Origin of the sequence: Streptomyces tauricus, from assembly GCF_014650955.1 — a bacterium.
Taxonomy (GTDB): domain Bacteria; phylum Actinomycetota; class Actinomycetes; order Streptomycetales; family Streptomycetaceae; genus Streptomyces; species Streptomyces tauricus.
This window is the reverse complement of sequence record NZ_BMVY01000001.1, coordinates 403,701-519,043: the sequence shown is the minus strand read 5'-3', so window position 1 is coordinate 519,043 and position 115,343 is coordinate 403,701. Positions and strand designations below refer to the sequence as shown.

Below are 115,343 nucleotides of genomic sequence, written 5' to 3'. Positions count from 1 at the left end.
GGTGGTCCCGGAGGAGCCCTTGTTGAGGAACAGCATGGCCAGGGCGCGCACGAACTGGTCGAAGACGTAGAAGGTGTTCGGCATGACGGGTGAGAGGCCCTCGCGGAACAGGATGAACGCCGGCCAGGCGGTGCGGACCAGGGCGGCCGACGCGTAGTCGCGTTTCAGTCCCAGCCAGTCGCCCACCTCGTCGTTCAGGACATAGCGCACGAACTCGTTCAGGAACCCGCGGGTGACGCCGAGGTCGATCTGCGCGGTCAGGCCGAGCAGGTCCTCGGCCAGCGCGATGCCTTCGGTGGAGGGAGTGAGGATCGGGGTGAGCACCTGCGCCGCCTGCTTCTCGGCGGCGGCCCACGTCTGCGGAATGTGCTCGTCCGGCACACCGAGCAGATGGATGGCGACCTGCCACGAATGCAGGAACGCCTCCTGGTCCGCGGCCGGGAACGGGATCTTCCAGTCGAGCAGCTTCCTGTACACGAAGGTGCCCAGGCTGTGGAAGGTGACGAGGATGTCGGCGGCACTGATCGGAATCGTCTCGTCGGCGACCGCCCTCCAGTGCGGGGACTGCGGCAGCAGATGACGTACCGCGGCGTGCACCACGCGCGTCTTGTTGGCGGTGACGACGAACTGCCCCGTCGGCTCGAAGGCTCCCAGCTGGGACAGGTCGTAGCCGAAGGTGAACGTCTTGGCCGCACGGTCCTGCATGTCGGCGCCGCCCGCGGACCAGTACACGCTCTTGGCCTCGCGCGGGATCACGGTACTCATGATGCCGCTGCCGAGGCCGTACAGCATGAACAGGTACGTGTCCCTGCGCCGGTTGAAGTCGGCGGCGCGGGCCAGCTTGGCGCGGTCCGCCCAGGAAGGCAGCCGGTTGACCTGCCGCAGGTGCGCGGCGAACGCGTCCGGGAGGCCGTCGGGCAGCGGGTCGTTGTTGTTCACCCATGCCGCCCACTTGGTGTTGATCGTCGGCACGTGGCCGTTCTCCAGCATCGACACCATCAGAGGGTCCGTCGCCTCGTCCCAGATCCACGCCGGATCGGCCCCCGCGGCGGCGCCCGCCGCCGAGCCGGTCGAACCCGTCGACGTCAACGCCCCGGCGGGGTTCGCCACACCCACCAGGCCGAGGGCGACACCGAGGGACAACGCCCTTCTTCTACTGAGATTCTCCATTGACTTACCTGCTTCCCGTCGAGGGGATGCCGCCGAGTCCGGCTCCGGTAGCCCCCAGTTGCATGCGCTGAGCGTGCTTCGCCTTGTAGCAGGGATGTGATTCTCGATTAACATAGCGAGGAGTGTTGCCGTCGGCAATGGTGATGACCGAGGGGCGCGGAGCACGACGTCGAGCCGTACCTCCTCGGGCCCCGGCCGACCGGCTGGCCGCAGATCGATACCATCGATGACCTGAAGGGCGAAGGGGGGTGTGATGACGCTCGTCATCGAGCTGCGGCGAGGGGTCTCAACCGCTCGCACGCGCGGGAAGGTACGGATCTTTCTCGGCTGAGTGGTGCCGACAGCCGGGCAGTCTCGGCGCTACCGGCCTGGGCCAGCCCTGAACGCGGTGGGTCCACCTGCCGCGGCGGTACGGCGCCGGGCGCGATGTCGGTACCGAGTACGCCTCCCCCGGCGTGGCCGCCTGGTTGGCCGTTCGCCCACCTGCCCGTCGCGAGACGTTCAGGCGGCGACGATCCGGTCCCAGCGGCGGACGTTCATGGTCCGGAACTCCATCGCGCGCTGGCGGGGCCGGTCGACCTGAGACGCCGAGTCCGCCCGTCGGGGATGCGCCGCCCGCGATGGGAACGCGCCGCTTCGGGGACGGAGCCGGGGCTGTACCGTTCCCAACGGTGACGTCCCGTCTGTTTCCGACCGTCAGAGGCCCCGTGCGACGACTGATTGCCCGCCTCTGGCGGCTCCTGCGCCCCGTTCAGAACCGCATCGTGTGGTCCCTCAACGCCAAGTTCGTGGTCGGCGTGATCGGTGTCGTGCGCGACGACGAGGGACGGGTCCTGCTGCTCCGGCACCGTATGTGGCCGCCGAACCGGCAATGGGGTCTGCCGAGCGGTTTCGCGCACAAGGGTGAGGACTTCCGGCACACCGTGGTCCGCGAGGTGAAAGAGGAGACCGGTCTCGATGTGGAAGTGGGCCGCCTGGTCATGCTGAACAGCGGCTTCCGTACGCGCATGGAAGTGGCCTACGAAGCGCGTCTCATCGGCGGTGCCCTGCGTCTCGACCCCTTCGAGATCCTGGAAGCCCGCTGGTGCCGCCCCGATGACCTCCCCCAGGGCATCCAGCCCGTGTGCCTGCCCCTGGTACGCGGCGAGACGAGCCCCTGAGAGCGCCTTCTCAGGACGCCGGTACGGACGTCCGCGCACTCCTCCACCGCGCTCTGCGCAAGACACCGCAAGGATCTGCGGATGCGCGCACGTGTGACCTGCGTGAGCCTGAAGTCATGACAGATCCGCGCGTACCCCCAGAGGAGACGCCCCCGGCCGAGGGCTCGATCGCCGAGGCACACGAGGAACGCTCGGACGGAGGGATGTGGGAACACCCCGGCGTCTGGGTCTGGCTGATCGTCATAGGCGCGGTGATCGTCGCGGGCTTCTTCATCGCCCGCATCTTCGCGCTCTGAGCGCTCCGAGTGCTCTGCATGCCGTGAGTGCCTCCGTCAGGCGCCGGGCGTGTGGCGCAGCACGCGCCTCCCGTAGCCGCGGAGCGGCGGTCAGGGCCGAGGTCACTGCCCCAGCGGGGTGGCGGAGCGGACAGTGGAGTCGTACGTACGGGCGCTCACCCATTGGCGCGCCAGGACGTCGGCCGGTCCGTCGGGCGGCGCCGAGAACAGCCCGGTGCCGGGGCAGGCGACTGCGCGCCCGCGCGCGAGGGTGACGTGCGGCTGCCAGCGCTCGGGGGCATGGATCGGGTTCAGCCGTCCACAGGCCGGGGCGTCGCGCAGGGCGCGCCATACCGCTTCGTGCAGGTGCAGCAAGGCTGCGTCGGCCCGGACGGCCCAGGCCAGGACAGACGTCCGGCCGGTGAACCGTACCGTTCCGTCGAGGTGCAGGGGGACGGGCAGACCCTCGAGTACGTGCTTGAGCTGGACGCGCACCTCGGGCACGAGCGTGTCGGCCGTGGCGAGGGTGAGGTGAGGGCGGTTCGTCGGGTGCCGGTGAGCGGCCTGGCTGGGCAGACCGGCCTCCGACAGGCGGCGCCACACCTCGCGTACGGTCCGCTCGGTCGTCGCGTCGGGCAGCAGCTCGACAGTCTGCCTACGGCCAGCGTACGACGGCATTCGGCATGTGAGGCACATCACGGGGAAGGCGGCTGAGCATACCCACGACATGTACTGGTCACGGTCAACGGAAAGCGAGGCCCGCGGATGGCTCACTACGGTCAACCTGCCCACTCCTATCCCGGACACCACCAGGATCCCGGGGCGAGGACCAGTAACGGTCTGGCGATCGCGGCACTGGTGCTCGGCATCGCGGCCTGCGTGTTCTTCTGGACGGTGTTCGGGGGCATCGTCCTGGGCCTGGTGGGGCTGGTACTCGGAATCGTTGCCGCCCGGCGCGCCCGCGGCGGACGGGCCCCGCATCGAGGCATGGCCATCGTCGGCGCGGTCCTGAGCGCCCTCGCGGTCATCGCGTCCGCCGTCATCGTCGCGATCGGCGTCTCGTTCCTCACCTCGGACTCGTTCAAGGACTACAACGACTGCGTCCAGCACGCGGACAACCAGTCCGAACGCGATCAGTGTTCCGAAGACTTCGAACGCGACGTCAACAACAACTGACTCCGCGGCCACAGTTCAGCCGGCCGTCGCGTCCGCGCCAGGTCGAAACCGCCCCGCTCTGCCCGGCGACGAGCCGTGCTTGGGCGGGGCGAACAGGCCCTGCCGCGCCGTCAGTTCGGAGACAGGCGGCGCGGCGGGTCGCGTCGATCTGAGTCCGGCTTCCGGTCACCGGGGCCAGGGCGCGTCCATGACGCGTTCGACCATGGACGTACGGCGGAATCCTGGAACGAAGTGTTCCAGGACGTCCGCGTTGACGGTTCCGTACGTGGTGTCCGGGCGGTCCTTGAGGGCGTCGACGAATGCCCGCAGGAACTCCTTCTTGAACTCGCCACGCGGATGAGCGGCGGTGATCTCATCCACCTGGTCGCCTGCCAGTCTGTCCAGACCCCAGCCGACCGCGTCGGTCAGTACGCCGTAGTGGGTGGCAGCCGTCTCGGGGCCCATCCGGTCGGGAAGCCCCGGTGTCGTGTGCAGGGCGATCGCCGTCCAGACCGCCTCGGTGGCACTCCGGGAGAACCCGCGGTCGCGCAGGAACTCCCGTGCGTGGTCGGCGCCGTCCAGTTCGAATCGCTGCTGCGTGTCCGAGAACGGGAGCAGCAGGCCCGTGTCATGGAACATCGCCGAGAGGTAGAGCAACTCGGGATCGGGCTGGAGACCCATCTCACGCGTGTGGCCGTCGGACAGGGCGTGGACCGGCGCGTAGATGCCGCGGGCCGCCGCCTCGTCGGGGTCGATCTCTTCCCACGTCCGCCACGGCGGCCCCCAGGGCCGCGGTTCCACGGCGAACGTCCCCGACTCCATGAGCACCGGGAGTCGCAGCCCGTTCCCGTACGTCTGATGGGCGTGAACCGGCAGAGCGACCTGGGACAGCGGGGTGGTCAGACCGGCACCGCATCCCGCACACACGAAAACGAACAAGTATCCTCCGCTGGGAATCAGCGGCATCGTCGCAGTTCGACGGCGGCCTGCCGACGCGTTTTCGGTGCATCACGGGAGAGGGCGTTGGCTCCGGGGGATCTATCTTTCTCGCCCGGAGCCAACGCCCTCTCACGTGTCACGGAGGGGCCCGGTCAGAGGCCCGTACGAGACCGGTCCAAACCCCGTCAGGCGGAGACGCTCCGGACCGCTTCACGGATGAGATCCGCGACCTTCTTGGGGTGCGCGAGCATGACCAGGTGCGACGAGTCGACCTCCGTCGTGGTCATGCCGGCGCGCTCATAGCCGAAGCGCTCGACGTCGGGGTTGATGGTGTGGTCCGAGGAGGACACCAGGCCCCAGGACGGCTTGGTCTTCCAAGCGGCGACGGGGGCCGCCTCGGCGAAGGCCGCGCCGGCCAGCGGACGCTGGGAGACGGCGAGCACCTTGGCCAGGTCCGGGTCCACGTCGGCGGCGAAGATGGCGGGGAACTTGTCGATCTCGACGGTCACATCGGTGCCGGGCTCGTCCGAACCCTCGACCGGGAACGGCGTGTACACCAGGGCCGAGGCAAGGTCCGAGTCGGGGAAGCGACCCTGCAGCTCGCCGAGGCTCTCGCCCTCCTCCAGGGCGTAACCGGCCAGGAAGACCAGGGCCTTCACATTGTCCTCGACGCCCGCGACGGTGATGACGGCACCGCCGTAGGAGTGCCCCACCAGGACGACGGGGCCGGGTATGGCGCGGACGACCGAGGCGATGTAGGCGGCGTCGCCGGTCAGGCTGCGGTTGGGCACGGCCGGGACGAGCACCTTCAGGCCGTCGGCCAGCAGCTCGGGGACGACCCGGGCGAAGCTGGCCGCGTCGGCGAAGGCACCGTGCACCAGGACGACGGTGGGCGTGGAGTCAGTCATGGGAGTTCCTAGTCCGTTGTGTGAGGTCTGACAGGACCCGGCGCGGGTCGACGCCGAGGTCCCTGTCCGTGTCTCTTGCGGCCCTTAGGTGGCCGCGCCCGGCTCAGCCCGCGTACAGGGCCGTGTGCAGCGTGCGTACGGCCAGGGAGATGGCGGCCTCGGCGGCGTGGGTCTCACGCAGGGCGTTCAGCATCACGAAGTCGTGGATGATGCCCTGGAAGCGGACCGCGGTGACCGGGACACCGGCCTCGCGCAGCTTGTTGGCGTAGGCCTCGCCCTCGTCGCGCAGGACGTCGGCCTCGCCGGTGATGACCAGGGCCGGGGGCAGACCCGTGAGCTGCTCGGTGGTGGCGCGCAGCGGCGAGGCGGTGATCTGGGCGCGCTCGGCCTCGTCGGTCGTGTACTGGTCCCAGAACCACTGCATGCCGTCACGGCGCAGGAAGTAGCCGGTGGCGAACTGGTGGTAGGAGTTGGTGTCGAAGCTCGCGTCGGTCACCGGGTAGAACAGCACCTGCTGGAGCAACGGGACGCCGCCGCGCTCCTTCGCCATCAGGGTGAGGGCGGCGGCCATGTTGCCGCCGACGGAGTCACCGGTCACCGCGATCCGGGTGGCGTCGAGGTCCTTGCTCGCGCCCTGCTCCACGACCCAGCGCGCCACGGTCCAGTTCTGCTCGATGGCGACCGGGTAGCGCGCCTCGGGCGAGAGGTCGTACTCGGGGAAGACGACCGCGGCGTTGACACCGACGGCCAGTTCGCGCACCAGGCGGTCGTGGGTGTGGGCGTTGCCGAAGACCCAGCCGGCGCCGTGGATGTAGATGATCACCGGGAGGGGGCCCGTGGCACCGGCGGGCTTCACGATGCGTGCGCGGACCGTGCCCGTGGGGCCGCCCGAGACCGTGATCCACTCCTCGTCGACCGCCGGCTTGGCGATCTCACCGGACTGCACCTCGTCGACGGCTTTGCGGCCGTCCGCGGGGGCCAGGTCGAAGAGGTAGGGCGGATTGGCCGTGGCCTCGGCGAAGGCCTGGGCGGCGGGTTCGAGCACCGGCTCGACGGGCGTGAAGGCTTCGGACATGTGCATCTCCTGGGACTGAGCGGGGCACCCCGGTCGGTCCGGCGCCCTTGAGGCCCACCGTAGGAGTCCGGCGCGCCGGACAGTTGTCCCCGAGCGCACTGGCACCGGCCCCGCAGCGCACGTACGCCCGCGGTGCGCTGCGGTCGTCCCAGCAGCCCACGTACGGCCTCGGTACGCGCGTACGGCCGTGGCGCATCGCGGAGTCAGCGCATCACGGGATCGGTGCGCTGCCGAGTCGATGCGCTGCCGAGTCGGTGCGCTGCGGGCCGGTGCGCTGCGGGGCCGATGTCAGTGCGCGCACGGGACACACCGCGGCCGGGGCCGGACCTACCGTGACGGCTCGGCGGGCGACGGCCCCGCCCGGACCCACTCGGGAGCATCATGAAGAGCGCCACCACCGACTCCCCCTGGGCGCCGCTCGCGGCACGTGTCTTCCGGGCGCTGTGGATCGCCCAACTGGTCTCCAACATCGGCACCTGGATGCAGACGGTCGGCGCCCAGTGGCTCCTCGTCGGGGACAGTGCCGCGCTGATGACGCTGGTGCAGACGGCCGCCAGCCTGCCCGTCGTCCTGCTGGCGCTGCCCTCCGGGGTGATCGCCGACCGGTTCGACCGGCGTGTGGTGCTGGTGACCGCCCAGTTCGCGATGCTGGCGGTGTCCGGGGCGCTGGCCGTACTCGCGTTCCTGGACGCCCTGACGCCGACGGTCCTGCTGCTCCTGACGTTCCTGCTGGGCTGCGGCACCGCGCTGATGGGCCCGGCCTGGCAGGCGATCCAGCCCGAACTGGTGGAGCGGAAGCGGCTCGGTCAGGCGGCGGCGCTCGGCGCGGTGAACATGAACCTGGCCCGTGCCGTCGGCCCTGCGCTCGGCGGGGCGGTGGTCGCCGCGGCGGGCGCCGGCTGGGTCTTCGCCTTCAACGCCGCGTCCTATCTGGGCATCGCGGCCGTCCTGCTGCTGTGGCGGCGCCCCGCCGCGGCGAGCGCGCCGCCCGCCACGAACGAAGGGCTGCTGGCCGCCCTGCACGCGGGCCGCCGCTACGTCTGGAACGCGCCCGGCGTCCGCCGGGTCCTGCTGCGCACGCTGCTGTTCATCCCCGGCGGCGCCGCCCTGTGGGCCCTGCTGCCGCTGACCGCGAGCCGCTCCCTCGGCCTCGGCTCAGGCGGTTACGGACTGCTCCTCGCGGCGGTGGGCGTCGGTGCGGTGGGCGGAGCCTTCCTGCTGCCCCGCGCCCATCGCGTGCTGGGCGCCAACGGCACCCTCACGGCCGGCGCCCTGATGTTCGCCGGAGTGCTCGCGGTGCTGGCCACGGTCCACACCCCGTGGGTGGTGGCGCTCGCCCTGCTGCCCGCGGGCCTCGCCTGGATCGCCGTCCTGTCGACGCTCAACGCGGCCGTGCAGACCCGGCTCCCCGGCTGGGTCAGGGCCCGCGGCCTCTCCGTCTACCTCCTGGTCTTCCAGGGCGGACAGGCACTGGCCGCACCCCTGTGGGGCACGGTGGCCGACTGGCTCGGGCTGAGCGCCTGTCTGCTGATCGCCGGCGCCGTGATGCTGCTGAGCGCGGCCACCGTACGGCGGTGGCCGCTGCGGGACGCCGAAGGCATCAACCCCACGCCGTCCGACCACTGGCCGGCCCCTCCCCTGGTGTTCGCGCCGGAGGAGTCCGACGGCCCGGTGGGCCCGGTCCTGGTCTCCGTCGTGTACCGGGTCCCGGCGGAGCACTGGGGCGAGTTCACGGAGCGGATGCACCGGGTGGCCCGTTCCCGGCGCCGTACCGGAGCCCTGTCCTGGGGTCTCTACCAGGACGGCCACGCCCCGGAGCGCTTCGTCGAGAACTACCTGGTCTCCTCCTGGGCCGAGCACCTGGACCAGCACCACGTCCGGCTGACGGCCACCGACCGCCGCTTCGAGGAGGAGGCCCGGGCGTTGCTCACCCCGGGCAGCACGCCCGAGGTGACACACGCCTTCGACACCTCGGGCGGACCGCCGATACGGCCCTGATGCCCGAGGGGCCCTGACGCCCGAGGGGCCTAATGCCTGAGGGCCCCTGATCCACGAAAGGCCCTGATCCCCGAAGGCGGGAAGGTCAGAAGCCGTCGGCCTCGGGGATCACGTGCATCGCGGCCTCCTCCGCCGAGGCCCCGGCGCCGTCCAGGCCGCGGTCGGAGGCGAACAGGTCGGACTCGGTGACCTCGTGCGTCCCCTCGTCCGGCGCGAGGAGCCGGCCGGCGCGGGTGTCGCCGACCTCCTCGTCGAGGAGTTCGCCGTCCGTGTCGGGGCTGTCGCCGAGGTCGTCGCCCTCCGGCACACCGATGTCCGGTACTTCTTCAGCCAGACGCTCGTCCAGGGTCTCCCCGCGCAACGCCTCCGCCGCCGTCACGCCCGTGTGCTCCACGCCCCAGGGCCGCTCCGGCGGCGAGTAGCCCTCGTCCAGGGCCTCCTCGCCGGCCCGGTAGTCCAGGGTGTCCGAGGCGTCCAGCAGACCCGCGTCGTCCTGCACCTCCGAACCGTCCGGCTGGTAGACGTCGTCACCCATCGCCTCGTCACTCATGTGCGCTCCATCGTTGTGCGGCCCGTCGGTCCGGGCCGTCGGTTCGGACAGTCCGTTCAGACAGTCCGTTCGGACAGTCGGTTCGATCCGGCCGTCGACCGGAAAGCGTAAAGCTCGTACGCGGGGTCAGTGCGCCCGGGCCGTGCCCGCCGCCCTGCGCCACTGCGCCGGTGACATCCCGTACATGTCGCGGAACGCCCGGCTGAAGTGGGAAGGGCTGGTGAACCCCCAATGCGCGGCCACCGCGGCCACGGAACGGTGGGCCGTCGCGGGGTGGACGAGTTCCTCGTGGGCCGCTTCCAGTCGCCGGGTGCGTACCCAGGCGCCCACGGTGGTGTCGTGGCGCTGGAAGAGCTGGTGGAGATAGCGCAGCGAGATGCCGTGCCGGTCGGCGATGGTCTGGGGGCCGAGACCAGGTTCGCCCAGCCGGGCGCGTACGGACTCCGTGATCCGTTCCCACAGGTCCGCCGGTTCGGGCGGTCGGCCGGACTGTTCGAGGGCCACGGTCGCCAGGATGTCCACAACGGTACGGGCGAGTTGCTCACGCCGGGCGGGGCCGGCCCGGGCGACCTCGTCGACGAGTCCGTCGAGCAGCGGCAGCAGCAGGCCGGCCGCGCCCTCCGCCCTCTCGTCCACCACTGTGGCCGTGAGGGCGGGCAGTTGCCGTTCCTCCAGGCGCAGCAGGGCCCGGGGCACCATGAGGATCCGCGCCCGCTGCCGCTCGGGGAGCACGATCCGAAAGGGCCGCCGGGCGTCGAGGAAGGCCAGGTCGCCGGGGTGGAGTTCGGCGGTGCGGCCGTCCTGGAGCAGTCGGGCGGTGCCTTCCAGCTGGCGGCGGACCAGGAGGTGGGTCCGTGGGTCGGCGGCCACCGAGCGGGCCCCGCGCAGCACGGTTCCGGGGCCGAACTCCTGGGTGGCGATCTGGAGCACGCCGAGTCGCTCGGCGGTCAGTTCGCCGTTCCACGGACGGTCCTGCTCCACGGTGACCTCGACGTCCACGAAGGTCCGCGAGAGGGCGCGCTGCCAGGAGGGGAGCCGGTCGCCGGGCACCAGGTCCCGGGTGGAGCAGGACGCCCAGGGGGCGTGGCCGGTCAGCACGACGCCGCTCCCGCCCATACCCGGTCCCGCCAGTCCGTCGGTGACAGTCCGAAGGAGTTGCGGAAGGCCTTGGCGAGTCCGGCCGGGCCGGTGAACCCCCAGCGCCGGGCGACCTGGCCCAGGGTGACGGAGCCGGGCGGCCGGGCGGCGAGCTCCTTGCGGCACTCCTCCAGTCGCTGCTCGCGGATCCACCGGCACACGGTGCTGTCCTCGGCCTCGAACAGCCGGTGCAGACAGCGCACCGAGATGCCGTGCGCCTCGGCGATGACGGCCGGGGTCAGTCCGGGGTCCGACAGGTGCCAGCGGATGTACGTACGGATGCGCAGCAGCAGGACGCCGTCCGCGCCCGGCAGTTCGGCGGGATCCGCCCCCAACTGGTCCGCCGCGGTCGCCGCCATCAGGTCGATGACGCTCTCGGCCAGCCGGTCGGCCGTCGGCGCCGCGTACGACGCGGAGGTGTCCGCCAGCCGGTCCAGCGTCGGCGCGAGCAGGGCGGGGAGCCCACCGGTCGGGCGTATCGAGCGGCCGGTGAGCTGCCGCAGGCCGGCGTCGGGGAGTTGCAGCAGCGCGCGCGGGACCGCGAAGATCTTCATCCGGAAGCGCTCCGGGTAGACGGTCCGGAAGGGGCGGACGGTCTCGAAGAACCCGATGTCGCCGGTGCGCAGTTCGGTGGTGCGGCCGTCCTGTTCGACCTGGGCCCGGCCGGCGCCCTGAACGGCCACGAAGACCTGGCGTCCGTCGCCGTGTGCGATGGCACGCGGCGTCCGGTGGACCTGGCCGGGGTCGCACTCCACCGTGGTGATCTGCAGGTTTCCCAGACGGTCCGTCCGCATGGCGGCGTCGTAGGTGCGGCCCTCGGTGGTGATGTCCATCCCCACCAGGGTGTCGAGCACGACGTCGTGCCAGTAGTCCAGGCTCTCGCTCGGCGCGACCGAGCGGGTGGTCAGCACGGTGCCGCGCCCACTCGCCGGTACGGCCGGGCGCAGGCGTCTCTCCTCGTGGGAGTCGATCGCGGTTGGCATACCGCCAGCATGTCGCGGCGGTGCCGGTCGACGCATCAGTCGGCCGACTGCTCTGCGACCGGCTGCTCTGCGGCCGTCGCGCGGTGCGCACTGTTCTCGCTGTTCTCGCTGTTCTCGCTGTTCTCGCTGTTCGCACTGTTCTCGCTGTTCAGCTGCTCGAACGGGCACGCAGGAAGGCACATCCGGTCCGGATCGCCGCCCGGGTGGGCTCGCTGTCGGCCAGGGCGTGCAGCGCCACGAAGTCGTGGATCGTCCCGAGGAACCGCAGGGACTCCGCCTCGACCCCGGCCTCGGACAGCCGGCGCGCGTACTGCTCTCCCTCGTCGCGGGCGACGTCGGCCTCGGCGGTGACGACCAGGGCGGGTGGCAGCCCCGCCAGCTCCTCCGGGCGCGCCCGCAGTGGTGCCGCGGTGGGTTCGGCCCGCCGGGCGGGGTCGGCGACGTACCGCGCCCAGTAGGCGCGCAGCGCCTGGCGTGTGAGGAGGTAGCCGGTGGCGAACTGCCGTTGTGAGGCGCTGTCGCAGTCGCCGTCGGTGAGCGGGTAGTAGAGAAGTTGCGCAACGATCCGCGGACCGTTCCGGTTCTTCGCCAGCATGGTCACGGCAGCGGCGAGCGTGGCCCCGGCGCAGTCACCCGCCACCGCCAGCCGGTCGGGATCCAGCGCGAGTTCGTCGGCCTGCGAGACCGCCCAGGTCAACAGGGAGTAGCACTCCTCCAGGGCCACCGGGTAGCGGACCTCGGGGGCGCGGCTGTACTCCGGGACGACGGCGCACATCCCCGTACCGGTGACGAGTTCGCTGATGAGACGGGCGTGGGTCTGTGCGTCGCCGAGCGCCCACCGGCCGCCGTGCAGATACAGGAGGGCAGGCAGCGGGCCGGACACCCCGGCCGGGCGGACGGTCCAGAAGCCGAGCAGTCCGGACGGGCCGACCGGTGCCACGCGGAAGACCGCGTCCACGTCGAAGTCCTCGAACCGGGCGGGCTGGGCCTCCCGCAGGGCCCGCCGTGCCGTGTCCGGGCCGAGGTCGTCGAGGGAGGGCGGGGCGGCGGAGGCGGTGATCAGGCGCTGCACCATGTGGTCCAGGACCACGGCCCTACCCGGTTCTCCGGGTCTCATGGGCTCTCCTCCGACCGTTCTGGCGCCGCTCTCACCGATCCTGTACCAGGTCACGGAGCTGGTGCCGGCTGCTGACGCCGAGCTTGGGATACACGTTGTACAGATGCGAGCCTACGGTGCGCGGTGAGAGGAACAGCCGCTCACCGATCTCCCGGTTCGACAGACCGCTCGCGGCGAACTGGACGATCTGCCGCTGCTGTGCCGTCAGTTCCTCCAGCGGTCCCGGGCTCTTGGGGTCGGGCGCGGCGCCGCTGGCGCGCAGCTCGATCCGCGCGGCTGCCGCGAGGGCGCCGGCGCCGAGGCGTTCGGCGGTCTCCAGGACCGTGGTCAGCTGGCGGCGCGCCTCCAGGGTCCGGCGCCGACGGCGCAGCCGGATGGCGTAGTCGAAGCGGACCTGGCCGCGCTCCCACGGCCACCGGCCGGCCGCGTGGTTGACGAGGGCGAGCTGGAAGTGCTCATCGGCCTCGTCGTCCGGGCCGACCATGGCGGCGGCGTGGTGAAGGAGCAGCGTCATCCTGGTGCTCGGCCGCTCCCCCTGTTCCGCGCGGACCCGCTCCAGGATCGGCAGTACCTCGGCGGACCGGCCGGTGCGCTGGGCGGCAACCGCGAGTTCGGCGATGCTCCGCGCGGACAGGTGGGGGTGCAGCGGCGTTCCGTCGGCGGTGAACAGTTCACGCAGCTGCCGCCAGGAGCCCTCCACGTCCCCGAGTGCGAGGGCGGCGAGTCCGCGGGCGCGCAGCAGTCGGGCGTGGGTGGCCCGGTTCTCGTCCAGGCAGACGGCACGCCAGACGGCGGGGGTGAGCCGGGGCGCCTCCGTGAGAGTTCCGCGCAGCGCCTGGACGGTGAGTGCCTGTGCCTCCAGATCGGCCTGGAGGCGGGGCAGGCGCAGCACCTCGGCCTCGGCCAGGGCGTCCTGGATGACGGTTTCGGCCTCCGGGAACCGCCCGATGGCCAGGAGGGTGTCGACGAGCGGGAGGACCGACCAGCCGCGCAGCCCGAAGGCCCGGGCGGACCGCAACCGGTCGTCGGCCGTACGCGACTGCCCCAGGTCCACGTCCGCCTCGTCCGCGTGCCGGGCCACCACGGCGAGGACCACGCGGGCGGCCGGGGCGTCCGGGGTGGCGGGTGAGGTGTCCGGGGCGTCAGGCGGGGTGCGCGGGCCGGTGGGCTGGGCGGCGTCCGAGCCGCCGGGCGAGGCGTACGAGCCGCCGGGCGAGGCGTACGAGCCGCCGGGCGAGGCGTACGAGCCGCCGGGCGAGGCGTACGAGCCGGTGGGCGAGGCGTACGAGCCGGTGGGAAGAGCGGTGTGCGGCGCGCCCTCCGGTCGGCCGAGGCCGGAGTGGGAGCCGGTGGCGGACTCCGGCCGGGCCACCGCGGTGACCAGCGCCTCCAGTGCCCGCCGCGTGTGCGGGGTGTCCAGGCGGACCAGCGGCCCGGCCGCGGCGGGGTGCCACCGCCCGGACCCGTGGGCCCGCCGGGCGCGGTCGAGCAGGGTGGACAGCGCCGCCGTGTGCTCCGGCAGCCCGGACTGGTCGGCGATGGCCGCCGCCAGCCCCGCGAGTGCGAGCGCGTGGGTGCGGTCGATCACCGGAAAGTGTTCCGCAGCGTCGGCCAGTACCTCGAAGGCCTCGCGCTGGGCGGACTCCTGGGAGAGGACGGAGGCCAGGGCACCTGCCGCGGCACAGACGTGTTCCGGGTCGGCGGACTCCTGGAGGAGCCGTCCGTGCAGCTCCCGTACCCAGCCGGGATCGCCCACCATGTGCGCCGCCGTCAGCGCCTCGGCCAGCCGCCGCGCCCGTACCGGCTGTTGGGGGCTGAGCCGCGCCGCCTGCTCCAGGGCGGTGGTGGCCGCCACGGCGTCCCCGCGCCGCCAGGCGGAGTCCCCCAGGAGCGCGGCGACGAACGCGTTGGGTCCCACGGTGGTGGCGGCCAGGTGACGGGCCCTGGCCTCAGGCAGTACGGCGATCTTGGCGAGGTCACGGTGTGCCTGCTGCCGCTCTTTGGCCGGACGCCTCAGATACGCGGCCGACCTCGCCAGCGGATGCCGGAAGTCGAGCCGGTCCTCGACCAGGGCGACCAGAGCGGCGGCCTCCGCCGGCGCCCACACCGCCAGGTCTCCGGTGCCCAGGGCGGCCATGACGGCGCCGGCGGTCTCACCGGGCCCGGCGGCCGCCGCGTACAGCAGGGCCCGGCGTGTCCGTGCGGGGAGCGCGTCGAGTCGTACGCCGAAGACGTGCTCCGTGAGCGGGTGCCGCGTCGCTCCGGTGGGCCCCGGCACACCGCGGCTCAGTTCCACGAGGGCCAGCGGATTGCCCTCGGCCTCGGCCAGGATCTCCAGCCGGCGGCGGCCCGTGGGCGCTGTCGGCTGCCGGTCGAGGAGCGCGGCGGCCGGGGCGTCGCCCAGCGGGCCCAGTCGCAGGGTCTCGGAGCCGGGCGGCGAGCCGGGCAGGTCCGCCTCGTGGCGTGCGGCGAGCAGCACCGTCAGCGGGCGGCCGGGCAGCAGCCGGGCCGCGGTGAGCAGCGCCTCCAGGAAGGCGCGGTCGCACTGGTCGGCGTCGTCCACGCACACCAGCACCGGGCGGGCCGCGGCGAGCCGGTCCAGCAGCGCCGTGACCGCCGCGTGCAGCTCCGCCCTGTCCCCGTCGTCCGCTCCCGGTAGCACCGTCAGGGCGCGTTGCTGCGCGGCGGGCAGGGCGGTGAGCTCGCCCCGCACCTGCGGTGTCAGCAACTGGCGCAGACAGACGTGCGCGTGCCCCGGGTCCTCGGCCCAGCCCTGTGCGGACAGCACCAGTACGCCGTCGGCGGCGGCCCTTTTCCGGACGTGCCGGAGCACGGTCGTCCGCCCGGTTCCCTCTCCGCCGAGGAGCAGCAGGGTCTGAGGGGTGCCGGGCTCGCGTGCCACGCACCGCAGGATCCGCTCGATCTCGTCGTCCCGGCCCAGGACGGTGGCCTCGTGGCCGGTCATGGGCTGCTGGGGCGGGTGGAGCGTCATGCACGTACTCCTGGGGCGGTGCGTTTTCCCTGACCAGGGGATTGTCGCCGAGACCGGGGCGGTACCGCTTCTGTCACATGACTGGTCACCGGTCGCCGTCGGCCCGCGTCGGCAGAACGGCCGAACGTGCTCGGCGCGCGTGGGAGGTGCGCGCCGGCTGGAAGCGCTGCTAGGTGGTCCAGAGGTGCAGGGCGTTCTCGGTGGCGGAGGTGGTGTACCAGGTGCCGTCGCCGAGGGCCCTCGGCATGCCGGGGACCTCGAAGGGATAGACGAGCCGGTCGGTCGGTCGCATACGGGCCGCGTCGACGAGCCAGTGCCGGCCCGTGCCGAACTCCTCGTCGCTCTCCACCGTCCCCACCACGACGGTGTCCTCGTCGAGGAAGCCGCCCTCGTAGTCGAAGAACGCCTCTGCCTCGTCGTCCTCGAAGGATGCGAACTCCTCGGTTTCCAGCGCGGGATGGGGTGGGAGTGCGGTGGCGGACAGTTCAGCTTCCACCGTGCCGTCGGCCACCCGGTGGAGGGCCACGGTGTCCTGGTCGTGAGTGACGGTGAGCAGACGGTCTCCGCTGGGGCTCACCGCCAGCAGGACGCGGTCCTCGTCGCCGAAGCTGTCGACGGCGAGGGTGTGGCCGTTCCAGCGTCCCCAGCGGAGCGGAGCGCCGTCCTGTCCCTCACCGATGGTCAGGCCCATCTGGCCGGGGTCCGGATGCCCTATGTGCTCGGAACCCGCCGCTGCCGTATGCGTCGCCGCGCGGGCGAGCACCGTACCGTCCTGTGCGGCGACGACCAGCCACTCGTCCGCCCCACGGCCCCGGTCGACGGCCAGGGGACCGCGGACGTGCGCCCACACCAGTGCCCCGTCCGCGGAGAAACCGGCCGAGCCGCTGCCGACGTACCGATGGTCTCGCTCGTCGGCGTACTCGGTGAAGGACTCGTGCCCCGCGCAGCCTGCCCAGCACTCGTGCCGTACCTCCCACCGGACGTTTCCCGCCCGGTCCAGAAGCTGGAGCGCATGGAGCCCGGCGAAGACGGCCAGATCGCCGGCGGGCGACACCGCGCAGTGCCCGTACCGGCGTGGCCAGGGAGCCGGAAAGCGGGCGGTCTCGGCCCCGGCCCCCGGCTCGTCGAGGTGCTGCACGATCAGCTCCGTGTCACCGCGCTGTACGAGCAGCCGCGTTCCGGCTCGCCGCTCCAGGCGGGGGGCGTCGTCGGCTCCGGAGAAAGCCAGAGGGGCGGCGATGGTGGTCACGAGTCGGGCGAGGTGCGGCACGAGGGCTCCGAGAGACGGGGATCTTCTTGCCGGGACCCTACGACAGGCCACTGACAAGGCCGCAGGCCAGGGAGTTGCCTGGCGCAGACCCGGCCGTGATCGCCTTACGAGTCCCCGTCTGAAGACCGATCCTCCGTGCGGCGGTCCCCGGCTCCCTGACCCCCGGCCCTCGGCCCTCGGCCCTCGGCCCTCGGCCGTCAAGGAGTGGCCGGTTCTCACACGTGGAGCCTCGCGGTCCTCAATTACGCTGCACATTCCGAGAACGGACAGAACGTAAGGAAGATCGCAAGACGGACATGGGGCGGGTCGAGACGGGGGAGGGTTCCATGAAGGTCTACGAGGCCATCGTCAAAGGGCTGGAAGGAATCGGGGTGAAGACCGCCTTCGGCGGCGCCGGGGAGAGCGTGGCCGACCTGATGCTGGCTCTGGAGGAGTCGCGACGGATCCGGACGGTCATCACCCGTAACGAGCAGGCCGCGTCCTTCATGGCCTGTGGTGAGGCCATGTACACGGACCGGCTGGGCTTCTGCTTCGCGACAGCGGGGCCGGGCGCGTTCAACCTGATATCAGGGCTGGGCGTGGCGATGACCGACTCCTATCCGGTGCTGGCCGTCTCGGGCTACGCACGGCTGGAGTGGGAGGGGTGGGGGGCGCTCAACGAGACCTCCGGGCTGCGCCGCACGGCCGACTCGAAGGCCGTGTTCGCGGCCACGACCAAGAAGTCGTTCCTGCTCACCGACGCGTCCGACACGTGTGACGTCCTGGAGGAAGCGGTCAACATCGCCCTGGAGGGGCGGCCCGGCCCGGTGCACATCCAGGTGGCCGGCGATCTGAACGAGCGCGGCGTCGAGGTCAAGAACTTCCGGCCCCTGCGGCTCGACGTGGCGCCGGTGCTGCCCGACCCGGCGCGGGTGGAGGAGATCTCGTCGGTGCTGGCGGACGCGCTCGGGCAGCGGAAGAGGATCGTGCTGCTCGCCGGCTTCGGCGCGGTGCGCAGCGGTGCCGGGCCCGAGATCAGGCGGCTGATCGAGCGGTTCCAGATCCCCTTAATCACGACGTTGGACGGCAAGGGCATCGTGTCGGAAGGGCATCCGCTCGCCGTGGGCGTCTTCGCCGACAGCGGTCACTCCAGCGCCTGGAAGGTCTTCCGTGAGGCCGATGTCGTCCTGGCCGTCGGGAACTCCTTCAACCAGCACGCCACCTTCGACTTCCGCGGCGACCTGTTCGAGGGCAAGAAGCTCATCCATGTGAACATCGACGGGGACGAGTTCGAGAAGAGGTACCGGGCCGAGCACACCCTGGTGTCCGACGCCCGCCCGGCGGTGGCGGCACTCGTCGACGCGCTGGAGCGGCGGGTCGACGAGGTGCCGCAGGCCGAGGTCGAGGGCCAGGACTACGAGGCCCGGCGGATCGTCCGGCTGCCCGGGAAGCTCCATCCCGGTCAACTCGCGCAGGCCATCGGCCGGATGCTGCCGCCACAGGGGATCCTGCTGGGCGACGCGGGCGCGCACACGGCCTGGCTCGGCTACTACGTGGAGCTGGACGACGGGCAGCACTTCCGTAAGGCCGGTTCCTTCGGGCCGATGGCCGGAGCCGTCAACAGCGCCATCGGCGTGCAGCTCGCACACCCGGGACGGACCGTCGTCGTCGGCTGCGGCGACGGGTGTTACGCGATGAGCGGGTTCGAGCTGATGACCGCCGTCGAGCACGAGATCCCTGTCATCTGGGTCATCTTCAACGACGAGGAATTCAAGCTGATCAAGCTCTATCAGCTGTCCCAGCACGGGGAGTCCGGCCTGACCGGGTTCCGCAACCCGGACTACGCGGCGTACGCGCGCGCCTGCGGCGCGGACGGCTACCGGGTGGACACGCTCGACGAGTTCGAGGACGCGTTCCGCAGGGCACTGGGCTCCGGCCGCCCCACGCTCATCGACGCCCACATCACCCGGTGGGCCGTTCCGCACTACAGCCCTTCACCCGACGGCGTGATCGCCGGTCTGGTGGAGGCCGTCGAGGAACGCCTCCGGGACGACTGAGAAGAACCGAACCAGAAGGGGGGAGCCATGTCCAACGCGGATCTGGTTCTGGAAGGCGGCGGGGTACGCGGTCTGGGCACCGCGGGTGCGGTGATCCGGCTGCTGGAGGAGGGATACACCTTCCAGCGCGTGGCCGGCACCTCGGTGGGTGCCGTCGCGGCGGCCTTCGTGGCGGCCGGCATGGACGCCGAAGAACTGCGCACGGTCATGGAAGAGCTGGAACTGAGGCTGATACCCGACCGGGAACGGCTCGGAAGGCGGCTGGTGCCAGGCGTGCCGATGCTGAGCGAAGGCGTTTCACTGCTCCGCCGGCACGGGGCCTACCAGGGGGCCTGGATCCACAACTGGATAAAGACCGTCCTCGCCACGAAGAAGGTCACCACCTTCGCCGACCTGCGACGCGAGGACAGCGGTGACTCCGAGGGGCTGACGGAGGACCAGAAGTACAAGCTGGTGGTGACGGCCACCGACGTCACACGCGGCCGGCTGCTGCGGCTCCCCTGGGACTACCACCTCTACGGCCTGAAGCCGGAAGATCAGTTGGTGGCCGACGCCGTACGGATGTCGCTGTCGATCCCCTTCTACTTCCAGCCGCGCACCCTCACCCACGGTGACACCGGCCAGGATTCGGTGATCGTCGACGGTGGGGTGCTGTCCAACTTCCCCGTCGAGATCTTCGACCGCACCGACGGAGCGAAGAGCCGCTGGCGGACGATCGGGGTACGCATCCTGCCCGATCTGCCCGCGGGTATGGCCCAGTTGTTCTCACTCCCGGCCCTGAAGCTGTTCCCGTTGCTGCAACTGCTCCAGCAGGTCGTCACGACCGCCGTCGTGGGCAACGACCAGAGCCACCTGGACCGCCCGGGGATACGGGACCGGACCATCACCGTCGACCTCCCGGCCCTCGGTGTCACCGACTTCGGCCTGAACCTGACCCAACGGCAGGAGGCCGTCAGCCGCGGCTGGGCCGCGGCCGACGCGTACGTACGGCGGTGCCCGACAGACCCGGAGTGACGCCGCTCCTTGACCTGCCCAACGCCACCGTCACGAACGGGCGACTGGCCGCGAACGGCCCCGCCTACCAGGCCCTCGTCCTGGACAGCGAGCAGCTGCCCACCTCCGCGCCCTTCCGGAGCAGCATTCCGGTGGCCACCGCGAAGAAGATCCTCTCCTTCGCCAGGTCCGGACTCCCGGTGGTCGTGGTGGGTACGGCGCCCGGCACCGTTCCCGGCCTCGACGCCGAGGGCGACAAGGTTCTCCAGCCCGTGATCGCGTCCCTGCTCAAGCAGAAGTCGGTGCACGTCGTGAAGTCCGAGGCCGCGGTGCCGGGCCTGCTGCGGCGGCTGGGCATCCGGCCGTCGGCCGAGCCGGCCTCCCCCGGGCCGATCGTCTCGGTCCACCGCTCCGACGCCGACACCGACTTCTACTGGCTGTACAACCAGGGCTCGGTCACCCAGGACGACGAACCCGCCACCCTCTTCGACCCCAACACCTCGGCCAAGCCGGTCGACACCGAGGTCACCTTGCAGGGCCGCGGTGTCCCCTACCTGCTCAACACCTGGACCGGCGCCGTCACCCCGATCGCCCAGTACACGACGAAGGGGGACAGCGTCACCGTGCGCGTGTCGCTGGCCGGGGACGACAGCCAGGTCATCGCCCTCACCGACAACCCGAACCGGTTCGCGGGCACCCGTTCCAACACCGGGCACGGCCTGCACGTGGTGTCCACCACCGCCGACGCGGCCACGGTCCGGGCCGACGGAAGCCTCGCCGTGGAGGCAGCGAAGGCCGGTACCTACACCACGCGGCTGAGCAACGGCCGCACCGTACGGACTACCACGTCCTCCCCCGGTTCGGCGATCGACCTGACCACCCGCTCATGGAGCCTGCACGTCCAGGACTGGCAACCCGCGGCGCCCTACGGCACCACCGGCTCAGCAGGGACGAAGACCGGCAAGGAGCCCGTCCACGTCGACATCGACCGGCTCACGCCCTGGACCGACATCCCGCAGCTGAAGAACACCTCCGGCACCGGGACCTACACCACGACCGTCACCCTGCCCACCACCTGGAAGAAGGGCACCGGCGCGCGGCTCGACCTGGGTCAGGTCACCGACTGCTACACCCTCACGGTCAACGGCAGCAAAGTCCCCACCGTCAACCAGTTGAACGCGACGGCGGACATCGGCGCCTATCTGCACGCCGGCAAGAACACCGTCACCATCCGGGTCTCCACCACCCTCATCAACCGACTGCGCACGCTCTCCAGCGCACTGTCCACGCGCGCCGCACAGGCCAACGGTCTCGTCGGCCCGGTCACGCTGACCCCGTACAGCATCACCAGGGTCGGCTGACCCCGTCCTCGCGGCTGGCGGTGCACACGACCGGTCCGCACCATCGATGTGCACCCCAACGCCGGTCAGTACGACCGTGAACCGACCGCTCCGACGCCGCACCCGCCTGACACCGGGGGCGGGCCTACTGGCTGCTGAGCCTCACGGCCACGGCTCTGCCCACGCTCATCGTCTTCGGTGTCTTCTAGCGAACCTTTGCAGGGTCACGTCCGACCGGGACCGGGTGACGGGGATGGCCTGGAGAGGGACGGACCGCTGACATGACTCATTGCGCTTCGGCACACTCGTCGACGACAGCGCAAAGTCGTCGCATCAGGCTCAAGTAGGTGACGACACTCGTGGTGCACGACATGTGCGCCGCGTCCTGGAGCCACTGTTGCCACAAGCCGTCGGGGCCGAGGAAACGGGCAGTCCGGTCGCCTTGCAGATTGAGGTCGATGAACAGGAAAGCGCCCATGGCCACGGGCTGGTCGTACGCGAGGTCGGGGCGGCGAAGGTAACGGTCGAGGTAGGCGCTCAGCAGCTCGGCGTCGCGCGGTGTCCCGAAACCGGCCAGGGCCACGCAATAGGCAAGTCCGGTACAGCAGACCTCGCCGGCCAGCAGGAGCTCCCCGAGGCGTTCACGGAACCCGGTCCGGCGGGAGACAGCCACGAGCCATGCCGCGGTTCTCCGTTCGCGCCATCCGCCCTCAAGGAGGGTGGCGATCTCATCCGCGGTGATGAGTTCCGCGTCCTCGCGGAGGTCTCGTAGGAACTGGTCGTACTCAGGACTCTGCATACGCAGCAAGCTGCCGCTGAGTTTCCAGTAGCGTCGCTCGGGCGTGACGTAGCGGCGTACCAGGGCCCGCAGCTCGGGATCCTCGTGGGCATGGCGTATCACGGGACGATCTTGCCCTGCTGGTGTGGAGCGAGGCCAGCCCTGTCCTGCGTCTCGCCCTGTTCCAAGCACATCGGAGCGTAGGAAGTACTTACGTCGGCGGCCACCTGGATGGCAGGCTGGGAGACATGATCAAAAGAATCGAGTCCTCCGCCCGCCTGTGAGCGAGGCGCCCGGGCCTCGGCTGCCCGGTACCCCGACCTCGCTGTTCCAGCATGCGCTCAGGCTTCACCGTCTGACGCCTGACCAACCTCTGCCGCGCCTCGGGGCGTTGCCTGATGCGGTACGCCGTCGCCGCAGGGCAGGGTCGGCACGACGGCGTGACCACACGCGCGTCGGAGTGGACGCCGCTGCCGTTCTCGACGGGTTCTTCGCCGATCCAGGCACCTCGCCGCGCGAGCTGGCCGCCAGTCTTGACGGTGTCCATGTGCCGGTCCGCGGCGACAAGCACGTCACCGCCGCCGTCCTGAGAGCACCGGCGGCCAGGGCCCGGGATTCCGGGCGGTGGCTGGTGCGACACGGGTACGACGCCGACGCCGACGCCGTCGCCCTCGGACTGGCTCTGCTCGCCGAGGTCGCCACGGTGGACGACATCCCCAGAATCCAGACGGTCAGCCTCTTCTCCAACGACTTCGGACCTCTCGCCGTACGGGCCCTCGAACGCCTGCCGGACAGTGTGGACGCGCTGATCTGGCTCGCGGAGCGAGTGACGTCCTGAGGCCGGGTGCACGCGGTGGAGGCGCTGTGCCGACATGTGGACGATCACCCGGCCATCCGGCCATGGTTGCTGCGGCGAGCCGCCGACGGCGACTTCCTCAACAGCTACTTCGCCCACCTCGTCGCCCGAGCCGCCGGACTCCCCGAGGCCATCGCGGAGCCCGGGGCCGACGCTGAACTCGTGGACCACACAGGGCGAATCCTCCATGTGATGACGTACTGCGAGGGCATGGGCACATCTCTTCGCCACTACCCGCGGGCGGTCGAGGTGATGGAGGCTCACGTGAGGCACCTCGAAGCGCTCGCGCCGACGTCCGAGCGCCATTTCGCCGCAGCGACGGTCGCCGCCTACCTGACGAAGGAGACACCCCTGTGGTCCGACGACACCGAACTCCACGCTCGGTGGCACCGGCTACGGACGTCATACCTCGCCCTGACCGACCGCACGGCCTGGTGTCACGCGGCGCGAAAGGCTTTCGCCGCAACGGACAGCCGGATGACATGGCTCTCGAACCACGGGCCATCGGAACTCAACCTACGGGCCTTCGCCGACTGAGGGTCGAAAGCGGGAGCGGAGGGATAGCGCACTTCAGAGGTAGGGGCTCTCCCTCGCCCCGGTGAGGGGGCGACGTACCGGCAGAACGGCACTTGTGGTGACCCGACTTGGGGACAGCGGGTCCGCCTCAGCCAGTCTCGTCCGGTACACCGGGGTGAATGGTTTTGACGGCCAGTACCGGGTCGAGAGGTTCCACGAGTTCCTGGGTGGCCACGGCGGTGAGATGTGGCGCCGGTGCGGTGCCGTTCAGCACGGCATCCGCGTACGCGATGGCCTGCGCCGGCGACAGTAGCGGCAGTCTCTGGCGCAGGGACCGGACAGCGTGCATGCGTCCACGGGCAGCGGCGACTTCTCGTATCTCATCGTGGAGGTCGTCTACCGCGGTTCGTACGGGCAACCCCCGTATCCGCGCCCGGTAGTCGTCCTCCCACGCTCCCGTCATGGCGGAGACGGGGCCGATCCGGTGCAGTCCTCCGTCGACGCGGTCGACCAGGTACGGCTCGTTGCCGGCCAGCCTGTGCTCCGAGTTCCGGGTGCGTACGAACTCCTCGGAGTCATAGGCGACGATCCACACCAACTCGTGTTCCTCGACATGGACCACCACCATGCGCATCACGGGCGCCCTCGCACTCCGCCATGCCTGACAGTCGCGCTCCAGCTGCTCTTCGACAGCCTGCACCGCGGCCTCTCGACTGATCATGCGTGCAGCATCCCGTACAGGACGCCTACCCGCCCAGCGAACTGGCCCGGCGCGGGGTGACGACAGCTGAGAGGCTCGGACGGTCGGGTCCGCACTCCGTTCGGCAAGGAGCCGCTGAACGCGCAGCGGGTGTTCAAGAGCTTCCCGAGGGGTGCCTGCGGAGTTCCTGACCTCGCTCCCCGAGGAACGAGCTACGCGCCGCCGTTGCCGTTGGTGCCTCCGTTGCCGTCGCGCAGGGAATGAATCATGCTCCGCAGGCTCCGGAACGCGCCCGACTGCTCGACCTCGGTCATGCCGGCCAGCATCCTGACCTCGACGGACCGGACCGCGACGGTCGCCTTCTCAAGGCTGCGTCGGCCGCTCGGCGTGAGCCGCGTGGGGAGAACCTTCCCGACGGGTGCCTCCGCGGGCCGGGTCACGTAACCCTCTCGTTCCAGGGTCTGGAGCAGCACGTTCATCGACTGCCGTGTGACGAACGCGCCCCGCGCGAGCTCGGAGTTCGACAGGCCCGGCCGCTGGGCCAGCAGTTCGAGGCAGGAGTAGTGCGTCACGCTCATCCCGAGCGGCCGCAGCACCTCCTCCATGGCCGCGCGGAGGACGCTCGACGCCTCCTTGAGCAGGTAGCCCAGAGAAGTCTCCAGGTCGATGCCGTCTTGATTCATGTCAGCATTCTGACATAGGTTGACGTGTGTCAGAAAGCTGACACGAAGGCCACCCGACCAAGCGACTCCAGAAGAAGGAGCATCATCATGCCCGCCACCGGCCCCGACTTCATCTCGCTCCAGGCGCGCGACCTCGACGCGTCGCAGGCGTTCTACGAGCAGTACCTCGGCCTCGTCCGCTCGCAGGCCGGGCCTCCGCACGCCGTCGTCTTCGAAACGAAGCCGATCGCGTTCGCACTCCGCGCCATCGTTCCCGGCACCGATCTCGCGTCCGTCGCCCAGCCCGGCATCGGTGTTGCGATCTGGCTGCACGCCACCGATGTCCAGGCCATTCACGATGCTCTCGTCGCCGACGGTCACACCATCGTCTCCGCGCCGATCGACGGCCCCTTCGGCCGGACCTTCACCTTCGCCGACCCCGACGGCTACCAGGTCACGCTCCACGACCGCGTCTGACAACCGGTGCCATTCCACGGCTGTCCGAGCGGCGCCGCGCGACAGTCTGGGACCGCAGGGACGGCCGGGCCAGGTCACCGGCTCCCTGGGACGACGCCAGCCGCTCAGCCGTACGTGGTGACGTGTGTTGCAACGACCACCGTGCGCTTGCCCTCAGCCATGACCTCAGCCCAGTGATCGCGACGGAGCGTCCGGAGGCGAAGCCGCATCTACCTGCGGAGCGGATGTCGTACGAGGATGAGGCAGGCGTGCTCCGTCGGCCAGGCGGTCTCGCAGGCGGGCATGGCGGAACTGGTAGGTGGGTCCTACCTGGCGCAGAACACCGAGGCGGTGGGCGTCGGCCAGGAATGACTGGAGCCTCCACGGCAGTCGGCCCCGGGCTGCCAGCAGGATGCGCGCCGCGATGTAGTACGGCCAGGCGCAGGCGGCCAGGGCGAGCAACAGGCCGACGGGGCCCACGAAAGGAAGTTTGTACCAGAGGTACCCGACCAGGGACACGGCAAGGCTCACATCGGGGAGGGCTCCCGCGACGCTCAGCACCAGCGGGACGTCGGGCAGAGTGATCAGCAACGCTCCTGCGGCGCCTGTCAGCAGGGAGATGAGCCGGTCGGCCCGTACCGAAGAGGCCGCTGTGGTGAGTTCGTCCGGGGACACGGTGTGCCGCGTCCAGCGCAGCAGTGCTTGTACCGTGCCGAAGAAGCACCCCGTCGTCAGGCCGTACGTCCAGGCGTCCCATGGAGGGATGGAGTCCGCCGATACTTCAGCCGGGAACCACGGCGGCACGGTGAAGACATGCAGGGTGAGTGCGGAGCCGGTGAGGACTGCGGTGCCGGCGACGGTGAGCAGAGCCCGGGGCAGCCGGTGACGCCAGTGAAGTGTGCCGAGACCACCTCGGCTGGGCGTGTGCGGCGGTGCCGGAATTCCGGCGGTGTAGAGGACCGCCAGGTAGGAGAGCCCGTAGAGGCTGCTGGCCAGCACAAGGTATTCGACCCCGGCCCAGACGCTGATATCGGCCATGCGCACCACGGACTTCGGAGCGGAGTGGGCCACATAGCCGCACCCGGCGATCAGCAGCACCGCCCGCAGCGCTCCGGCCCGTGTGTGCGGCCCGGCCGCCCTCCACGCCGCGACGCGGACCATGGCCACCATGGCCAGAGCCACTGCGCCGCTGTACGAGAACACGACTTCCAGCGGCCAGCCCGAGAGTCCGGGGGTTCTGAGACGGTCAGCCAGGTAGGCCGCCCAGACGAGGGTGAACGCGGCAAGAGCCGACAGCGCGGCACGGCTCCAGGCATGGGCCAGCGGTGTCCAGCGGTAGAGCTGCCACCAGGCCAGGTCCTGGGTGTCCTGGCGACGCAGGCCTACGGCGAGCTGGGTGAGGTAGCCCTGAGCGCGGGCCCGGTCCCAGCGGCGGGCAGCGGGCCCCAGGCGGTGGGCACGCGCATACAGGGCGGGGACCAGGGCATCCAGCAGATGGTGCTCGATGGTCGCGGTGGTCGGAAAGCGGTCGTGGTCGGCGAGCTCGGACGGGTCGCCATCGGCGTCGGCGTACACGGATCGGGCGAGCCCCACCATCAAAGGGCTGGCCAGGGCCCGGGCCGGTGGCCCGCCGGGGTGCCGGGACACGTGCTGGGCGAGCTCGTCCCATCGCTCCTGGCGGGGTCCGGGTGAGGTGGCCAGGCGCAGCAGGTCGAAGGCGTCGGCGGGACGCACCTCGGCGGGCTCGATGACAGCCGCACCGGCCAGGACGCCCGCTTCGGCGACCGCAGCGGTGTAGGCGGCGGTGCGACAGGTCAGAACCAAGGGCGTGTGGGCGTCCAGGGAGTCATTGAGTGCGGTCAGGACAGCGGCATGGGCCGGTACGGGGAGTTCGTCCAGCCCGTCGAGCACGGGAAGGACCTGGTGTCCGGCGAGGAGGTCGCGGATCGCGGTCGGCCCATAGGCCTCGGCGTCGGCGAGCGCCGGGTAGTCGGCCGCGATCCGGCGGCTCAGCCAGTCGTGAGCACTCTCGCGGGCCGGGTCGTAGGAGGCGAATGACAGCAGCACCGGCACCGGATCGCCCTCTTCCCGGGTGCGCAACAGTCCGAGCGTGAGGAGCACGGCGAACGTGGTCTTGCCCGACCCTCCAGGTCCCAGTGCGACGAGTCGGCCTCTGGGCAGCGCCCGGTAGGCCGAGGTCAGTTCGCCCAGCCGGTCCGCACAGCAGGAGAAGGGGGCACCGATCAGTCGGCGGTGGTCGCCCACTCCGACCTCAAGGCAGTCGGACCACACCACAGGCATCGGAGCGGGGTCGAACAGTTGCCTGAGTGTCGCCTCCTCCTGCCACTGCCGTCCCACCAGACGCGCGAGGACCGCCGCGGCATCCGCCAGCTGCCCGGTACTCGAATGTCCCCTCCTCGGATCGCGACGCCATACCCACACCGCCAGCACTCCGTAAAGCCCGACGACGGCCGCCACCACGGAACTCACCGTCGCGGCGGTGCTCTCGTCCCACCTGCGCCACATCAACGCGAGCGCCACAGCAACAGCCGCGCACAACACCCAGGCCACAGCCCATCGCCGACGCATTCCGTCCCCCGCTCCATGGCCACGACCGACGCCCGATCCAACGAGCCGGCAACGCGGTGGAAACGGTGGCTGACCGCCCGCTGATGGTCGACGGCAGTGCTCAAATCGCCTGGCGCGGCCCGATCAGTGCACGGTCAGTGCACGCACTGATCCCGCACTCCGCCGCCAAGAGCACCGCACCTGGCGGCAGTTCTGGCGGAGGGCAACCGGTCACCCGCAGGCATGCCTCGGGAGAGCCCTCCACCGGCGGGTGTACGAGGGTGGGTTCGCTCAGCCCGGTGATGGCACCCGCGAGATGTACCTTCGCCGTCCGCACGCCGTCGGGGAGACGGCCCGCCATGACGCCGAAGGCCGCCGTGTCCCCGCCGACGGCGACACACTCGCGAACCTCGAAACGCCAGTGCGTGGCCTCGTCGGCCAGCAATGACCTGCCCCTCTTACCCAGCCCGACGAGGAAATCGGTGCGCTCTCGCAGACGGCCGGCCATGGTGCACCAGAGGGGGACCCGGACGATTCCACCACCGCCGAGCTACGAGCCGGCCGCCTCGGCCTGTACCAGGTTCGCCGCGCCGGTAATACCGGGGACGGCTCGGATGGCGTCCCAATCCACGGTGTCGATCTCGTCCACACCGCCATGAGACGCAGAGCGCTGCGCCAGTGGAGTGACTGCGACCGGCGACAGGTCTCGCAACGGGCAGGAATCAGCGCATCCGTTAACACGCCCGCGAGAGAAACACTGGTGTGCAGGTGACCGAGAGTGAAGGGGAGTTGTGCATGCTGGGACTCCGGCCCACCGCGGCCGAACCGGTCGTGCCCGTCGACAGTCCGCTCACGGCCCTGGAGGCCGTCCGCGCCGTCGAGGCGGAGCTCGGGCATGTACTCGACACCAAGTTGCGCAGGGCCTTCGACGTGGACCAGGTGTTCGCACAGGACGTCGCCGGCCGGGTCACCACGTTCGTCCGCCGGGGCGGCAAACGGCTGCGCTCGGCGTTCGCGTGGTGCGGTTGGCGGGCCGCGGGCGGTTCGGGTGACCCCACCGCGCTCCTGCGGACCGCGGCCGCGCTCGAACTCGTACAGGCGTGCGCTCTCATACACGACGACGTCATGGACGGATCACCGCTCCGCCGGGGCGCACCGGCCGTCCATGTGGAGCTCGCCCAGATGCACCGGGCCGCGCGGATGACCGGCTCACCGGAGGTCTTCTCGACCTCCGCCGCGATACTCGCCGGCGACCTCGCCCTGGTCTGGGCGGACGACGTACTGACCGAGACGGCACTCGGTTCGCCGCACGGCACACGGCTGTTCCACGAGTGGCGGGCCATGCGTACGGAGATGGTCGCCGGGCAGTACCGCGACATCCACGCGCAGGCCGCCGGATCGTCCGGTGTCGACGAGGCCGTGAGCATCGCCACGCTCAAGAGCGCCCTGTACACGGTCGAGCGGCCCCTGGCCCTGGGCGCGGCCCTGACCGGTGGCGACGACCACACCCTGAACGCCCTCCGCTCGGCCGGGCGCTGTGCCGGGCTGGCCTTCCAACTACGGGACGACCTCCTTGGCACCTATGGCAATCCGAAAACGACGGGCAAACCGGCCGACGACGATCTGCGGACCCGCAAACTCACCTATCTCCTCGCGGTCGGCCTGTGGCTCGCTGACGCCGCCGGTGACGAGGAGGCAGTCGACGCCCTCGGCCCCAGCCCCAGCCCCAGCCCCGACGTCGGGGTCGGCGGCCGGCCGGACGAGGCGGTGAGCCGCATGCGAGCGGCATTGGAGCGGACCGGCGCGAGAGGCGTCGTGGAGTCCAAGATCTCGGAGTTGGCGGCGACAAGCGTGCGGCATTTCGCGGGGGCGACCCCCGACCCCGTCGTACGGCGGGAGTTCACCACATTGGTCGAGCGCGCCTCGGGCGTCGCACTGGGACATACCGGGGAGGCGGCGTGAGAACGGTACCTGGGCCGACGGATCATGTCGTCGTGGTGGGAGCCGGACTGTCCGGCCTCGCCTGTGCGCTGCACCTGCTGGGTTCCGGTCGGCGGGTGACCGTCGTCGAACGGAACGCCGGCCCGGGCGGCCGGGCCGGTCACGTCCGCATGGGCGGTTTCGAAGTGGACACCGGTCCCACGGTGCTGACCATGCCGCACCTGGCCGACGAGGCCTTCGCCGCCGTAGGTGACAGCCTCGCCCGGCACGTCGAGCTGACGCCCCTGCACCCGGCCTACCGGGCGTCCTTCGCGGACGGCACCTCACTCGACGTGCACACGGACGGCGAGGCAATGGAGAGCGCGGTGCGTGAGTTCGCCGGACCGGCCGAGGCAGCCGGCTACCGCGAGCTGAGGACCTGGCTGGAGCGGCTGTACCGGGCGCAGATGCGGCGCTTCATCGACACCAACTTCGACTCCCCCTTCCAGCTCCTCCACCCGGACCTGGCCCGGCTGGCCGCGCTGGGCGGCTTCGGACGCCTTGACCGCCGTATCGGCCGCTTCATCTCCGACCCGCGGCTGCGCCGCGTCTTCTCCTTCCAGGCCCTGTACGCCGGAGTCACCCCGGCCAGGGCCCTCGCGGCGTACGCGGTGATCGCCTACATGGACACGGTGGCCGGCGTCTGGTTCCCGAAGAACGGCATCCACGCGCTGCCTCGTGGCATGGCGAACGCGGCGGCCGGCGCGGGCGCCGACTTCCGCTGGTCGGCCGAGGCGACCTCCCTCGAACGGAGCGGCGGCCGTGTGCGTGCCGTACATCTCGCCTCGGGTGAGCGGATCGCCTGCGACGCGGTGGTGCTGACCTGCGAGCTGTCCACGGCGCACCGGCTCGTCGGACGGACACCCCGCCGCCCGGTGGGACTGCGGCACTCGCCGTCCGCCGTGGTGCTGCACGCGGGAACCGACCGCACCTGGCCCGGTCTCGCCCACCACACCCTCTCGTTCGGCACGGCCTGGGAGAGCACCTTCGACGAGCTGACCCGGTCGGGGACGTTGATGAGCGACCCGTCCCTGCTGATCACCCGGCCGACGACACACGACCCCGCCCTCGCCCCGCCGGGCAAGCACCTGCACTACGTGCTGGCCCCGTGCCCGAACACCGACGTCGGGCCCTCCGCCGAGGCCTGGCGGGACCTCGGCCCGCGCTACCGCGACAGCCTGGTCGCCGAACTGGAACGCCGGGGCCTGGACGGGTTCGCGGACAGCGTGCAGGAGGAAATGCTCGTGACGCCGCTGGACTGGACGGCGCAGGGACATGCTGCGGGCACCCCGTTCTCGGTGTCCCACACCTTCGCCCAGACAGGACCGTTCCGCCCGCGCAATCTGGTGCGCGGTCTGGAGAACGTCGTACTGGCCGGCTGCGGCACCACACCAGGCGTCGGTGTGCCGACGGTGCTCATCAGCGGAAAGCTCGCCGCCGCGCGCGTCACCGGCGGCGTCCGGGGCAGCGGCCCCCGCCTCCGTCCCGTACAGCGCGTCCGTCCCGTACAGCGTGCGGCACGTACCGCCGCGGTCTCCACCGAGGAGGGCGTTCATGACGCGTCGTGAGCTGGACGCCGCGGACATCACCGATCCCGCCCTGCGCGAGGCCTACACCCAGTGCAGGCGGCTCAACGCCCGCCACGGCCGGACCTACTTCCTGGCCACCCGTCTGCTCCCTGTGGAACGCCGCTCCGCGGTACACGCCTTGTACGGTTTCGCCCGCTGGGCGGACGACATCGTGGACGACCTCGACCGGCGCCGCACCCCTGACGAGCGCGACCGGCTGCTGCGGTGCCTGGAGAGCGACCTCGCGCACGGGCTGCGTACCGGAGCCGGGGACGAGCCGGTGGTCCGGGCCGTGGCCGACACCGCGAGCCGGTACGACATCGACCACACGCTGTTCGCCGATTTCCTGGCGTCGATGCGCAGCGACCTGCACGTCACGGACTACCCGACCTACGCCGACCTGCGCGCCTACATGCACGGCTCGGCCGCGGTAATCGGACTGCAGATGCTGCCCGTGCTCGGCACGGTCACCTCACGCGAGGAAGCGGCACCGCACGCCGCCGACCTGGGCGTGGCCTTCCAGCTCACCAACTTCCTGCGCGATGTCGGCGAGGACCTCGACCGGGGCCGCGTCTATCTGCCCGCGGACCTGCTCGCGGCCCACGGCGTGGACCGTCCGCTGCTGGAGTGGAGCCGCCGTACGGGACGACCCGACGCGAGGATTCGCCGGGCGCTCGTCGCCGCCGAGGGCATGACCAGAGAGATCTACCGGGCGGCGGAACCGGGCATCGCCATGCTGGACCCGCGCACGCGGCCCTGCATCCGTACCGCGTTCACGCTCTACGGTGGCATTCTCGACGCGATCGCGGACCAGGACTACACCGTGCTGCACCGCCGCGCGGTCGTGTCGCGCGGGCGCCGTGCGGCGACGGCCGCCGCGGGGATCGTCGACATCACGAGGGCACGATGGCGCGCCCGTTCCTCGCCCCTGACAGCACAGGCGGGCGTCACGCCCCTGCAGCGGAAAGGTCCCGTGCGGTGAGCGACCGAGCGAACCGGCCCGGCTGGACGTCACCCTTGCGGCGGCGCCGCCGGTCGGACTGGGCGGCGCAGCCGCCGACCTGGCAGGAAGCACGCCCGTCGATCATCTCCGACGCGCTCAAACGGGCCTCCGCCCGTCCGTCGGGGAACTGGTTCGTCGTGGGTGCCTCGCGGGACGTACGCGCCGGTGACCGCCCCTACGGCCGAACGGTCGGCGGGGTCGAAGTCGTGCTGTGGCGGTCGGACACGGGCCGGCTGCACGCCGGTCCGGGCGCCTGCCCGCATCTCGGCGCCCCGCTGCGGGACAGCCGGGTGGTGTGCGGCACGCTGGTGTGCCATTGGCACGGACTGGCCCTGGACGGCGGGTCGTTCGCCGGCTGGGATCCGTTCCCCGCCCACGACGACGGTGTACTGGTGTGGGTCAGGCTGGACTCGGTCGGCGGCGAGGAGCCGACCGAGCGGCCCGTGGTGCCGGCGCGGCCGGCGGCGGGCAGCGGGGTGGACGCCGTCTACACGGCCGTCGGCCGGTGCGAGCCCCAGGACGTGATCGCCAACCGGCTGGATCCGTGGCACGGTTCGTGGTTCCACCCCTACTCGTTCGTCGACCTGACGGTGACGCGCCCGCCGCGGGGCGAGGCGGACGACGCGTTCGTCGTCGATGTCTCCTTCCGGCTGACCGACCGTCTGGTGGTGCCGGTGCGGGCGGAGTTCACCGCTCCCGGACCCCGGACCGTGGTGATGCGCATCACCGAGGGTGAGGGATCGACGTCCGTGGTCGAGACCCACGCCACGCCGCTGACCGGCGAGAACGCGGAGCAGCCGCGGACCGCCGTCATCGAGGCGGTCGTGGCTGCCTCGGACCGGCGGGGTTTCGCGTTGGCACGGGCCGCCGCGCCCGCGCTCCGACCGTTGATGCGCCGCACGGCCGGCCGGTTGTGGCGCGACGACCTGGCCTACGCGGAGCGGCGCTGGGCGTTGCGCAGCGCGGGCCGGTTCCCTGGCTGACACCGTCTGCCGGCCAGGGCCTCTTCGACCGCCAGGGCGTCTTCGAGGTCTTCCCGAAGGAGCGGAACGTCGTGCGGAGGAGCGAGGGTCAGCGGCTTCCGACCGTGCCGAGCGCCCGCAGTACGGGCGAACGGCCCGCTCGGGGTACCGTCCACAGCACCTGGCCCCGGACTCCCCAGCCGGCCAGCAGGGCGTTGGCCGCCAGAAAGCCCGTGGTGGCGGCGCGTTCCATGAGGGCCACGGGCAGGTCGCAGCGGATCGCGTCACCGGCGAGCACGATCTGCGGGTGCGCAGTGGTCACGGTGGGCCGCCGGGTGTAGGAGCCGACCGGGAAGAGCGGGCAGTCGGAGCGCCATTCATGCCGGGCGTCCACGATCCGCGCCCCTCGTGTCTCCGGATATACCTCGTGCAGACGGTCGACGAGCCGGGACTGTACGGCTTCGCGCCGCGCGTCCTCGGGCACGGCGTAGGCGTGCAGTTCCACCACCGAGCCGCCGGATCGGGACGCCCATCGGGCGGCCTCGTCCTCGTAGCGGTCCAGGACACTGACGTTGTCGAGGCCGTCGTAGCCGCTGGTGCCGAGGAACGCGGCGCGGTCGGCGCGTACCGGGCGGTCGAGCCAGAGCCGCGAGACGAGAAACGGCGGCGCGGTGCGCAGGCCGTCGATGTCGTCGCGCCAGGCGGAGGTGCCCAGCGCGGGTGACGCCGCGACGAGGCCCCGCAGGGCGCTGGCGTCGAGGGCGAGAACCGCCGCGTCATGACGGTCCACGGCGGTGTCCGTCCGCACCTCCACTCCCCCTCCCCCTCCGTCGCCGGGGTGGACGGCGCGTACCGGCGTACCGGTGCGGATGTGCGCGCCGAGGCGCTGGAGATACGCGCCGAGCGGGTCCCACAGCGCCTGCGGGAAGGGAGCGGTCGGGACGTCGAAGAGCAGGCCCTCGGACGAACCGAGGAAGTAGATGTGGAACATCAGCAGGAGTTCCGCGGCGGACAGTTCGCGGGGGTCGGCGAAGAAGCTGCGGGAGAACACCTCGAACGCCAGATGATGTGCGGCCTCGGGGAAGCGGACGCTTTCGAGAAACTGGGTCGCGCTGACCGAGTCGAAGCGCTCGTAGACCTCGGGTACGCGGACGTCGAGCAGGGGCAGCGCGGCTCGGGCGTCCATCGCGGCCAGGTCGCGCCAGCCGAACGTGGGGCTCAGGGCGACGAACCCGAGTGCGCTCAACGGTGGTGTGCGGGGTACGCGGGCGAAGCTGTCGGTCAGCCCGCCGCTGTGCCGCAGCGGGTAGTCGGGCACCTGCCGGAGACGGTCGAGCGCCGGATCCGTGCGCCGCAGCAGGCCACGGAGGTTGTAGTACTGGCGGAAGAACGCGTGGAAGCCCCGGCTCATGGTCGCCTCCCCGCCGTCGGCAAGCCGGGTGGACCAGCCGGCGAGCCGGCCGCCGAGTGACTCCGCCTGTTCGTAGAGGGTCACGCGGGCACCTCGTTCGGCCAGGAGGGTCGCCGCGGCGAGACCCGCGATCCCTCCACCGATCACGGCGACACCCGGGGTGTCCGCGGCGGGGAACCGCTTCAGGCCGGGCGCGGGCATCACGATCTCGGCCTTGCGGTCCCGGCCCCGCCGGGCGGCACGTCGAGGGTCGTTCACCGTGCGTACTCCGCTGTGGTCGCCGAGCCCTCGCGGGCGAGGAACGTGTGCGTGATCCCGGTCTGCCACCCGGCGACGGGCAGCGCGCGCACGGCCGAGAATCCGGTGCCCCTGAGACGGTCGGTGAAGTCGGGAACCGTGTCGAAGTCGAGGACGCTGCGCCACAGATGGCGGTACAGGTCGCGGTCACCGCTGAACGAACCCGCGGGGATGATCACGCCTCGGCAGACAGCCGTCCACAGGGCCCGGTGCACGGCGGAACCACTGAGGCTGTACTCGTGGACGGCGAGCCGTCCGCCCGGGCGCAGCAGGGTCCGCACGGTCTTGAGCACTTCGTCCGTGTCCGTGACGTTGCGGAACAGGTAGGCGGCGAACACCGCGTCGTACGATCCCTCGTCCGTGGTGGTCAGCCCTTCGGCTGTCAGGTGCTGGAAGCGCACCCGGGCGGGCCAGGTCTTGGACTGTGCACGGGCCAGCATGCCGGACGACGCGTCGACGGCCGTGATCCGGGCGCGGGGCGCGGCCCGGAGCAGGGCCCGGGTGGAAGCTCCCGTTCCGCACCCCAGGTCGAGGATGTGCAGACCGGCGCCCTCCCGGGGCAGCCGAAGCCGTCGCGCCGAACGCAGGAGATCGGTGCGGTATCCGGGGTTGAGGGCCGTGAGTCGGTCGTAGCTGTGCGAAGCGTGGTCGAAGGCGAGTGCCAGGTCGTGGTCGCGCAGCAGGGTCATCGGTGGCTCTCTCCGCTTCGTGGGGCTGGGTGGGTACGGCGTGGCAGGAAGGGGAGTTCGACGGCGGTGCGCAGCATGGGGCCCACGGGGGTGCGCAGGCCGATGCCCCACTCCTCCCAGGGTGAGGTGCGCCCGTCCAGGAAACGCAGCAGCCGCTCCGGCGGAACGCTGCGGAACAGCCCGGTGAAGAAGCCGGGTCCGTCGATCCGCCCGGTGTCCAGAGCGCGCAGCAGGATCGCGTCCATGGCCAGTACGCGCCGGGCGTGCGGTCGGGGTGCGCTCGCGCGGCCGTCGCGCAGGGCGGCGGCGATGGCCCGGCTCTGCCGCTGCACCGCGGCGAAGGTGTAACCGGTCGCCGGGCGGGTGGCACCGCCGGCGGTCCCGATACGGGAGACGGCTGCGCCGATCCGGCGGGGGAAGCGCGCGTCGGTCATGGGGATCACACCCTGCTCCGCCGTCTCGACGGTGAACGCGCCGAGCTTGAGGATCTCCCGGCTGTAGTGTCCGAGCGCCGCCTCGTACGCCGCACGGGTCAACGGGGTACGGGAGAACTCGGTGTACTCGACGAGCGCCCGGTCCGGCGCGAGCGGCAGTACGTAGCCGAAGGCGAGGCCGTGGCGCGGCTGCGGCACCCGGAAGTCCATCAGGTCCGCGACCGACGGATCGAACCGGTCCGTGTCCGTGCGTACGAACCAGCCGCGGAAGTGCTGGAGCAGCTGTGTCCGGGCCGGCGGCAGGGCCGGGAGGGGGCGGGAGTCGAACACGTGGCGAGCGTGGAGGGTCAGTGTGCCGCCGTCCGGCGCCGTGCACCTGACTTCCGCTCCCCCAGGGATGTCGCGCACCGTGTCCGCCGTCGCGCGCACGATGCGCCCACCGGGCGACCGGGCGATCCTGGCGTACGCCCATTGCTCGAAGTCCGTGGAGCGGAGCATGCGGTAGCGCAGCGGGGAGGGATCCACGGTGATCGCGCCGCCGTCGGCGTCGTGGATGCGCAGCCGCGACCAGGACGCGGTGACCACCTCGTCGAATTCGCCGGTGTCCCCGTCCCAGTAGCACCAGGTCCGCTCGGGCGCCCGCAGAGGGCCGTCCGGTGCTTCCACCAGGGTCACGGTCGGGGAATCGGTCGCCACGAGGCGCTGCGCGAGGCTGAGCCCGGACGCGCCGCCGCCCACGATGATCACGTCGGACACGACGTCCGGAGCGAGAGCGTTGGAGCGCCGGGTCACCGGGCGTGCCGTTCGACGACCGGTACCCCGTCAGGAGCCGTGCGCACGTCGCCGAGGACACCGATGGCTGCGGCCACCGGCACGCGCGCGCCGTTCATTTCCACGTCTCACTCCCGATCACGGGGCAGCCGGGCCGCGCCCCTTGTCACACAAGTGGTTCCGGGCGCCGGCCGCCCGTGGATGCGCCGGACTGGAACCAATCGAAGTCAACCGCAAACGAGGTCGCTCGGCGCGGCACGGCACGGCCGGTGAGTGCACCTGAGTACAGGTGTTCGCGCGTTACGGGTGTTGGCGCGGTGCCGCTGTTCGAGCGGGGCGGATGCCGCACGGTGGCCGTCCGCGACATCGTGGCCGCGACGCCCCCTACGATGAGGGCGTGACCGCAGCCGCCCGAGCAACCCACCGCCCCGCCGGGCGGTTGTTCGTGCTGTTGGTCCTGGCCGTGCTGGCCGGTGTGCTGGGTATGCACGCGCTGGCACCCGGCGGAGTTGAGGCGACGGGCGCCGGACACGAACAAATGATGGCCGCGGCGGAGAACGTGCCGCACGCGGACGCGGGTTGCTCGCACACCGACGGCGGGTCGGGTCACCTCGATCACGCGGACGGCACGTGTGCGGCCGCCGGTACGAGTGCGGCGTACACCCCGCCCGCGCTCGCCGACTCGTTCCTCGACGTACCCGCCGCCGCTTCTCCCGTGGCGGCGGCCACCGGGTGGACGCATGAGGGCCGGGCCCCGCCCGGCCTGTCCGAGCTGCAACTTCTACGGATATAGAGCCCCCGCACGGCACCGGCATGCCTGGGCCCGGTTTCGGGCCGGTGGCCGGTGCCGTCCTCGCGCACGCTCTCACTGTCCGTGACACCGCGCGCCCTGTACCGGCGCGCGTCAAGGAGTTGCACCATCATGATCTGCAAGCGTTCACTTGTCCGCCGTACGGCCGCCGTCACCGTTGCGAGTGCCGCGGCGCTCGTACTGGCCGCCTGTGGTGGCGACAACGCCGGCTCGCCCGGGCACAACGGGCACGGCGCCGCCTCCAGCCCTTCATCGGCCTCGGCGTCGGCATCGTCGGCGGTGCGGGGTAAGCACAACGCGGCCGATGTCGCCTTCGCCCAGGGGATGATTCCTCACCACCGTCAGGCCGTGGAGATGGCCGACCTCGCCGAGGGGCGGGCCCGGTCGGCCGAGGTGAAGAAGCTCGCCGCCGACATCGAGAAGGCCCAGGGGCCGGAGATCCGGACGCTGTCCGGCTGGCTGACCTCCTGGGGTGAGGACGTACCCGCCGAGGGCGGCGGCATGGACCACTCCACGCACGACATGGGCACGATGATGACGGACGCGGAGATGACCGAGCTCGAAAACGCTTCGGGTACGGCCTTCGACACCGCCTTCCTGAAGATGATGATCAAGCATCACGAGGGTGCGGTGACCATGGCGAAGACCGAGCGAACGGACGGCACGTCCGCTCCTGCCGTGAAACTGGCCGGTCGGATCGTCACCGCGCAGAGCACGGAGATCGAGCGGATGAACAAGCTCCTCGGCAAGAACTGACCGGAACGGACCCACCGGACGGGGGCGGGGCGCGCACACCATCGAGGGCCGCCCCGCCCTTGGCCCCCTCCCCCACCTCAAACGGCGGTCGTGACTCCTCGCGCATCCGGCCCGCAGGCATTCGACGGAGAACAGCGGGAACATGGGGTGTATGACAAAGCATGATGACGACTCGCACACGCACCACGCGCCCGGATCCCAGCCGAGCGTCCACCCCGGTTCCGATGAACCGCAGACCATCCCGGTGCCGACGCCTCCCGTCGCATGGGACAGCGGTCCTACGGACCCGGCTGACCTTGCCGACGAAGAGGCTGAGCCGGAAGAGTCCGCCGCCCACGAAGAGCCGAAGACGAAGTCGCAGGACGACTGACCCCTGCTGGGAATGAGCGGGAAGGCAGCAGTACCTGGTGACGAGCCGGGCCGGAACCCTGTTGAGGGCTCCGGCCCGGCTCGGCCGCGTACAGCGCCTGCGCGTACTGCGCCCGCATTTCATTGACTGCCGTCGGTGCTCGACTGCCGGGTCGTCCATGACGTGAGGATGCGCAGGGCATCGTGGGAGGGGCTGGCGGCTTCGGCGGTCAGGATCATCAGGCGCTGCCCGGAGCCGTCAGGGCTGGCCCAGGTGTCGCAGTCGAGGGTGAGGTCGCCCACCAGGTGGTGACGGTAGCGCTTCGTACCGTAACTGGCGCTGTTGACACGGTGTTCGGCCCACCAGGTGCGGAAGTCGGGGTCCTGGAGGGACAGTTCACCCACGAGTTGCGCGAGGTCGGGATCGTCGGGGTTGCCCGCGGCCTCCATCCGTAGTGCGGCGACGGCCTCCCGGGCGTCGTGTGCCCAGTCCTGGTGCAGTTGCCGGACCACCGGATGGGTGAACAGCAGTCGCAGGTAGTTGCGCCGATGCGCCGGTATGGCTGCGAAGTCCGTGTAGAGGGCTGTGGCGGCGGGGTTCCAGGCGAGGATGTCCAGGCGTTCGCCGAGGACGAGCGCGGGGGTTTCCGTGAGCTGGTCGAGCAGCCGTCGCATGGCCGGACGCAGGCGTTGGGCCTGTCGGCGGCGGCGCGGGTGGGCGTCGGTACGGCCCGCGAGGTCATAGAGGTACTTCTGCTGGTCGTCGTCAAGACGCAGAGCCCGGGCCAGGGTCATCAGCACGGGTACGGAGGCCCGTACCCGCCCCTGTTCCAGTCGCGTGTAGTAGTCCACGCTGATGGCGGCGAGCTGTGCGGCCTCCTCGCGGCGCAGTCCAGCGACCTTGCGGGCGGAGTCCGTCTCGGGAAGGCCACACTCCCGCGGTGTCAGCTGGGCCCGGCGGGCCTTGAGGAAGGCGCCCAGTGCCCGGGAGTCGGAGTCTGCGGTCATGCTCCCCAGTGTCGCCTTGCCGCGACGGCCACGGCACGAGTGTGAGGGGGCACGTTCTTTCCCAGGCAGAAACCTGGCTCTGCCGCTCGTGCGGAGAGCGGCGGAACGTGGAGGTGTGCCCGGCAGGACGCGGACCCCGAGTCCGCGCCGTGCCGGTGCGCCACGACACGTCATCCCCGTCCCTCTCCGGGAGTCCTCATGGCCAGGTCCACCGTCAGCTTCGACAGCGCCGGCATCCCGCTCGCCGGCCACCTCCACACCCCCGACACACCCGCGTCAGGTCCGCGGCCGGCGCTCGTGGTCGGTCACCCCGGTACGGGGGTGAAGGAACAGACCTCCGGCACGTACGCCCGGCGGATGGCCGAGCGCGGGTTCGTCACGCTGGCCTTCGACGCCGCCCATCAGGGCGAGTCCGGCGGTCTCCCCCGTGGTCTGGAGGACCCCGCCCAGCGGGTGGAGGACTTCAAGGCCGCCGTCTCCTACCTGACCACCCGCGACGACGTCGACGCCGAGCGCATCGGGCTGCTGGGCATCTGCGCCTCCGGCAGCTACTCGCTGGCCGCCACCGGCGGCGACCACCGCGTCAGGGCCGTGGCGACCGTGTCCACCGCCGAGCCCGCCCGCCAGTTCCGTCTCGGCGCCGACGGCACCCAGGACCCGGCGCTCTTCCTGTCGCTGCTGGACGCCGCGGCGGCGGCTCGCAGCGCCGCCGCGCGCGGTGAGGACCCCGGCGCGATGGCCATGTTCCCGGAGTCCGCCGAGCAGGCCCGCGCGCTCGGCGGCGACCACGGCGTCGAAGGTTTCGAGTACTACCGCACCCCGCGGGGCCGGCACGAGCGCTCCGCGAAGACCCTCGCCTGGGAAAGCGTCGACAGGATGGCCCTCCACGACGCCTTCTTCTCCGTCCCGCTGATCGGCCCCCGCCCCATGCTCCAGATCATCGGCGAACGCGCCGTCACCGCGTGGATGGCGATCGAGGCCCACCAGCGCGCCACCGGCCCCAAGGAAATCCACTGGATCAAGGGCGCGAGCCATGTCGACCTCTACGACAAGAAGGAGTACATCGACCCCGCCATCGACAAACTGACCGCTTTCTACGCCACCCACCTCACCGCCGCCTGACGAACGGCGAAGCCGTGGCGTGCCCCGCGGCGAATCCTTGGGTGCGCACTCCGAGACCTTGAACAAGCGGGTACCTCGGCCGGTACCGGGTGAGGTACCTTCGGTGCATGCCTGCACTCAATGTGGAATTCAGCGAGGAAGAGATGGCCCGGTTGCGTCATCGGGCGGCTCTGACCGGGCGGAGTCTGAAGCAGCACGTGCACGACGTGACCGTGGAGGAAGCCGACCGGCTGGCCTTCGTCGAGGGGGCGGTCGCGGAGGCCGCTCGGGTACTGCCCGGTGTCGAGGCCCGCTTCCCGGCGGGACAGCGGTGAGCCCTGTCATCCGCGTCGATGTCGGCTGGGTCCTGCAGATCCAGTCGGCGATCTCCCCGCTGAACGTGCCCATCGCGGACTGGGGCGTTCTGGGCTTCATGGCCGAACGACACAAGTTCGAGCGGGAGCGCGGCGTCCTCTACTACGAGGAGCCCGCCTCCCGGGCCGCGACCTTCCTGCACACCGCGCTGCTGCTGCGCCCCTTCACCGACTACAACCTGGTCATCGGCTGGGCCTGCACCAGCCAGTACATGCATGTCTCCGGCCAGCCCCTCCAGGCCAAGGACGACGAACTGTACGAACTCGCTCAGACGATCCGCGCCCAGGAAGCCGACCTCCGCACCATCGCGCAGCGCTTGGAGTCCTGGCGCACCGAGTGACACAAGAGGCTCCGCGGCGCGCCTTCGTGTTCGATGGTTGTTCCCGCAACTACCTTGTGTGTGCGCCGACTTGGCGACGGGCGTCCGGTGTGCAGAAGCCGGCCGCCCGACCGTATCGGGCGGCCGACGGCCCGCCCGGCCGTGCCTCAGCAAGGAAAGAAAGAACATGAAGATCGGCTTCGCGCTCCCCCAGTTCCACAAGCAGGCCTTCGGCATCTCCCGCGTCGCCAGATTCGCCCGAGAGGTCGAGCAGGCCGGCGCCGCGAGTCTGTGGGTAGGCGACCGCAACCTGGCCGCGGTGTCCCCGAAGGTCGGCTACGGCGGCCAGGGCGACACCATCCCGGCCGAACTCAACCCGGCCGCCGACCCGTTCGTCCTGCTGGCCGCGGCGGCGAGCGTCACCGAACGCGTGCAGCTGGGTATGCACGTACTGATCGCGCCGCTGTACCCGCCGGTCCAGCTCGCCCGCTCACTGACCACTCTCGACCTGGTGAGCGAAGGACGTCTGCTGCCCGGGTTCGGCATCGGCTGGTCCCCCGAGGAGTACGAGGCGGCCGGCCTTGACTTCCACAAGCGGGGCGCGCGGATGGAGGAGCTGCTCGACGTCCTCGACACCATATGGACGACCGACCCGGCCGAGTACAAGGGCACCCACCTCACCGTGCCCCTCCACCACGCCCCGCTCAAGCCCCACCAGAGCCCGCGTCCGCCCGTCTACCTGGGGGCGATGTCCGAGCGCGCCCTGCGCCGCGTCGCCCTTCGAGGCGACGGCTGGCTGCCGCTGTGCGTGGTGCCGAGTTACGTCGACATCGACGGGCTCGTCGCGCAGCGCGCCCTCATAGACAGCCAGGCGCGGGAGGCCGGCCGCGACCCGGCGGACATCGACGCGGTCCTCCGCGTCAACATCGACGCCGGTACCCCGACCGCGGACGTGGTCGACACCATCAAGTCCGTGCACGAGCGCACCGGGATCAGCCACTTCATGATCGACTCCCTCTACACCGCCGACACGGTCGAGGACTCGCTGGAGCTGGCCGCCGAGATCCTCGCCCTGGTGAAGGAAGGCTGAGCCGAGCGCCGCTTCCCGTACCTGCGGGGCGCGACACAACTCCTCGGTGAGCGGGCGGCCGGCATCTCGCCCGGCTGATCGGCCCCGGCCCGGCCCCGGGTAACGGGTCCGGGGGTCCACCGGCGGCCAGTGGCCGTCGGTCGGCGTGGCTCACCCGGGGAGTGGACCGTGACGGCGCCGGCGCTATCCGATCCCGGCCGACGTCTCGCCCTCGACCGGGATGCCCAGCCGGTCGGCCACGGTGGTCAGCGTCGTCCCCAGAGGGAGCGCGACCCGGGTGACGGCATGGACGTCACCGCGGGTCGCGTCCCTGTTGACGATCAGCACCGGCTTCCCGTCCTGGGCCGCCTGCCGGACGAAGCGGAGTCCGGACATCACCGTCAGCGAGGAGCCGAGGATCAGCAGAGAGGTCGCCGTGCGGACCAGTTCGCGGCACTGCTCGACCCGCGGGACGGGCACGGACTCGCCGAAGAACACCACGTCGGGCTTGAGGATGCCGCCGCAGACCGTGCAGGGCACCACGTGGAAGTCACCGACCTGCTCGTCGGTGAGGTCGGCGTCACCGTCGGGGTTGATCGCCGCGGCCACCGGTGCGAAACCCGTGTTCGCTTCCTCCAGCCGACGGGCGAGTTCGCGGCGCGGGCTGAAGGTGCCGCAGGACAGGCAGACGACCCGGTCCAGGCTTCCGTGCAGCTCCACGACGCCCTCGGTGCCCGCGGCCTGGTGCAGGCCGTCGACGTTCTGCGTGATCACACCCGTGAGCAGGCCGTGCCGAGCGAAGGCGGCGACGGCCCGGTGCCCGGCGTTGGGGCGGGCCCGGCCGAAGGTGCGCCAGCCGAGGTGGCTGCGCGCCCAGTACCTGCGCCGCGCCTGTGGGCCGCCGACGAAGTCCTGGTACGTCATCGGGGTGTGCCGGCTCAGGCTCCCGCCCTCGCCCCGGTAGTCGGGGATGCCTGATTCGGTGGAGATGCCCGCTCCGCTGAGCACCAGCACACCGCCGAAGCGCAGCGCGTCGGCGACGGGCTGCGGATCCGTGGTGCCGGGCGGCAGGTCATCGGTCGGGGTCCAGCTCAAAGTGGGGCGCATGCGCATGCCACCAGGGTAGGCAACCGTCGGCGGCTCCTGCCCGCGCAGGCCGCGCGACGGGCTCGACCGGCGCCCGGGCGCACCGGAACACCTCGGTGGCCGGTATGGTCGCACGCTCCGCGCTGGTCGCCAGGTGCCGGTGTCGCCGTCGGCCGCTGGGAGACACGCCGGCTCCGACACCCGTCAGCACAATCTTCGGCAGCAGGCGCCGTGCGCGGCGGTCGCCGACGGTGGCGGTCGAGTCGCGGGCCGTCCGCAGCCGCTGGCCGTCCGTCCGGAGGTGGCGGCGCGGGGAGCACCCTCCCCGCGCCGCCGCGTCGTCACCCCGCGGGTGCGATGGCCACGTTGTCGAAGGCCGCCGCCGTGTCGAAGACCCGGACGCCGTTCGCTCCGCTGCGGTAGGTGCTGTCGCTGACGGAGATCTTGGGTGTCGTCATGTCGTCGACGAACACCTTGATCGTGGAGCCGACGGCGGTGACGCGCATCCGGTGGGCCGAGCCGGAGGCGACGGCCGTGCGGGCGGTCGCCAACTCGGTCCAGGAACCGTTCGCCCGGCCGAGGACCACCTTGCCGCTCGGGCTGATACCCGCGTAGTAGCCCGAGTAGCTGTCCCAGCCGACCGAAGGCCCGCTCACCCTGAACGTCAGGCCCGCGTCCCCGCCGCCCGAGGTGACGGTGACGTCGGCGTCGTAGGTGAAGTCGGCGAAGTTCGTGTCGAGCAGGGCCTTGCCGCCCTGGTTTCGTCCCACCCGGTACTGGCCGTCGCTGACGGACCACGTCCCGCCGTACGTCTTCCAGCCCAGCGCGTTGCCGTCGGCGAAGTTGTCCCTCACCTGCATCGCGATTCGCCGGATGGTGCCGTCGGGGTTGAAGTGGAGGCGGTCGTAGGCGAGTTGGCGGTGGTTGCCGTCACTCTCACTGAGCGGACGGCGGTGGTAGACGATGTACCAGATGTCGGTGCCCGGCACATTGACGACGGAGTTGTGGCCGGACCCCTTGGCGACCGCCGGATCCTGGGCGAGCACCTTGTCGATCTTCTTGAAGGGGCCGGTGGGTGAGTCGGACATCGCGTACGACACCGAGTAGTCGGGGCCGGTCCAGCCGCCCTCGGACCACATGAAGTAGTACTTGCCGCCGCGCTTGAACATGTAGGAGCCCTCGGTGTAGTTCTCGGGGGTGATCTCCTTGTAGGTGGATCCGTCGTCGAACGTGCCCAGGCTGGTCATGTCCGGGTTGAGTTTGACGACGTTGGAGTGGTGCCAGCCGCCGTAGTACATGTACGCCTGACCGTCGTCGTCGATGAAGACGTCCTGGTCGATGGGCTGGGCGCCGTTGTGGAACTGCGAGACCAGCGGCTTGCCGAGAGCGTCTTTGTAGGGTCCCTCGGGGCGGTCCGCGACGGCCACGCCGATGCCGCCGAGTTCGGAGTTGTTCTGAATGTCGTTCGCGGCGAAGTACAGGTAGTACTTGCCGTTGCGTTCGACCGGCGCGGGCGCCCATACCGCGTACTTGGCCCAGGAGACGTCCGCCGTCTTCAGGACGTTGCTGTGCTTGGTCCAGTGGATCAGGTCGGTGGAGGAGAACGCGTCGAGGTAGGTCTGCTCGGCGTAGGGCCTGGATGCCGTGGGGTAGACCCAGTACTTGCCCTCGTAGACCGCGATGTCGGGGTCCGCGTACCAGCCGTCGACGAAGGGGTTGCCCGCCTCGGCGGTGGAGTACTCGGGCGCGGCGACGGCGGTCGTGGGCGAGAACATCGCCACGAGACCGCCGACGAGCAGCGTGGCCCAGGACTTGGCGACGAACCCGGTCGATCGGACAGTCACGAGAACCTCCGTGGGGGGTGAGGCCGGCAAGGGCAGACAACGTTGTCAAGAGCTGAACACCGAGAAGCGCGGTGGGGATTGGAGTCGCTCATGGGGTTGCTGCAAGCAGGTGTTTACATCGTTGCAAGAGACCTGTAAACCCTTTGCGCACGGATCGTCGTCTGCCGGGCCGCCGGGATGAACGGCCCCAGCCGGGGCACCCGACCTCCGCGACACCACTGGGTGTCGCTCTTCCGACAGAGAGAGAAACCCGTGTACATCGGCCTGGGTACCATCGTCGTCATTGTCATCATCATCGCCGTCGTCATGATGATGCGCCGTCGCTGACATGAGGTCAGCTGTCACCGCGGCTCGTCCTGGTCGGCGCCGACCTGTTCGGTACGGCGCCGACTCTTCCCGAGAGTGACTGGTCGGCCCGACGGTGACTGGTCGGTCCGACATCGGCTGGTCGGACCGACGTTGGCTGGTCCTAGTCCGCGGCCAGCAGGCCGGCGCGGAGCTTGCCGAGGACGCGGGTGATCAGCCGCGACACGTGCATCTGTGAGTAGCCCAGCTCATCGGCGATCTGCTGCTGGGTCAGCTCGTCGACGAAGCGCAGGTGGATGATCCTGCGGTCACGCTCGTCGAGTTCGGCGACCAGCGGGGCCAGGGAGTGGAAGTTGTCGATGAGGTCATAGGAGTTCTCCTCGAAGCCGATGAAGTCGGCGAGGGCGGTCTCGGACTCCTCGTCCTGGTTCATCACGGCGGCGTCCAGCGAGGCGGCGTTGTAGCCGTTGGAGGCCATCTGCGCCTGGACGACCTCGGAGCGCTCCAGCTGCATCAGCTCCGCGAGCTCCGCCGTCGAAGGAGAACGCCCCAGACGTGTGCGCAACTCCTCGGTGGCCTTGGACAGTTCCAGCCGTGCTTCCTGAAGACGGCGCGGAACGTGCACGGCCCAACTCGTGTCGCGGAAGAACCGCTTGATCTCGCCGGTGATGTAGGGAACGGCGAAGGACGTGAACTCGACCTCACGGGACAGCTCGAACCGGTCGATCGCCTTGATCAGACCGATGGTCCCGACCTGGACGATGTCCTCCATCTCCTGCGGGCCACGGTGCTTGAACCGGGAGGCCGCGTACTGCACGAGGGAGAGGTTCATCTCTATCAGGCAGTTGCGCACGTACTGGTACTCGTGCGTGCCCTCCTCGAGCTGCGTGAGGCGGTCGAAGAACCGCCTGCCGACTTCCCGCGCGTCCCTGGGCGCGATGGAGGAAGGGGCCGCGTACGCGCGCTCGACGAGGTCCTGCTCCACCCCGGTGGCCCGGACACCGGCCCCGGTCTGTTCCTGCGCCGTCACGATGGTCATTGGGTCTCGCTCCTTGTGCCTCAAGCGTGGCTGCCGTTTGGATCCTGCCCGCGCGTACCCGGACAACGGACTCGTACGCCCATGGAATTCGTGGAATTCGGTCGAGTATCGAAAGGCCGCCGGGGCTGCGACTCGGGCTGCCTCCGACGCTGTCCCCCAGCTGTCCCCCGCTCGGTGCCGGCCTGGACAGGCCAGGCAGCCTGAATAGGTCAGGCGGCCCTGACAGGTCAGGCGACCCGGACAGGCCAGGCGGGCCGGAAAGGTCAGGCGGCCTGGACGAGTTCCGCTCGCTGGATGAGTTCCGCGCGGCCGAACAGCAGCGCGTAGCCGGACGGGAGCCGGGCGAGGACGCGGTCGAGGAGGTCGGGACCGGCGAGGTCCGCGACGGCCGTGAGGACGGCTCCGGTGTCCCAGCGTGCGGTGGCAGGCGTACCGCCCGTGCGGGTGGCGAGGTCCTTGACGAAGCCCCAGCCCGTGAGCGGCTGTGCATCAGGGCTCTGGCCGGTGAGGACGAGGGCGGCCTCGGCCGGGAGGCAGGCGGCGAGATCGAGTCCCTCCTCGCCGGTGAGCTGACGGCCCAGCGCCGCGAGCACGGCACGCGTCACTTCTTCAGCCCGCTCCCTGGTGGGGTACGCGCCCTCGTACCGGATCTTCTCCAGCAGCCGGTGAAACGTCGTGGAAGGCCGAGCAGAAGCCGCTTCACGCAGCGAATTCATCGGGGTTTGTTGCCTTTCTCGCCCGTCGGGCGTTGTGCCGGTGGGATGGGCCGACCCGGTGGGTCGTGGCCGGCCCCGCCTCTTGCGCGCCGCGGGTGGGACGGGATCGGGACGGCGGGACCTCGATCCCGTCGGGGACCTCGATCCCGTCGGGGAACCGCAACCCGTCGGGGAGCCCGATCCCGTCCTTCACCTGCGGATCTGCCGAGGAGGGAGTCCTCAGCCGTGGATCTGCTTGTGCTCGGCCCCGCCGCCGATCGAGACCTTGCGGGGCTTGGCGCGCTCGGCGATCGGGATGCGCAGGGTCAGCACCCCCGCCTCGTAGTCGGCCGTGATGCGCTCGGTGTCAAGGGTGTCGGCCAGCACCAGCTGGCGGGAGAAGACGCCGACGGGCCGCTCGGAGAGCTCCATCTGCCTCTTGTCGGCCTCCGCGGCCGGACGGCGCTCGGCCTTGACGGTGAGCATGTTCCGCTCGACATCGACCTCGACCGCGTCCCTGTCCACACCCGGCAGGTCGAGAGCGATCACGTACTCCTCGCCCTCCCGGTAGGCGTCCATCGGCATCACCGAGGGCCTGGACCAGGTACCCGTCACACCGGTCAACTGCTGCGCGAGCCGGTCGAGTTCGCGGAACGGGTCAGTGCGCATCAACATCGCGAAAACACCTCCACAGGTCTGGCAGTAACTGCCAATGCGCTTCGTCTGGAACCGTTGTAGCATGTCATCCGAACGATGACAACTCCGATGTCATCCAAAGGGTGACACAGGATGAAGCTGCCCGAGAGGATCTCCATGCCCCCTTCTCGCGAACCCCATGACCCCGCCTCGCTCCTCGCCGCCAAAGCGGCGCTCGACGCGATCGGCGAAGCCGTCCGCACTGCCGGGACCACCAAGACCGCCGGGGCCGCCGGGAGCGCCCGGACCTCACGGCCGGAACCGTCCTCGGAGGACGGGCAGGCCGCCGCCGACCAGGCGTTGGCGGCGCTCGTGCTGTTGCGTGAGCTGCGCGAACAGCTCGCAGGATGGGAGCCGGGGCTGATCGAGGCGGCCCGGGCAGCGGGCTCCAGCTGGGCGGAGCTCGCCCAGCCTCTGGGCGTCGCAAGCCGCCAGGCCGCCGAACGCCGCTACCTGCGCGTACGCCCCGGGACCTCCGGCAGCACCGGCGAACAGCGCGTACAGGCGACCCGGGACCATCGGGCCGCCGACCGCTCCGTCTCCGCCTGGGCGCGGACCAACGCCGCCGAACTGCGCCAGCTCGCCGGGCAGATCACGGCTCTCACGGACCTTCCCGCCCAGGCGCACACTCCCCTGGCCCGGCTCGCCGACGCCCTCGCCGCCGACGACGCCACCCACCTCATCGGCCCCCTGACCGAGACGCACACGCACCTCGAAGCGGGTCACCCCGACCTGGCGGCGCGCGTCGACTCCATCAGTCACCACACGGACCGGCTCCGCCAGAGCCGTGGCGGCCGCGGCAGCCGCGGTGGTCTTGACGGCCCTGACGGTCTCGACGGGACCTCGTCCTGAGGACCGGCCGGTTCAGCGGGTGCGCCGCAACCGCACCGCTGCCACGACGCCGAGCACCACACCCACCGCGAGTACGACCAGCCCCTTCAGCCAGACATCGCGTTCGATCTGGGTCGCGAGCACGACGCAGGACGCCGCCCCCAGGACCGGCACCACGGACGGGGCCCGGAAGTGATCGTGGTCGGTGACGTCGCGGCGCAGCACGAGGACAGAGGTGTTGACGAGGAAGAACACCACGAGAAGGAGCAGGACCAGCGTGGCGGCGAGTGTGCTCACGTCGCCGGTCAGTGCGAGCAGCAGCGAGAGCGCCGTGGTGGTGGCGATCGCGGCCCAGGGCGTACGCCGGCCGGGCAGCACCTTCGTCAGGAAGCTCGGCAGCAGGCCGTCCCGGGCCATGCCGTAGGCCAGCCGCGACGACATGATGCCGGTGAGCAGCGCGCCGTTGGCGACAGCCACCAGGGCGATGGCGCTGAAGAGTTCCGTGGGGACCCCGCCGGCCGCCCGGACGACTTCGAGGAGCGGCCCGCTGGACTCGGCGAGCTTCGCCGTCGGCACGGCCGCCGCGGCGGCGGCTCCGACCAGGACGTACACCGCGCCCGCGGTGATCAGAGCGCCGAAGAGCGCCCTGGGATACGCGCGGCGGGGATCGCGGGTCTCCTCGGCCACGTTGACGGACGTCTCGAATCCGACGAACGAGTAGTAGGCGAGTACCGCCCCGCTGAGCACGGCGGTGGCAGGGCCCTTGCTCGTGGTCCCCAGGTCCGTGAGCCGTCCCAGGTCTCCGTCGCCGCGGAGCACGATCCAGGCACCGAGGCCGATGACCAGCAACAGTCCGCCGACCTCGACGACCGTCGCGACGGCGTTGGCCCTCGTCGACTCACTGATGCCCCGCGCGTTCAGCAACGCCAGCGCGGCCAGGAAGACGATCGTGACGAGCACGATCGGAAGCGAGACGAACTCGGACAGGTAGTCGCCGCCGAATCCGCGGGCCAGGGCGCCCACGGAGACGACGCCGGCGGCGAGCATGCAGAAACCGGCGAGGAATCCGGCGAAGGGCCCGTAGGCCAACGTGGCGTAGTGGGAGGCCCCGCCCGCGCGCGGATACTTGGTGACCAGTTCGGCGTACGAGGCCGCCGTCAGCAGCGCCAGGCACAGGGCCACGATGAGCGGGGCCCACACGGCGCCACCGGCATCGGCCGCGACCTGCCCGACGAGGACGTACACGCCCGCGCCGAGGACGTCGCCGAGGATGAAGAAGTAGAGCAGCGGGGTGGTCAGGGCTTTCTTGAGCGCCGAGGGAGCTTCCGGTGTCCGGGGCGCGACTTCAGGAGTGTGCACGTGGCGCCGAGTACCCAGTGCGGAGGGTTTGCGACGTGGCGAATGGAGGGCTTGTGGGGCGCGTGGGTTTTATGGATCCTGTGGGTCCCGTGGATCTCGTAGGCGGGCCACGGGTTCAGCCGCCGCACATCGGGTGGGGCCACGGGGAAACGGTCAGGTCGTCGGCGCCGTCAGCTCCGCCAGCTCCGCGTTGGCGCGCTCCGTGACGTGGGTCAGGACGCGGCCGGCGGCGGCCAGGTCCTCGGCGGGTATCCCGCCCCAGATGCGGGCGGAGATGGGGGCGGTCTCCGCGCCGACGGCGGCGAGCAGCGCCCGCCCCGCGTCGGTGGGGCGGAGGTGCGCACCGTCGACGACGAGCAGTCGCATGGCCAGCAGCTCGTCGAGTGTGGTGCGGATGTCGGCCGGATCCGCCTTGAGGGACCCCTGGACCTGGGCGACGAGATCATCCGCCGTCTGCGGGGCGTCGGAGGTGACGGCGGCGCGCAGGGCGACCTGCTGCTGGAAGGTGGCGCCGTGCCGGGCCAGGACGTGCTCCAGCACTCCGCGGGCGGCGTAGTGGGCCAGGGCCAGGTCGCGGGCGTTGGCGGCGGGGGCGGGTGCGGTGGTGAGTCCCGTCGCGGTTGCGGGTCCGGTTGTGGTGGCTGCGGTGGTGGTGGATGAGGTCCGGGTGGATGAGTTCGCGGTCATGGCGGGGTCCCTTGATTGGTTTCGCCTGATTGGTTCCGTCGATTGCTCTTGTCGGTCGGTGGTACGGATGGAGCGAGTGGTACGTCGAGCAGGGCCGTCAGCTCGCCGGTGAACGCACGCGTTCGCGGGGCGTCGAGGCCGCCGAGCGGCTCCAGCAACTGCTGAAGCAGTTCCTGGACCACCTCGATGGCCTGCTTCGTGACGGCCTCCCCCTCCGCGGTGAGCGCCAGCTGTACGGCACGGGGGTCGCGGGGATCGCGGGTGCGCTCGACCAGTCCGGCGGACTCCAGTGCGCGCGCCAGCTTCGAGACGTACAACGCCTCCAGCCCTGTGTGGTCGGCGAGACGGCGCTGACTGGGCCGCTCACCGACGCGCCGCATGCCGTACAGCGAGGCGACCAGCGAGTACTGCGCGTGGGTGAGACCCAGCGGAGCCACCGCGCGATCGACCGCGACGCGCCATTTGTTGGCGAGCCGCCATACCAAGAAGCCGGGTGTGGGGCCCGGTGAACCCTTGCTCATGCCGAATAGAGTACATAGACATAATGTCCATGGCTACTATTTTAGGCCGGGCCCCACCTGCTTCGCCCTGTGTAGCCCCGGGCACCACGGTGTCGACACGCACCGAGAACGCGAACGTGCGCCGGACCGCATGCCGGTGACCTTGGCCCCCTGGGGCACGATCAGCCGGACCCTGACGAGCGGGTCGCCGGATCCGAGGTGGCCGAACCAGGCCGGACCGTTGTCCTTGAACGGGAGCTCGGCCGTGACCGTCTCGCCGGCCGCACCGGAGATGGCGTCACCGGTCACGGAGAAGTCCGCGGTGTTGTCCGCGCCGATCCAACGCTCACACGTCAGCCGTGGTGCGGAGTCGCGACCGACTGGTCCGGGTGTGTTCTGACGCATTCCTTTGTGCCGCCCGCCGCCGGGCTGAAGCAAGCCTGTACCCGTGTTCCAGGGCTCACCACGCTCATGCGTGTGTGGACGTAGGTGTCCGCCTCGTTGCGGCTGGTGACCCGTGCGTCGTGGCGGGAGCCGCCCTGACCGCCTGCCAACAACTCGACGCGGTCGTCCATGGCCGCGCCCCACATCCGGGCCCAACTCGCCCCGCACTCCTCGCTGTAGCGGATCTGGATCCAGGCACCCGTGGCGGTCTCGTGCTCGGCGAGCGTCATCGGCTCGGCGGCACATCTCATCGTGATCGGGTCCTTGTCCTGGCATGCCTTGTGCCGGCAGAGGGCCCCGGTGACCGGGGGCGGCGTGGGAGACGGTGGCGCCGTCCTGCCGTCGCGGGAGGGGGGCAGGTGGATGAGTACGAGCGCCCCTACGGCCACGGCACAGACCGATACCAGGGCCGTGAGGATGGTTACGGGGCGGTGGTTGGTCGGGCGGGTGTGGGTGGGAGTGGGGGCGGCGTCGGTGTCGGGTGGGGTCGCCTCGGGCGGGGCGGCGGGGGCAGGGGGTGACTTGTCCGTCTCCTGCCCCTTTTCGGTGCGCTGACCAGCCGGTGTGCCCCGCGTCGGCTCGCTGCTCTCGGCCGGCGGTGTCCCGTGCGTCGTGGGCGTTCGGTGCGTTCGGGCCAGGTCCAGGAGCGCCAATGAATGGTCGGGCGCTTCGCCGACGAGGCGGCACAGCTCGATGACCGCGCTGCGCGGCGGCAGGCTCTTGCCGTTGAGGTAGCGCTCCCAGGACGACTTGCTGAAGGTGGTCACGTTCGCGAGCTGCGCCAGGCTCAGACCGGTGCGCTGCTTCAACTGCTGCAGTACGACGGCCAGTCGGGCACCCGGCGGTGAGGGTGCGGTCCGTGTCATCCGCGTAGCGCCTTCCAGGAGCGCGGCCCCAGCATGCCGTCGACGACCAGGCCCTCGCGCTGCTGGAACGTCTTGACGGCCCGCAGCGTCAGCGGGCCGAACATGCCGTCGATGCCGCCGGGTGAGATGCCCGCCCGGCGCAGCAGACACTGCGCCTCGGCCACGTCGGCGCCCGTGGCCCCGTACACGATCTCGTCGTTCCGGCCTTGGTTGATGCCTGCCGACCAACGGCCGCCGATACGGCTGATACGGCAGGTGTAGGAGGGCGACGGCGAGGCCGCGGTCGTGCTGGGTGGGGCGGCGACGGCTGCCGGGGTGATGTCCTCGTCGAGGCGCAGCATGAGCAGCAGCGCCGCGAGGAGGGCCACGGCGAGGGCTACGACGCCCGTCGTGAGAGCGATGTGGATGTGCGGGAAGCGGCCGGCGGCCGGTGCCGTGGTAGGTGATGTCGTGGCACGTGGTGTTGTGGCATGCGGTGTTGTGGCATGCGGTGGCGTGGGCCCGATCAGTGTGATCGGTTCCTGTTTCTGCGTCGTGGGGCGCGGCTCTGCTGTGGCGGTCCTGGCGCGCCCGCTCCCCCAGGTGTCGGCCGCGATCTCGTGCAGCGCGATCAGGGGGACGGGGTCGGCGCCGGTGACCCGGGCCAGTGCCTCCACCGCCTCCCGGGGCGGCAGCGAGGTGCCTCCCAGGTACCGCTCCCACGACTTGGCGCTGTAGCCGGTCTTCGCCGCGAGGTGTCGCATCGTCAGCTCGCCGTGATCCTTCAGCTGGCGTAAGCGTTCCACCAACTGCCGCGCACAAGGATCGAGTTCAGCGGACAGCGCCTTGTAGCGCGACATGGTTCCCCCAAAGCGGTCACGAACGTGATCAGCGGCCCCCTCCGCTGCTTCGCATTCTGCATGAGCCTGTCACATCTGTCACAGCTGTCCCACACAACCGTCCCCCTGCACCCTGTAGTCGCAGGTCAGCAGGGTGGTCGTCCCGAGCAACCGCCACCTGTGCCACAGCCGTGGCGACGAGGCCCCGGCGCCCTGCACCTTTGACCTCGCCACCTGGTCCCGTCAGTCGGGACAGGTGCAGATTCCACGACCGAAAGAGGAAAGCATGCGACCGAACGCTCTGGGCACGACCCTCGCCGGCCTCGTCACCGTTGTCGGCCTCACCGTCGGCAGTGTGGCGACCGCGGGCACCAGCTTCGCGGCGACCGCGACCACCGCGCAGACGACGGCGGTCGCACAGCCCGCCGCCGTGACCGCGACGGAGAACTTCGGTCTGACCACGGCCGAGGCCAAGAACGTCCAGGACTTCCTCGCGTACCACTGGGGCTACACGGGAGCCATCGACGGTCAGCTGGGCACCAACAGCTGGAAGGCCTTCCAGCGCTGCCTCGCGACGTACTGGGGCTACACCGGCGCCATCGACGGGGACCCCGGCCCCAACACCATCAAGGCGCTGCAGCGTCTGCTGAAGGACAGCTACGGCTACACGGGCGCCATCGACGGCATCGCCGGTTCGGGCACCCGGGCGGCGTTCAAGCGCTTCGCCGCCTGACCGCCCCCCAACGCCTTACCGACCCCGGCCCGTCCTTGAACGGCAAGGACGGGCCGGGGTCGAGGTCGGTCAGGGCCGGGGCCGGGGCCGGGGTCCACGCCGATGCGTCAGCCGACGTTCCAGCAACCGCCAGCAGTGCCAGCCGTTGCCAGCAACCGAAGGAGAACCTCGCCGCCATGGGAAGAGTCGCACCTCTCGTTCACGCCGAAGACGAAAGAACACGTCGGCGGGACACACACCGCGGCGGGACCGGGTGGCGGACCCGCATCGGGACCTTCGCCGCCACCGCGGCCATGGTCTCGGCCGGCATCGTGATCGGCGCCCAGCCCGCCGCGGCGGCACCGGCCCCGATCAGGCTGACCTCCGCGTCCTGCCCCGCCGAGATCGTGCAGGGCCAGACGAGCGGTTGCGTCACGGAGTTGCAGAACCTGCTCAACGCGCACGGCGCCGGTCTCGTGGTGGACGGTCAGTTCGGGGCGGGCACGCTCTACGCCGTCCGTGAGTACCAGGCCGCCACCGCCATCGCCGTCGACGGGCGGGTGGGCCCCGCGACCAAGAGCAAGCTGTACGCGACCGGCGGCTCGGCGCCCGCCCCCATCAACCTGCAGTCCTCCTCGTGCCCCGCGAACATCGTCCAGGGCGCCAAGGGCGGATGCGTCACCGAGCTCCAGCGACTGCTGCGCCACCAGGGCTACGCCGTGGACGTGGACGGCGACTTCGGGGCCGGGACGGCGAGCGCCGTCCGCGCCTTCCAGTCCTCCCGCGGCCTCACGGCCGACGGCCAGGTCGGTACGGACACCAAGCGGGCCCTGTACGACACCGACGAGTCACCGTCGACGAGCCTGGACCTGCGGTCGTCGTCCTGCCCGGAGAACATCGTGGAGGGGCAGAGCGGCGGTTGCGTCGCCACGCTGCAGTCCCTGCTGAACGGCAAGGGCCAGAGCCTCGACGTCGACGCCAGCTTCGGGCCCCAGACCCTGGCGGCCGTGAAGGCGTTCCAGTCCGCGAGCGGCCTCACCGCCGACGGCGCGGTCGGCCCGAACACCAAGGCCGCCCTGTACGCGAACATCGGCGGGGGCGGCGGCAACGGCGCGCCCGCGCCGATCAACCTGAACTCCGCCTCCTGCCCGAACGAGATCGTGCAGGGGCAACGCAGCGGCTGCGTCACCGAGTTGCAGAGCCTGCTCAACCACCACGGTGCCGATCTCGCCGTCGACGGCGACTTCGGCCCGCTCACCGGCAGCGCCGTCAGGGACTTCCAGGCCGAGAAAGGACTGACCGTCGACGGCCAGGCCGGACCGAACACCAAGGCCGCGCTGTACGGCGCGGTCACCCCGCCGTCGTCGCCTCCGCCCGGCGGCGGCTACGCCAAGATCCTCGACGTGGCCGAGGCCGAGGCCGGCACGGTCGAGGGCAGCGCACGCGCGAACAGTTACGGCTCATCCGTGGGCCTGTCGCTCTCCACCAGCAACTACGCCTGGTGCGCGACCTTCGTGAGCTGGGTGGCCAAGCAGACCGGAGCCAGTTCCTACCGCAACTCCTATGTCTCGGGCTGGGTCAAGCAGGCGCGGGCCGGCAACTACCGCCTGTCGGTGACGACCAGCCCGCAGCCGGGCGACATCGTGGCCTTCGACTGGGACGGCGGAAGCGACTTCACCGGCGGCAACGAGCACATAGGCATCGTGCGGACGGTGTCCGGATCGTCCTTCACCACCGTCGAGGGCAACACGGGCAATCCCAACGGTGACAACGACGGCGTCTATGTCAGGTCCCGTGCCACGAACAGCGGATACGACGTGGTCTTCATCCGCGTCCGCTGAGCGGCTCCGCCGGGGTTCACCGGCGGGCGTTGTCAGAGGTGCCGCGTGCATTACCGATGACGCCCGCCGCCGTGAGACCGGTCCGTACCCGCTGTTGCTCGAACACCCTGACGGCTCCTTCGAACCCGTGGGTGGCGGCTACGGAGCCGACTCCGACGCCGCCACCTGCTTCCGGAGCGAGTGGCGACACGACGACTCCTGGCCGCCCTTCCCACGGTGGCCCGGTCTCGCCGCGCCGGCCCCGGTGAGATCGGACATCGACGTGCACGCGGGTGACGGGCGTCCGCTGTGGTCCGCGAGGGACGGGCCCGCTGTCTCGCACCGGTGCAGATCAGGCGCCGGGCCCGGTGGGCTTGGTCGCGTGGACGATGGCCGAGTGCATGCCGTCGGCGACCGAGTGGGTCGGGGTGATCTCGATGTCCGCGAAGCCGGCCGCCTCCAGCCCCTGGCGGTACTCGGCGAAGGACAGGGCGCCGGCGATGCAGCCGACGTAGTCTCCGCGCTCGGCCCGCTGTCCGGGGGTGAGGGTGTCGTCGGCGACGACGTCGGAGATGCCCATGCGACCGCCGGGCCTGAGGACACGGAAGGTCTCGGCGAAGACGGCGGACTTGTCGGTGGACAGGTTGATCACGCAGTTCGAGATGACGACGTCGACCGTGTCCGCGGGCAGCGGGATCGCCTCGATGGTGCCCTTGAGGAACTCGACGTTCGTCGCGCCCGCCTTCTCGGCGTTGGCCAGGGCCAACGCCAGCATCTCCTCCGTCATGTCCAGTCCGTACGCCTTGCCGGTCGGGCCCACCCGCCGGGCGGACAGCAGGACGTCGATTCCGCCGCCGGAGCCGAGGTCGAGCACGCGTTCGCCCTCGCGCAGTGCGGCGACGGCGGTGGGGTTGCCGCAGCCGAGCGAGGCCGCGACCGCCTCGGCGGGCAGGGTGTCACGCTCGTCGGCCCCGTACAGCGTCGAGCCGAAGTTGTCGTCGATCTCGACCGGCTGTGGCCCGCAACAGCCGATGCCGCCTTCGGTGGCATTCCCGGTCGCCGTGACCTTCAGAGCCGCAGCGGCGTACCGCTGACGGACGGATTCGCGCAGGTCGGTGGACTGCTCGCTCATGTCTCACTCCCTGGTCATGGACCGCGGAACGGCCCGGAACAGTCTGTATTGACGTTCATTGATACAACATTGCGCCTTGGATCGAAAGACGTCAACATAGAAGCATGTCGAAACAAGAACTTGCGCTGATCGGCCAGGACAGCGCCTGCTGCCCCGGCCTGGCCGCCGCGCCGCTGGACGACGACCAGGCGGCCGACCTGGCGAAGTTCTTCAAGGCCCTGGGCGACCCGGTCCGCCTGCGCCTGATGTCGATGATCGCCTCACGCGGCGAGGGCAGCGAGCGCGGCGAGGTGTGCGTCTGCGAGTTGACCCCGGCCTTCGACCTGTCCCAGCCGACGATCTCCCACCACCTCAAACTCCTGCGCCAGGCCGGTCTCATCGACTGCGAGCGTCGCGGGACGTGGGTGTACTACTGGGTGCTGCCGGGCGTACTGGACCGGCTCGGCGCGTTCCTGGCCACCCCGCGGGCTGCCGGAGCCGGCGCGTGAAGGCTCCGCTCGGCCGCCGGGTCGCCGCGGAGGCGATCGGAACCGGGCTGCTGGTGACGGTGGTGGTCGAGACCGGCCCCCCCCGCACGACGAACCCGACCCCGAACTTGAACCCGCCCCCCTGACCACGCCCCGAGAAAGCCGCCTTTCGTGAGCGCTTCCGCCTCCCGCCCGTCGGTGCTGTTCGTCTGCGTCCACAACGCCGGCCGCTCCCAGATGGCCGCCGCCTTCCTCGCGCACCTCGCCGGCGACCGCATCGAGGTCCGCTCCGCCGGCTCCGCCCCCGCCGACACCGTCAACCCGCCGTGGTCGAAGCGATGGCCGAGGTCGGCGTCGACGTCTCGACGCAGACCCCGAAGATCCTCACGGTGGAGGCCGTCCAGTCGTCCGACGTCGTGATCACCATGGGGTGCGGCGACGCGTGCCTCGTCTTCCCCGGCAAGCGGTACCTCGACACCCAACTCGACGACCCCGCCGGTCAGGGCGTCGAGGCCGTCCGTCCCATCCGCGACACGATCGAGACGCGCGTACGCGAACTGATCGCCGAGGTGGCCCCCGGCTGAGGACCGGGCCGCAGCCACCGCTTCCGGGGTGCGCGGCCTCCCCGTGGTCAGTACCGTGCTGTTCTGGTGTCCGGCCTCGGGCGGGGTGGTTCCGTCGGGTTCGCGAGCGGTGGAGGCGGTATGGCCGACAAGAAGGCGGCGAGTCTGCCGCGCAAACCGTACGAGCGTGAACTACTGCGGCTGCAGACCGAGTTGGTCAAGCTCCAGGAGTGGGTCCGGGCGGAGGGTGCCCGGCTCGTGGTCGTCTTCGAGGGGCGCGACGCGGCAGGCAAGGGCGGCACCATCAAACGGGTCGCCGAGCATCTCAATCCGCGGGTCGCCCGGATCGTGGCCCTGCCGAAGCCGACCGAGCGGCAGCGCACCCAGTGGTACTTCCAGCGCTACGCCGAACACCTTCCCGCGGCCGGGGAGATCGTGCTGTTCGACCGGAGCTGGTACAACCGGGCCGGGGTCGAGCACGTCATGGGCTTCTGTACGAAGCAGGAGTACCAGCTCTTCCTGCGCCAGTGTCCGATCTTCGAGCGGATGCTGGTGGAGGAGGGAATCGTGCTGCGCAAGTACTGGTTCTCGGTGAGCGACGCCGTGCAGGAGGACCGGTTCCGGCGGCGGCTCGACGATCCTGTGCGGCGCTGGAAACTCTCGCCGATGGACCTGGAGTCGGTCACCCACTGGGAGGCGTACTCACGGGCCAAGGACGAGATGCTGGTCCACACGGACATCGCCGAGGCGCCCTGGTTCATCGTCGAGAGCGACGACAAGCGGCGGGCCCGCCTCAACATGATCGCTCATCTGCTGGGGTCGCTGCCCTACCACGACGTGCCCCCACCGGTGCTGGAGCTGCCGAAGCGACCGCCGTCGACCGGCTACGAGCGCCCGCCGCGCGACCTGCAGACGTACGTCCCCGACCACGCGGCGAGCATCTGACCGAGCCCGAGTGCCCGGCCCCTCGCACCCATCTTTCAGGCGTGCGTGGGCTCCCGGCCCTGCGTGGGCTCTCGGCGCCACCGGGTCGGGAGCGGGCGGGCCGACCTCGTACGGCCGGCCCGCCGCACGCCCGTGCTCACATCGGCCGGCGGCCGGCCGCGTCACCGTCCGGGTCGTCGGCGAGGACGACCGAGGCCCGGATGCGCTTGCCGACCGGCTCACGGTGGACCTCGAAGCTCCGGCACAGCGCCATGACGATCTCCAGGCCGTGCTGCCCGACCCGAGCGGGGTCCGGCGGCAGGATCTGCGGCAACGTGGCGCAGCTGTCCCACACCGTCACCGCGACGGCCCCGTCGTCGGCTTCCAGGGTCATCACACAGGGACCCGGAGCGTGTTTGCGCGCGTTGGTCACCAGCTCCGACACCACCAGCTGAGCCATTCCGAGCGCCCGCGAGGACACCGGTAGCCCCTGCTCGGCCTGCAAGGATTCCAAAAATGTACGGGCCACATCGCGGGCATCACCGATACCCGCGCTGCCCTCCACCACAGCGGTTACCGCCGCGGAAGTGTCCGTCAGTCGCTGCCGGCCTTTTGCCTGCCCAGCCAGATTCATCGTTCCGCCTCACTGCCGAAGCGCTCTTACCGGAAGTCGCTTACCCCGGAAACACCACCTCACCGGAAAAACCGACACTGATTAGCCGGGGAACCGTGTTCCTGGGTATGGCAGGGCCCCACACACGCCTACCGGTGGATGATCCGGGGCCGCACACTCAAGAGCATGAGATCGGAGCAGCCTGCCAGTGGCGGCACCGAGCTGGGGCGCTTTCTGCGCGCTCGTCGGGCTCGGATCACGCCGGTCGAGGCCGGTCTCGCCACCGGCCCGGTTCCGCGTCGCACGCCCGGGCTGCGTCGTGAGGAACTGGCCACCCTTGCCGGGATCAGTACCGACTACTACACCCGTCTGGAGCGCGGCGACGAAGCCGACGCCCTCGGTGTGAAAGGGTGCCGGCGGCGAGAGGGTCGATGGCGTGCCCGGCGGCCCTGTCAGGAAGCCATCCCGACCGTCCCCGCCCTACGCCTCCACGTGACCGCCTGCATGAGCCTCCCAATTGCCGCAGTCCGCCGTGATCTCGGCCGTCGCCTGCGCCGCGGCGAAGAAGTCGTCGGCCAGCGGCGAGGTGCGCGAAGCCGCCATCGCGAGGCACACCTGGTCGGGCGCGAGTTCCGGGATGGGTACGTAGCTGATGTCCGGACGTGAGTAGAACACTGTCTCCGAGCGGCCCACGAACGAGATGCCCCGGCCGGCCGCGACGTGTTCCAGCTTCTCCTCCACACCGCGCACCCGGAGCCCGGAGTCGGGCTGCGGGCGCCTGGTGGGATGCGTGCTCGGGTCGGCATGCCAGACCAGCGGCTCACCGGCCAGGTCGGCCTCGGTGACCTCGTCCTTGCCGGTCAACCGGTGTCCCGCGGGCAGCACCACCATGAGCGGCTCGGTGTACAGCGGGGTCACCCGCAGGCCGGTCTCGTCGATGGGCAGCCGTACGTAACCGACGTCGATGCGGCCGTCGAGCAGCATCGGCACCTGGTCGGCCCACTCGATCCGCTGCACGTCCACGACCACGTCCGGATGTCGCACCGCGAACGCCCGGGCCGCCGGAATGACCGGGATACCGGTCCGGAAGCCGACCGCCAGCCGTTGGCTGCCGCGGGCGGCCACGGTCACCCGGCGGCGGACCGCGTCCGCGGAGGCGAGCAGCGGACCGGCGTCGGCCAGCAGTTGTCGGCCGGCATCCGTCAGCTCCACGCCGTGGCGGTCTCTGGTGAACAGCGAGGCGCCGAGGTCCTTTTCCAGCGCCCGGATCTGCCTACTGAGTACCGGCTGCGCGATATGCAGCTCTTCGGCGGCGCGACCGAAGTGCAACCCGTCGGCGACGGCGAGGAAGTAGCGCAGTTTGCGCAGGTCCAGATCCATGGAACCTCCCGGTCCGGTGATGCCTTCAAGGTATCACCACGCCCAAAAGAGGTCTTGGACACCAACGCAGGTCACTGACAGCCTCAACAGGTACCCAACGAGGCGCAATTCGAGGCGAATTCGGCACGCGCATCCGACACACGAATTCGCCTGGTCGCTTGAGGCGGCGTCGTTTCGCCATTCGGTTTTACCCACAGAAAGTCGGCACCCCAATGAGCAGCGTCAGCATTATCGGTTCGGGAAACATGGCCGGCGCCCTGGCCGGCCGGGCCCTCGCCGGTGGCAACGCCGTCGAGATCATCGGCCGCGACCCGGCCAAGGCCGAGGAATTGGCCGCCGCGCTCGGCGGCGGCGCCACTGTCGGGACGTTCGGCGCCGCCCCTGCCGGGGACATCGTCGTCCTCGCCGTGCCCTACGCCGGCGCGGTGAAGGTGGTCAGCGAGTACGGGGACGCACTACGCGGCAAGGTCATCGTCGACATCACCAACCCCGTCTCCCCCGACTTCCAGGGCTTTGTCACCCCCGAGGGCAGTTCCGCCGCGCAGGAGATCGCCGAGGCCGCCCCCTCCGGCGTACAGGTCGTCAAGGCGTTCAACACTTTGTACTCGCATGTTCTGGCGGCCGGCCCAGCCTCCGGGCGCCGATTGGACGTGTTCATCGCCGGTGACGACGCGCAGGCAAAGGCGCGCGTGTCAGCGTTCGTCGAGAGCCTGGGAATGCGCCCGATGGACACCGGGCAATTGGCGATGGCGCGGACATTGGAGAACGCCGGCCTGTTGATGCTGGGTCTTTTCGCCCACTCCGTCAAGCACACCAATTTCTCCCTCGGCGTCAGCATTCTCAGCTGAGCACACCGCATGACCACCTTTCGCGGCGGCACACCATTTACCACCCATTCACAGGGAGCAGTAGCGTGCGCGTTTTCGTCACTGGTGGGACCGGCCATTCCGGTTCGTACATCATTCCGGAGCTGATCGCCGCCGGGCACGAGGTCACCGGCCTGGCCCGGTCGGACGCGGCCGCGGCGGCGCTGTCCGCGCTCGGCGCGAAGGTGCGTCGCGGCGACCTGGAGGATCTCGACGGGCTGAAGGAGGCGTCCGCGGATTCCGACGGCGTCATCCATGTCGCGCACCGGCAGGACCTGCTTCCGTCCGGTGGGATCGACGCCGTGGCCGCCGCGGAACTCCCGGTCGTACTCGCGTACGGCGAGGCACTCGCGGGGACCGGAAAGCCGTTGGTCGCGGCAGGGAGCATCGGCTCGCCGGGGAACCTGGGCCGGCCGGCCACCGAGGAGGACCCGGCCCTTCGCGGCGGCAACGAGTACAAGGGCACTCTGCGGGTTCGCAACGTCGTGGAAACCGCCGTGGTCGGCCTCGCCGAACAGGGAGTGCGCTCTTCAGTCGTGCGGATAGCCAACATCGCGCACAGCACGACCGACCGTGCCGGTTTCCTCGTACAACTGATCGCACTCGCAAAGGAGAAGGGTTTCGTCGGCTACCCCGGAGACGGCACGAACCTGTGGAACGCCGTGCACGTCCGCGACGCCGCCTCCTTGTTCCGCCTGGCACTGGAGAAGGGGCCGGCCGGAAGGTACTGGCACGCGGTCGGGGACGGGGCCGTGCCGCTCCGCGAGATCGCCGAGGCCATCGGCAGGCGTCTGGGCCTGCCCGCCGTGAGCATTCCCGCGGACGTACTGATGGTGCCGGGATACTTCGGGTTCCTCGCGAACATCGTCACGCAGAACTACCCGGCGTCCAGCCTCATCACCCGCCGGACCCTCGGCTGGGAACCCACCCGGCCCGGCCTGCTCGCCGATCTGGACAACGGCCACTATTTCCCCGCCGGTTGAGGACGGGGGTCCGGCGCAGACCCCCGGCCCCAAGCCGAGGGGTCGCACGCTCAGGGCACTGCGCGACCCTCGCGTCCGTTCAGGCGGCCAGCGCCTCGGACGCCGCGAGGAACGTGGCCACCAGTTCACGCGCCCAATCGCTGGAGGCCGGCTGGGCGCTGAAGATGGCGCGGTAGTACAGCGGTCCGAGCAGGAAGTCGGCGGCGTGCTCCACCTCGGGGGCACGGCCACCGCGCGAGCGTTCGCGCTCGATGATGGCGCTCAACTGCTCATGACGGTCCCCGAGGCAGGCGCAACCACCGTCCGGCCCGGAGCCGATGGTGGCGCGAATGAGAGCAAGGGTGTCGGGGTCGGTGAGGTCGGTGGCCACGTCGCCGAGCCAGCGTTCCAGGTCACCGGTGAGCGTCCCGGTGTCGGGCACGACGACGTCACCGCTGAACCGGCTGGTGGCCACATCGCCAAGGAGCTGAGCGGCCGAGCCCCAGCGCCGGTACACCGTGGTCGGGTGCACGCCCGCGCGGGCGGCGATGGCGGGAATCGTCAGGGCTTCCGCGGGTTCCTCCGCGAGGAGCTGTGCGACGGCGTGGTGTACGGCCGCGCGGACCTTCGCGGAGCGACCGCCGGGGCGTACCTGAGCTTGAGCGTCAACCATGGGGAAATTATCGCACTGATCGTTGCGTTAGTGGTAGCGTCCTTAACGCATCGATCACTGCGTTTGGAGAGAGTCGTGCCCGTCTCCGCCCTGCCCGACAACGACAACCAGATACCGCCGCCGTCCGATACCGCCCCACCCCGTCGAACCCGCCGCGAGCTCAACCGTCCGACCGCATTCGCCGCCATCGCCGTCGTCTTCGTCCTCTTCATGGCCGCGTCCAGCGCGCCGTCACCGCTCTACGTCGTCTACCAGCAGCGGTGGGACTTCTCCGCGACCACCCTCACCACGGTGTTCGCCGTCTACGTGCTCGGGATGATCGCGGCGCTGCTGGTCTTCGGCTCCCTGTCGGACCATCTCGGCCGCCGCCCGGTACTGCTCTCCGCGATCACCCTGGAAGCCGCGTCGATGGCGCTCTTCCTCGTCGCGGACAGCGTGGCCCTGCTGCTGACCGCGCGACTGGTCCAAGGCGTCGCCACGGGGGCCGCGATGACCGCCCTCGGCGCGGCCCTGGCCGACCTGAACCCCACCCACGCACCACACCGTGCCGGCGTCGTCACCGGCGCGGCGCCGACCTTCGGGCTGGGCCTCGGTGCTCTGGGATGCGGTTTCCTCGTCGAGTACGGGCCCCACCCGACCCGGCTCGTGTACGTACTGCTGCTGGCGGGCCTCGTCCTGGCCGCGGCCGTGGTCACGGCACTGCCCGAGACGTCACTGCGGCGGCCCGGAGCCGCCCGCTCGCTCCAGCCCCGCCTCAAAGTCGCCTCCCACCTGCGGGCGGACCTGCTGCGCCTGGTGCCGATCCTCGTCGCGAGCTGGGCGCTGGGCGGCCTGTACCTCTCGCTCGGACCGTCGGTCGCCGTGGGCCTCTTCGGCCTCTCCAGTCACGTCGTCGGTGGCCTGGTGGTCACCCTGCTGACGGTACCGGCCTGCCTGACCGCGATCGCGCTGCGCGGCTGGCCCGTAGCCCGCACCCTCGCGCTCGGCGCCGGCCTGCTGTTCGCCGGCACGGTCGTCGCCCTGACCGGGGTCGAGGAGGACTCGCTGCTCACCGCGGCACTCGGCACCCTGGTCGCCGGGGTCGGATTCGGCGCCTCCTCCCTCGCCAGTTTCGGCACGCTGGCCCGTATGGCCAAGCCCTCCGAACGCGGCGAACTGTTCTCCGTGGCCTTCGTGATCTCCTACCTGTCCTTCAGCGTGCCCGCCGTCGTCGCCGGAATCGCCACCACCCATACGGGGCTACACGAGACGTCCGTCGCCTACGCCGCCACCGTCGCCTTCCTCGCCGCCCTCGCACTGCTCGCCCAGTGGCTCCACTCCCGCCGCACCCCCGAGCGCGCAATCTCCCCACAGACGTGACCTCTTGAGGGGGCGGAGGTACGAGCGGGACGCCGCCGCCCACTGCCCCCGCTGCCAGCGTCGGCTCCCGCCGCACCCGGCCGCCGTCCACCGCCTGCGACCCGCTACCCGCCGCCACCACTTGCCGCCCGTCGCCCGTCGCCCGTCGCCCGCCTAAAGGTGCTCGACGGGCAGGCCGCGGCCGACCGCCCGCCGGCCACTCGCCGGTCGGCAACCGGCCGCCGGTGACCCCAGACAGACGCACCACCACCAGTCCGCGTCAGAACTCTTGACAACGATGTCAGACGCGTGATCTAGTCCGCTTCGATCCAGCCAGATGCCGCTGATTGCGCTGCGAGGGGGGCTCGACGCGATGACCTGCACACCGCCTCCTTTCCGTGCCGGTTTCCCCTCACCCCAGGCACACACACGAGCGCCGGCCCCTTCGAGCCGGCGCTTCCTTCCGTGCGCAGCACATGAAGAGTGAGGAACAGGAGCCCGCTTCCATGCACAGACCCCTCCACCGATGGCGCAACCGCGCGTCGACAGTCCTCGCCGCACTGCTCGTCGCCGGGGGCGCCCTGGCTCCGGTGCCCGCCGTCGCCCAGGCACCCGCGGCCGCCGGTCAACCGACATCCCTGGTCAACCCGTTCATCGGTACCCAGAACTTCGGCAACACCTTCCCCGGCGCCAGTGCTCCCTTCGGCATGGTGCAGGTCAGTCCGGACACCGGCGGCCAGGGCGGCTACGACTACCAGCAGGACAAGATCCACGGGTTCAGCCAGACCCACCTCTCCGGTGTCGGCTGCTCCGTCATGGGTGAGCTGCCGATCATGCCGACGACGGGAGCGGTCGACAGCGTCGATCCGAATGCCTACCGCTCGACGTTCTCGCACGACGACGAGGACGCCGAACCCGGTTACTACCGCGTCGGGTTGAAGACGTACGACATCGACGCCGAGCTGACCGCCACCTCCCGCACGGGATGGCAGCGCTACACCTTCCCGTCGACCGACCGCGCCAACGTCCTGTTCAACACGGGCAAGGCCAACCAGAAGGTCTACAGCTCGGAAGTGCATGTCGTCGGTGACCGGACCGTCGAGGGCCGGGTCGAGGCGGGCAACTTCTGCGCGGGCAAGGACAAGCACACCGTCTACTTCACCGCGACCTTCGACCGGCCGTTCACCTCGCACGGCGCCTGGCGCGGGAACACCCCCACCCCCGGTGAACGGGACGCGGCCGGCGAGGGCGACAACGGTGCCTGGGTGACCTTCGACGCCGACGCCGACCGTGACGTCGTCGTCAAGGTGGGGCTCTCCTACACGGGTGTCGAAGGCGCCCGCAAGAACCTGACCGCGGAGACGCAGGACTCGTACGACTTCGACGCCACGCGCGCGGCGCTGCACGCGACCTGGGAGCGGCAGCTCGACGCTGTCAGGATCGGCGGCGGGTCGGCGGAGCGGCAACGCGCCTTCTACACCGCGCTCTACCACGCGCAACTGCACCCGAACCTCGCCGGGGACGTCGACGGCCGGTACGCGGGCTTCGACGGGAAGAACCATCTGGCGTCGGGGTTCACGCCCTACCAGAACCTGTCGCTGTGGGACACCCACCGGCCGCAGAATCAGCTGCTCCAGATGCTGGAGCCGAAGGTCGCCCGTGATGTCGCGCTGTCGGTCGTCGCGATCGGGCGGGACGGCGGCTGGCTGCCGCGCTGGTCGCTCGCCAACAGCGAGACCAACATCATGACCGGCGACCCGGTGACGCCCTTCCTGGTCGAGGCGTGGTCCAAGGGCCTGCTCGCGGGCCACGAGAAGGAGGCGTACGCGCTGCTGAGGAAGAACGCGGTCAGTACGCCACCGGCCGACTCCCCCTACAACGGCCGTGCGGGCGTGGCCGCGTACCAGAAGCGCGGATACATACCCAGCGGGCTGGAGCCGGGGAAGGACTGCGCCGACAAGGGCGGTGACAACGACTGCCGCCATCCCGCCTCGGCGACCATGGAGTACGCGGCGGCGGACGCGTCGCTGGCGCTGATGGCCAAGGGGCTGGGACACAGCGCGGACGCCCGGATGTTCGCGGCGCGCGGCCAGTGGTACCGGAACCTGTGGGACTCCTCCATCCAGCAGTTCCGGCCGCGTACGGCCGAGGGCACCTGGCTGACGCCGTACGACCCGGTCGAGGCGGGCCACCAGTTCCATGAGGGCGGCGCCTACCAGTACCAGTGGCTCGCGCCCCAGGACCCGGCCGGTCTTGTCTCCCTGATGGGCGGCAAGAAGGCGACCGAGAAGCGGCTCGACTCCTTCTTCGCCTACGACAAGCTCCTCGCCGACCCTGCGAAGACCGCTCGCGAGGACTGGATCTCGGCGCCGTACGACTACTACGGGAAGCCGACGTACAACCCGAACAACGAGCCCGATCTGCACGCCCCGTACATGTACCTGTGGTCCGGTGCGCCCGCCAAGACCGCCACCGTGGTCCGCGCCGCGATGACGCTCTTCACGGACGGGCCCGACGGCATGACCGGCAACGACGACCTGGGCACCATGTCGGCCTGGTACGTCTTCTCCTCCCTGGGCCTGTACCCGACGACGAACGGTGGCGACTTCCTCGCCGTGTCCAGCCCGCAGTTCCCCTCGGCGGCCATTCGCATCGGCGCCTACGGGAAGCAGCAGGGCGGCACCCTGACCGTCAAGGCGCCGGGTACGAGCGACGCCCAACGCTATGTGAGGCAGGCGAAGTTCGGCGGGAAGAACCTGCGCGCGACCTGGCTGGACTGGGACGCGGTCGCCAAGGGCGGAAACCTCGCCTTCGAGATGACCGGCAAGCCGTCGGCGTGGGGTACGGGCAAGGGCGACGAGCCGCCGTCCGTGAACCGCGCCGCAGCCGATTCGCGTCGGCACCTCGACGCGTCGCTACGTACCGCTTCCGACGTCCTGCCGACGGCCGACAGCGCGCAGAGCGTCCGTCTGAAGCTGGACGTGCTGGGCCAGTCTCCCGGCACCCTGCGGGTGACCGTCGGCGCGAAGGCTCCCAGCGGCTGGACCGCGAAGACCTCGGAGCCCTTCTCCCTCACGTCCCGCCGTCTTCCGGTCCAGCGGACCGCGACGGTGGACGTGAGTGTGCCGGCCGGGACCGCGCCGGGTTCGTACACCGTGCGGATCACGGCTGCCGCGAAGGGGGTGAAGAGCGTGGAACGCGTCGCGACGATCGAGGTACGCGCCGCGGCCCGCTGCGCGCCTGACATCGACGAGCAGTGTGCCGTGGACCTCGGCAAGGAGCTGAACCACGACGGAACCGCGACGGTCGCGGCGTCCGACCAGGGTGACTTCGACGGCGGTGGTTGGAGCTTCGACGGTGATCTGCTGCCCGCGGCGGGTCCGGTCGTCTGGGGCGGCGTGACCTATGCCGCTCCCGATCCGTCCGGGACGGCCGAGAACTTCGTTGAGGCCCGCGGCCAGTCCATGCTGCTTCCGTCCGGCTCGTACGGCGCGCTGCGCGTGGTCGCCGTGGCCCACCACGGCCCGGTGACGACGGCGCTGACCGTCCGCTACACCGACGGGACCACCGCCGAAGTGCCCGTCCCCGTGGGCGACTGGGCGGGATCAGCACCGCAGGGCAGCTCCGTGGTCCTGGAGATGCCGCACCGGATCAAGCGCGGTCAGGGTGTGGACGGCCCGCCGGTGCGCCTGTTCGGCGCCTCGGCGGACCTGGACGCGTCGAAGACGGTGCGCTCCATCGGCCTGCAGAACGATCCTCGGGTCCAGGTGTACGCGATCACCCTCAAGTAGGACAACTGGAACAGGCAGGACTGCGTACGTTCACCGGCCCATGCCTCCCGCTCCGGAGGCGTGGGCCGGCGCTTTCGCTGCCCTTGGTGAAGCCCGCCACCGTATGAGTACCTCCGCTCATGACACCTGCTGCCCAAGGCCTCAGACTTCCTCCATGCCCACGCCCACGTCCTTTGCGCCCAGGCTCCTCAGACGGACGGTCAGCGCGGCCGTCCTCATCGCGGCGACCATGACCGCCTGCGGCACCGAGCACAGCGGTCAGCCGCAGTCGGCCACGCCTCAGACCTCCTACCCTCCCCGGCCGAAGTGCGCGCAGCCCGCCGAGGTGCCCACGGGTGTGCCCACCGAGCAGCCGTCCTCGCCCCGTCCGAGCGCCGATCGCGACCGCTCGGAAGGGGGTTCGGGAGCGAACGAGGACCGCCCGCCGCACTACGCCGAGAATCACGCCTACCGCATGCAAGCACCTCTGGCCGAGGGCAAACTCGCCCAGGGTCAGGCCTCGGCCAGGCTTGTCAGGAAGGAACTGGAGAAGGTCCGGGAAGAGGGTGGTTCCGGCGCGTACGGCGTCTTCGACGAGAAGCGGATCGCGGCGGCGCTGAAGCGTCTCGGCTGCGGCAAGGAGCACGGCGTCTACATCGGGTACGGGTTCTACAGCCTGCACACGGGAGTCGTGTGCGTGTCCGGTTACGTGACGAAGGACCAGCTGACCAGCGAGGTGCACGGCGCCTACGCCGAACCCCAGCCCGGAACGGGCCCCTGCGTCGAGAACCGGGGAGGCCACTGACCGTCTCTTCGTCAAGCAGCAGCCGCCCATGAGGATGCTTTTTCGCCAAAGGGAAGTCGCGTATCGCCTGCGGCAGATGGTTCTTGCGCCGTTGCGGGGTGCGATGAAGCATGGGTGACCGGGCTGCGGCGGAACGCTGGGACCGGGCGGACGAGCACACCTCACTCTCTTCGTCGGACGCATGCGTGCGCGCCCCGTAGCGGCCGGATGATGCCGGCGTTCTGTCTGGAGGTTCTCGTGTCCGAGTCTGCCGCCCGCGTGTTCGCCCGCCTCAGTACCGACGAGCCCGTCACGAGAACCCGGACGCTGATGGCCAAGGCCGTGGTGCTCGGCGGGAGTCTCGCCGGGCTGCTGGCCGCGCGAGTCCTCTCCGACCACGCCGAGAGCGTGGTGGTCGTCGACCGGGACTCCCTGCCCCCGGCCGCCGCCGCACGGCCGGGCACCCCGCACGACGGGCAGTTGCACACCCTGATGCACGGCGGCCGGATGCAACTCCAGCGGCTGTTCCCGGGGTTCGAGGAAGAAGCGCGGGCGGGTGGCGCGATCGTGTCGTCGCCGTACACCATCCGGGCCTACGCGGACGGCGTCCCGAAGGTCAGCGACGGCGCGATGGGGCTGATCTCCAGCAGCAGGCCGTTCCTGGAGGCGCTGGTCCGCCGCCGCACCCTGGCCCTGCCGAACGTGAAGGTGCTCACCTGCCGCGCGATCGGGCTGGAGTTCCGCGGTGATGCCGTCAGCGGGGTGCGGTGCGGCCCGGTCTCCCGCCCCGGGTCCGGTGTCGGGTCCGGTGTCGGGTCCGGTGTCGAAGAGTGGGTCGAGGACGCCGACTTCGTCGTCGACGCGATGGGGCGGGCGAGCAAACTGGGCGACTGGCTGGAGAAGGCCGGCTGGGAGCGGCCCGCGATGCGCCGCATGGCCATCGACATCGATTACGCCACCGGCTACTTCCGGCGGACCACGAGCGACCCCGAACTGGCCGCGGCCATCGCCTACCGCACCCCCACCGCGATCCCGCCCCGGGTGGCGAGCGGCGCGATCACCGCCATCGAGGGCGACCGCTGGCTCATCACCCTCGCCAACTACGGGAAGCAGCCGCCCATCCGGGACGTGGACGAGTTCCGGAAGCTGTGCGGCGAACTGCCGCCCGTGTACCGCGAGGCGGTCGAGGGCGAGCAGCTCGGCGACATCCTCACCTACCACCAGGCCGACAGCCGCCGCCGCGACTACCACCTGCTGAAACGGTTCCCGGCGCGGCTGATCAGCCTCGGTGACGCGGTCGCCTCGTTCAACCCGATCTACGGACAGGGCATGTCCTCGGCGGCCCTGCACGCGTCCGCCCTCTCGCACTACCTGCGGTCGGCGCCGGATCTGCGCAGACATGCCCGCGCCTTCTTCGCCGACCAGCGTGTCGTGGTGGACGCGGCCTGGCAGATATCCACCGCCGCCGACCTGGCCCGTCCCGACGTACACGGCCCCTACCCGCGCGGCTACCGCCTCACGAAGTGGTTCGCCGAGCAGATGGCGGAGGCCTCCGTCACGGACCGGGAGGTCGCCGTGCGGTTCAACTCCGTGACCTATATGCGCAGTCATCCCAGTTCCCTGGCCGCTCCCGCCACGCTGCTGCGCGCGCTCCGGGTGAACCGTTCGTCCAGGAAGCCGCGGCGCGAAAGGGGGTAGCCGACGTGTTCGCCTCACTGGCCCGACTCGCCTGCCGCCGCAGCGGACTCGTGCTGTATCTCTCCGGGGTCCTGCTGGTCGTCGCGGGTGCGCTCGGCGGGAGTGTGCTCCAGGAACTGTCCGCCGGAGGCTTCGTCGACGAGTCGACGGAGTCGGCGCGAACCTCGAAGGCGATGGACGACCGATTCGGGGCGGGCGCCCCGGACCTCGTCCTCCTGGTCTCCGACGAGCGAGGCGTGGACTCCCCCGCCGTCGCCGCCGCGGGTGCGCGGCTCACCACCCGGGTGGCCGGTGAACCCGGGGTCGAACAGGCCGTCTCCTACTGGTCGTTGGGCAGGGCCGAGCCCTTGCGCGGGAAGAACGGGCGGCAGGCCCTGGTGATGGCCCGGCTCTCCGGCGACGAGGACCGGGTGCAGGACACCTTCGAACGGCTGGAGAACCGCTACCGGCACACACCCCAGGGGCTGGACGTCCGGGTGGGTGGCAACGCCCTCGCCGACAAGGAGATGTCCGAGACCACAGAGAAGGACCTCCTCAAAATCGAGGCGGTGACCTTCCCGGTCCTGCTGGTCGTGATGCTGTTCGTGTTCCGCAGTGTGGTCGCCGCCCTGGTGCCGCTGCTGGTCAGCGGGCTGACGATCCTGTCCGTCCTCCTGGTCGTCCGGGTCCTGACCCTGTTCACCGAGGTCTCCGCGCTGGCGAGCAACGTCGCCACCGGACTGGGCCTCGGCCTCGCCATCGACTACAGCCTGATCCTCATCAAGCGCTACCGGGAGGAACGGGACCGGGGCACCGGGACCGACCAGGCGATCGCCCTGATGCTGCGCACGGCGGGCCGTACCGTGCTGTTCTCCTCGGTGACGGTCACCCTGGCACTCGCCGCGCTGCTGGTGTTCCCGTTCTACTACCTGCGCTCGTTCGCGTACGCCGGGATCCCGACCGCCCTGCTCGCCGCCCTCGTCTCGCTCACCTTCCTGCCCGCGCTGCTGAAGGTGCTGGGCCACCGCATCGAGAAGGGGCGGCTCCCCGGCCGTCGGTCCGCCGCGACCGCGGCGCGGGGAGTCGGGAAGCGCGAGGCCGGAGAACGCGGTGCCGGGGAACGCGTGGCCCGGGAAGGGTTCTGGTACCGGCTGGCCATGGGTGTCATGCGGTTCCCGCTGCCGGTCGCCGGTGCCGTCGTCGCGCTTCTGCTGCTGCTCGGCGCGCCCTTCCTCGGCCTGCGGCTGAGCCTGCCGGACGAGCGGGTGCTCCCGGCCGACAGCCAGGCCCGGCAGGTCGGTGGCGTCATCCGGGACAACTTCCGGGCGCAGGAGACCCAGGCCCTCAATGTGGTCCTCAGCGACACCCCGGGACCCGGCGCCCGCCAGGTGGCCCCGTACGCCGAGCGGCTGTCCGGGCTCGACGGGGTGGCGCGGGTGGACAGCGAGGCCGGGACCTTCGCCGACGGCCGGCTCGTCCAACGGCCCTCGGTCCACTCCGCGCGGTTCGGCGCCGAGGACAGCACCTACCTGTCCGTGGTGCCGCGCGACCAGTCGATGTCGGAGCGGGGCAGGCAGTTGGTGACACACCTGCGAAGCCTCCCGGCCCCGTACGCCGTGCAGGTGGGCGGACCCGCGGCGGAACTCACCGACTCCATCGACTCGATGAACGCCCGGCTGCCCGCCGCCCTCGCCGTGATCGCGGTCAGCTCCTTCGTGGTGCTGTTCCTGTTCACCGGCAGTCTGCTGCTCCCCCTCAAGGCGCTGGTCCTCAACTGCCTGAGCCTGAGCGCCACCCTGGGCGTCCTGGTGTGGGGGTTCCAGGAAGGCCATCTGCGAGGCGTCGTCGGGGACTTCGTGGTGACGGACTCGATCACCTGGACCGTGCCCCTGCTGCTGTTCTGCCTCGCGTTCGGGCTGTCCATGGACTACGAGGTGTTCCTGCTGTCCCGTATCAAGGAGGAGTACGACAGAACCGGCGACAACACGGCGTCGGTGGCCCGCGGACTCGAACGCACCGGCTCGATGATCACGGCCGCGGCGGTGCTGATCTCCATCGTGTTCCTGGGCTTCCTCATCTCGGGCATCGTCTATCTCAAGGCGATCGGGCTCGGACTGGCGCTGGCGGTCCTGATGGACGCCACCCTGGTACGGGGCCTCCTGGTGCCCGCGTTCATGCGGCTGGTCGGGAAGGGCAACTGGTGGGCGCCGAAGCCGCTCCGGGCGCTGCACGCCAAGGCCGGCCTGCGTGAGGAGCCGAGCGTGGAGGAGAGCAGGACCGAACCCCGGACCGAGGTCGGTGCGGAACGCTGAATGCTGTGCGCAGCGCGGGGCGTGACCGGGAAAGCAGGCAACTCCCCCGCTCACGCCCCGCGTTCACCCAGCGGCGCCGCTCCGCTCCGTCAGTCCCGTGCTTGTTCCACGCGCCGTGCGGCTGACTCCTCCGCCGCCTGCGCCTCCGCCTGCACCAGGGCGTTGGGCGTGATCTCGATGTAGGCCGCCTCCTCGTAGACTGTGGCGACCGTACGGTCGTAGAGCTTGCGGCCGGCCCCGTAGGCGCCCGCGATGATCCGCGCGGCGGCCGGTTTCTCCTCGTCGGGCAGGATGCGCGCCGTGCAGGCGAGGACCGCGCCCTTCGGCTTGCCCCGGATGTTGGACGGCGCGAACAGGACCTGCGGGTTGTTCCGCATGCGCCGCACCTTCCATGAGTCGCAGCCGGTCCGCAGATAGGCCCGGCCGTCCTTGAGCCCGAACCACATCGCCGACGGTACGGCGTCACCGTTGCGCTTGTAGGTGACCAGCAGGGCGAAGCGGCGCCTCTTGAACTGGCGCAGGTCCTTCGGTCCGTCGGGCGTCTCGGCGACGTGCCAGGTCACCGGGTCGCGCCACGAGTCGTACATGCGCAGGACTCGCTCTTCCCACCATTCCTTGCTCAGCAGACGCGGCACGTGTGCCTTCCTTCCTTGTCGGCCCTGTTCAGACGCGCTCGCCACGGATCTTCGGGGAGCAGCACCACGCGGCCCGGGGCGCCCGTGCCCTCGTGGCCCTCCAGCATGCGGTGGGCGCGGGCGGCCTCGGCGAGCGGAAGTGTGGCCCGGATCCTGCCCTTGAGGCGGCCTCGCGCCAGTTCGCGGTTGATGTCCTCGGCGGCTTCGGCGAGTTCGGCCGCGGACGCGTTGCTGATGACGAAGCCGCGCACGCTGATGTCCCGGGTGTACACGGCACCGACGGGCAGGACGGCGCGTACGTGGAGCCCGGCCGTGAGCACGACGCGACCGCCCCGCGCGAGCAACGGGACGGTCGTCTCGAAGTCATGGTGCCCGGAGCAGTCCCAGAGCACGTCCACTCCGCCGGGCGCCAGGTCACGGACGGTATCGGGTGTGTTCGGGTCGTCGCGGTCGAGCACCTGGTCGGCTCCGCCGGCGCGGCACCACTCGGCGTTCTCGGCACGGTCGACGACGACGACCCGCGCGCCGGCCGTGGCCGCGAGCTGGACGACGGCACTGCCGACGCCGCCTCCGCCGCCCAGGACCAGGATCGTCTCGCCCCTCTGGAGGCGGGCGGTGCGGAACAGGCCGAGGTGCGCGGTGGCCGCCGTGTGCAGTACGGCCACCGCGGCCACCGGGTCGGCTCCGGCGGGCAGTGGATGGAGCCGGTCCACCGGGACGGCGGCGTACTGGGCGAACGAGCCCTGTCTGCCGTCGTGGCCGAGGCTGTTGCACCACACCCGGTCGCCGGCGGCGAAGGGGCCGGCGGGCACGGCGACGGTGCCGACCAGGTCCCGCCCGATCACGAAGGGGAAGGGGACGTCGGTCGCGTACGCGCCGGAGCGGACGAAGGTGTCGACGTGATCGGCGGCCACGGCGTCGACCCGGACGAGCGCTTCGTCCGGGCCGGGGACGGGCCTCGGCAGCCGGCCCACACGGATCGCGTCCGCCCCGCCGAAGCCCGTGATGTACGCCGCCGTCATGTCGGTCGCCGTCGTGGAGGCCGCCGTCATGGAGGCGTTCGTTGAAGCCCTCATGCCAGTACGAAGGCGAGTGCCAGTCCCAGGCAGCCCAGGTCGACCGAGCTGAGCCCGATGAACCGCGCCTTGCGCCACTCTTCCTTTCCGGCGCCGAAGTAGAGCTGCACGGCGTGCAGGACGACGACCGGCACGACCGTCAGGGCGAGCAGCGGGTCGAACCGGGTGGTGGTGAACAGCAGGGTCAGCAGGGTGACGCTGGCGGCGAAGAGCAGGGACAGGAAGACCTTGAAGGCCCCGAGTGGCAGCAGCACGGCCATGGTGTGCCGGGACACCTCGGAGTCGCCCTGTTTGTCGGAGGCGTTGCCGTAGGACACGATCAGCAGGAACCACACTCCCACCAGCGCCGCGGTGAACAGGGCTTCGGCGGTGACCTGGCCGGCGACCAGCCAGTACGGCACCAGGCCGATGCAGCCGATCACGTAGAAGATGGTGACTTCGAGGCCGCCTGGCAGATAGCTGAGCTTCAGCCCGGTCGAGTACTGCACCGAGGCGATCTGGCCGACGAGCATCACCACGACGGCCGCCAGCGGTGCCCTGCCGTCCAGGGTGGCCACGGCGATGAGGCCCGCCGCGACCGCGATCACCCACATCACGACGCCGAACCGGACCGCCTCCGCCTCCGTCAGCACCCCGGTGAGCAGGGGCTTCTTGGCGACGGTGCCGGGCGGCCTGCCCGCGTAGTTGCGGGCGTCGCTGCCGTCCCGGAAACCGCCGAGGTCGTCGGCGGCGCCCCCGCTCCACTGGGTGGCGAGCACCATCAGCAGGAGCAGGGCGAGCGCGGGCGCCGTGTCACCGCTGACGTGGCCGTCCAGGCGCAGCAGGAGCAGGGCGAGAATCCAACCGTAGGCGTGGTGATAGATCCGGACCTTGCCGAGCCGGACGTATCCCATGGCCTTCGCGGCCGCTGAGTTCTTGGTGGCCTCGGACGCGCTGGTGGCGGTCATACGGACGCTCCCTCAAAGGCGTACGGAACGGCTCTGGCCGGCCGGGCTCCGATCGGCCAGCGTCTTCTTCAGCTGCTCCCGCTGGATCTTCCCGGTGACGGTCCGGGGGAAGTCGCGGTCGGGGACGACGACGGGCTCGGCCATCTTCGGCAGGCGGCCGGCCGCGGCCGCCCAGGCGCGCGGCCGGAACTCGGTGCCGGGGCGCAGGGACAGGACGGGCTGGAGGGTTCCGTCCATCTCCAGGACGACCAGTTCCAGGAACTCGGGCAACTTCTCCAGCAGGATGTCCTCGATGCCGATGCCGCTGATGGCGCCGGAGACCTTGTCGACCTGGCGGTCGATGAGGGTGATGCGGCCCGTGCGCGACTTCGTTCCCCAGTCGCCGGTGTCCCACCAGCGGTTGTCGGGGTAGTTCCGGGAGGTCAGGTCCGGCCGGTTGATGTAGCCGGAGAAGACGCCGGGGGTGTTGACCACCATCCGGCCGGGAGTGCCGGCCGGTACCGTGCGCCCCGAGTCGTCGACGATACGGACCCGGCAGAACGGGAAGTGCGGTCCGGCGGGGTGTCCGCGCAGCAGTTTGGTCCGCTGGATGCGGCGCAGTGCGCGCGTCGCCCTCTGCATGCCCTTCAGGTGGCTGCGGATGGCGATGGGGCCGGTCTCGTTCTGGCCGTACACCTCGACGCAGACGGCGAACCGGTGGTCGGACCCCGCGAGCAGCGCGGCGACCGTGTCGGGGTGGATGACGTCGAATCCGGCGCCGAAGAAGCGGATCGAGCGGAACGCGCCGCCGGGCGCCAGGTGTTGCCAGGCGCGGAAGGTGTTGGGGTGGGTCTCCAGGTAGACGGGCCGGTGGCGCTTGAGCATCCGGTCCACGTTGTCCGGTGAGTCGTCCTGCAGCAGCAGGAGGGGCGCCCGCCGCATGAGCGCGGCGAGGATGCCGACCACGGTCCGCCCGTGCACCGGGGAGATGACCAGCGCGAGGTGTCCGTCCAGACGGGACAGCCAGTGGATGACCGCCTGCACCCGGGCGTTGAACCGGATGCTGGCGCTGGAGCACTCGGCCAGTTTGGGGGTGCCGGTGGTGCCGGAGGTGTGGACGATGACGTACGGGGCGTCGGAGACCACCTCGCGGCGCCGGGAGATCCTTCGGTGGCTCGGGAGTTCGGCGGCGATGTCACGCCAGTCGACGAGGCGGCCGCTCTCCGGGAAGGTCTTCTCGCTGGTCGCGAGCCGGTCGTCGGTGGCGATCACGGCGCCGATCCCGGAGACGTTCTCCACCATCGAGGCGGCGACCGGACCGGTGAGGGTCGGGCTGAGGAGGATGGGCACGGCGTCGAGCGCGGTGACGGCCGCGTAGGCGACGATGATGTCGGTCGGGGACTCCAGCCAGACGACGCACCGCTCCCCGGGGACCACTCCGCGGGAGCGCAGGGCGGTGGCGGCCCGCGCGGCGGCGTCCGCTATCTCGCTCGGCGCGATCCTCTCGTCCTGGGCGGTGACGATGATCGGCTGATGGTCGACGATCCAGGGCTCGGCGTCGCTGGGCAGAGCCAGCAGCTTGTCGAAGATCAAGGGGGGCCTCTTCTCGGGCGGTTCCGGCGAGCGGCGGGTGGTGGTTTCACGTCGGTGACGCGGCCGGTGGCAGGTCGGCGATCACAGGGGGACGACCTCCAGCAGTTCGTAGACCACCGGGCCCTCCGGTTCCTCCACGGTCGTGGAGTCGACCGTCCGCAGGCCCCGCCCCTCGGCCGCCGCCAGCTCCTCCAGTTCGGCGCGGCCGGCACGGCTGCTCAGCGCGATCAGCACCCGGCCCTCGGGCGCCACATAGCGCCGGGCCTCGCGGAAGTACCGTCGGTGCGCCTCGTATCCGGGGTCGACATAGGCCAGCTCGTGGACGTTGATGTCGAGTTCGGGCGGCGCCCACACGTTGTTGGAGTGCCAGTAGACGACGTCGAAGGCGGGTGCGTCGCGCAGTCCGTCGAAGAGGTCGCTCTCGACGCTGGTCACCTTGTCGGCGACGCCGAAGCGCTCCGCGTTGAGCGCGGTGTTCCTGACAGCGGCGGGGTTGAGGTCGGTGGCGTGGACGGCTCGGCAGCCGGCGAGCGCGGCGCTGACGGCTATCAGTCCCGTGCCTGATCCGATCTCCAGGAAGGTTCCGTCGACCGGGAACTTCAGCAGATCGAGGTGGGCCAGGCTGGATCGGGAGTCGGCCGGGGAGAACACGTCCGGCAGCAGGGTCCATCGCCGGCCGCGCAGCTCGATGTCCGTCTGCCGCCGTACCTTGGCGCGGCTGGCCTCGCTGCGCTTGAGGGGCTGGGTGTAGTCGTACATTCAGCGCTCCGCGGGGGTCGTGGCGTAGTTCTCGATGTCGAAGCGGGCCAGGTCCTTGCGCAGCCTCTTGGTCGACCAGGGCCAGGTGACGAAGTTCTTGCCCTTCTCGTCGAGGTAGACGCTGGTGCAGCCGCCGTTGTTGTAGACGGTCGAGGCGAGGCCGCGCTGCACCTCGTCGTTGAACGAGCGGAACGGCCCGGGCCGGATCTCCAGGGCGTCGAGACCGCGGTCGCGTGCGGTGCGTATCGCGTCGACGATGTAGTCGAGTTGGGCTTCGGCGAGCGCGAGCAGCGAGTTGTACATCACGATGTTCGGGCCGAGCAGCAGATAGGCGTTGGGGAGGGCCGGCAGGGTGGTCGCCCGGTAGGCCTCGGGGCTGTCGACGGCCCAGGTGTCGGCGAGCGTTCTGCCGTCGCGCCCCCGGATCCGTTCGGCGATCGGCGGGTGGCGCAGCTCGAATCCGGAGCCTAGGACGATGACGTCGGCTTCGGCGCGCTCGCCGTTCGCGGCGATGAGTTCGCCGCCCTCGACGGCGGCGAGGGCGTGCGGGACGAGCTGGACGTTGGGCCGGGACATGGCGGGCAGATAGCTGTTGGAGAGCAGCAGGCGTTTGCAGCCGATGGTGAAGTCCGGGGTGAGCCGGGCACGTAGTTCCGGGTCGGGCACCTGGCGTTTGAGGACGCGTTTGCCGACCGGGGTGAGCAGGCGTGCGACCCTCGCGCGGCGCATGAGGAGCGCGAGCGTTCTCAGGACGGCGTCGCAGATCCCGCGGAACAGCCGCTGGGTGAACGGTACGTGCCGGAAGAGCCGTTGGACGGCCCGTGGGACCCGGAAGTCGAGCCGCGGCATGACCCAGGCGGCGGTGCGCTGGAAGACGTACAGCCTGCGCACCTGCGGCTGTATCTCGGGGATGAGCTGGATCGCCGAGCAGCCGGTGCCGATGACGGCCACCCGCTTGCCGGTCAGGTCCACGTCGTGGTTCCAGCGGGCCGAGTGGAACACGGGCCCGGGAAAGCCGTCCAGTCCGGGCAGGTCCGGGACGATCGGCTCGTGGAGGAGGCCGGAGGCGAAGACGACGTGCTGGGCGGTGAGGCGTCCCCTGCTGGTCTCCAGCACCCAGCGCCGGCGCTCCTGGGACCAGGCGGCTTCGAGCAGTTCGGTGCCGAGGCGCAGGTGCGGGGCCAGGCGGAACTTGTCGACCGTGGCCTCGATGTAGGCCAGCAGTTCTGGCTGGCCGACGAAGTTCCTGCTCCACTCGGGATTGGGGTTGAAGGAGAAGGAGTAGATCGGCGAGGGAATGTCGACGGCGCAGCCCGGATAGGTGTTCTCCCGCCAGGTCCCGCCGACGCGGTCGGCCTTCTCCAGGATCAGGAAGTCCGTGATGCCGCCGCGTCGCAGTTTGACCGCAGCGGCAATTCCCGATAATCCGGCGCCGATCACGATGACATGCGCGTATCGTTCGGCGGCCGGTTCCGGGGTCGTGTCCGGACCGACGTGCGGAATCGCTCCCGGATTGGCGTCCGGGTTCGCGTCCGGACTGACGTCCGGGGTCGCGTCGTTCGCCGATACGGGCATGGGTTTCCCCTTGTCGTCGACCTGTGCGCGGATCGTATTTCCGAGGCTATCCGGTTTCGCCGCGTTCCAGAATCGCCTTGCTCAACCGCAGTTCCCGCTCGACGGACGCGGGCAGGGTGCGCCTGAGCACCGGATCGAGCATCCACCGGGTGAGGGGGTTGAAGCGGAAGGAAATCATCCGGGTGGCCCGGATGCCGCCTTCCACGGGCTCGCAGGAGAATCGCGCGCCGAATTCCGCCATGCGGTGATTGAACTTGTTGAGGGGCAGCGGAGCCAGCCGGATGTCGATGCTTTCACCTGGGGTGAGCCTCATCTGGGCAATTGCCTTCGGCTCCGGAAGGGGCAGGCCGGGCAGTCGCGGCTGGAACTTGAACTCGGTGAGATTGCCGTCCCTGCGCACCCAGGAGATCGCGCCGATCTTGTCGTCGACTTCGATGTACCGTTCGACGTCCAGCACAAAGCCGAGAAAGGCTTCCGGTGTACAGGCGATTGTCTGTTCTTTCTCCACCTTGACCATGCCGTCACACTACCGGCTTGACAGCTTCCGTCCCTTCCGCATGCCTCCTCTCGTTTCGGCCGACCGAAAAGATCGCGTCACAGATAGGCCCGCGCGTGCAGCAGGGCCAGTTGGGCCAGTTCACCTTCGGCGGTCATTCGGCTCTCGGCAGTCGAAGCGGTCGGAACGGCCGGAGTGCCCGGATCGGTCGTAGCGCCCAGCGCGGTCGGAGCGGCTGGACTGGCGCGCGAGCGCCGGGTCGCGACCCGGCACCACGCCAGCAGCGGGCCGCGCAGCACATCGGTGGCGTCGGCGGGGCCGACCACGTGTCCGGTGCCGTCCCGCCCGGTCAACTCCAGCCGCAGACTCCGCCCTTGCGGCCGGCTCACCCGGGCAAGCGCCAGGGCGTAGCTCAGGGTGGAGTGGCCGAGGACGGCGATCCGGCGCAGCCGCGGTGTCTCGTCCACATGGAGTCCCAGCGCGTCGCGGATGTCGAGGCCGTGCGCCCAGTGCTCCATGAGCCGGGCTGCCGCGAACGTCTCGGCGGTCATACCGAATCCCCAGGCCACGCGGTCCGTGGCGGCGCGTCCGGCCAGCAGCCGGCGGGTCCTCGCGGCGGCGCGGTCCCACCACGCGGTCAGGTCCTCCGGTGTGAGTCCGTCGCCCCGGCGGCAGCCCGCGGCGGTGAAGTCCTCGGCCGTCGCATACCGGGGCACGGTCTTCGCGAACGCGCGGGGGCCGTCGGTCAGGGTGTCCGCGGCGACCTCCTCGGTGTCGGCGAGATGCGCCACCTGGTCGGCGACGGTCCAGCCGTCCGCCGCCGAGGGCCGCTGCCAGTCCGCGTCCCCCAGGGCCGCGAGCAGTTCCGCGAACTCCCGCTGCTCGTCGGCCAGATCGGTCAAGGCATCGCGTACGGGGATCACAGCACCGCCACCGTTCCCGCCGAGCCGTCGACGGCGAGGGGACGTCCCGAACCCAGGCGCGCCAGCGCCGCTTCGCCCACTCCGGTCACACAGGGCACACCCAACTCGCGGGCGACGATGGCCGCGTGGCACAGCATGCCGCCCGTTGCGGTGACCAGTGCCGCCGCCTCCGCCATCAGCGGGACCCAGTCCGGGTCGGTGCGGTCCGTCAGCAGCACCGCGCCGGGCTCCCAGCACGGATCGTCGACGTCCCGCAGCCGCAGGCCCCGCGCGGTGGCGAGCCCTCCGGAGGCCGCGATGCCGTGCACGACCTGCTCACCCTCGTCGGCGCCTGGGTCTGCGCGTCGGTCGGCGCCTGGGTCTGCGCGTCGGTCGGCGCATCGGCCTGCGCGTCGGTCGGCGCGTCGGCCGTCCCGCTCGTCCGGCGCCTCGCCGAGCGCGGCCGTCATCGGGCGGAACTGGAGCCACACCAACGTCTCGTCGAGCTGTGCGAACTCCAGGTCGGCGGGGACACCGAGTGCCTCCTGCAGATTCGCGCACGTCCTGCCGACGGGCTGCCCGCCACTCTCCCACGCGCCGCGTTCCGACCCCGCGGTACGGCCCTCGGTCGTCCACTCCTCCCAGGCGGGGGTGACGGCGCCGGAGACCAGCGTCTCCCCGCTGCCCCCGGTCCATTCCAGACGTCCCCGGCCGGGACCACGCCCGAGCCAGAGCCCGCTGCGCACCGGAGGGCGGAACGGCTGGAGCAGCACCGCCATCTCCACGGCCGCCGGAGACCTGCCCGCGGTCCGTTCCCGGTACGCGGCGACCCGGCCGCTGTGTGCCGAGGCCCGTACGGCGGCGATCGCCTCGGCCAACCCGTCGGCGGGGACGCCGAGTTCGCTGCGGAACAGGCCGGCGTAGCTCAGTCCCGTACCGTCCTCGACCGTGGCCGAACTGCGTACCGCCCAGCGCGGTGCCACGGCCGCGAGTCCTGCCAGTGCGGCGGCGGAGGGGTCGGCGCCGACCGGTACCACCCAGGTGTCGGGGATCGCCGCCCCGGCCCGCAGCAGCGCGGCGAGCCCCACGGCCTTGCCGCCCAGTGCCCCGCGGTCACGGTCCCCGAGGTCACGGGTGAGCCGCAGCAGCGCGTCGTCGTCGCTCATCGCGGCGTCCCGGCACGTTCCTCGGTCTCCCGCTCGATCTTCAGCGAGACCAGCAGATCGCGGTGGAGCTCCATCCAGACGTCGTGGTAGGAGTCGCACAGGACACCGGTGAACGCCTGCTGCTCTCCCCCGCGCAGGCGGGTCAGGGCTCCGGTCAGCCCCTCGGTGTAGCGCCCGAAGCGGGGACGTACGGCGGTGAGCCGGTCGACGACCGGCACGGCCTCCTCGTGCAGCGCGTCCAACTCGTCGAGCCGCGCTCGGTCGTACGCGGGATCGGTGTGGTCGTTGGTCACGCCGTCGCGGAGCTGCCAGCGGGTGCACAGCTCCTTGAACCGGTCGTTCAGGGGCAGGAAGCGCTCATACCCGGTTCGCAGCCGGTCACGGGCGTCGTCCGTGCCATCTTCGTGGGTGCCGTCCTCGCCGGTGAGGTCTTCGCCGGTGAGGTCCTCGTCGAGCAGCGCGGCGTGCCGGGCGCGTCCCTCGGGCGTGACGCGCCACAGACCGCGCCGCTCCAGATGGGTGGCGAGCCCGTCCGCCCGCAGCTTCTCCAGTTCGGCGAGCACGTCCTCGCGCGCGTGCCGGGCGCCCGCCACCAAGGGGTCGGTGGCGGCCATCCCCTTGAGGGCCAGCACGTGGAGCACGTCGAACGCGGCGGTGTCGGGAAGCACGGCATCTCCCGTCGTCATGGGGTCGTCGGGGTCGTCGGGCGGTCGTCGGACACGGGGTGTCAGGAGGCGCGGTCGGCCCGCAGTTCGTCGAGGAGTGCGACGAGGTCGCCGACGGTCGCGGTCCCGGCGGTGCGGGGGTTGTCCACCAGCGCCACCCCGAAGCGCTCCTCCAGGGCGAGCAGGATCTCCAGCGTGGCCAGCGAGTCGATTCCCAGGTCCTGGACGATCCGGTCGGACGGCCGCAGGTCCCGCTGGACACGTTTCACCTTGGCGTAGATCTCCTCCAGTGCCGTATGTGTCTCACTGGGCTGGGTCCCGCCGGGTTGAGTCCCGCTGGGCTGGGTCCCGCTGCGTTGGGTCCCACTGGGGGTCGAAGTGCGGTCAGGAACGGTCAAAGATGTTCACCTCTCCGGTACTGCCGTTGATGGAGACGGCCGTGCCCGTGGGCAGGGAGGCCGCTCCGGGGTAGCCCACGACGCACGGGATCCCGTACTCGCGGGCGAGGATGGCGATGTGCGACAGGTCGCTGCCGCGCTCGCTGAGCACGCCTTCGGCGAAGGGCAGCAAGGGGGCGATGTCCGCGTCCGCCGACGAGCAGACGATGATCACCGGTTCGTCGGGCAGGTCGTCCTGCGGGGCCATCACCGTGCCGGTGCCGATGCCCGGCGCCACACCGCGCTGTTCCTGGGGGGTCGCGCTGAGCCACGGCCGCATCACGTCGTCGCCGGCACTCAGGTCGAGGTGTTCGGGCATCGGGGTGGCGAGTGCCGCCCGGCAGGCGTCGACACGCGGCCGGGCCCGTTCGATCCGTCCCGGTGACGTCGCCAGTTCCGTGAACTCCCGCAGCGTCAGATACGGCCACAGCCGCTCGGCGTCCTCGCCGAACGAGGCCGCCAGCGCCGGGAGCAGCCGCCGGTAGATGTGCAGGGTGCGCATCGCGAGCGACTTGGAGTGTTCGCGACCGGCCATCATCTCGCCGACCGCGACCGCCAGCGCCCGTACGGTGCGCCCGCGCCACGGGGACACCATGCCGGTCAGCGCCTCGGCCGGGTCGATCGGGGCCACCGCGGCCTCGGCGCCGCCGCTCGCCACCTGCTTGTGCCGTACCGCGTAGTCCTGCCAGGGGGCCAGTCCGTCGGCGACCTCGTAGAAGGACGAGGACAGGAAGTCGCCCGGCCCGTACGGGTCCAGGGTGGAGGCGGCGGTGTGCAGCCGGTCCCAGACCAGTTCGCGGGGCCGGGTGAGCCAGTGTGCGATCTCCTCGCCGTGCCGCAGCAGCCTGCCGTAGACCCGGCGCTGCAGCGCGCGCACCGGGACGAGTCCTGAGGTGGTGAGGATGTGCACCGCCCAGGCCTCCTCCAGGACGGGCTGTGCGTCCCGCAGTACTCCGGCCAGGGCGATCGGGCTGTTCGCGGTGGTCGCGGCGCGCAGCCCCCACTCCAGTTCGGCGACCCGCTCCTCCAGGGCGCGCAGGCGCGGTCCGGCGTCCCGCATCTCCCGCAGCAGCCGGGCGGAGCCCGCCCATTGACGGGTCCGGCCGGAGCGCAGCGCGGTGAGTTCGGCCGGGGAGTCGACGCCCTCGAAGTAGGCGTCGGTGACGTCGCTGGGGCGCAGGCCCGGGATGGACGCGGACAGATGACAGTAGGCGGCCAGGTTGTGGTAGGGGCGGCAGCCGAAGTAGCCGACGAAGACGTAGTGGCCGCCTTCGGCCCAGGCGGGGCGCCCCCACAGCCGTCGGGCCAGGGCGCGGGTGCCGCGTTCCATCGGATCGCCCACCAGCGACCAGGACATGGGCGAGAGCCGCTGGGGGGCCACCTCGCCGAAGTTGCCCGCCGAGTAGACGGTGAAGTACGGATGCGGATCGGTGTCCACCGACGCGGGTCGCCCGGTCATGTGAGGGCCCTCCTCTCCGTGCCTGCCCGTTGGGTCTGTGTGCCTGCTCGCAGGGCCTCGCCGGTCGCGCCCAGGTAGTCGGGGTCGGGCACCGGCCAGGGTTCGGGTATGTCCTTCAGGACGTCGACGTCCAGGTCGAGCCAGGGTTCGGCGTAGTCGGCCAGTTCGCGCGGGGTGCCCACGCGTTCGCCGATCAGGCGGGTGAACCGGCCGAGCGGCGCGGCCTCCACGATCTTCGGTACGACGCCCCAGGGCCGGCACACCTCGGTGAAGACCTCGCCGAGGGTGGGCAGGGCGGGGTCGAACCAGGTCCAGGTGGCCCGCCCGATGGGGGTGTCGAGGGCCGTGAGCACGATCTCCGCCGCTGAGGACACGTCGGTGATCCAGCAGGGGAAGTCACCGCGGCGGGCCAGGTGCACGGGGTAGCCCGCGAGCAGGTGCGGGAACGCCATCGGCAGTCCGTGCCGGGTGTCGGGGCGTCCGCCGCGCGGGTCGGGTCCCAGTACCGGGCCGAAGCGGACGACGCCGACCGGCAGATCGGGTGTGTCCCGCACGAGGCGTTCGGCGCAGTACTTGCCGTACTCGTACCAGTTGCGGAACCGCTGGCCGGTGTACAGCTCGCGGTTGGTGACGCGGCCCTCGGAGCGACCGAGCGCGAGCAGCGAGGAGACGTGCACGGCCTGCCGCAGTTCCGGGAGTTCGCGCAGGAAGGCCAGCGCCGAGCGGGTCCCCGAGCTGTGGGTCTCCAGTACCTCGCCGGGTCCGGAGGTCCAGGAGACCGAGCCGAAGCAGAACACGACGTGGGTGGTCTCCGCCCGGACCCGGGCCAGGTCCGCGGCGGACAGGCCGAGCCGCGGCAGCCGTACGTCGCCGCGTACTCCCTCGCCCGCGGTGGTGCGGCCGGTGCGCGACAGGACCCGGACCGTGGCGCCGGACCGTTCGCAGGCCTGCGCCACGGCCGTGCCGAGGAATCCGGAGCCGCCCAGGATCAGTACGTTCATGCCAGGAACCTCGACAATCCGCGGTCGGCGGGGGCCAGGGGCCGCTGGGGCTCCGGCAGGTCGAACAGCAGCCGGGCGAGCAGTTCGGTGGAGGGTTCGGGCAGGGGTCCGTCGACGAGCTGGGCCAGCCGGCCGCGTTCCATCACCCGGTCCAGGCCGATGTAGCGCAGCCCGATGAGGCTGTTGCGCCAGGCCGGGGACAGGGGCAGGAAGCGTTCGGCGTTGGCCGACATCCACAAGACCTGTTCGGCGGAGGCGGGCACGAGCCGGACCCATTTGCCGAAGGCCAGGGGTGACAGGGCGCGCGCCGTCTCCAGCAGGGCGCGCAGCGTCGGGGCCCGTTCGCCGGCCGAGAGGTGGGTGATGACGGGCTCGGGGTGCGGTCCCGAGCGGTGCAGGCCGGCCACCGCGTCCAGGAGCGTGCCGGCCGCCAGGTCGCGCGGCAGGACGTCGACCTTGGCGCCGCGCATGGCGGGCAGGACCCGGCCGGGCAGTTCGTCCCACCGCTCGGCCAGCAGGTACAGCGAGTTGCGCTTGCGGGTGGCACCTGTGCGGGAGTCGCCGAGCAGCGCGGCGACCCGGCTGATGAGGATGTCGGGGTCGCCGGGGCCGTGCTGCCGCTCCAGTTCCCGTTCGGCGAGCCACTTGCTGTGCTCGTACGCGGTGCGGTGGCGGTCGGGGGCGAGCGGCGTCTCGGCGATCCGGCCGAGGGTGCCGCCCACGACGTAGATCGAGGACGCCTGGACGTAGGCCACGCGGCGGCCGGAGCGGCGTTGCAGTTCACGGGCCACGTCGTAGCCGTTGCGGGCGCCCAGCACGTTGACGGCGTACAGGTCCCGGCCGCTGCCCGCCCAGTTGGTGTCCCCGGCGAGGTTGACGACGGCGTCGACGTCGTTCGCGAGGGCGTCCAGGTCGGCTTCGCCGAGACCCCAGAGGGGTTCACGGACGTCGCCGGTGACTCTGGCGGCGGCCAGTGACGGGAACGCGCGCTCGAAGGGGACCTGGCCGGGGCGGGCGGAACGCACCAGCGGCACGATCTCGACACCGCGCTCGGGCGCGATCCCGGCGACCGCCGTTCCGAGTTGTCCGGTGATTCCGGTCAGCAGCAGTTTCATCCGAGGTCGACACTCTCGTCGTAGGCGGCGTCGTCGGGGACCAGTCCGCCAGCGACCAGTTCCCACAGCATCTCGTCGGTCCCGCCACCGATCCGGGCCAGCCGGGAGTCGCGCCACATACGGGACATGGGTGTCTCGTCCTCCAGGTAGCCGGCGCCGCCGAACAGGTGCATGCACTCGCTGGTCGCCTCGGCGACGAACCGGGCGGCGGTGGTCTTGAGCGCCGCGATCTCCCGGGTGCCGCACGCGCCCGGCACCGGTACGCCCTGGGCGGCGGCGTAGACGGCGAAGCGCAACGCCACGAGCCGGGAGGACAGTTCGGCCAGCCGCAGCCGCAGGGCCTGCTGATCCATGAGCGGTCCGCCGAACTGTTCGCGGCGCTGGAGGTGGGCGGTGGCGAGACCGATGGCGCGGGCGGCGCCGCCGACGGCCTGGGCGGCGATGGAGAGCCGTTCGTGGTTGAGCCCCCAGGTCGCGACGAGCAGTCCGCTGCCGGGCCGGCCGACCAGGGCCTCGTCGGGCACCTCGGCGTCGACGACCATCCAGGTGGTGTCGAGCGCGGCGGTGCCGGCCTTGCTGAGCCGCTTGCGGGGCGTGAGTCCGGAGGCGGGGACGGCGAGCAGCCCCAGGCGTCCGGCGACCGGCCCCGCGCCCTCGTCGAGGCGGCACAGCAGCAGCGCGATGTCGCACACCAGGCCGAGCGACAGGTACTTCTTCTCGCCCGTCACATGCCAGCCGCCCGCGGTCCTGCGGGCCACGGTGCGCACGCCGTTGAGGTCCGAGCCGCCGGTCGGCTCCGAGGCGCCGAGGCAGCCCACGAGCCGTCCCTCCAGCGCGCGCGCCCGGTACTCGGCGAGCAGCGGGGTGTCGCCGTAGCGGGTGAGGACCGACAGGACCGTCTCGCAGTGCAGGCTGAGCCCGACCGACAGGCCCGCGTGCCCGAGCCGGCCGCTCTCCTCGGCGATGAGCACGCCGAGCCCGGGATCGCCGTACGGGTCGGCGGCGTCGGCCCGCGCCCAGCGCTCACGGAAGAGTCCGGCTGCGCCGAGTCCGGCCAGCAGCTCCCGGGGGAACAGGCCCGCGGTCTCGGCCTGTTGGGCGACGGGTTCGAAGGCCCGCCGCAGCAGTCCCGCGACCCGTTCGCGGGCCTCCTCCACGCGTTCGCCGAACGGTCCCGCCGCGAACAGGCGGGAGGTCCGCGCCGACGTGTCCGCCGGTGTGTCCACCACACTCACGAGTCGCTGCGCTCCTTCAGTTCGCCCGCCAGGTACGCCAGCCACAGCGAACGGCGACGGGGCTTGCGGCTGGAGGTCAGGGGGATGGTCCCCCGCTTGACGGACAGCACCTCGGCGCGTCCCGCGTCACCGGTGAACGACGTGATGACCGACAGCACGTCCTCCAGCCGGTCCCCCAGGGGGCGTTCGGTGACCACCAGGACCCGTGGCTCACCGCGTACGACTCCGGCGACGACGGTGGCGTAGCGCTTGGAGACCGCTCCGGAGGCGACGAGTTCCAGCTCGATGTCCTCGACGAAGACGTTCTGGCCGTTGATCTTCACGCTGTCGCCGAGCCGGCCGATCACATACAGCTCGCCGTCCAGCAGGAATCCGGCGTCACCGGTGTGCAGCTTGCCGTCGCCGAGTTTGGCAAGGTCCTCGGGGGTGGCGTCCGCGTAGCCCTCGGCGACCGAGGGGCCCTGGACGAAGATCTCACCGAGGACGCCCTCCGGTTGCGGGGCGCCTTCCTCGTCCAGGATCTCCACGCGCGTGCTCTCCAGCGGCGGACCGCAGCTGACCTGCCAGTTCCAGGGTTCGGTGACCGGCTCGGTGCTGAGTTCGGCGCTCTCGCGCACATCCAGCTTCTCGCCGAGGCGCCGCTCCAGGCCGCCGACCCGCACCAGCCGGGGCAGGTCCCCCTTGCCGACGCCCGTGACCGCGAGGGTGCCCTCGGCCAGGCCGTACGCGGGCATCAGCGCCCGGACGTCGAAGCCGTACGGGCCGAGCAGCGCGGCGAAGCGGGCCAGTACCGCGGGATCGATCCGCTCGGCGCCGCTGACCACGGCGGTCAGCGCGGAGAAGTCGAGCCCCTCCAGATGCTCGGGCCGAACCGTCGCCAGCACCCGCTCGAAGCCGAAGTTGGGCATGCACATACAGGTGTACGGGGTGCGGCCGTACTCGGCGAGCCAGCCGGGGGTGTCGCGGACGAACTGCTCCGGGCGCATCAGGGCGTGCTCCACCTGGAGGGTCAGCGCGCCCAGCAGTCCGCCGACCAGACCCATGTCGTGGTAGAGCGGCAGCCAGGTGACCGCGCCGTGGCCGACCGGGTCCATCCAGCTGCCGATCATGCGGAGGTTGGCGGCCAGGTTGGCGACCGAGACACGCAGGGCGCGCGGGGAGCCGCGGGAGCCCGAGGTGAACTGGAGGACGGCGAGGTCGCCCCAGGCGCGCGGCGCGTCACCGGGGCGGTCCTCGTACCGCGGTGCGATCACCTCGGTGCCGCCGCCGATCCTGGCCACGTTCTCCGCGACGATGTCGTGGTAGCGCGGGTCCGCGACGGCGTGCCGTGGATGGATGCGGGCGGTGATGGCCTTCAGCTGGCTCTGGTAGCCCTCCCCCGCCCGCAGGGCGAGCGGCAGGGGCAGTACGGACGGGGTGGCGCCGATCGCCAGCAGCCCGAAGAACTGCGTGACGAAGTCCTCCCCGCCCGGCACCACCAGCGGCACCACGTCGCCGGGACGCACCCCCGCGTCGGCGAGCGCGGCTCCGGCACCCAGGGTCCGGCGGGCCAGTTCGCGGTAGGTGAGGCGCTGCCAGGAGCCGTCGTCCAGCCGGAACCGCATCCCGCGTTCGTCGGACGGGGCGTCCAGCCAGCCGAGCAGCCGCTCGTGGTCGGCCGTCTTACGCTGCGACATGGTGACCTTCCCCTTCACGTGGCCGGTCGGGCGCCGGAGTCCGGGGCCCACAGCCGGCGGGCCAGTTCCAGCCGCCGCACCTTGGCGGTGGCGGTGCGCGGCAGTTCGGCGAGGCGCAGTTGGACGGGCGGGCGCATGGCGGGGAGCCCCGCGGTGGCCGCGGTCCAGCGGTCGGGGTCCAGCGGGGTGTCGTCCCGGGTGACGACGACCGGGGTCGGCGCGCCCTCCTCGCCGGGAACGACCACGACCTCCAGCAGCGCGTCGAGCCGCGACATGAGCGTGTCCTCGGCCTCCAGCGCGCTGCCGAAGCCGGGGATGACGTCGACCTCGCGGTCGGAGACGTGCAGACAGCCCCACCGGGTGCGGTGGCCGACGTCGCCCATGCGCCACCAGCCGTCATCGAGTTGGCGCCGGAAGCGCGCGTCCTCGCCGAAGTAGGTGAGCGCCCGGCCGTCCGAGCGCACCTCGATGAATCCGGGTGTACCGGGGCCGGGCGTGCGGCCGTCGCGGTCGACGACCCGCACCGCGGTCATCCCGGGGAACGGGAAGCCGACGCACCGGCCGTCGGCGGACATCGCGCGCCGCCGGGAGGTGGCCCGGCCGACGGTCGGCCCGATCTCGCTCTGCCCGTACAGCTGGAGGTGGAAGGGGCGCCTGCGGTGGGAGGCGCCCAGGATCCGTTGCACGGTCCGCGGGTGGATGGCGTCGAACGTGGAGCTGACGGCCAGCACGTTGGACAGGGGACCGCGCGGGTCGTCCGCGAGCGTCTCCCATTCGACGAACGTGTTGGGGTGGGCCTCCAGGACGCCTGGTTTGACCTCGGCGAAGATGTCGGCGATCCGCTGGGGCGTGGCGTCCCTGGTGATGACGATCGGGAAGCCGCGGTCCAGCGCGATGGCGAGTGCGGTGACCAGACGCGAGTGGACGAACGAGACCCGTACGGCGAGGGTTTCGCGTCCGCGAATCAGCAACCGCGCGCCGAGCGCCTGCGGACGGTACCGGGCGCGCAGGGAACGGGCCGTGTGGACGACGAGTTTGGGGACGTCGGTGGTGCCGGAGGTGTGGGTGAGCAGCGCGGGGCGGTCCGCCCGGGGCCTGGCGAAGGGGCGCGGGTGTGTCGCGGGGTTGCGCCGGAGCGGGGTGGCGCCCTCGGCCTCGCCGGTCACCAGGAGGACGCGGGCGCAGCGGCCGGCCACCTCGGCGGGCAGCTCCTCCCGCAGCTTCTTCTCGTCGGTGATCAGATGCGGCCAGGCGCAGCGCTCCAGCAGCCGCGTCACGGTCTCGCCGTCGAGGCTCGGGGAGAGAGCGACGGGGACGGCGCCGATCCGGGCCACCGCGCACATCAGCAGGAAGATGTCGAAGCAGTCCTGCTTGTAGACGGCGACCTTGTCGCCCGGGCGCACGTTCTGGTCGCGCAGGGCGGACGCCATTTCGGCGACGAGGTTCGCGCAGGCGTAGACGGTGAGATCACTGCCCAACTCCGGCGCGATGTCGAGTTCGTGGTCGAGGGTGATGCGCTGGTACGGGCTCTTCCTGGCGGCGCCGTCGAAGAAGGAGCCGAGGAACAGTCCCCTGTTCCCTATGCGTTGCAGAATCACGGTGGTGCCACCTTCCACGGGCGTCCGCGTTCAGCCGTGCCGGTCGCTGTTCTGCCGTTCTCTCGTTCTGCCGCTTTGCCGTTGTGTCGCTGTGTCGTCAGGAGGCGGATTCCAGGCGGGTCTTGATACGCGCGAGGGACTGGCCCATGTCGCCCTGGATTTTGTCCGCCCAGTCGACGAGGAACTTCTTCACCTCGTCGTCGTTCATGCCGGCGAGAATTCCCCGCATGCCCTCGGTCAGTTCGCCCATCCAGAAGGCGTGGGTGAGTGCACTGCCCTCCGCCGTCGGCGCGACCGTGAACGACCATACGCTTTCCTGGGCGCGCCCGCCGCTGTCCCTCATGGCCCAGCTGAACACCCGCGGCGGAACGGCCTCCACGACCTCGCACCGGGTGGTCCATTCACCGCGCACGACCGGCGCCCAGGCCACCACGTCCGGCTCTCGGTGATTGCGCGCGGTGAAGACGGAACCGACCGTCGCCGGATCTCCCGAGGTCCATTCGCCACCCCGGCACTCGGGACTCCACTCACCGCTCCTGGTGAGGTCGCTGACATAGGCGAACACCGTCGCGGGATCGGCCCGCACGTCGGTCGTCACGTCGACGCGAAAGGTCTCGGTGGAACTCATGACTGCGTCACCCCTCCTGCGGAACAACTGGAACGCCTGAAACGCCCGGAAAGCTCGGAACGCCTGGGACGGTCAGGAAATCGAGTAGCCGCGCGGTCGTATACACCGCCGCGCAGCACCGGACGGCGTAGTCGAGCGCGGAGCGGTGGTGTTCGGCGCTGAAATCCGCGACCGCGTCCGCGACCAGGAACGGCTGGATGTCGGAACTGAAGGCGTCGACCGCGGTGATCAGACAGCCGACATGGGCGTACACCCCGCACACGATCAGCTGGTCCCGCCCCGATTTCTCCATCACGTCACGGAGTTCGGAGCGGACGAACGCGCTGTAGCGCCATTTGGTGAGCACCAGGTCCCCGTCGGCCGGCTTCAGGGCCTCGACGATCGCGGTGTCGTGCTCCCGCGCGGACATCCCCGGGCCCCAGAAGTCATGGAGCAGGCCGCGCTGTTCGCGGTCCATGTCGCCGGGCTGGGCCGAGTAGACCACCGGCATCCCGAGGGCCACCGCCCGCTCACGCAAGGCGCCGATGTGGGCCAGCAGCTCCCTGTACGGAGACCTGCCGGCGTCGAAGGGAGCGAGGAAGTACGCCTGCAGATCGTGCAGGAACAGGACGGCCCGGTCGGCGTCGGGCCGCCAGTCGACCCGGTTGGCCGGCAGTTCGGCGGCGGTGGGCATGGAATAGGGCGTGATGGCGGGGATGCTCATGTCCGCTGCTCACACCCCCAGGACGGCGCCGCCGTCGACGCACAGGTCCTGCATGGTGATGTGCCGGGCCCGGTCGGAGGCGAGGAAGACGACGGCGTCCGCGATGTCCCCGGGCTCGGCGATGCGGCGCAGCGGAATTCCGGTCCTGTAGGCGTCCGCCGAACCGTCGATCGTCGACTGGCGGCCCGATTCCGTCGTCCACAGCGAGCGCAGCATCTCGGTGTCGGTGGAGCCGGGCGACACCACGTTGCAGCGAATGCCGTGTTCCGCCAGTTCCAGGCCTAGTGATTTCGTGAAGAGGGACGCGGCCGCCTTGGAGGCGCCGTACGCGGCCATCTGCATCCGGGGTATCCGCCCGGCATTGGAGGCGATGGTCACGATCGCACCCGCTCCGCGTTCCCTCATCCGTGCGGCGACAGCCCGGGAACAATGGAAGAGGCCGTCGAGATTGGTCGAGAAGATCGCCCGCCAGTCCGCGTCGGTCATGTCCACCAGCGATCCGGAGCGCATTACTCCGGCCGCGTTCACCAGCAGGTCTATGGAACCGAGTTCACTCTCGATCCGCTCGACGGTTTCCTCGATCCGGGTGCTGTCGGTGATGTCGGTGGGAAACGCGACGGCCTTCAGCCCGTCCGCGGCCGACTTCTCCACCAGATCGGCGAGTCCCGCGGGGTCTTTGTCCACGGCCGCAACCACGGCTCCGCGGCTTGCGAGAGCGCGCACCACGGCGGTTCCGATTCCGCCTGCCGCTCCCGTCACCAGCGCGATCCGGCAGTCGATTTCACTGTGTTCGGTCACCTTCCCACCTTCCAGAAAAGCTTCCAGAAAAGAAGGGCATCCGCCGGCACAAGACACAAGGCACAAGGCACAGGGCAACGGCGGGATATCGCGAGTCTACGGATTCCTGGGCGCGAATCCAGGTGTGTGCGGCTGGCCCGCGCCCAGATATGCGGTCAGGCCCGGACCCAGGCGCGCGTCAATTCGGCGGCCTGGTCCGGATTCAGCCGCGGATCACACAGCGTCGTATACCGCTCGGCCAGCCGGTCGACCCCGTCGACCTTTCCGCCCAGGCATTCGGTGACATCCGACGCGGCCACTTCCAGATGCAGTCCGCCGGGATGCTCCCCCGCCCGTTCCAGCACCCGTTTGCAGCGGCTGGCCTCGTCCACGATGTCGGTGAGGCGCCGGGTCTTCCGCCCGGCCTCCCGCACCGTGTTGCCGTGCATCGGATCGCTCAGCCAGACCGGCCGGTGCCCCGCGTCCCGTACGGCGGCGACGAGGGGCGGCAACAGCCCGGTCACCCGCTCCGCGCCCATCCGCACGATCAGGGTGAGCCGGCCGGGCATCCGGTACGGGTCCAACAGCGCGCACACCTGCCGCAGTTCGGCCGTCGCGGTGGACGGTCCGAGCTTGAGGGCCACCGGGTTCACGACCGATGCCAGCAGCCGCACATGGGCCGAGTCGGGGGCTCTGGTGCGGTCGCCGAGCCAGGGCAGATGCGTGGAGCCGAGGAACCGTCGCCCGCCCTCCGTACGGACCAGCCGGGCCTCGTAGTCGACGACCAGCGCGTCATGGCTGGCCCACGGCCCGTCCTCGAATTCCGGGGCCCCCTGGAACCCCTGGAGCTCCTTGAACCCCTGGAGCTCGCGGAAGTCCTGCAAGCGGCGCACCCGTTGGTCGCGCTCGCGGGCCAGGGCGCGCAGGACGCCGGCGCTCGCCTCGTAGGCCCGGACCATCCGGCGCGGGTCGTGCGCCCGCGCCTCGGGGGTGGGGCTCTCGCCGTTCACCATGTGGCCCCTGAAGGCCGGCAGCAGCACTCCGTCGACCTCTTCGTGGGGCAGGGAGCGGGGCTTGGCGAACTGGCCGCCGATCCGGCCGACCCGCAGCACCGGCAGGCCTGTGCCGTCGGCCACCTCGTCGGCGAGGGCGTGCAGCACCGCCGTCTTGGCCCGGACCTGGTCGGCGTCGGTCTCCTCGAAACTCTCCGCGCAGTCGCCGAGTTGCAGCATCACCGCGCCGCCCCCGGCCACCACCGCGAGGGCCCGCCGCAGCCGCGCCAGTTCCTCCGGGGTCACCAGCGCGGGCGCCGACGCCAGGGCGGTGCAACTGGATCCGTAGGCGGGGTGCGCCGCCCAGTCCGGCTGCTGGGCCGCCTCGACGCCCGCCGGCCACGGCTGCCGGGAGGTGTCTCGCGCGCCGTCGCCGGTCATCGGTGGGCGCCGCGTTCGCCGCGGTCCGTCGGCCGGCGCAGCACCCGTCCGAGGAGATCGGCCAGCAGGCCGGTGCCGTGTTCGGTCAGCACCGACTCCAGATGGAACTGGACGGCGGCGAACCGCTCGCCGCGCAGGGCGTGCACCTCCCCGCTGACCGGGTCCCGGCACAGGTGCACGTCTCCGCGCGCGAGCGGTGAGCGCAGGACGTCCTCGGTGTGGCGGGCCGCGTAGGAGTTGTAGAAACCGACCGCCTCGGGGCGCCCGAAGAAGTCGATACGGCGCTGCGTGCCCTGGTGGGGCCGCTCGCGGCGGAAGAGCGGCAGCCCGAGCAGCGCGCACAGCGCCTGGTGGCTCAGGCATTCGCCGACGAACGGGATGCCTCGGTCGAGGAGGCGGCCGGTCATCTCGGTGATCCCGCGGACCTTCGGGTCGGCGGCGGCCCGGGGGTCGCCGGGGCCGGGGCCGAGCAGGACGCAGTCGTACGCGTCCAGGTCCGAGGAGCGCACGGACCACCACGGGCGGACCGTGGCGTCCAGGCCGAGGGCCCGGGTCTGGTGGCCGAGCATGTCGGTGAACTTGTCCTCGGCGTCCACGATCAGCACGCGTCCCGCGTCGGGTCCCGGTGCGCGTACGGGCCGGTCGTCCTCCTTGCCGAGCCAGAACGCCGACAGTCCCACGTTGCGGCGGTCCAGGGCGTCCGTCACGCGGGGGTCGTCCGCCAGCCGCTCCGTCGGCCGTTGCGCCGGGTGCCCCGACAGCTGGCCCAGCTGCTGTTCCGACAATCGCTCCGGCTGCTGCTCCGACAGTTGTTCCGGCTGCGCGGGGACGCCGCCCGCCACCGACGGGCCCGGCGCCCGGGGGTCGCCCCTCAAACCGGTGGCGGCCAACAGCGCGTCGGCCTTGGCCCACGTCTCGGCGACCTCGGCGGTGGGCCGTGAGTCACGCACGAGAGTGGCGCCCACGTCGATCCGTACGGTGCCTTCGCGCCGGATCTCGGCGGTACGGATCAGGATCGCCGAGTCCAGGGTGGCGCGGCCGGCCGGGTCCCGGCCGAGCAGGGCGAGGGCCCCGCCGTAGTAGCCGCGACCGCTCTCCTCGTGCCGGGCGATCACCCGGCAGGCGTTCTCCAGAGGGCTGCCGATGATGGTCGGCGCGAACATCGTCTCGCGCAGCACCTCACGTACGTCCAGGGACGTAGGGCCTTCCAGCAGGTACTCGGTGTGCGCCAGCCTGGCCATCTGCCGCAGGTAGGGGCCGTGGGCCCGGGCGCCGCCGTCGCAGACCCGGGCGAGCATCTTCAGCTCCTCGTCCACCACCATGAACAGCTCGTCGGTCTCCTTCCGGTCGCCGAGGAACTCCAGTACGCCGTCCACGTCCGCGCCCGACGGCGGGTAGCGGTAGGTGCCGCTGATCGGATTCATCCGCGCCACGCCGTCGGCCACCTGGACGTGTAACTCCGGGGAGGCGCCGACGAAGGTGCGGTCGCCGGTGTGCACCACGAACGTCCAGTGGGCGCCTGACTCCATGGTCAGCAGGCGCCGGAAGACGGTCAGGGCGACCTCGGGCCGGTAGTCGCGCAGGGTCGCCCTGAAGGACCGTCTGACGACGAAGTTCGATCCCTCGCCGGCCCGTATCTCCTCGTCGAGGACCTTCTGCACGATCTTCTCGTACTCGTCGTCCCCGACGTCGAACCCGGCGTCGCGGAGGGCGACTTCGGTGTCGGGCAGCAACTCGAGCGCCTCCTGGACGGGGAGAGCGGCCCGTTGCCGCACGGCCAGCGTCAGGATGGGTTCGCCGTCGTCGTTGCAGGCGTACCCGCGCTCGGTGATCTGACGGAAAGGGACGGCTACCAGCACCTCCGCCGGCTCCCCGTCCCCGGTCCCGCTCTCGGCCCCGCTCCCGGTCTCGATCCCGCTCCCGTGCACAGGGCCGGGCAGCGGCACGTCGGCGAGCGCCGTCACCTCTCGCACCTCCCCCGTCAGCACCTCCACCTCGGGGGTCGCCGCGCCGGCTCTGCGCAGGAGCGCGAACGGGGGTGGGTCGGGCGTCAGCAGGGAGGTGAGGAGGTCCCGTGCGCACGTCTCGCGGGGGTCCCGGACAGTGCTGATCGTCATGCCTGCCTTTCCTGGGCGCCGTGAAGTAGGCCGCACAAGGCGACGGGCGTCGGTCCGTCGAGGCGGAACAGAGAGAGGGGAGAGAAAGGAGAGAGGGGGGAGGGGGGAGGGGGAGGTACGGGAACGTCAGCCGGACGCCTGCCGGTCGGAGCGTCGCTCCAGTTCCGTCGCGAAGTCCTGCCACGCCCGGCTGCACGCACGGGCGGCCGAGACGATGATCTCCGCTCGGTGCGGCGGAACGTTTTCGCTGATCCGGGTCCACTCTTGCGGGCCCACCGTGCAGACGTCCAGGAGCCGCAGCAGGGTGCGGCCCGACTCGGAGAACCGCAGCGAGGGATCCTTGCGCAGGTTGTGGATCAGTCCCGCGAGGTCGACGTCGTGGTCGGCGCCACCGTCGATACGGGCCAGTGCCTTCGGCCGTGGCAGTGCTCCCGCCGTCTCGGGGGCCGCAGCGGGAGCCGCTTTGGCAGCCGCGCCGGAAGGCGCATCGGGAGGCGCCGTCGTCGGCCCGCGCCGCGTCGGGCCGACGGGTGCCTCACCGCGCCGCAGCCGGTCCCGTACGTCCCGCACGGTGGCGGTACAGACCCCGGCCTCCCTGGCGACCTCGCGCAGCGAGACGCCGGGACGCTCGGCGAGGATCCTGCCCGCCTGTTCACGCCCCTCGGCGGCGTCGACCGGCCGCTCCCTGCCGTCACGCCCCAGCCGGGTGTGCGAGTGGGGAATTTCCCCACTCGCACGGCGCCGGATCGCGCCGACGGTCTTGTGGGAGAGGCCGGTGACGGAGGCGATCGCCCGATCGCTCCACTCGGGGTGGGAGCTGACGATACGTTCGGCCGCGGCGTTCCTGTCGGAGCGCGGCAGGGGAAGGCCGTGGGAGATGTTCGCCTTCACCGCGAGTACGAACGCCTCCTCGTCGTCGCATTCGCAGAAGACCGCCTCGATCTTCTCCTGGCCGCGCAGTTCTGCCGCGCGTACGCGATGCATTCCGTCGACGACACTCATCGTCCGGCGGTTCACGAGAATGGGCGGCAGTTCGGTGTCCGATTCGGCGAGGAGGCGCACGTGCTCATTGTCCGCACCCGAAAGCCGGGGCGAATCGAAGCGCGTCAGCTCACTCAACGGCACCAATTCGGTGGACGGATGTGCAACGAGTGCAGAGGCGTCAGCTAATCGCTGACCGTTCATGACTTTATCCCCCTGGGGCGAGCTGGAGCTTTACGGGACGACAACGATGGCAAAGGACATCGAAGGGCGTCCGCCCATGGAGGTACGCGGCCGATGAATTCTCCGGCCGCGTGAGCGCGAAAGTAACAGGCTGATCGACTCAAGACACACCCCCGTGAATTTCGCCAGTTGTCCCGTCTGTCCAGTGGAACGCCGACCCCACCGACCCCGCTCGGGGCACCGGCGATGCGCAACACCGCGCAGTCTCCCGAAGAGCACACCAGAGACACCGCAGAGATCATCTCGGGCGCGATCACGGACGGTGAAAGAGTTGCCATTCCACCTTTTAGTCAACAGCAGTTCCAAGACAAAGCGACCGTATCAGCCGCCCCGCGCCACCGGCAACCAAAACGTGATGTGCCGTTAACAGGCCACACGTGCCTGACAAAGCCCTGGACGTCGGCCGCGGTCTGTGATCTCCGTCCGAGCCATCGAGTCGGACTTCGGAGGTATCGACGCAGCTCAGAGGCATCGCCAGGACTGCTGGGCCGAGCCGCGGAAAGATATCCCCTGAATTCCCTCGCAGGCTGTTTGCGTCACCAATTGCGGGGCACCAGGGACAGGTTATCCACCTCAAAGCGGGCACCCGCTCCACGCCATAACGGAATATTAACTTCCACTCCAGCGATTTCCTAGCGCCGCCCGTCGCTCTCCGGTCGCCGTGCGCGGTGGCGATCCGTCCGGGACTGCGTTACGCGGCCCGGATGCCGGGTACCCGGCCGCCCGGCAGCAGCGGTGACGTGTGGCGACCGGCTGGACCTGCGGTGAGACTGGGGCGAGCGGCGCCTGACGATGGGTGGAGCATGTATTCCGTTGAGGAAACGATCGAGGTCGCGGTTCCCGTGCGTGCCGCGTACAACCAGTGGACCCAGTTCAAGAGCTTTCCCCGGTTCATGACCGTGGTGAAGAAGGTCGAGCAGATCCGGCCGGCGCTCCTCTCCTGGACGCTCGCGGTCGGCCCCCTGCGCCGCGAGTTCCAGGCCGAGATCGTCGAGCAGGAACCCGACTCCCATCTCACGTGGCAAAGCCTCGAACGGCACTTCGTCCACCGGGGCGAGGTGTCGTTCCGGCCCACCGCGACGGGCGGTACGACCGTCACCGTCCGGATCGAGGTCGATTCGCCCGGCGCCACCGCCCTGCGCGGCGGCCTCCCCAAGCTGGTCGGCCGGGTCGTGCAGCGGGAGCTGGGGCACTTCAAGGCGTACATCGAAGGGCTCGGCGCGGAGAGCGGCGCCTGGCGGGGCACCATCCGCGGCGGACGCGTACGGCCCGAGGAACCGAGGCCGCACAGGAGCCGCGTGGCCCACTGGCCCGTCGGCTGACGCCGAGAGCGACAACAGCGTGTGACTGAAAGGCAATGTCGATGAAGAAGGCGCCCGGCGACGAGCCGAACGAGGCTCTGACCGTCACCCCGCCGAAGAAGTGGGCCGCGGGCGTACCCGCGGTCGCGCACGCCTTGGGGTACTCCCTGGAGGAGACCTCGGTACGGCGCACCGGGGAGACGCTGCTGACCATGAACCAGGTGGGCGGCATCGACTGTCCCGGATGCGCGTGGGCGGATCCCTCGCCGGGCAACCGGCATCGCAACGAGTACTGCGAGAACGGCGCCAAGCACATCAACGACGAGGCGACGTCGCGGCGCATCGGCGCCGACTTCTTCCGCGAGCACACGGTCTCCGAGCTGGGCCGGCGCTCCGACAAATGGCTCAACCAGCAGGGCCGGCTCACCGAGCCGATGGTCAAGCGGCCGGGCTCCGACTCGTACCAGCCGATCAGCTGGCACGACGCCTTCGACCTGCTGGCCTCGGAGCTGAGGTCGCTGGACTCCCCCGACGAGGCGGTGTTCTACACCTCCGGCAGGGCCAGCAACGAGGCCGCGTTCGCGCTGCAGCTGTTCGCCAGGGCGCTGGGCACCAACAACCTGCCCGACTGCAGCAACATGTGCCACGAGTCCAGCGGTTTCGCGCTGCACGAGACGCTGGGTACGGGCAAGGGGACGGTCAGCCTCGACGACCTGCACCATGCCGACCTGATCTTCGTGGTGGGACAGAACCCCGGGACCAACCACCCGCGCCAGCTCTCGGCGCTGGAAGAGGCCAAGCGGAACGGCGCCCGCATCATCGCGGTGAACCCGCTGCCGGAAGCCGGGCTGCTGCGGTTCAAGAACCCGCAGAAGCCGAGCGGAGTGATCGGCAAGGGCACCCAGATCGCCGACCGGTTCCTCCACATCCGCAACGGTGGCGACCTGGCCCTGTTCCAGGGGATCAACCGGCTGTTGCTGGAAGCGGAGGACGCCCGGCCGGGCGAGGTGCTGGCCCGCGACTTCATCGAGAGCGACACCAAGGGCTTCGAGGAGTTCGCCGAGCACGTCCGCACCATCGGGTGGGACGACATCCTCGCCGCGACCGGTCTGGCCCGCGAGGAGATCGAGCAGGTCCGGGACGAGGTGCTGGGCAGTCGACGCGTCATCGTCTGCTGGGCGATGGGCATCACCCAGCACAAGCACGCCGTCCCCACCATCCGGGAGATCGTCAACTTCCTGTTGCTGCGCGGGAACATCGGCAGGGCCGGTACCGGCGCCTGTCCGGTGCGCGGGCACAGCAACGTGCAGGGCGACCGCACGATGGGCATCTGGGAGCAGATGCCGGACGACTTCCTCGACGCGCTCCAGACGGAGTTCGGCTTCGACCCGCCGCGCGCCCACGGGCTGGACTCCGTGAACTCGATCAGGGCGATGCGCGAAGGGCGCATCAAGTTCTTCCTCGCTCTGGCCGGCAATTTCGTCCGGGCCGCCCCGGACAGCGCGATCACCGAAGACGCCATGCGCAACTGCCGTCTGACGGCCCACATCTCCACCAAGCTCAACCGGTCCCACACCGTGTGCGGCGAGACCGCGCTCATCCTGCCGACGCTCGGCCGCACGGAAGTGGACATCCAGGCCGACGGGGAGCAGTTCGTCACCGTCGAGAACTCGATGAGCGAGGTGCACACCTCTCAGGGGCGGCTGCAGCCGGCCTCGCCCCTGCTGCTCAGCGAGATCTCCATTCTGTGCCGACTCGCCCGCCGCACCCTCGACGGCCGGGGCACCGACATCCCGTGGGAGCAGTTCGAAGCCGACTACGGCGCGATCCGGGACCACATCTCCCGTATCGTCCCGGGGCTTCACGACTTCAACCGGCGCGTGACCCGTCCCGGCGGCATCCAGCTGCCGAACGCGGTCAACGAGGGCGTCTACCACAACGATGTCGGCAAGGCGCTGTTCACCGCCAACGACTTCGCGATGCTGCGGGCCCCCGAGGGGTACCTGCTGCTGCAGACCCTGCGCTCGCACGACCAGTGGAACACCGTCCCCTACACGTCCAACGACCGCTACCGGGGCATTCACGGCAGCCGCCGGGTGGTGCTCGTGAACCCGGAGGACGTGGCCGCACTGGGCCTCTCCGAGGGGCAGCATGTCGACCTGGTCAGCGTGTGGGGCGATGACCCCGAGCGGCGCGCGGAGGGCTTCCGCGTGGTCTCCTACCCCACCACCCGGGGCTGCGCCGCCGCCTACTACCCCGAGACCAACGTCCTGGTGCCGCTGGACAGCGTGGCCGACAAGAGCAACCAGCCGACGTCGAAGGCGATCGTGGTCCGCCTGGAGCCCGTCGCCTCGCCCGCGACCGCGTCACCGAGGTGAACCCCGGCCGCGAAGCGGTGAACTTCAGGTACCGGGTACGGAGATGACGACCATCCGGTTCACCGTGCCGTCCTCGCCGACCACATCGCGTACGTGCCGGAAGCCGAGGCGTCGGCACAGGGCGAGACTCGCCGTGTTGCCGGCGCCCACCATGCCGTAGGCCTCCGTCAGCCCGAGGTCGGCGGCATGGCGGAGCAGGCCGTGCACGGCCTCGGTGCCGATGCCCTGCCCCCAGTAGTCGGGGGCGAGGGCCACGATGAGTTCGTGACCGTCCACGTTGCCGGTCTTCTTCAGCTCCGCGTGGCCGATGTACGTCCCCTGCCACCACACCCCCCACACGTCGAACCGCTCCGTGGGGTAGACGTCGGTGAGGATGTGCCGGAACGCCACGCGCAGGTCGGCCTCGGGCACCATGTCCTGGCCCATCCAGTGGCACACCTCCTCGTTGCGCAGCAGGGCGACGAAGTGGCCCTCGTCCTCGGTGCGGTAGGGCGTGAACTCCAGCCGTTCGGTCTTCAGGACGGGTGTCATCGGTGAACTCCTGGGGTGAGGTGGAGAAGTGACCTCGTCTCGCGGAGCGTAGCGACAGGTCTCCGGTCGAGTCCCGGCGTGCGCCCGGCCGCGGCGGGACGGGGTCCCCGTCCCGCCGCGGCCACGGACGGCTCAGACCTCTGTGTTCTCCCTGTTCTCCATCCGCTCACGCAGGCTGCGCGGGCGCATGTCCGTCCACACCTCGTCGACGTAGGAGGAGCACTCCTCCTCGGTGCCCTCCTTCCCGACCGGCTGCCAGCCCGCGGGCACCTCGACGTCGACCGGCCAGAGGGAGTACTGGTCCTCGTCGTTGCGCAGCACCTGGTAGCGGGTGTTCTCGTCCATGTCGTTCTCTCCTGTCGTGGGTGGAGCCGGTCGTGGTGGGGGCGGTCGTGGTGGGGTCGGTCCGTGGGGATGTGGTGCCGGGTCATCGGGTCCCCGGGTCGGTGTGGGGTCAGAGGCTCTCCCTGGCGTGCCGGGCGATGTGGTTCAGTGCCTCGGCGAAGTCCTCGGCGACGCGGCGCACGGTCGCCGGGTCGGAGGTCCCGGAGTGGTGGTGCCAGGTGAAGGCGAAGCGTCCGTCCCGCACCGCGCCGACCACCTCCAATGGATGCGATCCGCCGTCCCGGGGGTCGTGGTCCTGGCCGAAGGAGCCGTGCTCGGTACGCACGAGGCCGTCGTCGTCCTCGGCGGCGGGGCGGGCGTCCCACTGGCCGAGGTAGTTGAAGACCACCTGCCCGTGTGCGGCCGTGCCGAGCCGTTCGCGTACCTCGGGCGGCCCGAAGGTGCGCAGGGCGCCGAAGCCCAGCCCGTTGCCGGGTACGGAACGCAGTTGGCGGCGTACCGCCTTCACCAGGGAACGCCAGTTCCGGGCGGGTCCGGGGCGGTCGGGTTCGGAGATCTGGAGGACGACCGGGTGGATGGTGGTGAACCAGCCCACCGTGCGGGAGAGGTCCACGTCGTCGAGCAGGTCCTCGCGGCCGTGCCCTTCGAGGTCCAGGCGGACGCGTTCGCTTCCGGTCCAGCGGGCCAGCGCCAGGGCCAGCGCGGCCAGCAGGACGTCGTTGACGCGGGTGCGGTAGGCGGCCGGCGCGGCTCGCAGCAGTGACTCCGTGTCCTCCTCCCCCAGTTCGACGGTGAACGAGCCGGCCTCCCGCGGGGCCGACCGGTCGGGCGCGGCCGGGAGTTGTCCGGCGGTCACGGCCTCCTCCCAGTAGGGCAGTTCGTGGTCCAGGCCGCCGTCGGCGACATGCCCGGCGAGTTTGTGGGCCCAGTCGCGGAACGAGGTGGTGCGCTCCCCCAGGTGGACGGGCTCGCCGCGCACGGCCTGCCGGTAGGCGACCTCCAGGTCGTCGGCGAGGATCCGCCAGGACACCGCGTCCACGACCAGGTGGTGGGCGACCAGGAGGAGGAAGGCCGTCCCTTCTCCCTGGCCGGCCTCGGCCCCGTCCGCGGTCTCGTCCGCGGTCCTGTCCGCGGTCCTGTCCGCGGTCCTGTCCGCGCCCGCGCCGGTGAACAGGGCTGCCCGCAGCAGCGGGCCCCGGCCCAGGTCGAAGCCGGTGTGCAGCTCGTCGGCGGCCTTCTTCATGGCCGCGTCCGCCTCCTCCGTCGGCAGGCTCGACAGGTCGTACCGGACGAGGAGTTCTCCGTTCTCCCCCGGCGGCGGATTGAACTGGACCCAGCCGTCGGCCTCCTCGGTGAAGCGCATGCGCAGCGCGTCGTGGTGTTCCAGCAGCGCGTCCAGCGCGGTGCCCAGAGCTGCGAGGTCGGGCGCACCGTCGAGTTCCAGCAGTGCCGACTGGTTGAAGTGGGTGTGGTCGGCGCGCGGTGTGCTGAGGAACCACTCCTGGATCGGAGTGAGGGGCACCGCGCCGGTCGCCGGGCCGTCGCCGGTGTGCTGGGGAGCGGTACCGACGACGGTGGCCAGCTCGGCGACGGTCTGGTGGGTGAACAGGTCCCGGGTGGCCAGGTGCAGGCCCTCGCGGCGCAGCCGGGACACCACCTGCATGCTCAGGATCGAGTCACCGCCGAGGACGAAGAAGTTGTCGTCCACGCCGATGTCCGCCACGCCGAGGACGTCGGTCCAGACCTGGGCGATACGGCGTTCGGTGTCGTTACGGGGCGCGGTGCGCGGGCCGGCCGCGACGGCGGTGTGCGCGGGACCGGGTGCGGGCAGGGCGCGCCGGTCCGTCTTCCCGTTGGGGGTCAGCGGCAGCCGCTCCAGCGGCACGAACACGGCCGGCACCATGTGCGGGGGCAGCAGCCCGGCGAGGTCTTCGCGCAGCGCGGCGATCGGCAGCCCTTGCACGACACCATCACCATCGGCATCGGCATCGGCATCGGCATCGGCATCGGCTCCGGCGCCCGCTCCCGCTCCCGCTCCGGCTCCGGCTCCGGCTCCGGCTCCGGCGTCACCGTTCGCGGGGACGACATAGGCCACCAACCGCCCGTGGCCGTCCGATGGTTGACCGTCCGGGCCGTCGGTTCGTACCACGACCACCGCGTCGCGCACATGCGGGCTGCGGCGCAGCGCGCTCTCCGTCTCCCCCGGTTCGATACGGAAGCCGCGCAGCTTGATCTGGTCGTCCGCGCGGCCGACGAAGCGCAGTTCGCCGTCGGCGCCCCAGCGCACCAGGTCGCCTGTGCGGTACATGCGTTCCCCTGCCGCGCCGAACGGGTCGGCGACGAACCGCCGGGCGGTCAGGCCCGGGCGGTGGAGGTAGCCGCGGGCCAGTCCCGGTCCCGCCACGTACAGTTCGCCGGTCACGCAGGGCGGGACGGGCCTCAGGGCGGCGTCGAGGGCGTACACCCGGGTGGCGCCGGCTGGGCGGCCGATCGGCGGTGCGCCGCCCTCCGGGCTCAGCGGGCCGGTCCAGGTGGCGACGACGGTGGCCTCGGTGGGCCCGTAGGAGTTGATCATCCGGCGGCCGGGTGCCCACCGCTCCACGAGATCGGCCGGGCATGCCTCGGCGCCGACGATCAGGGTGCGCAGATGCGGCAGGTGCCCGGCGCTCTCCGGTGCCACGGTGGCCAGCGCGGCCGGCGGGATGAGGGTGTGGCTGATGCGGCGCTCGGCGAGCACCTGGGCCAACCGTTCGCCGATCAGCGGCCCTTCCTCCCCGGTGACGAGGGTGGCGCCGCTGAGGAGGGAGACGCACAGTTCGAGGACGGAGGCGTCGAAGCTGGGTGAGGCGAACTGCAGCACCCGGTCGCCCGGACCCGCCGCGTACCGCTCGGCGGCGGCCGCGGCGAAGCCCGCGAGGCCCCGGTGCGTCACCGCGACGCCCTTCGGGGTCCCGGTGGACCCGGAGGTGTAGATGACGTACGCGGGATGGTCGGGGGTGAGCGCGGTGGTGCGGTCGGCGTCGGTGGGCGCGGCGGCCCAGGTCGCCACTGCCTCCGCACTCCCCGCGCCCCCCGAGTTCTCCGCGCTCTCCGCTGTCTTCCCGAGCCCCGCTGTCCCCGCTATCCCTCCTGTCCCTGCTACCTCCGCTATCTCCGCCGGGTCGTCCAGGACCACCCGGGCGCCCGCGTCGCGGATCATGAACTCCCGGCGCTGTGGCGGGTAGTTCGGGTCGACCGGCAGGAACGCGGCGCCCGCCTTGGCGACGGCGAGCTGCGCCACCACCGTCTCGGCGGCGCGGGGCAGGGCGAGGGCCACGACGTCCTCGGGACCGACCCCGCGGGCGATCAGCCGGCGCGCGAGCCGGCCGGCGGCGCGGTCGAGTTCGGCGTAGGACAGCTGCCGTCCGGTGTCCTCCAGCGCCACGGCGTCGGGGGTGGCGGCCACCTGCCGCTCGAACAGTTCGGGCAGGGTCGCCACCGGTACCGGCCTGGCCGTGCCGCGCCCCTGCTCCAGCAGGGCCTTCAGTTCCGCGTCGGAGGCGAGCGGCAGGGCGCCGAGAGAGCGGTGCGGGTCGTCCGCCACGGCGGTCAGCAGCGTGGCGAGCTGATCGGCGAGGTGCTCGGCCGTGGCCGCGTCGAACAGGTCGGTGTTGTAGGTGAGCAGCCCGTCCAGCGCGCCGGAGTCCGTCTCGGCGAACTCCAGGGTGAGGTCGAACGCCGCGTGCTGGAGCTCCGTCTCGACGGCGGACACCTCCAGGTCCGGTAGGTCGAGGCCGGCGGCCGGGGTGTTCTGCAGGACGACCATGACCTGGAAGAGCGGGGTGCGGCTGGTGTCCCGTACCGGTCGTACCTCGTCCACCACCTGCTCGAACGGCACCTCCTGATGCGCGAAGGCGTCCAGTACGGTCCGCCGTACGTCGTCCAGGAAGTCGGTGAAGGGACGTTCGGGGTCGACCCGCGACCGCAGTACGAGGGTGTTGACGAAGAAGCCGATCAGGTGCTGGATCTCGGCTTGGTCCCGGCCCGAGGTGACCGTGCCGACCGTGACGTCCTGGCTGCCGCACAGCCGGGCGAGGAAGGTCTGGGCGGCGGCGACCAGCGTGGTGAAGAGGGTCGCTCCCCTGTCCCTGCCCACCTGTCCGAGACGGCGTGCGACGCCGGACGGCAGGGTCAGCCGGGCGCTCGCGCCGGACCGGGTGCGCAGCGGTGGGCGGGGCCGGTCGGTGGGCAGGTCCAGCGGCTCGATGTCCGCCAACTGCTCCTTCCAGTAACCCAGTTGCTGTTCACTTCCGCCGGTGGTGCGCTGCCAGTGGGCGTAGTCGGCGTACTGGACGGGCAGCGGCGGCAGCGGCTCGGTGGCCGCGTCCAGTTCGGCCCGGTAGAGGTGGGCGAGATCGCCGGTGAGGACGGCGGTCGACCAGCCGTCAGTGACGATGTGGTGCAGCGTGAGCGTCAGAACGTGCTCGTCGTCGGCCAGCCGGATCAGGCCGGTCCGCAGCAGGGGGCCCTCGCGCAGGTCGAAGGGGAGGGCGCGGTCGGCCGTGAGCCGCTTCTCCAGCCGGGCCACGCGGTCGCCCTCCGGCAGCTCGGACAGGTCGTGGAGCGGCAGCGGTACCTCTCGCGGCGGCCGGACGATCTGTACGCCCCTGCCGTCCACCGTGTCGAAGGTGGTGCGCAGCGACTCGTGCCGGGTCACCAGCTTGCGCAGGGCCGCCGCGAGGGCCCCTGTGTCGAGCCGGCCGCGCAGGCGCAGCGCCAGGGCGGTGACGTACTCGGTGCCGCCCGGCGCGAACTCCTCCAGGAACCAGAGGCGTTGCTGCGCGTACGACATCGGTGCCGTCGCGTCCCGGGCCACCGGCACGATGACGGGGCGTTCCTCGTCCGCGGTCCGGTCCCCGGTGAGCAGTTCGGCGAGCCCGGCTGGCGTCGGGTGGGTGAACACGGCCCGCGGCGAGAGGGTGGTGCCGAACTCCTCGGCCAGGCGGGAGGCCAGTCGGATGCTGAGGATGGAGTCGCCGCCCAGTGCGAAGAAGTCGTCCTCCACGCCCGGCGGCCGGCCGCCCAGCACGTCGGCGAAGACCTCGGCGGTACGGCGTTCGGCCTCCGTACGCGGTGCGGTCCGTGTGCCCCGCCCGGGACCGGCGTCCGCCTCCGGAGCCGGGAGGGCGGCGTGGTCCACCTTGCCGTTGCCGCTCAGTGGGAGGGCCGTCAGCGCGACGAACGCGGAGGGCACCAGGTAGTCGGGCAGCGTGCGGCGGGCGTACGCGCGCAGCTCGTCCGGGTCGTCCCCGGCCGGACCGACGACGTAGGCGACCAGCCGGCGGGCACCGGGGCGGTCCTCGCGGGCGACCACCGCCACGTCCGCGACGCCGGGGTGGGGCGCCAGCGCGGCGGCCACCTCGCCGGGCTCCACCCGGAAGCCGCGGATCTTGACCTGGTCGTCGGCGCGGCCCAGGAACTCGACCGTGCCGTCCTCTCGGCGGCGGGCCAGGTCACCCGTGCGGTACATCCGGGCGCCGGGCGGTCCGAGGGGGTCGGCGAGGAAGCGGCGTGCGCTCTCACCGGGGCGGCCCAGGTAGCCGCGGGCCACGCCCTCGCCCGCGATGTACAGCTCTCCCGCGCAGCCCGGCGGGACGGGGCGCATCCGCGCGTCCAGGACGTGGACCCGTTTGTCGTCGAGGGGCCGGCCGACGGGGACGGTGTCGGGGACGGCCGCCGCGTCGTCGAGGGCGTGGGAGGTGGCGAAGGTGGTGGTCTCGGTCGGTCCGTAGCCGTCCACCACGGTCAGGCCGGGGCAGGCGGCCAGTACCCGTCGTACGGCCGCCGCGGGGACCACGTCGCCGCCGGTCCACACCTGGCGCAGGCCCGCGAAGGAGTCCGGCGAGTCCTGCGCCAGCAGCCGGAAGAGACCGGCCGTCAGCCAGATGGACGTCAGACCGGCGGCGCTCTCCGCGGTCCGCCCGATGCCCTCGGCGTGCGCGGCGTCACCGATGGGGTCGGCCTGTTCGTCGCCCGCGGTGCGCGCGCCCGTTCCGGTCAGCCGACGCAGCAGGGCCGCGTCCACCGTCTCCCCGGGGGCCACGACCACGCAGCCACCGGTCAGCAGGGGCGCCCACACCTCGAAGGTGGCGGCGTCGAACGCGACCGGTGAGTGCAGCAGGACGCGGGCGCACACGCCGTCGGTGAAGCGGCTGTCCGTGGCCAGCGAGGCCACGTCACGGTGGCGTACCGCCACGGCCTTGGGCAGACCGGTGGACCCGGAGGTGAACATGACGTAGGCCAGCCGGTCGGGATCCGCCGACACGCTCGCCGTTCCCGTCAGGGGGGCCGGTCCGAACCCCGGTTCCGCCAGGGGGGCGTGGCGCGCCGCCGTGACGTCCTCGGCCGTGAGGCGGGCGCTGACGTTCGCCTGCGCGAGCATGGTCCTGCGGCGTTCCTCGGGGGCGCGGGCGTCCACCGGTACGTAGGCGCCGCCCGCTTTGAGGACCGCGAGCTGGGCGACGACGAGTTCGGCGCAGCGGTCCATGAGCAGGGCCACCCCGTCCTCGGGGGCGAGGCCGTCGGCGAGCAGCCGGGACGCCACCCGGTCGGACCAGTCGGCGAGTGCGCGGTAGGTCAGCCGCCGGTCGCCGTCCTCCAGGGCGGGCGCGTCCGGGGTGCGGCGGGCCTGCTCGGCGAACAGGTCCACCGGGCTGCGCGGCTTTGACCGTCGGGCGGTGGTGTTCCACCGCTCCAGCAGTCGCCGGTCCTCGGCGGTGAGCGGATCGAGATCGCCGACCTCGCCGTCGAAACCGCCGATGCCGCCGATGCCGCCGATGCCGCCGGCGAACCGCGTGAGCAGGGTGGCCAGGCGAGCCGTCGCCCGTTCCACCGTGCCGCGGTCGAAGAAGGCGGGGTCGTAGGCCAGGTCGAAGCCGAGCCGGTCGCTCAGATGGGCGCGCAGGCACAGCGGGAAGGTGGTCGCGTCGTCGGCGCGTACCTCGGCCACGCCGACACCCGTCCGGGCGGTGGCCGATTCGTCGACCGGGTAGTTCTCGAACACGACCATGCTGTCGAACAGGGCCTGTCCTGCGGGGACTTCGGTCAGCGCCTGGATACGGGCGAGGGAGAGGAAGTCGAAGCGCCGGTCCTCGCTCTGCGCCTCCTGAAGGCCGCGCAGCCAGGGCAGCACGCCGCCGCCCCGGACCCGTACCCGGGTGGGCACGGTGTTGATGAACATGCCGATCATCGTGTCGACGCCGGGCAGTTCGGCGGGCCGGCCGGAGACGGTTGTACCGAACACGACGTCGTCGCGCCCGCTGTAGCGGGCCAGCAGCAGCGCCCAGGCCGCCTGGACGACGGTGTTGACGGTCAGTCCGGCGCGGGCCGCCGTCTCGCGCAGCCGCCGTGACACCTCGTCGTCCAGCTCCCGGTGGACGGACTCGGCGGAGCGGGCCCGGTGGGCCTCGGCGGGGGTGCGGTCGTACGGCAACGGGGTGCGCTCGGTGACCCCGGCGAGGGTGTCGGACCAGTGGCGTTCGGCCGCTCCCTCGTCCTGTTCCCGCAGCCAGCGCACGAAGTCCGCGAACGGCCGCCGCACGGGCGGTGCGCTGTCCTGGCCGCCGGTGAGCGCGGCGTACCGCTCGCAGACCTCGGTGAGCAGCTGTCCGGTGCTCCAGCCGTCGAGGATGAGGTGGTGGGAGGACCACAGCAGCAGGACCTCGTCACCGGGCAGCGCGGCCAGGGTGATCCGGGTGAGCGGCGCCCTGGTCAGCTCCATGCCCGCCGCCCGGTCCTCGGCGAGCAGCCGCTCCGTGGCGGCGGCGCGCTCCGCGCCGGTCAGGGTCCGCCAGTCCAGGTGGGTGACGGGCAGTTCCACGTGGTGGCGGACGACCTGGACGGGGTGCGGCAGGCCCTGCCAGTGGACGTCGGTGCGCAGCACCGGGGTGCGGTCGGCGACCTGCTGCCAGGCCGTCGCGAAGGCCTTCGGGTCGGCCACTCCGGTCAGCCGTACGGCCGTACGGTCGAAGTAGGCCCCGGCGGTGTCGACCAATCCGTGGAAGAGCATGCCGGACTGCAGGGGTGTCAGCGGCAGGACGTCGGCCACGTGCCGTCCGTCGCCCACCAGCCGGTCGAGCTGCTGCTGGGAGAGGCCGGCGAGGGGGAAGTCGGAGGGGGTGCGGCCGCCCGCGTCCGGCTGCGCGCAGTGGGCCACGATATCGCGGAGCGCCGCGCACATCTGCTCGGCCAGGTCCCGCACGGTGGACTCGTCGTATACGGCCGCCGGATAGGTCCAGCCGAGTTCGAGCCGTCCGTCCTGGACCACGCCCGTGATGTCCAGCAGGTAGGGCCGGGCCTCGTCCGGGTCGGTGTCACGGCCGGCGGGCGCGAGCGCCGCCCGGTACAGACCGTCCTCGGTGCCGCTGCCCGCGTCCCAGCGGCCGTGGTAGTTGAAGCCGACCCGAGGGTGGGGGGTGTCGGCGAGCGGGCTGTCCGGCAGGAGGTGGCGCAGGGCGCCGTGGCTGAGGCCGTGCAGCGGCACCGCGCGCAGCTGCTCCTTGACCGAGCGCAGGGTGGCGCGCCAGTCGGCGTCGGGTGCGACGGTCAGGGCGAGGGGGAACTCGGCGGTGAACCAGCCGACGGTCCGGGACAGGTCCACGTCGTCGAACAGGTCCTCCCTGCCGTGCCCCTCCACACCGACGAGGACCGTGTCACGGCCGCACCAGCGGGCCAGCGTGCGGCCCAGCGCGCTGAGCAGCACGTCGTTGACCTGGGTGCGGTAGACCTCGGGGACCCGGCGCAGCAGCGCCTCGGTCTCCTCCGCCGCCAGCGCCACGGTGACGGTGGCGGCGGTGCCGTGGGTGTTGGGTCCGGGCCGGCCGGCGGGCAGGTCGGCGGGCGCCGCGGCGGTACGGGTCCAGTGGGCCATGTCGGCGTCCAGGGCACCGGAGCGCGTGTGCTGCTCCAGCCGCTGCGCCCAGCGGCCGTACGAGGTGCCGGCCGGGGGGAGTTCGACGGACTGCCCGGCCTCGGCTGCCCGGTGTGCGGCCTCCAGGTCGGCGAGCAGGATGCGCCACGAGACGCCGTCGACGACCAAGTGGTGCACGGTGAAGAGTAGTTGGGCGGGGCGCTCCGGGCCCCGGTCGAAGAGCAGGACGCGGACGACCCGCCCCTCGGTGGGATCGAGCGCCCTCTGTGCGGCGTCCGCGGCGCGCTGCACCTGCGTCTCCAGCTCCAGGGCGTCCAGGTGGGACGTGTCGTAGCACGTGAACACGGCGTGCGGTGCCTGCGGCAGCACCTGCTGGCGCCAGCCGTCCTCGGTGTGCCGGAAGCGGGTCCGCAGGGCCGGATGACGGGCCACGAGGGCGTCGACCGCCCGGTCGAGCGCCGACAGGTCGGTGCCGACGGCCAGTTCGAGTCGCTGGGTCATGGTGAAGCGCACCGCGTCACCGGGGCGCCGGTGGTCGAGGTACCAGCGCTGGATCGGCGTCAGCGGGGCCTCGGCGGGCGGGGCGTCGTCCGTGCCGGACGTCGGCCGGGGCGCCGACTCGGTGATGCGCAGGGCGAGTTCTGCGACGGTCTGGTGGCGGAAGACGTCCTTGGTGGTCAGGGCGAGGCCCGCCCGGCGGGCGCGGGAGACGATCTGGATGCTGAGGATCGAGTCGCCGCCGAGCGCGAAGAAGTTGTCCCGGGCGCCGATCCGCTCCACGCCGAGCACCTCGGCCCAGATGGCGGCCAGCCGTTCCTCGGCGCCCGGGCGGGGTGCCATATACGGGCTGCCGCTGTCGGGCTGGGCCGGCGGTGCGGGCAGCGCGCGGCGGTCGGTCTTGCCGCCGCTGGTACGCGGTATGCGGGTCAGCGGCACGAACGCGGCGGGCACCATGTGGTCCGGCAGGGTCCGCCGCAGCCGCACCCGCAGATCGTCGGCGGAGAAGGGTTGCTCCCCGACTGGCTCCCCGGCGGGCACGACGTACGCCACGAGTACGGTGCGCCCGGCGTGTTCGCGGGCGGTCACGGCGGCGTCGGTGACGTCCGGCAGCGCGAGCAGCGCGGCCTCCACCTCGCCGGGTTCGATGCGGAACCCGCGGATCTTGACCTGCTCGTCGACCCGGCCCAGGAACTCCAGCGCCCCTGACAGGGTCCAGCGGGCGCGGTCGCCGGTGCGGTACATCCGCTCCCCCGGCGCCCCGAACGGATCGGCGAGGAAGCGGGCGGCGGTCAGGCCCGGCCGGTTCAGATAACCGCGCGCGACCTGCGCCCCGGCGAGATACAGCTCGCCCGGTACGCCGGGCGGCACCGGGCGCAGGGCGCGGTCGAGGACGTGGGCACGCAGGTTGCGGCCCGGCCGGCCGATGACGGGGCGTTCGCGGTGGTCCGCGCAGCGGCCGTAGACGGCGTCGACGGTCGTCTCGGTGGGGCCGTACATGTTGTACGCGGTGACGCCCAGGTCGGCCTGGGCGGCGCACAGTTCGGCCCAGGTGTCGGGGCCGACCGCCTCACCGCCGACCAGCAGCAGACGGGGGTGGTGGCGGCCGGGGGCGAGGAGTCCGGCAGCGGTGAGTTCCCGGAGGAAGGACGGGGTGACGTTGACCAGGTCGAGTTCCCGCTCGTCGACCTGGGCGCAGAACGCCTCCGGGTCCAGGCGTACGTCCTCGTCGACGAGGTGGACCTCCTGGCCGAGGGCGAGCAGCAGCGGCCCCTCCCAGGAGGTGTCGAAGGAGAAGGAGGCGCTGAGCGAGGCCTTGAGCCGTCGCCCGTCGGAGGTGTGCGGGGCGACGAGCCCTTCCCGGTGGTCGTGGCAGAGGTTGGCCAGGTGGCGGTGTTCCACCGTGACGCCCTTGGGGCGGCCGGTGGAGCCGGAGGTGTAGATGATGTAGGCGGCGTTGTCCGGGTGCAGCGGGGCGAGCCGGTCGGCGTCGGTGGGGTCGTGGGCGGGCAGGTGGTCCCAGGGGACGGCGTCCAGGGTGTCGGCGGTCAGGACCGTGTGCGGCGCGGCGTCCCCGACGAGGTACGCGACGCGCTCCTCGGGCAGGTCCGGGTCGAGGCAGAGCAGGGTGCCGCCCGCCTTGAGCACGGCGAACACGGCCACGACCAGCTCCGAGGTGCGCGGCAGCCGTACGGCGACCACGCGCTCCGGGCCGACTCCCAGCGTGATCAGGTGGTGGGCCAGCCGGTTGGCCCGTTCGTTCAGAGCCGTGAAGGTGAGCGTGCCGTCCCGGGCCACCAGGGCGGTGGCGTACGGGGTGCGGGCCGCCTGGGCCTCGAAGAGGGCGGGGAAGTCGCTGTCGGGCACGGGCAGACGGCCGCCCTGCCAGTCGTCGGTGACCTGCCGTTGTTCGGCGGTCGTCAGCAGCGGCAGCGCGCCGACGTCCCGGCGCGGTTCCGCCACCGCCGCTTCGAGCAGCAACCGCAGCCGGACTGCGAGCCGTTCGGCGGTGGCCGCGTCGAACAGACCGGTGTCGTACTCCAGATAGCCGGTCACGCCGCCGTCGCTCTCGACGAAGTCGAAGGCCAGGTCGTAGGCGGCGTACCGGACCGGGGGCGTGAGCGGTTCGACGTCCACGCCCGGCAGGTCGAGGGTCTCGGCGCCCAGGTTGTGCAGCGCCACCATCACCTGGAACAGCGGGGTGCGGCTGGTGTCCCGCTCGGGCTGGAGGGTGTCCACCAGTTTCTCGAACGGCACGTCCTGGTGGGCGAACGCGTCCAGGACGTTGGCACGCACCCGCTCCAGCAGCGCGCGGAACGACAGTCCGGGCTCCACGCGGTTGCGCAGCACCAGGGTGTTGACGAACATGCCGACCACGTCGTGGAGTTCGGGCCGTTCCCGGCCCGCCGTGACCGTGCCGACGGTGATGTCCTCCTGGTCGGCCCAGCGCGAGAGCAGGACCGTGCAGGCCGTCAGCAGGGTCATGT

The 115,343-nt window shown here is 71.2% G+C and carries 95 protein-coding genes and 3 pseudogenes (2 of these 98 cut by a window edge); 37 read left to right on the top strand and 61 right to left on the bottom strand.

The window, feature by feature from the left end; genetic code table 11:
* On the bottom strand, positions 1–1,170 hold the 5' portion of the coding sequence (locus IE278_RS01995; RefSeq protein WP_189768059.1) for an oxygenase MpaB family protein. The gene continues 39 nt to the left of window position 1, outside the view; the window shows 1,170 of its 1,209 coding nt (coding positions 1–1,170); it begins with the start codon at positions 1,168–1,170; its stop codon lies beyond the left edge, outside the window.
* 504 nt (positions 1,171–1,674) lie between these two features.
* A pseudogene (locus IE278_RS43145) lies at positions 1,675–1,755 on the bottom strand (transcriptional regulator); the annotation flags it as partial.
* A 122-nt stretch (positions 1,756–1,877) separates the two neighbouring features.
* On the opposite strand from IE278_RS43145, the gene IE278_RS01990 reads away from it, so the two are divergent.
* On the top strand, positions 1,878–2,330 hold the full coding sequence (locus IE278_RS01990; protein WP_246569710.1) for an NUDIX hydrolase: 453 nt from the start codon (positions 1,878–1,880) through the stop codon (positions 2,328–2,330).
* Positions 2,331–2,446: 116 nt separating this feature from the next.
* Entirely contained in the window at positions 2,447–2,626 is a 180-nt protein-coding gene (locus IE278_RS01985; RefSeq protein ID WP_189768055.1) for a DUF6480 family protein, read from the top strand.
* A 102-nt stretch (positions 2,627–2,728) separates the two neighbouring features.
* On the opposite strand, the gene IE278_RS01980 is transcribed toward IE278_RS01985, so the two are convergent.
* On the bottom strand, positions 2,729–3,283 hold the full coding sequence (locus tag IE278_RS01980; protein WP_189768053.1) for a 2'-5' RNA ligase family protein: 555 nt from the start codon (positions 3,281–3,283) through the stop codon (positions 2,729–2,731).
* A gap of 87 nt (positions 3,284–3,370) precedes the next feature.
* Here IE278_RS01980 and IE278_RS01975 point away from each other — a divergent pair, with 87 nt between their 5' ends.
* Positions 3,371–3,781 carry a DUF4190 domain-containing protein gene (locus tag IE278_RS01975; RefSeq protein ID WP_189768051.1) on the top strand — a complete coding sequence of 137 codons (411 nt, stop codon included), beginning with the start codon at positions 3,371–3,373 and terminating at the stop codon, positions 3,779–3,781.
* A 165-nt stretch (positions 3,782–3,946) separates the two neighbouring features.
* Here IE278_RS01975 and IE278_RS01970 read toward each other — a convergent pair whose 3' ends face one another.
* From IE278_RS01970 to IE278_RS01960, 3 genes are all read right to left on the bottom strand, one after another.
* Positions 3,947–4,699 carry an HD domain-containing protein gene (locus tag IE278_RS01970; RefSeq protein WP_373311863.1) on the bottom strand — a complete coding sequence of 251 codons (753 nt, stop codon included), beginning with the start codon at positions 4,697–4,699 and terminating at the stop codon, positions 3,947–3,949.
* 185 nt (positions 4,700–4,884) lie between these two features.
* Complete coding sequence (locus IE278_RS01965) at positions 4,885–5,607, bottom strand: alpha/beta fold hydrolase (protein WP_189768049.1); 723 nt, start codon at positions 5,605–5,607, stop codon at positions 4,885–4,887.
* Between the two features lie 103 nt (positions 5,608–5,710).
* A complete protein-coding gene (locus IE278_RS01960; RefSeq protein ID WP_189768047.1) occupies positions 5,711–6,682 on the bottom strand; it encodes an alpha/beta hydrolase in 972 nt (323 codons plus the stop codon).
* 381 nt (positions 6,683–7,063) lie between these two features.
* Between IE278_RS01960 and IE278_RS01955 the strand changes: the two genes are divergently transcribed.
* Positions 7,064–8,680, top strand: coding sequence for an MFS transporter (locus tag IE278_RS01955; protein ID WP_189768045.1), 1,617 nt, complete (start codon positions 7,064–7,066; stop codon positions 8,678–8,680).
* 85 nt (positions 8,681–8,765) lie between these two features.
* Here the strand turns inward: IE278_RS01955 and IE278_RS01950 are convergent, their stop codons facing one another.
* The 6 genes from IE278_RS01950 to IE278_RS01925 all read right to left on the bottom strand — a co-directional run bounded on the left by IE278_RS01950 (position 8,766) and on the right by IE278_RS01925 (position 16,729).
* The gene (locus IE278_RS01950) at positions 8,766–9,230 is read right to left on the bottom strand and encodes a DUF5709 domain-containing protein (protein WP_189768043.1); all 465 of its coding nucleotides are present in this window, start codon (positions 9,228–9,230) and stop codon (positions 8,766–8,768) included.
* Positions 9,231–9,356: 126 nt separating this feature from the next.
* The gene (locus tag IE278_RS01945) at positions 9,357–10,328 is read right to left on the bottom strand and encodes a helix-turn-helix domain-containing protein (RefSeq protein ID WP_246569708.1); all 972 of its coding nucleotides are present in this window, start codon (positions 10,326–10,328) and stop codon (positions 9,357–9,359) included.
* On the bottom strand, positions 10,322–11,350 hold the full coding sequence (locus IE278_RS01940; RefSeq protein ID WP_189768039.1) for an AraC-like ligand-binding domain-containing protein: 1,029 nt from the start codon (positions 11,348–11,350) through the stop codon (positions 10,322–10,324). Before IE278_RS01940 ends, IE278_RS01945 begins: the two co-directional genes overlap by 7 nt.
* A gap of 148 nt (positions 11,351–11,498) precedes the next feature.
* A complete protein-coding gene (locus IE278_RS01935; RefSeq protein ID WP_189768037.1) occupies positions 11,499–12,467 on the bottom strand; it encodes an alpha/beta hydrolase in 969 nt (322 codons plus the stop codon).
* Between the two features lie 31 nt (positions 12,468–12,498).
* On the bottom strand, positions 12,499–15,459 hold the full coding sequence (locus tag IE278_RS01930) for an AAA family ATPase (protein ID WP_189768035.1): 2,961 nt from the start codon (positions 15,457–15,459) through the stop codon (positions 12,499–12,501).
* 169 nt (positions 15,460–15,628) lie between these two features.
* Positions 15,629–16,729 (bottom strand): hypothetical protein, encoded by a 1,101-nt coding sequence (locus IE278_RS01925; RefSeq protein WP_189768033.1) that lies wholly within the window; start codon positions 16,727–16,729, stop codon positions 15,629–15,631.
* 326 nt (positions 16,730–17,055) lie between these two features.
* Here IE278_RS01925 and IE278_RS01920 point away from each other — a divergent pair, with 326 nt between their 5' ends.
* From IE278_RS01920 to IE278_RS01910, 3 genes are read left to right on the top strand one after another with little or no spacing between them, the layout of a single operon-like run.
* Positions 17,056–18,765 carry a thiamine pyrophosphate-binding protein gene (locus IE278_RS01920; RefSeq protein ID WP_189768031.1) on the top strand — a complete coding sequence of 570 codons (1,710 nt, stop codon included), beginning with the start codon at positions 17,056–17,058 and terminating at the stop codon, positions 18,763–18,765.
* A gap of 27 nt (positions 18,766–18,792) precedes the next feature.
* Positions 18,793–19,779 (top strand): patatin-like phospholipase family protein, encoded by a 987-nt coding sequence (locus IE278_RS01915; protein ID WP_189768029.1) that lies wholly within the window; start codon positions 18,793–18,795, stop codon positions 19,777–19,779.
* Positions 19,776–21,119: a glycosylhydrolase-like jelly roll fold domain-containing protein gene (locus IE278_RS01910; protein WP_189768027.1), complete on the top strand. Its 1,344-nt coding sequence runs from the start codon at positions 19,776–19,778 to the stop codon at positions 21,117–21,119. Before IE278_RS01915 ends, IE278_RS01910 begins: the two co-directional genes overlap by 4 nt.
* Positions 21,120–21,384: 265 nt before the next feature.
* On the opposite strand, the gene IE278_RS01905 is transcribed toward IE278_RS01910, so the two are convergent.
* Complete coding sequence (locus tag IE278_RS01905) at positions 21,385–21,999, bottom strand: DUF6000 family protein (protein WP_189768025.1); 615 nt, start codon at positions 21,997–21,999, stop codon at positions 21,385–21,387.
* 337 nt (positions 22,000–22,336) lie between these two features.
* Here IE278_RS01905 and IE278_RS42040 point away from each other — a divergent pair, with 337 nt between their 5' ends.
* Both IE278_RS42040 and IE278_RS42035 read left to right on the top strand, forming a co-directional pair.
* A complete protein-coding gene (locus tag IE278_RS42040; RefSeq protein ID WP_246569706.1) occupies positions 22,337–22,714 on the top strand; it encodes a hypothetical protein in 378 nt (125 codons plus the stop codon).
* Between the two features lie 36 nt (positions 22,715–22,750).
* Positions 22,751–23,269, top strand: coding sequence for a hypothetical protein (locus tag IE278_RS42035; protein WP_246569703.1), 519 nt, complete (start codon positions 22,751–22,753; stop codon positions 23,267–23,269).
* A gap of 127 nt (positions 23,270–23,396) precedes the next feature.
* Here the strand turns inward: IE278_RS42035 and IE278_RS01895 are convergent, their stop codons facing one another.
* Both IE278_RS01895 and IE278_RS01890 read right to left on the bottom strand, forming a co-directional pair.
* Positions 23,397–23,969, bottom strand: coding sequence for a YrhB domain-containing protein (locus tag IE278_RS01895; RefSeq protein ID WP_189768023.1), 573 nt, complete (start codon positions 23,967–23,969; stop codon positions 23,397–23,399).
* A 191-nt stretch (positions 23,970–24,160) separates the two neighbouring features.
* Positions 24,161–24,631, bottom strand: a complete 471-nt coding sequence (locus IE278_RS01890; RefSeq protein WP_189768021.1) for a MarR family winged helix-turn-helix transcriptional regulator — start codon at positions 24,629–24,631, stop codon at positions 24,161–24,163.
* 87 nt (positions 24,632–24,718) lie between these two features.
* On the opposite strand from IE278_RS01890, the gene IE278_RS01885 reads away from it, so the two are divergent.
* Positions 24,719–25,087 carry a VOC family protein gene (locus IE278_RS01885; RefSeq protein ID WP_189768019.1) on the top strand — a complete coding sequence of 123 codons (369 nt, stop codon included), beginning with the start codon at positions 24,719–24,721 and terminating at the stop codon, positions 25,085–25,087.
* Between the two features lie 165 nt (positions 25,088–25,252).
* Here the strand turns inward: IE278_RS01885 and IE278_RS01880 are convergent, their stop codons facing one another.
* Both IE278_RS01880 and IE278_RS01875 read right to left on the bottom strand, forming a co-directional pair.
* Positions 25,253–27,607, bottom strand: coding sequence for an NACHT domain-containing protein (locus tag IE278_RS01880; RefSeq protein ID WP_189768017.1), 2,355 nt, complete (start codon positions 27,605–27,607; stop codon positions 25,253–25,255).
* A gap of 148 nt (positions 27,608–27,755) precedes the next feature.
* The gene (locus IE278_RS01875) at positions 27,756–28,142 is read right to left on the bottom strand and encodes a hypothetical protein (RefSeq protein WP_189768015.1); all 387 of its coding nucleotides are present in this window, start codon (positions 28,140–28,142) and stop codon (positions 27,756–27,758) included.
* Between the two features lie 287 nt (positions 28,143–28,429).
* Here IE278_RS01875 and IE278_RS01870 point away from each other — a divergent pair, with 287 nt between their 5' ends.
* The 4 genes from IE278_RS01870 to IE278_RS01855 are packed head-to-tail and all read left to right on the top strand — an operon-like array spanning position 28,430 to position 33,168.
* The gene (locus IE278_RS01870) at positions 28,430–29,596 is read left to right on the top strand and encodes a polyprenyl synthetase family protein (RefSeq protein ID WP_189768013.1); all 1,167 of its coding nucleotides are present in this window, start codon (positions 28,430–28,432) and stop codon (positions 29,594–29,596) included.
* On the top strand, positions 29,593–31,182 hold the full coding sequence (locus IE278_RS01865; protein WP_189768011.1) for a phytoene desaturase: 1,590 nt from the start codon (positions 29,593–29,595) through the stop codon (positions 31,180–31,182). The genes IE278_RS01870 and IE278_RS01865 overlap by 4 nt, the downstream gene beginning before the upstream one ends.
* Entirely contained in the window at positions 31,169–32,164 is a 996-nt protein-coding gene (locus tag IE278_RS01860) for a phytoene/squalene synthase family protein (RefSeq protein ID WP_189768009.1), read from the top strand. Before IE278_RS01865 ends, IE278_RS01860 begins: the two co-directional genes overlap by 14 nt.
* Positions 32,161–33,168, top strand: a complete 1,008-nt coding sequence (locus IE278_RS01855) for a Rieske (2Fe-2S) protein (protein WP_246569701.1) — start codon at positions 32,161–32,163, stop codon at positions 33,166–33,168. Before IE278_RS01860 ends, IE278_RS01855 begins: the two co-directional genes overlap by 4 nt.
* A gap of 88 nt (positions 33,169–33,256) precedes the next feature.
* Here IE278_RS01855 and IE278_RS01850 read toward each other — a convergent pair whose 3' ends face one another.
* From IE278_RS01850 to IE278_RS01840, 3 genes are read right to left on the bottom strand one after another with little or no spacing between them, the layout of a single operon-like run.
* Positions 33,257–34,759 carry an FAD-dependent oxidoreductase gene (locus IE278_RS01850; protein ID WP_189769009.1) on the bottom strand — a complete coding sequence of 501 codons (1,503 nt, stop codon included), beginning with the start codon at positions 34,757–34,759 and terminating at the stop codon, positions 33,257–33,259.
* Between the two features lie 53 nt (positions 34,760–34,812).
* Complete coding sequence (locus IE278_RS01845) at positions 34,813–35,544, bottom strand: class I SAM-dependent methyltransferase (protein ID WP_189768005.1); 732 nt, start codon at positions 35,542–35,544, stop codon at positions 34,813–34,815.
* Positions 35,541–36,770: a lycopene cyclase family protein gene (locus IE278_RS01840; RefSeq protein WP_189768003.1), complete on the bottom strand. Its 1,230-nt coding sequence runs from the start codon at positions 36,768–36,770 to the stop codon at positions 35,541–35,543. The genes IE278_RS01845 and IE278_RS01840 overlap by 4 nt, the downstream gene beginning before the upstream one ends.
* Positions 36,771–37,146: 376 nt before the next feature.
* Between IE278_RS01840 and IE278_RS01835 the strand changes: the two genes are divergently transcribed.
* The 3 genes from IE278_RS01835 to IE278_RS01825 all read left to right on the top strand — a co-directional run bounded on the left by IE278_RS01835 (position 37,147) and on the right by IE278_RS01825 (position 38,686).
* Positions 37,147–37,542 carry a DUF6153 family protein gene (locus IE278_RS01835; RefSeq protein ID WP_189768001.1) on the top strand — a complete coding sequence of 132 codons (396 nt, stop codon included), beginning with the start codon at positions 37,147–37,149 and terminating at the stop codon, positions 37,540–37,542.
* Positions 37,543–37,671: 129 nt separating this feature from the next.
* Entirely contained in the window at positions 37,672–38,316 is a 645-nt protein-coding gene (locus tag IE278_RS01830) for a DUF305 domain-containing protein (RefSeq protein WP_189767999.1), read from the top strand.
* A 151-nt stretch (positions 38,317–38,467) separates the two neighbouring features.
* A complete protein-coding gene (locus IE278_RS01825) occupies positions 38,468–38,686 on the top strand; it encodes a hypothetical protein (RefSeq protein ID WP_189767997.1) in 219 nt (72 codons plus the stop codon).
* Positions 38,687–38,805: 119 nt separating this feature from the next.
* On the opposite strand, the gene IE278_RS01820 is transcribed toward IE278_RS01825, so the two are convergent.
* Positions 38,806–39,672 carry a helix-turn-helix domain-containing protein gene (locus tag IE278_RS01820; protein ID WP_189767995.1) on the bottom strand — a complete coding sequence of 289 codons (867 nt, stop codon included), beginning with the start codon at positions 39,670–39,672 and terminating at the stop codon, positions 38,806–38,808.
* A gap of 198 nt (positions 39,673–39,870) precedes the next feature.
* On the opposite strand from IE278_RS01820, the gene IE278_RS01815 reads away from it, so the two are divergent.
* The 4 genes from IE278_RS01815 (at position 39,871) to IE278_RS01800 (ending at position 42,557) form a co-directional block, all read left to right on the top strand.
* On the top strand, positions 39,871–40,794 hold the full coding sequence (locus IE278_RS01815; protein ID WP_189767993.1) for an alpha/beta hydrolase: 924 nt from the start codon (positions 39,871–39,873) through the stop codon (positions 40,792–40,794).
* Between the two features lie 107 nt (positions 40,795–40,901).
* Positions 40,902–41,108, top strand: coding sequence for a hypothetical protein (locus tag IE278_RS01810; protein ID WP_189767991.1), 207 nt, complete (start codon positions 40,902–40,904; stop codon positions 41,106–41,108).
* A complete protein-coding gene (locus tag IE278_RS01805; protein ID WP_189767989.1) occupies positions 41,105–41,488 on the top strand; it encodes a hypothetical protein in 384 nt (127 codons plus the stop codon). The genes IE278_RS01810 and IE278_RS01805 overlap by 4 nt, the downstream gene beginning before the upstream one ends.
* 166 nt (positions 41,489–41,654) lie before the next feature.
* Positions 41,655–42,557 carry a TIGR03619 family F420-dependent LLM class oxidoreductase gene (locus tag IE278_RS01800; RefSeq protein ID WP_189767987.1) on the top strand — a complete coding sequence of 301 codons (903 nt, stop codon included), beginning with the start codon at positions 41,655–41,657 and terminating at the stop codon, positions 42,555–42,557.
* Between the two features lie 183 nt (positions 42,558–42,740).
* Here the strand turns inward: IE278_RS01800 and IE278_RS01795 are convergent, their stop codons facing one another.
* The 5 genes from IE278_RS01795 to IE278_RS01775 form a co-directional block, all read right to left on the bottom strand.
* Positions 42,741–43,649: an NAD-dependent protein deacetylase gene (locus IE278_RS01795; RefSeq protein WP_189767984.1), complete on the bottom strand. Its 909-nt coding sequence runs from the start codon at positions 43,647–43,649 to the stop codon at positions 42,741–42,743.
* A 314-nt stretch (positions 43,650–43,963) separates the two neighbouring features.
* Entirely contained in the window at positions 43,964–45,466 is a 1,503-nt protein-coding gene (locus IE278_RS01790; RefSeq protein ID WP_213089697.1) for a family 43 glycosylhydrolase, read from the bottom strand.
* Between the two features lie 469 nt (positions 45,467–45,935).
* Positions 45,936–46,811 (bottom strand): SigB/SigF/SigG family RNA polymerase sigma factor, encoded by an 876-nt coding sequence (locus tag IE278_RS01785; protein WP_189767982.1) that lies wholly within the window; start codon positions 46,809–46,811, stop codon positions 45,936–45,938.
* 263 nt (positions 46,812–47,074) lie between these two features.
* On the bottom strand, positions 47,075–47,527 hold the full coding sequence (locus IE278_RS01780) for a DUF2267 domain-containing protein (protein ID WP_189767980.1): 453 nt from the start codon (positions 47,525–47,527) through the stop codon (positions 47,075–47,077).
* Between the two features lie 219 nt (positions 47,528–47,746).
* A complete protein-coding gene (locus IE278_RS01775; RefSeq protein WP_189767978.1) occupies positions 47,747–48,181 on the bottom strand; it encodes an Hsp20/alpha crystallin family protein in 435 nt (144 codons plus the stop codon).
* 114 nt (positions 48,182–48,295) lie between these two features.
* On the opposite strand from IE278_RS01775, the gene IE278_RS01770 reads away from it, so the two are divergent.
* Positions 48,296–49,054: a type III effector protein gene (locus tag IE278_RS01770; RefSeq protein WP_246569699.1), complete on the top strand. Its 759-nt coding sequence runs from the start codon at positions 48,296–48,298 to the stop codon at positions 49,052–49,054.
* Between the two features lie 12 nt (positions 49,055–49,066).
* On the opposite strand, the gene IE278_RS01765 is transcribed toward IE278_RS01770, so the two are convergent.
* From IE278_RS01765 to IE278_RS01745, 5 genes are all read right to left on the bottom strand, one after another.
* Positions 49,067–50,320 carry an APC family permease gene (locus tag IE278_RS01765; RefSeq protein ID WP_189769006.1) on the bottom strand — a complete coding sequence of 418 codons (1,254 nt, stop codon included), beginning with the start codon at positions 50,318–50,320 and terminating at the stop codon, positions 49,067–49,069.
* 225 nt (positions 50,321–50,545) lie between these two features.
* Positions 50,546–51,079 carry a winged helix DNA-binding protein gene (locus tag IE278_RS01760; RefSeq protein WP_246569683.1) on the bottom strand — a complete coding sequence of 178 codons (534 nt, stop codon included), beginning with the start codon at positions 51,077–51,079 and terminating at the stop codon, positions 50,546–50,548.
* The gene (locus IE278_RS01755; RefSeq protein WP_189767976.1) at positions 51,076–51,600 is read right to left on the bottom strand and encodes a MarR family winged helix-turn-helix transcriptional regulator; all 525 of its coding nucleotides are present in this window, start codon (positions 51,598–51,600) and stop codon (positions 51,076–51,078) included. Before IE278_RS01755 ends, IE278_RS01760 begins: the two co-directional genes overlap by 4 nt.
* Before the next feature lie 332 nt (positions 51,601–51,932).
* A complete protein-coding gene (locus IE278_RS01750) occupies positions 51,933–52,889 on the bottom strand; it encodes a helix-turn-helix domain-containing protein (protein ID WP_189767974.1) in 957 nt (318 codons plus the stop codon).
* Complete coding sequence (locus tag IE278_RS01745) at positions 52,886–53,728, bottom strand: peptidoglycan-binding protein (protein ID WP_189767973.1); 843 nt, start codon at positions 53,726–53,728, stop codon at positions 52,886–52,888. Before IE278_RS01745 ends, IE278_RS01750 begins: the two co-directional genes overlap by 4 nt.
* 265 nt (positions 53,729–53,993) lie before the next feature.
* Between IE278_RS01745 and IE278_RS01740 the strand changes: the two genes are divergently transcribed.
* Together IE278_RS01740 and IE278_RS01735 are read left to right on the top strand one after the other, a co-directional pair.
* Positions 53,994–54,440: a peptidoglycan-binding domain-containing protein gene (locus IE278_RS01740; RefSeq protein WP_189767972.1), complete on the top strand. Its 447-nt coding sequence runs from the start codon at positions 53,994–53,996 to the stop codon at positions 54,438–54,440.
* A 176-nt stretch (positions 54,441–54,616) separates the two neighbouring features.
* On the top strand, positions 54,617–56,260 hold the full coding sequence (locus IE278_RS01735) for a peptidoglycan-binding protein (RefSeq protein ID WP_189767971.1): 1,644 nt from the start codon (positions 54,617–54,619) through the stop codon (positions 56,258–56,260).
* 331 nt (positions 56,261–56,591) lie between these two features.
* On the opposite strand, the gene arsM is transcribed toward IE278_RS01735, so the two are convergent.
* A complete protein-coding gene (arsM, locus tag IE278_RS01730; RefSeq protein WP_189767970.1) occupies positions 56,592–57,371 on the bottom strand; it encodes an arsenite methyltransferase in 780 nt (259 codons plus the stop codon).
* A 104-nt stretch (positions 57,372–57,475) separates the two neighbouring features.
* On the opposite strand from arsM, the gene IE278_RS01725 reads away from it, so the two are divergent.
* The 3 genes and pseudogenes from IE278_RS01725 to ppk2 all read left to right on the top strand — a co-directional run bounded on the left by IE278_RS01725 (position 57,476) and on the right by ppk2 (position 59,346).
* Entirely contained in the window at positions 57,476–57,859 is a 384-nt protein-coding gene (locus IE278_RS01725) for an ArsR/SmtB family transcription factor (protein WP_189767969.1), read from the top strand.
* Positions 57,860–58,075: 216 nt separating this feature from the next.
* Positions 58,076–58,422: pseudogene (locus IE278_RS01720) on the top strand (arsenate reductase ArsC).
* A 120-nt stretch (positions 58,423–58,542) separates the two neighbouring features.
* A complete protein-coding gene (gene ppk2 / locus IE278_RS01715) occupies positions 58,543–59,346 on the top strand; it encodes a polyphosphate kinase 2 (RefSeq protein ID WP_189767968.1) in 804 nt (267 codons plus the stop codon).
* 136 nt (positions 59,347–59,482) lie between these two features.
* Here ppk2 and IE278_RS01710 read toward each other — a convergent pair whose 3' ends face one another.
* Positions 59,483–59,959 (bottom strand): ATP-binding protein, encoded by a 477-nt coding sequence (locus tag IE278_RS01710; RefSeq protein WP_189767967.1) that lies wholly within the window; start codon positions 59,957–59,959, stop codon positions 59,483–59,485.
* Positions 59,960–60,124: 165 nt separating this feature from the next.
* On the opposite strand from IE278_RS01710, the pseudogene IE278_RS01705 reads away from it, so the two are divergent.
* A pseudogene (locus IE278_RS01705) lies at positions 60,125–60,325 on the top strand (helix-turn-helix domain-containing protein); the annotation flags it as partial.
* A gap of 93 nt (positions 60,326–60,418) precedes the next feature.
* On the opposite strand, the gene IE278_RS01700 reads toward IE278_RS01705, so the two are convergent.
* A complete protein-coding gene (locus IE278_RS01700) occupies positions 60,419–61,318 on the bottom strand; it encodes a LysR family transcriptional regulator (RefSeq protein ID WP_189767965.1) in 900 nt (299 codons plus the stop codon).
* Between the two features lie 212 nt (positions 61,319–61,530).
* Here IE278_RS01700 and IE278_RS01695 point away from each other — a divergent pair, with 212 nt between their 5' ends.
* Complete coding sequence (locus IE278_RS01695; RefSeq protein WP_189767963.1) at positions 61,531–62,166, top strand: NADPH-dependent F420 reductase; 636 nt, start codon at positions 61,531–61,533, stop codon at positions 62,164–62,166.
* A 65-nt stretch (positions 62,167–62,231) separates the two neighbouring features.
* Positions 62,232–63,167 carry an SDR family oxidoreductase gene (locus IE278_RS01690; RefSeq protein WP_189767962.1) on the top strand — a complete coding sequence of 312 codons (936 nt, stop codon included), beginning with the start codon at positions 62,232–62,234 and terminating at the stop codon, positions 63,165–63,167.
* Positions 63,168–63,246: 79 nt separating this feature from the next.
* On the opposite strand, the gene IE278_RS01685 is transcribed toward IE278_RS01690, so the two are convergent.
* A complete protein-coding gene (locus IE278_RS01685) occupies positions 63,247–63,819 on the bottom strand; it encodes a TetR/AcrR family transcriptional regulator (protein ID WP_189767961.1) in 573 nt (190 codons plus the stop codon).
* Between IE278_RS01685 and IE278_RS01680 the strand changes: the two genes are divergently transcribed.
* The 5 genes from IE278_RS01680 (at position 63,751) to IE278_RS01660 (ending at position 73,700) form a co-directional block, all read left to right on the top strand.
* Positions 63,751–65,178, top strand: coding sequence for an MFS transporter (locus IE278_RS01680; RefSeq protein ID WP_373311859.1), 1,428 nt, complete (start codon positions 63,751–63,753; stop codon positions 65,176–65,178). The genes IE278_RS01685 and IE278_RS01680 overlap by 69 nt on opposite strands.
* Before the next feature lie 485 nt (positions 65,179–65,663).
* Positions 65,664–68,948 carry a GH92 family glycosyl hydrolase gene (locus IE278_RS01675; protein ID WP_189767960.1) on the top strand — a complete coding sequence of 1,095 codons (3,285 nt, stop codon included), beginning with the start codon at positions 65,664–65,666 and terminating at the stop codon, positions 68,946–68,948.
* A gap of 154 nt (positions 68,949–69,102) precedes the next feature.
* On the top strand, positions 69,103–69,732 hold the full coding sequence (locus tag IE278_RS42030; RefSeq protein ID WP_246569680.1) for a hypothetical protein: 630 nt from the start codon (positions 69,103–69,105) through the stop codon (positions 69,730–69,732).
* Positions 69,733–69,969: 237 nt separating this feature from the next.
* Positions 69,970–71,409 (top strand): FAD-dependent oxidoreductase, encoded by a 1,440-nt coding sequence (locus IE278_RS01665; protein ID WP_189767959.1) that lies wholly within the window; start codon positions 69,970–69,972, stop codon positions 71,407–71,409.
* A gap of 5 nt (positions 71,410–71,414) precedes the next feature.
* Positions 71,415–73,700 (top strand): MMPL family transporter, encoded by a 2,286-nt coding sequence (locus IE278_RS01660; RefSeq protein ID WP_189767958.1) that lies wholly within the window; start codon positions 71,415–71,417, stop codon positions 73,698–73,700.
* Between the two features lie 89 nt (positions 73,701–73,789).
* On the opposite strand, the gene IE278_RS01655 is transcribed toward IE278_RS01660, so the two are convergent.
* The 23 genes from IE278_RS01655 to IE278_RS01545 form a co-directional block, all read right to left on the bottom strand.
* Positions 73,790–74,335, bottom strand: a complete 546-nt coding sequence (locus IE278_RS01655; protein ID WP_189767957.1) for a PPOX class F420-dependent oxidoreductase — start codon at positions 74,333–74,335, stop codon at positions 73,790–73,792.
* The gene (locus IE278_RS01650) at positions 74,320–75,357 is read right to left on the bottom strand and encodes an NADPH:quinone reductase (protein ID WP_189768999.1); all 1,038 of its coding nucleotides are present in this window, start codon (positions 75,355–75,357) and stop codon (positions 74,320–74,322) included. The genes IE278_RS01655 and IE278_RS01650 overlap by 16 nt, the downstream gene beginning before the upstream one ends.
* A gap of 50 nt (positions 75,358–75,407) precedes the next feature.
* A complete protein-coding gene (locus tag IE278_RS01645) occupies positions 75,408–76,358 on the bottom strand; it encodes a UbiA family prenyltransferase (protein ID WP_189767956.1) in 951 nt (316 codons plus the stop codon).
* Between the two features lie 12 nt (positions 76,359–76,370).
* On the bottom strand, positions 76,371–77,930 hold the full coding sequence (locus IE278_RS01640) for a class I adenylate-forming enzyme family protein (protein ID WP_189767954.1): 1,560 nt from the start codon (positions 77,928–77,930) through the stop codon (positions 76,371–76,373).
* An 81-nt stretch (positions 77,931–78,011) separates the two neighbouring features.
* Positions 78,012–78,689: a 50S ribosomal protein L11 methyltransferase gene (locus IE278_RS01635; protein WP_189767952.1), complete on the bottom strand. Its 678-nt coding sequence runs from the start codon at positions 78,687–78,689 to the stop codon at positions 78,012–78,014.
* Positions 78,690–80,264, bottom strand: coding sequence for a flavin-containing monooxygenase (locus IE278_RS01630; RefSeq protein ID WP_189767950.1), 1,575 nt, complete (start codon positions 80,262–80,264; stop codon positions 78,690–78,692). It abuts the gene before it with no gap.
* A 46-nt stretch (positions 80,265–80,310) separates the two neighbouring features.
* The gene (locus IE278_RS01625) at positions 80,311–80,781 is read right to left on the bottom strand and encodes an SRPBCC family protein (RefSeq protein ID WP_189767948.1); all 471 of its coding nucleotides are present in this window, start codon (positions 80,779–80,781) and stop codon (positions 80,311–80,313) included.
* Between the two features lie 77 nt (positions 80,782–80,858).
* A complete protein-coding gene (locus IE278_RS01620; protein ID WP_189767946.1) occupies positions 80,859–81,683 on the bottom strand; it encodes a maleylpyruvate isomerase family mycothiol-dependent enzyme in 825 nt (274 codons plus the stop codon).
* The gene (locus tag IE278_RS01615) at positions 81,680–82,828 is read right to left on the bottom strand and encodes a PEP-utilizing enzyme (protein WP_189767945.1); all 1,149 of its coding nucleotides are present in this window, start codon (positions 82,826–82,828) and stop codon (positions 81,680–81,682) included. Before IE278_RS01615 ends, IE278_RS01620 begins: the two co-directional genes overlap by 4 nt.
* The gene (locus tag IE278_RS01610; RefSeq protein WP_189767943.1) at positions 82,825–83,496 is read right to left on the bottom strand and encodes a MarR family transcriptional regulator; all 672 of its coding nucleotides are present in this window, start codon (positions 83,494–83,496) and stop codon (positions 82,825–82,827) included. The genes IE278_RS01615 and IE278_RS01610 overlap by 4 nt, the downstream gene beginning before the upstream one ends.
* A gap of 59 nt (positions 83,497–83,555) precedes the next feature.
* Entirely contained in the window at positions 83,556–83,762 is a 207-nt protein-coding gene (locus IE278_RS01605) for an acyl carrier protein (RefSeq protein ID WP_189767940.1), read from the bottom strand.
* Positions 83,763–83,877: 115 nt separating this feature from the next.
* Positions 83,878–85,389, bottom strand: coding sequence for a PEP-utilizing enzyme (locus tag IE278_RS01600; protein WP_189767939.1), 1,512 nt, complete (start codon positions 85,387–85,389; stop codon positions 83,878–83,880).
* Positions 85,386–86,390, bottom strand: coding sequence for an SDR family oxidoreductase (locus IE278_RS01595; RefSeq protein ID WP_189767936.1), 1,005 nt, complete (start codon positions 86,388–86,390; stop codon positions 85,386–85,388). The genes IE278_RS01600 and IE278_RS01595 overlap by 4 nt, the downstream gene beginning before the upstream one ends.
* A complete protein-coding gene (locus IE278_RS01590; protein ID WP_189767934.1) occupies positions 86,387–87,505 on the bottom strand; it encodes an SDR family oxidoreductase in 1,119 nt (372 codons plus the stop codon). The genes IE278_RS01595 and IE278_RS01590 overlap by 4 nt, the downstream gene beginning before the upstream one ends.
* Complete coding sequence (locus IE278_RS01585) at positions 87,502–88,740, bottom strand: acyl-CoA dehydrogenase family protein (protein WP_189767932.1); 1,239 nt, start codon at positions 88,738–88,740, stop codon at positions 87,502–87,504. The genes IE278_RS01590 and IE278_RS01585 overlap by 4 nt, the downstream gene beginning before the upstream one ends.
* Positions 88,737–90,416: an AMP-binding protein gene (locus IE278_RS01580; protein WP_189767929.1), complete on the bottom strand. Its 1,680-nt coding sequence runs from the start codon at positions 90,414–90,416 to the stop codon at positions 88,737–88,739. Before IE278_RS01580 ends, IE278_RS01585 begins: the two co-directional genes overlap by 4 nt.
* A 14-nt stretch (positions 90,417–90,430) precedes the next feature.
* Positions 90,431–92,014: a class I adenylate-forming enzyme family protein gene (locus tag IE278_RS01575; RefSeq protein WP_189767927.1), complete on the bottom strand. Its 1,584-nt coding sequence runs from the start codon at positions 92,012–92,014 to the stop codon at positions 90,431–90,433.
* Positions 92,015–92,111: 97 nt separating this feature from the next.
* On the bottom strand, positions 92,112–92,642 hold the full coding sequence (locus IE278_RS01570) for an SRPBCC family protein (RefSeq protein WP_189767925.1): 531 nt from the start codon (positions 92,640–92,642) through the stop codon (positions 92,112–92,114).
* 7 nt (positions 92,643–92,649) lie between these two features.
* Positions 92,650–93,345, bottom strand: coding sequence for an isochorismatase family protein (locus IE278_RS01565; RefSeq protein ID WP_189767923.1), 696 nt, complete (start codon positions 93,343–93,345; stop codon positions 92,650–92,652).
* A 9-nt stretch (positions 93,346–93,354) separates the two neighbouring features.
* Entirely contained in the window at positions 93,355–94,125 is a 771-nt protein-coding gene (locus tag IE278_RS01560; protein WP_189768997.1) for a 2,3-dihydro-2,3-dihydroxybenzoate dehydrogenase, read from the bottom strand.
* 173 nt (positions 94,126–94,298) lie between these two features.
* A complete protein-coding gene (locus IE278_RS01555) occupies positions 94,299–95,555 on the bottom strand; it encodes a 3-deoxy-7-phosphoheptulonate synthase (protein WP_189767921.1) in 1,257 nt (418 codons plus the stop codon).
* The gene (locus tag IE278_RS01550) at positions 95,552–97,672 is read right to left on the bottom strand and encodes an anthranilate synthase family protein (protein WP_189767919.1); all 2,121 of its coding nucleotides are present in this window, start codon (positions 97,670–97,672) and stop codon (positions 95,552–95,554) included. The genes IE278_RS01555 and IE278_RS01550 overlap by 4 nt, the downstream gene beginning before the upstream one ends.
* A 126-nt stretch (positions 97,673–97,798) precedes the next feature.
* Positions 97,799–98,857, bottom strand: coding sequence for a ParB/RepB/Spo0J family partition protein (locus IE278_RS01545; RefSeq protein ID WP_189767917.1), 1,059 nt, complete (start codon positions 98,855–98,857; stop codon positions 97,799–97,801).
* 842 nt (positions 98,858–99,699) lie between these two features.
* On the opposite strand from IE278_RS01545, the gene IE278_RS01540 reads away from it, so the two are divergent.
* Together IE278_RS01540 and IE278_RS01535 are read left to right on the top strand one after the other, a co-directional pair.
* Complete coding sequence (locus IE278_RS01540; protein ID WP_189767915.1) at positions 99,700–100,218, top strand: SRPBCC family protein; 519 nt, start codon at positions 99,700–99,702, stop codon at positions 100,216–100,218.
* 41 nt (positions 100,219–100,259) lie between these two features.
* Positions 100,260–102,575, top strand: coding sequence for an FdhF/YdeP family oxidoreductase (locus tag IE278_RS01535; RefSeq protein ID WP_189767913.1), 2,316 nt, complete (start codon positions 100,260–100,262; stop codon positions 102,573–102,575).
* A gap of 24 nt (positions 102,576–102,599) precedes the next feature.
* On the opposite strand, the gene IE278_RS01530 is transcribed toward IE278_RS01535, so the two are convergent.
* The 3 genes from IE278_RS01530 to IE278_RS42025 all read right to left on the bottom strand — a co-directional run.
* Positions 102,600–103,106 (bottom strand): GNAT family N-acetyltransferase, encoded by a 507-nt coding sequence (locus IE278_RS01530; RefSeq protein WP_189767911.1) that lies wholly within the window; start codon positions 103,104–103,106, stop codon positions 102,600–102,602.
* A 132-nt stretch (positions 103,107–103,238) separates the two neighbouring features.
* Entirely contained in the window at positions 103,239–103,451 is a 213-nt protein-coding gene (locus tag IE278_RS01525) for an MbtH family protein (RefSeq protein WP_189767909.1), read from the bottom strand.
* Between the two features lie 109 nt (positions 103,452–103,560).
* On the bottom strand, positions 103,561–115,343 hold the 3' portion of the coding sequence (locus IE278_RS42025; RefSeq protein WP_189767908.1) for a non-ribosomal peptide synthase/polyketide synthase. Its footprint extends 9,028 nt past the window's final position; only the last 11,783 of its 20,811 coding nucleotides appear in the window; the start codon falls outside the window, past its right edge; its stop codon occupies positions 103,561–103,563.

Excerpts from the sequence above, each read along its gene's own strand:
- IE278_RS01985 (WP_189768055.1), top strand. The coding sequence starts at position 2,447 with ATGACAGATCCGCGCGTACCCCCAGAGGAGACGCCCCCGGCCGAGGGC.
- IE278_RS01980 (WP_189768053.1), bottom strand. The coding sequence starts at position 3,283 with ATGCCGTCGTACGCTGGCCGTAGGCAGACTGTCGAGCTGCTGCCCGAC.
- IE278_RS01975 (WP_189768051.1), top strand. The coding sequence starts at position 3,371 with ATGGCTCACTACGGTCAACCTGCCCACTCCTATCCCGGACACCACCAG.
- IE278_RS01965 (WP_189768049.1), bottom strand. The coding sequence starts at position 5,607 with ATGACTGACTCCACGCCCACCGTCGTCCTGGTGCACGGTGCCTTCGCC.
- IE278_RS01960 (WP_189768047.1), bottom strand. The coding sequence starts at position 6,682 with ATGTCCGAAGCCTTCACGCCCGTCGAGCCGGTGCTCGAACCCGCCGCC.
- IE278_RS01955 (WP_189768045.1), top strand. The coding sequence starts at position 7,064 with ATGAAGAGCGCCACCACCGACTCCCCCTGGGCGCCGCTCGCGGCACGT.
- IE278_RS01950 (WP_189768043.1), bottom strand. The coding sequence starts at position 9,230 with ATGAGTGACGAGGCGATGGGTGACGACGTCTACCAGCCGGACGGTTCG.
- IE278_RS01940 (WP_189768039.1), bottom strand. The coding sequence starts at position 11,350 with ATGCCAACCGCGATCGACTCCCACGAGGAGAGACGCCTGCGCCCGGCC.
- IE278_RS01935 (WP_189768037.1), bottom strand. The coding sequence starts at position 12,467 with ATGAGACCCGGAGAACCGGGTAGGGCCGTGGTCCTGGACCACATGGTG.
- IE278_RS01930 (WP_189768035.1), bottom strand. The coding sequence starts at position 15,459 with ATGACGCTCCACCCGCCCCAGCAGCCCATGACCGGCCACGAGGCCACC.
- IE278_RS01920 (WP_189768031.1), top strand. The coding sequence starts at position 17,056 with ATGAAGGTCTACGAGGCCATCGTCAAAGGGCTGGAAGGAATCGGGGTG.
- IE278_RS01915 (WP_189768029.1), top strand. The coding sequence starts at position 18,793 with ATGTCCAACGCGGATCTGGTTCTGGAAGGCGGCGGGGTACGCGGTCTG.
- IE278_RS01895 (WP_189768023.1), bottom strand. The coding sequence starts at position 23,969 with ATGATCAGTCGAGAGGCCGCGGTGCAGGCTGTCGAAGAGCAGCTGGAG.
- IE278_RS01890 (WP_189768021.1), bottom strand. The coding sequence starts at position 24,631 with ATGAATCAAGACGGCATCGACCTGGAGACTTCTCTGGGCTACCTGCTC.
- IE278_RS01885 (WP_189768019.1), top strand. The coding sequence starts at position 24,719 with ATGCCCGCCACCGGCCCCGACTTCATCTCGCTCCAGGCGCGCGACCTC.
- IE278_RS01875 (WP_189768015.1), bottom strand. The coding sequence starts at position 28,142 with ATGGCCGGCCGTCTGCGAGAGCGCACCGATTTCCTCGTCGGGCTGGGT.
- IE278_RS01870 (WP_189768013.1), top strand. The coding sequence starts at position 28,430 with ATGCTGGGACTCCGGCCCACCGCGGCCGAACCGGTCGTGCCCGTCGAC.
- IE278_RS01860 (WP_189768009.1), top strand. The coding sequence starts at position 31,169 with ATGACGCGTCGTGAGCTGGACGCCGCGGACATCACCGATCCCGCCCTG.
- IE278_RS01850 (WP_189769009.1), bottom strand. The coding sequence starts at position 34,759 with ATGCCCGCGCCCGGCCTGAAGCGGTTCCCCGCCGCGGACACCCCGGGT.
- IE278_RS01845 (WP_189768005.1), bottom strand. The coding sequence starts at position 35,544 with ATGACCCTGCTGCGCGACCACGACCTGGCACTCGCCTTCGACCACGCT.
- IE278_RS01830 (WP_189767999.1), top strand. The coding sequence starts at position 37,672 with ATGATCTGCAAGCGTTCACTTGTCCGCCGTACGGCCGCCGTCACCGTT.
- IE278_RS01825 (WP_189767997.1), top strand. The coding sequence starts at position 38,468 with ATGACAAAGCATGATGACGACTCGCACACGCACCACGCGCCCGGATCC.
- IE278_RS01820 (WP_189767995.1), bottom strand. The coding sequence starts at position 39,672 with ATGACCGCAGACTCCGACTCCCGGGCACTGGGCGCCTTCCTCAAGGCC.
- IE278_RS01815 (WP_189767993.1), top strand. The coding sequence starts at position 39,871 with ATGGCCAGGTCCACCGTCAGCTTCGACAGCGCCGGCATCCCGCTCGCC.
- IE278_RS01810 (WP_189767991.1), top strand. The coding sequence starts at position 40,902 with ATGCCTGCACTCAATGTGGAATTCAGCGAGGAAGAGATGGCCCGGTTG.
- IE278_RS01800 (WP_189767987.1), top strand. The coding sequence starts at position 41,655 with ATGAAGATCGGCTTCGCGCTCCCCCAGTTCCACAAGCAGGCCTTCGGC.
- IE278_RS01795 (WP_189767984.1), bottom strand. The coding sequence starts at position 43,649 with ATGCGCATGCGCCCCACTTTGAGCTGGACCCCGACCGATGACCTGCCG.
- IE278_RS01785 (WP_189767982.1), bottom strand. The coding sequence starts at position 46,811 with ATGACCATCGTGACGGCGCAGGAACAGACCGGGGCCGGTGTCCGGGCC.
- IE278_RS01780 (WP_189767980.1), bottom strand. The coding sequence starts at position 47,527 with ATGAATTCGCTGCGTGAAGCGGCTTCTGCTCGGCCTTCCACGACGTTT.
- IE278_RS01775 (WP_189767978.1), bottom strand. The coding sequence starts at position 48,181 with ATGTTGATGCGCACTGACCCGTTCCGCGAACTCGACCGGCTCGCGCAG.
- IE278_RS01770 (WP_246569699.1), top strand. The coding sequence starts at position 48,296 with ATGAAGCTGCCCGAGAGGATCTCCATGCCCCCTTCTCGCGAACCCCAT.
- IE278_RS01760 (WP_246569683.1), bottom strand. The coding sequence starts at position 51,079 with ATGACCGCGAACTCATCCACCCGGACCTCATCCACCACCACCGCAGCC.
- IE278_RS01755 (WP_189767976.1), bottom strand. The coding sequence starts at position 51,600 with ATGAGCAAGGGTTCACCGGGCCCCACACCCGGCTTCTTGGTATGGCGG.
- IE278_RS01750 (WP_189767974.1), bottom strand. The coding sequence starts at position 52,889 with ATGACACGGACCGCACCCTCACCGCCGGGTGCCCGACTGGCCGTCGTA.
- IE278_RS01745 (WP_189767973.1), bottom strand. The coding sequence starts at position 53,728 with ATGTCGCGCTACAAGGCGCTGTCCGCTGAACTCGATCCTTGTGCGCGG.
- IE278_RS01740 (WP_189767972.1), top strand. The coding sequence starts at position 53,994 with ATGCGACCGAACGCTCTGGGCACGACCCTCGCCGGCCTCGTCACCGTT.
- IE278_RS01735 (WP_189767971.1), top strand. The coding sequence starts at position 54,617 with ATGGGAAGAGTCGCACCTCTCGTTCACGCCGAAGACGAAAGAACACGT.
- arsM (WP_189767970.1), bottom strand. The coding sequence starts at position 57,371 with ATGAGCGAGCAGTCCACCGACCTGCGCGAATCCGTCCGTCAGCGGTAC.
- IE278_RS01725 (WP_189767969.1), top strand. The coding sequence starts at position 57,476 with ATGTCGAAACAAGAACTTGCGCTGATCGGCCAGGACAGCGCCTGCTGC.
- ppk2 (WP_189767968.1), top strand. The coding sequence starts at position 58,543 with ATGGCCGACAAGAAGGCGGCGAGTCTGCCGCGCAAACCGTACGAGCGT.
- IE278_RS01710 (WP_189767967.1), bottom strand. The coding sequence starts at position 59,959 with ATGAATCTGGCTGGGCAGGCAAAAGGCCGGCAGCGACTGACGGACACT.
- IE278_RS01700 (WP_189767965.1), bottom strand. The coding sequence starts at position 61,318 with ATGGATCTGGACCTGCGCAAACTGCGCTACTTCCTCGCCGTCGCCGAC.
- IE278_RS01695 (WP_189767963.1), top strand. The coding sequence starts at position 61,531 with ATGAGCAGCGTCAGCATTATCGGTTCGGGAAACATGGCCGGCGCCCTG.
- IE278_RS01685 (WP_189767961.1), bottom strand. The coding sequence starts at position 63,819 with ATGGTTGACGCTCAAGCTCAGGTACGCCCCGGCGGTCGCTCCGCGAAG.
- IE278_RS01675 (WP_189767960.1), top strand. The coding sequence starts at position 65,664 with ATGCACAGACCCCTCCACCGATGGCGCAACCGCGCGTCGACAGTCCTC.
- IE278_RS42030 (WP_246569680.1), top strand. The coding sequence starts at position 69,103 with ATGCCCACGCCCACGTCCTTTGCGCCCAGGCTCCTCAGACGGACGGTC.
- IE278_RS01650 (WP_189768999.1), bottom strand. The coding sequence starts at position 75,357 with ATGACGGCGGCGTACATCACGGGCTTCGGCGGGGCGGACGCGATCCGT.
- IE278_RS01645 (WP_189767956.1), bottom strand. The coding sequence starts at position 76,358 with ATGACCGCCACCAGCGCGTCCGAGGCCACCAAGAACTCAGCGGCCGCG.
- IE278_RS01635 (WP_189767952.1), bottom strand. The coding sequence starts at position 78,689 with ATGTACGACTACACCCAGCCCCTCAAGCGCAGCGAGGCCAGCCGCGCC.
- IE278_RS01630 (WP_189767950.1), bottom strand. The coding sequence starts at position 80,264 with ATGCCCGTATCGGCGAACGACGCGACCCCGGACGTCAGTCCGGACGCG.
- IE278_RS01625 (WP_189767948.1), bottom strand. The coding sequence starts at position 80,781 with ATGGTCAAGGTGGAGAAAGAACAGACAATCGCCTGTACACCGGAAGCC.
- IE278_RS01615 (WP_189767945.1), bottom strand. The coding sequence starts at position 82,828 with ATGAGCGACGACGACGCGCTGCTGCGGCTCACCCGTGACCTCGGGGAC.
- IE278_RS01600 (WP_189767939.1), bottom strand. The coding sequence starts at position 85,389 with ATGACCGGGCGACCCGCGTCGGTGGACACCGATCCGCATCCGTACTTC.
- IE278_RS01595 (WP_189767936.1), bottom strand. The coding sequence starts at position 86,390 with ATGAACGTACTGATCCTGGGCGGCTCCGGATTCCTCGGCACGGCCGTG.
- IE278_RS01590 (WP_189767934.1), bottom strand. The coding sequence starts at position 87,505 with ATGAAACTGCTGCTGACCGGAATCACCGGACAACTCGGAACGGCGGTC.
- IE278_RS01580 (WP_189767929.1), bottom strand. The coding sequence starts at position 90,416 with ATGTCGCAGCGTAAGACGGCCGACCACGAGCGGCTGCTCGGCTGGCTG.
- IE278_RS01570 (WP_189767925.1), bottom strand. The coding sequence starts at position 92,642 with ATGAGTTCCACCGAGACCTTTCGCGTCGACGTGACGACCGACGTGCGG.
- IE278_RS01565 (WP_189767923.1), bottom strand. The coding sequence starts at position 93,345 with ATGAGCATCCCCGCCATCACGCCCTATTCCATGCCCACCGCCGCCGAA.
- IE278_RS01555 (WP_189767921.1), bottom strand. The coding sequence starts at position 95,555 with ATGACCGGCGACGGCGCGCGAGACACCTCCCGGCAGCCGTGGCCGGCG.
- IE278_RS01550 (WP_189767919.1), bottom strand. The coding sequence starts at position 97,672 with ATGACGATCAGCACTGTCCGGGACCCCCGCGAGACGTGCGCACGGGAC.
- IE278_RS01545 (WP_189767917.1), bottom strand. The coding sequence starts at position 98,857 with ATGAACGGTCAGCGATTAGCTGACGCCTCTGCACTCGTTGCACATCCG.
- IE278_RS01540 (WP_189767915.1), top strand. The coding sequence starts at position 99,700 with ATGTATTCCGTTGAGGAAACGATCGAGGTCGCGGTTCCCGTGCGTGCC.
- IE278_RS01535 (WP_189767913.1), top strand. The coding sequence starts at position 100,260 with ATGAAGAAGGCGCCCGGCGACGAGCCGAACGAGGCTCTGACCGTCACC.
- IE278_RS01530 (WP_189767911.1), bottom strand. The coding sequence starts at position 103,106 with ATGACACCCGTCCTGAAGACCGAACGGCTGGAGTTCACGCCCTACCGC.
- IE278_RS01525 (WP_189767909.1), bottom strand. The coding sequence starts at position 103,451 with ATGGACGAGAACACCCGCTACCAGGTGCTGCGCAACGACGAGGACCAG.